76 protein-coding genes and 6 pseudogenes (1 of these 82 cut by a window edge) are annotated in these 115343 nt (G+C 65.9%); 36 read left to right on the top strand and 46 right to left on the bottom strand.

The genetic code is table 11. From position 1 onward, the window contains the following. Nucleotides 1-8: 8 nt before the first annotated feature. Entirely contained in the window at nucleotides 9-608 is a 600-nt protein-coding gene (locus HYG77_RS20885) for a TetR/AcrR family transcriptional regulator (RefSeq protein ID WP_109333262.1), read from the bottom strand. A 186-nt stretch (nucleotides 609-794) separates the two neighbouring features. Beyond that, on the bottom strand, nucleotides 795-1976 hold the full coding sequence (locus tag HYG77_RS20880; RefSeq protein ID WP_208960454.1) for a glycoside hydrolase family 3 N-terminal domain-containing protein: 1182 nt from the start codon (nucleotides 1974-1976) through the stop codon (nucleotides 795-797). A gap of 116 nt (nucleotides 1977-2092) precedes the next feature. On the opposite strand from HYG77_RS20880, the gene HYG77_RS20875 reads away from it, so the two are divergent. The 4 genes from HYG77_RS20875 to HYG77_RS20860 all read left to right on the top strand — a co-directional run bounded on the left by HYG77_RS20875 (nucleotide 2093) and on the right by HYG77_RS20860 (nucleotide 8377). Continuing rightward, complete coding sequence (locus HYG77_RS20875; RefSeq protein WP_208960453.1) at nucleotides 2093-2563, top strand: universal stress protein; 471 nt, start codon at nucleotides 2093-2095, stop codon at nucleotides 2561-2563. Between the two features lie 41 nt (nucleotides 2564-2604). Then, nucleotides 2605-3696 (top strand): isochorismate synthase, encoded by a 1092-nt coding sequence (locus HYG77_RS20870; protein ID WP_208960452.1) that lies wholly within the window; start codon nucleotides 2605-2607, stop codon nucleotides 3694-3696. Between the two features lie 141 nt (nucleotides 3697-3837). Then, a complete protein-coding gene (locus HYG77_RS20865) occupies nucleotides 3838-4011 on the top strand; it encodes a DUF2613 domain-containing protein (RefSeq protein WP_109333270.1) in 174 nt (57 codons plus the stop codon). Between the two features lie 46 nt (nucleotides 4012-4057). Beyond that, nucleotides 4058-8377: an alpha-(1->3)-arabinofuranosyltransferase gene (locus HYG77_RS20860; protein WP_208963462.1), complete on the top strand. Its 4320-nt coding sequence runs from the start codon at nucleotides 4058-4060 to the stop codon at nucleotides 8375-8377. A gap of 23 nt (nucleotides 8378-8400) precedes the next feature. Here HYG77_RS20860 and HYG77_RS20855 read toward each other — a convergent pair. Continuing rightward, nucleotides 8401-9465, bottom strand: a pseudogene (locus HYG77_RS20855) (acyltransferase); the annotation flags it as partial. Nucleotides 9466-9685: 220 nt separating this feature from the next. On the opposite strand from HYG77_RS20855, the gene HYG77_RS20850 reads away from it, so the two are divergent. Further along, on the top strand, nucleotides 9686-10834 hold the full coding sequence (locus tag HYG77_RS20850; RefSeq protein WP_109333274.1) for a DUF3068 domain-containing protein: 1149 nt from the start codon (nucleotides 9686-9688) through the stop codon (nucleotides 10832-10834). Nucleotides 10835-10954: 120 nt separating this feature from the next. Here HYG77_RS20850 and HYG77_RS20845 read toward each other — a convergent pair whose 3' ends face one another. Beyond that, nucleotides 10955-12157: a polysaccharide biosynthesis protein gene (locus HYG77_RS20845; RefSeq protein ID WP_208960451.1), complete on the bottom strand. Its 1203-nt coding sequence runs from the start codon at nucleotides 12155-12157 to the stop codon at nucleotides 10955-10957. Between the two features lie 54 nt (nucleotides 12158-12211). On the opposite strand from HYG77_RS20845, the gene HYG77_RS20840 reads away from it, so the two are divergent. Further along, nucleotides 12212-13966: a hypothetical protein gene (locus HYG77_RS20840; protein WP_208960450.1), complete on the top strand. Its 1755-nt coding sequence runs from the start codon at nucleotides 12212-12214 to the stop codon at nucleotides 13964-13966. On the opposite strand, the gene HYG77_RS20835 is transcribed toward HYG77_RS20840, so the two are convergent. Continuing rightward, nucleotides 13874-15127 carry a glycosyltransferase family 4 protein gene (locus HYG77_RS20835; RefSeq protein ID WP_208963461.1) on the bottom strand — a complete coding sequence of 418 codons (1254 nt, stop codon included), beginning with the start codon at nucleotides 15125-15127 and terminating at the stop codon, nucleotides 13874-13876. The genes HYG77_RS20840 and HYG77_RS20835 overlap by 93 nt on opposite strands. Nucleotides 15128-15299: 172 nt before the next feature. On the opposite strand from HYG77_RS20835, the gene HYG77_RS20830 reads away from it, so the two are divergent. The 5 genes from HYG77_RS20830 (at nucleotide 15300) to HYG77_RS20810 (ending at nucleotide 20831) form a co-directional block, all read left to right on the top strand. Next, nucleotides 15300-16055 (top strand): class I SAM-dependent methyltransferase, encoded by a 756-nt coding sequence (locus tag HYG77_RS20830; protein ID WP_109333278.1) that lies wholly within the window; start codon nucleotides 15300-15302, stop codon nucleotides 16053-16055. Nucleotides 16056-16057: 2 nt separating this feature from the next. After that, complete coding sequence (locus tag HYG77_RS20825) at nucleotides 16058-16942, top strand: ROK family protein (RefSeq protein ID WP_208960449.1); 885 nt, start codon at nucleotides 16058-16060, stop codon at nucleotides 16940-16942. A 103-nt stretch (nucleotides 16943-17045) separates the two neighbouring features. Then, nucleotides 17046-18209, top strand: coding sequence for a phosphotransferase family protein (locus HYG77_RS20820; protein ID WP_208960448.1), 1164 nt, complete (start codon nucleotides 17046-17048; stop codon nucleotides 18207-18209). Beyond that, the gene (locus HYG77_RS20815) at nucleotides 18206-19351 is read left to right on the top strand and encodes a hypothetical protein (protein ID WP_208960447.1); all 1146 of its coding nucleotides are present in this window, start codon (nucleotides 18206-18208) and stop codon (nucleotides 19349-19351) included. Before HYG77_RS20820 ends, HYG77_RS20815 begins: the two co-directional genes overlap by 4 nt. A gap of 31 nt (nucleotides 19352-19382) precedes the next feature. Beyond that, nucleotides 19383-20831, top strand: a complete 1449-nt coding sequence (locus HYG77_RS20810; protein WP_109333286.1) for an aldehyde dehydrogenase — start codon at nucleotides 19383-19385, stop codon at nucleotides 20829-20831. A gap of 82 nt (nucleotides 20832-20913) precedes the next feature. Here the strand turns inward: HYG77_RS20810 and HYG77_RS20805 are convergent, their stop codons facing one another. Then, nucleotides 20914-21414: a hypothetical protein gene (locus HYG77_RS20805; protein WP_230989960.1), complete on the bottom strand. Its 501-nt coding sequence runs from the start codon at nucleotides 21412-21414 to the stop codon at nucleotides 20914-20916. A gap of 144 nt (nucleotides 21415-21558) precedes the next feature. Between HYG77_RS20805 and HYG77_RS20800 the strand changes: the two genes are divergently transcribed. Continuing rightward, the gene (locus tag HYG77_RS20800) at nucleotides 21559-22038 is read left to right on the top strand and encodes a VOC family protein (protein WP_208960446.1); all 480 of its coding nucleotides are present in this window, start codon (nucleotides 21559-21561) and stop codon (nucleotides 22036-22038) included. Nucleotides 22039-22118: 80 nt separating this feature from the next. Here HYG77_RS20800 and HYG77_RS20795 read toward each other — a convergent pair whose 3' ends face one another. The 4 genes from HYG77_RS20795 to HYG77_RS20780 form a co-directional block, all read right to left on the bottom strand. Then, entirely contained in the window at nucleotides 22119-23948 is a 1830-nt protein-coding gene (locus HYG77_RS20795) for a phosphoenolpyruvate carboxykinase (GTP) (protein WP_208960445.1), read from the bottom strand. 279 nt (nucleotides 23949-24227) lie between these two features. After that, nucleotides 24228-24539 (bottom strand): DUF6802 family protein, encoded by a 312-nt coding sequence (locus HYG77_RS20790; protein ID WP_208960444.1) that lies wholly within the window; start codon nucleotides 24537-24539, stop codon nucleotides 24228-24230. A 93-nt stretch (nucleotides 24540-24632) separates the two neighbouring features. Next, nucleotides 24633-26099: a hypothetical protein gene (locus HYG77_RS20785; protein ID WP_208960443.1), complete on the bottom strand. Its 1467-nt coding sequence runs from the start codon at nucleotides 26097-26099 to the stop codon at nucleotides 24633-24635. Next, nucleotides 26096-27142 (bottom strand): hypothetical protein, encoded by a 1047-nt coding sequence (locus tag HYG77_RS20780; RefSeq protein ID WP_208960442.1) that lies wholly within the window; start codon nucleotides 27140-27142, stop codon nucleotides 26096-26098. Before HYG77_RS20780 ends, HYG77_RS20785 begins: the two co-directional genes overlap by 4 nt. Before the next feature lie 121 nt (nucleotides 27143-27263). Here HYG77_RS20780 and trmB point away from each other — a divergent pair, with 121 nt between their 5' ends. Genes trmB through HYG77_RS20765 form a run of 3 tightly spaced genes read left to right on the top strand, consistent with a single transcriptional unit; the run spans nucleotide 27264 to nucleotide 31826 of the window. Next, nucleotides 27264-28040, top strand: coding sequence for a tRNA (guanosine(46)-N7)-methyltransferase TrmB (gene trmB / locus HYG77_RS20775; RefSeq protein ID WP_208960441.1), 777 nt, complete (start codon nucleotides 27264-27266; stop codon nucleotides 28038-28040). Beyond that, on the top strand, nucleotides 28037-28771 hold the full coding sequence (locus HYG77_RS20770) for an NYN domain-containing protein (protein ID WP_208960440.1): 735 nt from the start codon (nucleotides 28037-28039) through the stop codon (nucleotides 28769-28771). Before trmB ends, HYG77_RS20770 begins: the two co-directional genes overlap by 4 nt. Nucleotides 28772-28781: 10 nt before the next feature. Continuing rightward, nucleotides 28782-31826, top strand: coding sequence for an MMPL family transporter (locus HYG77_RS20765; RefSeq protein WP_208960439.1), 3045 nt, complete (start codon nucleotides 28782-28784; stop codon nucleotides 31824-31826). Here HYG77_RS20765 and HYG77_RS20760 read toward each other — a convergent pair. The 5 genes and pseudogenes from HYG77_RS20760 to HYG77_RS20740 all read right to left on the bottom strand — a co-directional run bounded on the left by HYG77_RS20760 (nucleotide 31801) and on the right by HYG77_RS20740 (nucleotide 37534). Continuing rightward, complete coding sequence (locus tag HYG77_RS20760; RefSeq protein WP_208960438.1) at nucleotides 31801-33711, bottom strand: DUF2339 domain-containing protein; 1911 nt, start codon at nucleotides 33709-33711, stop codon at nucleotides 31801-31803. The genes HYG77_RS20765 and HYG77_RS20760 overlap by 26 nt on opposite strands. A gap of 78 nt (nucleotides 33712-33789) precedes the next feature. Beyond that, nucleotides 33790-34458, bottom strand: coding sequence for a DUF1707 domain-containing protein (locus HYG77_RS20755; protein ID WP_109333306.1), 669 nt, complete (start codon nucleotides 34456-34458; stop codon nucleotides 33790-33792). Between the two features lie 72 nt (nucleotides 34459-34530). Next, nucleotides 34531-35198: pseudogene (locus HYG77_RS20750) on the bottom strand (response regulator transcription factor). Continuing rightward, complete coding sequence (locus HYG77_RS20745; RefSeq protein ID WP_208960437.1) at nucleotides 35191-36399, bottom strand: DUF5931 domain-containing protein; 1209 nt, start codon at nucleotides 36397-36399, stop codon at nucleotides 35191-35193. The pseudogene HYG77_RS20750 and the gene HYG77_RS20745 overlap by 8 nt, the downstream one beginning before the upstream one ends. After that, nucleotides 36383-37534: an AI-2E family transporter gene (locus HYG77_RS20740; protein ID WP_244461373.1), complete on the bottom strand. Its 1152-nt coding sequence runs from the start codon at nucleotides 37532-37534 to the stop codon at nucleotides 36383-36385. Before HYG77_RS20740 ends, HYG77_RS20745 begins: the two co-directional genes overlap by 17 nt. Nucleotides 37535-37777: 243 nt before the next feature. Here HYG77_RS20740 and HYG77_RS20735 point away from each other — a divergent pair, with 243 nt between their 5' ends. Beyond that, the gene (locus HYG77_RS20735) at nucleotides 37778-39235 is read left to right on the top strand and encodes an adenylate/guanylate cyclase domain-containing protein (RefSeq protein ID WP_109333310.1); all 1458 of its coding nucleotides are present in this window, start codon (nucleotides 37778-37780) and stop codon (nucleotides 39233-39235) included. 28 nt (nucleotides 39236-39263) lie between these two features. Further along, entirely contained in the window at nucleotides 39264-40385 is a 1122-nt protein-coding gene (locus HYG77_RS20730; protein WP_109333312.1) for a YbhN family protein, read from the top strand. Here the strand turns inward: HYG77_RS20730 and HYG77_RS20725 are convergent. Continuing rightward, complete coding sequence (locus HYG77_RS20725; protein ID WP_109335356.1) at nucleotides 40382-40624, bottom strand: MerR family transcriptional regulator; 243 nt, start codon at nucleotides 40622-40624, stop codon at nucleotides 40382-40384. The two genes, HYG77_RS20730 and HYG77_RS20725, sit on opposite strands and share 4 nt — an antisense overlap. Nucleotides 40625-41169: 545 nt before the next feature. Between HYG77_RS20725 and HYG77_RS20720 the strand changes: the two genes are divergently transcribed. Then, entirely contained in the window at nucleotides 41170-41547 is a 378-nt protein-coding gene (locus tag HYG77_RS20720; protein ID WP_109335357.1) for a DUF3054 domain-containing protein, read from the top strand. Between the two features lie 60 nt (nucleotides 41548-41607). Further along, nucleotides 41608-43080 carry a peptide MFS transporter gene (locus HYG77_RS20715; protein ID WP_208960436.1) on the top strand — a complete coding sequence of 491 codons (1473 nt, stop codon included), beginning with the start codon at nucleotides 41608-41610 and terminating at the stop codon, nucleotides 43078-43080. 20 nt (nucleotides 43081-43100) lie between these two features. Here the strand turns inward: HYG77_RS20715 and HYG77_RS20710 are convergent, their stop codons facing one another. The 3 genes from HYG77_RS20710 to HYG77_RS20700 all read right to left on the bottom strand — a co-directional run bounded on the left by HYG77_RS20710 (nucleotide 43101) and on the right by HYG77_RS20700 (nucleotide 47485). Then, complete coding sequence (locus tag HYG77_RS20710) at nucleotides 43101-43838, bottom strand: sulfite exporter TauE/SafE family protein (RefSeq protein ID WP_109333316.1); 738 nt, start codon at nucleotides 43836-43838, stop codon at nucleotides 43101-43103. 67 nt (nucleotides 43839-43905) lie between these two features. Continuing rightward, nucleotides 43906-45585 carry an NTF2-like N-terminal transpeptidase domain-containing protein gene (locus tag HYG77_RS20705; protein ID WP_109333318.1) on the bottom strand — a complete coding sequence of 560 codons (1680 nt, stop codon included), beginning with the start codon at nucleotides 45583-45585 and terminating at the stop codon, nucleotides 43906-43908. A 97-nt stretch (nucleotides 45586-45682) separates the two neighbouring features. Then, on the bottom strand, nucleotides 45683-47485 hold the full coding sequence (locus HYG77_RS20700) for a penicillin-binding transpeptidase domain-containing protein (RefSeq protein ID WP_208960435.1): 1803 nt from the start codon (nucleotides 47483-47485) through the stop codon (nucleotides 45683-45685). Nucleotides 47486-47578: 93 nt separating this feature from the next. Here HYG77_RS20700 and HYG77_RS20695 point away from each other — a divergent pair, with 93 nt between their 5' ends. From HYG77_RS20695 to HYG77_RS20685, 3 genes are all read left to right on the top strand, one after another. Beyond that, complete coding sequence (locus HYG77_RS20695; RefSeq protein ID WP_208960434.1) at nucleotides 47579-48145, top strand: hypothetical protein; 567 nt, start codon at nucleotides 47579-47581, stop codon at nucleotides 48143-48145. A 140-nt stretch (nucleotides 48146-48285) separates the two neighbouring features. Continuing rightward, nucleotides 48286-49866: an ABC-F family ATP-binding cassette domain-containing protein gene (locus HYG77_RS20690; RefSeq protein WP_208960433.1), complete on the top strand. Its 1581-nt coding sequence runs from the start codon at nucleotides 48286-48288 to the stop codon at nucleotides 49864-49866. A gap of 13 nt (nucleotides 49867-49879) precedes the next feature. Continuing rightward, a complete protein-coding gene (locus tag HYG77_RS20685; protein WP_109333326.1) occupies nucleotides 49880-50686 on the top strand; it encodes an alpha/beta fold hydrolase in 807 nt (268 codons plus the stop codon). 4 nt (nucleotides 50687-50690) lie between these two features. Here HYG77_RS20685 and HYG77_RS20680 read toward each other — a convergent pair whose 3' ends face one another. From HYG77_RS20680 to HYG77_RS20670, 3 genes are all read right to left on the bottom strand, one after another. Then, nucleotides 50691-51068, bottom strand: coding sequence for a VOC family protein (locus tag HYG77_RS20680; RefSeq protein WP_109333328.1), 378 nt, complete (start codon nucleotides 51066-51068; stop codon nucleotides 50691-50693). A gap of 73 nt (nucleotides 51069-51141) precedes the next feature. Continuing rightward, nucleotides 51142-52377: an acyl-CoA dehydrogenase family protein gene (locus tag HYG77_RS20675; RefSeq protein ID WP_208960432.1), complete on the bottom strand. Its 1236-nt coding sequence runs from the start codon at nucleotides 52375-52377 to the stop codon at nucleotides 51142-51144. Between the two features lie 87 nt (nucleotides 52378-52464). Continuing rightward, a complete protein-coding gene (locus HYG77_RS20670; RefSeq protein WP_208960431.1) occupies nucleotides 52465-53766 on the bottom strand; it encodes an alpha/beta hydrolase-fold protein in 1302 nt (433 codons plus the stop codon). Nucleotides 53767-53832: 66 nt separating this feature from the next. Between HYG77_RS20670 and HYG77_RS20665 the strand changes: the two genes are divergently transcribed. Continuing rightward, the gene (locus HYG77_RS20665; protein ID WP_208960430.1) at nucleotides 53833-54492 is read left to right on the top strand and encodes a phosphoribosylanthranilate isomerase; all 660 of its coding nucleotides are present in this window, start codon (nucleotides 53833-53835) and stop codon (nucleotides 54490-54492) included. On the opposite strand, the gene HYG77_RS20660 is transcribed toward HYG77_RS20665, so the two are convergent. Both HYG77_RS20660 and HYG77_RS20655 read right to left on the bottom strand, forming a co-directional pair. Then, nucleotides 54421-55317, bottom strand: a complete 897-nt coding sequence (locus tag HYG77_RS20660; protein ID WP_208960429.1) for an alpha/beta hydrolase — start codon at nucleotides 55315-55317, stop codon at nucleotides 54421-54423. The genes HYG77_RS20665 and HYG77_RS20660 overlap by 72 nt on opposite strands. A gap of 16 nt (nucleotides 55318-55333) precedes the next feature. Then, entirely contained in the window at nucleotides 55334-55978 is a 645-nt protein-coding gene (locus HYG77_RS20655; protein ID WP_208960428.1) for an alpha/beta fold hydrolase, read from the bottom strand. A gap of 128 nt (nucleotides 55979-56106) precedes the next feature. Between HYG77_RS20655 and HYG77_RS20650 the strand changes: the two genes are divergently transcribed. From HYG77_RS20650 to HYG77_RS20640, 3 genes are all read left to right on the top strand, one after another. Then, nucleotides 56107-56604 carry a hypothetical protein gene (locus tag HYG77_RS20650; protein ID WP_109333338.1) on the top strand — a complete coding sequence of 166 codons (498 nt, stop codon included), beginning with the start codon at nucleotides 56107-56109 and terminating at the stop codon, nucleotides 56602-56604. Nucleotides 56605-56692: 88 nt separating this feature from the next. Further along, on the top strand, nucleotides 56693-56899 hold the full coding sequence (locus HYG77_RS20645) for a hypothetical protein (protein ID WP_208960427.1): 207 nt from the start codon (nucleotides 56693-56695) through the stop codon (nucleotides 56897-56899). A 34-nt stretch (nucleotides 56900-56933) separates the two neighbouring features. Continuing rightward, entirely contained in the window at nucleotides 56934-57089 is a 156-nt protein-coding gene (locus HYG77_RS20640) for a DUF6131 family protein (RefSeq protein ID WP_201453406.1), read from the top strand. Nucleotides 57090-57220: 131 nt separating this feature from the next. Here HYG77_RS20640 and HYG77_RS20635 read toward each other — a convergent pair whose 3' ends face one another. Further along, nucleotides 57221-58060 (bottom strand): zinc permease, encoded by an 840-nt coding sequence (locus HYG77_RS20635; protein WP_244372983.1) that lies wholly within the window; start codon nucleotides 58058-58060, stop codon nucleotides 57221-57223. An 85-nt stretch (nucleotides 58061-58145) separates the two neighbouring features. On the opposite strand from HYG77_RS20635, the gene HYG77_RS20630 reads away from it, so the two are divergent. Further along, nucleotides 58146-59063: an amidohydrolase family protein gene (locus tag HYG77_RS20630; protein ID WP_208960426.1), complete on the top strand. Its 918-nt coding sequence runs from the start codon at nucleotides 58146-58148 to the stop codon at nucleotides 59061-59063. A 72-nt stretch (nucleotides 59064-59135) separates the two neighbouring features. Here HYG77_RS20630 and HYG77_RS20625 read toward each other — a convergent pair whose 3' ends face one another. Further along, nucleotides 59136-59315 (bottom strand): hypothetical protein, encoded by a 180-nt coding sequence (locus HYG77_RS20625; protein WP_109335361.1) that lies wholly within the window; start codon nucleotides 59313-59315, stop codon nucleotides 59136-59138. Nucleotides 59316-59652: 337 nt separating this feature from the next. Between HYG77_RS20625 and HYG77_RS20620 the strand changes: the two genes are divergently transcribed. After that, complete coding sequence (locus tag HYG77_RS20620) at nucleotides 59653-60417, top strand: pirin family protein (protein WP_159924082.1); 765 nt, start codon at nucleotides 59653-59655, stop codon at nucleotides 60415-60417. Between the two features lie 19 nt (nucleotides 60418-60436). Next, complete coding sequence (locus HYG77_RS20615; protein ID WP_208960425.1) at nucleotides 60437-62386, top strand: M13 family metallopeptidase; 1950 nt, start codon at nucleotides 60437-60439, stop codon at nucleotides 62384-62386. Nucleotides 62387-62472: 86 nt separating this feature from the next. Here the strand turns inward: HYG77_RS20615 and HYG77_RS20610 are convergent, their stop codons facing one another. The 7 genes from HYG77_RS20610 to HYG77_RS20580 all read right to left on the bottom strand — a co-directional run bounded on the left by HYG77_RS20610 (nucleotide 62473) and on the right by HYG77_RS20580 (nucleotide 69540). After that, nucleotides 62473-63384 (bottom strand): Ig-like domain-containing protein, encoded by a 912-nt coding sequence (locus HYG77_RS20610; RefSeq protein WP_109333345.1) that lies wholly within the window; start codon nucleotides 63382-63384, stop codon nucleotides 62473-62475. A gap of 164 nt (nucleotides 63385-63548) precedes the next feature. Continuing rightward, nucleotides 63549-65234: an FAD-dependent oxidoreductase gene (locus HYG77_RS20605; protein ID WP_208960424.1), complete on the bottom strand. Its 1686-nt coding sequence runs from the start codon at nucleotides 65232-65234 to the stop codon at nucleotides 63549-63551. 127 nt (nucleotides 65235-65361) lie between these two features. Beyond that, complete coding sequence (locus tag HYG77_RS20600; RefSeq protein WP_109335362.1) at nucleotides 65362-65583, bottom strand: dodecin; 222 nt, start codon at nucleotides 65581-65583, stop codon at nucleotides 65362-65364. A 17-nt stretch (nucleotides 65584-65600) separates the two neighbouring features. Then, complete coding sequence (locus HYG77_RS20595; protein WP_208960423.1) at nucleotides 65601-66806, bottom strand: serine hydrolase domain-containing protein; 1206 nt, start codon at nucleotides 66804-66806, stop codon at nucleotides 65601-65603. A 90-nt stretch (nucleotides 66807-66896) separates the two neighbouring features. Next, nucleotides 66897-67412 (bottom strand): DUF6764 family protein, encoded by a 516-nt coding sequence (locus tag HYG77_RS20590; RefSeq protein WP_109333351.1) that lies wholly within the window; start codon nucleotides 67410-67412, stop codon nucleotides 66897-66899. A gap of 56 nt (nucleotides 67413-67468) precedes the next feature. Continuing rightward, nucleotides 67469-68497: a DNA polymerase domain-containing protein gene (locus HYG77_RS20585; protein WP_109333353.1), complete on the bottom strand. Its 1029-nt coding sequence runs from the start codon at nucleotides 68495-68497 to the stop codon at nucleotides 67469-67471. Further along, nucleotides 68497-69540 (bottom strand): ATP-dependent DNA ligase, encoded by a 1044-nt coding sequence (locus HYG77_RS20580; protein WP_208960422.1) that lies wholly within the window; start codon nucleotides 69538-69540, stop codon nucleotides 68497-68499. Before HYG77_RS20580 ends, HYG77_RS20585 begins: the two co-directional genes overlap by 1 nt. Nucleotides 69541-69710: 170 nt before the next feature. On the opposite strand from HYG77_RS20580, the gene HYG77_RS20575 reads away from it, so the two are divergent. Then, complete coding sequence (locus tag HYG77_RS20575) at nucleotides 69711-70301, top strand: hypothetical protein (RefSeq protein WP_109333357.1); 591 nt, start codon at nucleotides 69711-69713, stop codon at nucleotides 70299-70301. Nucleotides 70302-70376: 75 nt separating this feature from the next. Here HYG77_RS20575 and HYG77_RS20570 read toward each other — a convergent pair whose 3' ends face one another. The 3 genes and pseudogenes from HYG77_RS20570 to HYG77_RS20560 all read right to left on the bottom strand — a co-directional run bounded on the left by HYG77_RS20570 (nucleotide 70377) and on the right by HYG77_RS20560 (nucleotide 99753). Beyond that, on the bottom strand, nucleotides 70377-71507 hold the full coding sequence (locus HYG77_RS20570) for a magnesium and cobalt transport protein CorA (RefSeq protein ID WP_109333359.1): 1131 nt from the start codon (nucleotides 71505-71507) through the stop codon (nucleotides 70377-70379). 243 nt (nucleotides 71508-71750) lie between these two features. Further along, nucleotides 71751-98429, bottom strand: a pseudogene (locus HYG77_RS20565) (non-ribosomal peptide synthase/polyketide synthase). Between the two features lie 229 nt (nucleotides 98430-98658). Then, complete coding sequence (locus HYG77_RS20560; RefSeq protein ID WP_208960421.1) at nucleotides 98659-99753, bottom strand: hypothetical protein; 1095 nt, start codon at nucleotides 99751-99753, stop codon at nucleotides 98659-98661. A 321-nt stretch (nucleotides 99754-100074) separates the two neighbouring features. Here HYG77_RS20560 and HYG77_RS20555 point away from each other — a divergent pair, with 321 nt between their 5' ends. Further along, entirely contained in the window at nucleotides 100075-101820 is a 1746-nt protein-coding gene (locus tag HYG77_RS20555; RefSeq protein WP_244372981.1) for a helix-turn-helix domain-containing protein, read from the top strand. Between the two features lie 40 nt (nucleotides 101821-101860). On the opposite strand, the gene nudC is transcribed toward HYG77_RS20555, so the two are convergent. Both nudC and HYG77_RS20545 read right to left on the bottom strand, forming a co-directional pair. After that, nucleotides 101861-102763, bottom strand: coding sequence for an NAD(+) diphosphatase (gene nudC / locus HYG77_RS20550; RefSeq protein WP_208960420.1), 903 nt, complete (start codon nucleotides 102761-102763; stop codon nucleotides 101861-101863). A gap of 69 nt (nucleotides 102764-102832) precedes the next feature. Continuing rightward, nucleotides 102833-103576: an alpha/beta fold hydrolase gene (locus HYG77_RS20545; RefSeq protein WP_208960419.1), complete on the bottom strand. Its 744-nt coding sequence runs from the start codon at nucleotides 103574-103576 to the stop codon at nucleotides 102833-102835. Nucleotides 103577-103797: 221 nt separating this feature from the next. On the opposite strand from HYG77_RS20545, the gene HYG77_RS20540 reads away from it, so the two are divergent. The 3 genes and pseudogenes from HYG77_RS20540 to HYG77_RS39715 form a co-directional block, all read left to right on the top strand. Continuing rightward, entirely contained in the window at nucleotides 103798-104730 is a 933-nt protein-coding gene (locus HYG77_RS20540) for an alpha/beta hydrolase (protein WP_208960418.1), read from the top strand. A gap of 165 nt (nucleotides 104731-104895) precedes the next feature. Further along, nucleotides 104896-106119, top strand: a complete 1224-nt coding sequence (locus HYG77_RS20535) for a CoA transferase (RefSeq protein WP_208960417.1) — start codon at nucleotides 104896-104898, stop codon at nucleotides 106117-106119. 227 nt (nucleotides 106120-106346) lie between these two features. After that, nucleotides 106347-106507, top strand: a pseudogene (locus HYG77_RS39715) (acyl-CoA dehydrogenase); the annotation flags it as partial. Between the two features lie 155 nt (nucleotides 106508-106662). Here the strand turns inward: HYG77_RS39715 and HYG77_RS39710 are convergent. The 5 genes and pseudogenes from HYG77_RS39710 to HYG77_RS20510 form a co-directional block, all read right to left on the bottom strand. Continuing rightward, nucleotides 106663-106803 (bottom strand): annotated as a pseudogene (locus HYG77_RS39710) (enoyl-CoA hydratase-related protein); the annotation flags it as partial. 214 nt (nucleotides 106804-107017) lie between these two features. Further along, nucleotides 107018-107923: an alpha/beta hydrolase gene (locus tag HYG77_RS20525; RefSeq protein ID WP_208960415.1), complete on the bottom strand. Its 906-nt coding sequence runs from the start codon at nucleotides 107921-107923 to the stop codon at nucleotides 107018-107020. A 41-nt stretch (nucleotides 107924-107964) separates the two neighbouring features. Further along, nucleotides 107965-109581: an NAD(P)/FAD-dependent oxidoreductase gene (locus tag HYG77_RS20520; protein ID WP_208960414.1), complete on the bottom strand. Its 1617-nt coding sequence runs from the start codon at nucleotides 109579-109581 to the stop codon at nucleotides 107965-107967. 117 nt (nucleotides 109582-109698) lie between these two features. Next, entirely contained in the window at nucleotides 109699-111171 is a 1473-nt protein-coding gene (locus HYG77_RS20515; RefSeq protein ID WP_208960413.1) for an aldehyde dehydrogenase family protein, read from the bottom strand. Between the two features lie 834 nt (nucleotides 111172-112005). Further along, nucleotides 112006-112290: a YciI family protein gene (locus HYG77_RS20510; protein ID WP_109333375.1), complete on the bottom strand. Its 285-nt coding sequence runs from the start codon at nucleotides 112288-112290 to the stop codon at nucleotides 112006-112008. A 279-nt stretch (nucleotides 112291-112569) separates the two neighbouring features. On the opposite strand from HYG77_RS20510, the gene HYG77_RS20505 reads away from it, so the two are divergent. Beyond that, complete coding sequence (locus tag HYG77_RS20505) at nucleotides 112570-112917, top strand: hypothetical protein (protein ID WP_208963458.1); 348 nt, start codon at nucleotides 112570-112572, stop codon at nucleotides 112915-112917. Nucleotides 112918-113303: 386 nt separating this feature from the next. Here the strand turns inward: HYG77_RS20505 and HYG77_RS20500 are convergent, their stop codons facing one another. Both HYG77_RS20500 and HYG77_RS20495 read right to left on the bottom strand, forming a co-directional pair. Further along, nucleotides 113304-113870: a hypothetical protein gene (locus HYG77_RS20500; protein ID WP_208960412.1), complete on the bottom strand. Its 567-nt coding sequence runs from the start codon at nucleotides 113868-113870 to the stop codon at nucleotides 113304-113306. Nucleotides 113871-113940: 70 nt separating this feature from the next. Further along, nucleotides 113941-114360 (bottom strand): annotated as a pseudogene (locus HYG77_RS20495) (transposase); the annotation flags it as partial. Between the two features lie 317 nt (nucleotides 114361-114677). On the opposite strand from HYG77_RS20495, the gene HYG77_RS20490 reads away from it, so the two are divergent. Next, nucleotides 114678-115208 (top strand): hypothetical protein, encoded by a 531-nt coding sequence (locus HYG77_RS20490; protein ID WP_208960411.1) that lies wholly within the window; start codon nucleotides 114678-114680, stop codon nucleotides 115206-115208. Here the strand turns inward: HYG77_RS20490 and HYG77_RS20485 are convergent. After that, a protein-coding gene (locus HYG77_RS20485) for an enoyl-CoA hydratase-related protein (RefSeq protein WP_208960410.1) crosses the window boundary here: on the bottom strand, nucleotides 115123-115343 show its final stretch. Its footprint extends 598 nt past the window's final position; 221 of the gene's 819 nt are visible here — the last part of the coding sequence; the start codon falls outside the window, past its right edge; its stop codon occupies nucleotides 115123-115125. The two genes, HYG77_RS20490 and HYG77_RS20485, sit on opposite strands and share 86 nt — an antisense overlap.

The raw sequence follows: 115343 nt of genomic DNA, 5'->3' as shown, positions 1-115343 counted from the left end.
CCGTTCGTTCAGTCGGACTTCTTCTTGCCGGCGAGACCCCGCCACGCCAGCGACTCCAGCAGGTCGGCCGCCGCGTGCACCTCGACCTCGCCGCCGGCCACCCGGTCGGCGACTGCCTCACCGGCACCGACCAGGGCGATGGCGATGAGTTCGAAGTCCTGGCCCGGATCCGGGTCCTTGGTGCTGGACTGCAGCAGGTGCGCGGTCAATTCGATCAACCGGTCGCGGCTCGACTGCACCGATCCCACGAACGCTTGCTGACCCATCGCCTGCCGGTAGAGCACCATCCACGACTTGCGGTGCGCTCCGACGAAGCCGAGAAAGCCCTCGAGTGCCCGGCGCAGCTGCTCACGCGGGCTGAGTCCGGGATCTCCCGCCGGCGCGAGCGCCTCGACGAAACGCAGACCCTCACGTTGAATGCATGCGGCGAACAACTCGTCCTTGGACCCGTAATACAGGTAGAGCATCGGCTTGGAGATTGCCGCCTTGGCGGCGATCGCGTCCATCGAGGTCTCGTGAAAGCCCCTGTCGGAGAAGACGTCGACGGCCGCATCCAGCATCTGCTGCTCGCGCACTGCGCGAGGCAATCGCTTGGTGCCGCCGGCCATTCGTCCTCCAATAATCGTCGAACCCGCTATCTTACTCTACGGTAAGAAAAGGGGCCCCACCTGGCGAACGAACTTCTACGCAGCCACGGATCAGGGCACACTGTACTGGCCGCTCACCCGGGACACTCCGGGAGGGCCGGGTTCAAGCCGACCCTTGCACGCCGACCCGAAGCCTGTGGGCACCCACTAGCAGGGCAAGGCACCCTTCGCCCGCGCCACGGTCAGCACCGCGTCGTCGACCCGTTGCTGCGGCAACTTACCCGAGGCCACAACGCTTTCGAGGTGGTCGAGCACACGCGGGACGTCGTCCGTGGTGAGCCAGAGCGCGATGTCGACGCCGGACGCCAGTGACGTCTCGACTGCCTCGGTGATGTCGTAGCGGTCGGTGATCGCCTGCATACCGCTGAGGTCGTCGGTGAAAATCGGACCCGTGAACGGAGGGGCGCCGTAGCCGGTGCCGCCGCGCAGCAGGGCTACGGCGTCGGGACTGATGCTGGCCGGAATGCCGGGCGCGGTCAGTCCCGGCACCTCGAGGTGACCCAGCATGACACCGACGCCCGTGGTGACGAGGTCGCGATACGGAACCAGATCGTAGGTCTGCAGCTGCTCGAGCGGCGGAGTGGTGACTGCTCCGGTGTGCGAGTCGCCCGAGGCCGACCCGTGACCGGGGAAGTGCTTGATCACCGGCAGAATTCCGGCGTCGCGCATGCCGCGGGCGTACGCGTCGGCGTACCGGGTGACGACGGCCGGATCGTCGGAATAGGAGCGGTCACCGATCACACTGTCGTCGGGCTGGGAGCTCACATCGACGTCGGGCGCGAAGTTGACGGTCACTCCGAGATCCTTCAGCCCGCGCCCCCGCTCCAGAGCCATCCGATAGGTCTCTTCCTCGGTCATGGTGGCTGCGGTCTGCCGCGCGGAGGGGTCCGGTCCGAGCAGGTCCTCGACACGCGACACGCGCCCGCCCTCCTCGTCGATGGTCACCATCAGTGGCATCGCGGAAGCCGACGCCACCTGCGGAACCTCCCGGCCGGCGAGCATGGCCTCATCGGTCCAGCTGCCGATGAAGATGCCACCCACCTGCTCGTTCCGCACCACCTGAACAGCGTCGGCGGTCCCCGTCACGCCGACGTTCAGCAACTGAGCGAGCTTGCGCCGCAACGGCAAAGACTGCAGGAAATTCGTTTCACATGACACCGGCGCGGCAGTGGGCACATCGGTATGCGAGGCCGGCTCCGCCGCGGTCGGGGACGACGGTGTCGAGGACGGTGCCGTGGAGGAGGACGGCGCGGCAGTGTCACCGCCCGAGGAGCACCCGGCGACCAGGCCGGTACAGGCGACGAGCGCGAGGGCATACTTGATCCGCATGCCCCCGACGGTAGCCCAGTGACCCGATTCGCCGTCCCGACCACTCCGAATCTCCTGTCAAGACCGGCACTCTTGGTAATCTGGTGGGCGAAAGGTCCCTTTCCCAGGAGGTCGTCGTGCCTGCAGGTCTGATGTTGATCGCTTACGACGGATCCGACAACGCCAAGCGCGCCGTGCAGTGCGCGGGCCGCTTTCTCGCGTCCAATCGCGCTGTGCTGGTGACGGTATGGGAACCGATGGTCCGTCAGGCCGCACGCATGTCGGGACTGTCGGGGGTGATGCAGCCCGAGTGGGTTCCCGACGAGGAGACCGAGGACGTCGCCTTCTCGGACGCCAAGGTCACCAACGCCGAAGGTATCGAACTCGCCGAGGCCGCCGGACTGACCACGCAAGGCCGAACCGTCGAATGCACCACCACGATCTGGACAGCAATCGTCGAGACCGCCGACGAACTCGGAGTGGACATCATCGTCACGGGGACCCGGGGTACGACGGGACTGCGGTCCCTGCTGCAGAGCAGCGTCGCCGATCACGTGCTGCGGCACAGTCACCGTCCCGTGCTGATCGTGCCGCCCTGCGGCAAGTGATCGGATGAGGGCTGCGCCGGCCGACTACTGTCGGCAGCACCATGGACGGCTTCCTCCTCTCCCGCGCCGACCGGACGTTACGCACGGTCGGCGCCCGCAGTAGATACGATTCCGCGTCGGCGGCGATCACCGCGCTCGCCGACGGTGACACCGAACTCGTCGTGGGCGCACTGCCCTTCGATCCCGCCCGTCCGGCTGCGCTGACCGCTCCCGCCTGGTCGGAAGTCACGAGCGGCCCGTGGCGGCCCCCTCGCGTGGAGCGCCTCCCGGCCGTCCGCGTGGCTCGGCAGGTACCCGAGCCGGCTGAACACGTAGCCCGGGTCGGTGCTCTCGTCGACCGCCTGCGGAGCGGCGCGCTGGGAAAGGTGGTGGCCGCGCGCAGTGTCGTCCTGGCGTCGGAGACACCGGTCGATCCGGAGGCGTTGGCGGCGCGGCTGATTCAGTCGAACCCCCTGGCCAACGGGTTCGCCGTCGACCTCACGTCGGCCGGAGACGGCTTTCGCGGCCACAGCCTGGTCGGTGCGAGCCCCGAAATGTTGATCAGCCGTCGCGGCCGCTCGATCACTTGCCGTCCCCTCGCCGGGACCGCGCCGCGGCGCACCGATCCCGGCGCCGATGAACGCGAAGGTCGCGGGCTCCTGGACTCGACGAAGAACCTGGCCGAGCATGCGTTCGTCACCGCCTGGATCGAGGAGGTCCTCGCCCCGCTGTGCACAGAGCTGAGTGTTCCCGACGCACCCATCCTGACGAGCACTCATGAGGTGTGGCATCTCGCGACACCGATCCGGGGGCTGTTGCGGGATCCGGCGACCGACGCACTCACTCTTGCGACACTGCTGCATCCCACCCCGGCCGTGTGCGGCACCCCTTCCGACCTGGCGCTGGCCGCCATTCGCGAGGTGGAAGGGGAACGGCGGTTCTACGGCGGCGCCGTCGGATGGTGCGACGCGCAGGGAGACGGCGACTGGGTGGTAGCCATCCGCTGCGCCGAGATCACCGCCGACGGCCTCGAGGTGCTTGCGACCGCGGGCGGCGGCATCGTCGCCGGATCGGACCCTCGATCCGAGCTGGACGAGACGACCGCCAAGCTCCGCACCCTCCTGGGAGCGCTCGGCGTGGTCGCCGCAGACTGACGCCGCCACTCGCACTGGCCCGGACCTGCGGGAAAGGCACCAATGACCAGCCAGACGGGCCGCGAGTGATACCTTGGCCCGAGCAATTCGTACGCGGCGGTAAGTCGCGCGCGTCGATGGCACAACGGTGGGAGATGTGAGATGGCGAAGTTCCTGGTGCCCGGTGTGATCAGCGCTGCGGCCGGTGTCGTTCTCGGCGCTGTGGCGACTTTCGGCATCACGGCAGCCGCACAGGACAACACCCGCCCCGAGATCGACCGGAGCGGCAACGCAGACTCCTCACTGCTGAACCAGGTTGAGTACGGCAGCCGCTGAGAGCGCCGGCTTCGCGAGTTCCCGCACTACCTCCGAGCCGGTGGCCATGTCGTCCATGGCCCCCTCGGGGGAGCCTCTGTCCCGACGGTGGTTGTTCGGCGCCTCTGTCGTAGCGTTCTTTCTCTCGTTTCTGCAAACTCCCGGCCGGCTCGCGGCCGACACCAAATATGACCTCACCCAGAATCCGATCGGATTCCTGGAACGGGCTGCACATCAGTGGAGCAGCCAGGCGCCGATGGGCCAGGTCCAGAACCAGGCCTACGGGTACTTCTTTCCGCACGGTGCCTTCTTCGCGCTCGGCGACGTCCTCAGCATTCCTCCCTGGATAACCCAACGCGTGTGGTGGGCCCTGCTGCTCGTGGCCGGGTTCTGGGGCATCGTCCGTCTCGCGGAGGCCCTCGGCGTCGGGAGTCGCTCCTCGCGGGTCATCGCCGGAATCGCCTTCGCATTCTCCCCGCGCGTCCTCACCACCCTCGGCTCGATCTCCTCGGAAACTCTGCCGATGATGCTGGCCCCGTGGGTTCTGCTGCCGCTCGTCGTGGCGTTCGGCAATCCGAGTCCCGCAGTCCGCTGCCCGCTACTGTCGCGTTCACCTGCGCGGCTGGCGGCACAATCGGCGCTGGCGGTGGCGCTGATGGGTGCGGTGAATGCCGTCGCCACCGTCGCAGCGTGCCTGGTGGCGGGCCTCTGGTGGATATCGCACCGGCCCAACCGGCGCTGGTGGACGTTCACCGTGTGGTGGTTTCCGTTTCTCGCACTCGCCACCCTGTGGTGGATCGTCCCCCTCCTGCTCCTTGGGAAGGTGAGCCCGCCGTTCCTCGACTACATCGAATCGTCCGGGGTGACCACCCAGTGGACCTCGCTCGCCGAGATCCTCCGCGGCACCGACAGCTGGACGCCGTTCGTCTCCCCCGAGCGCATCGCCGGTGCCGTCCTCGTCACCCAGCCCGCCGCGGTTGCCGCCACCGGAGTCATCGCGGCGGCCGGGCTGGCGGGACTGTGCATGCGCGCGATGCCTGCGCGCGGACGCCTCGTGCTCATCCTGTTCGTCGGCGTCACCGGACTGGCCGCCGGCTACATCGGTGAACTCGGATCTCCCGTCGCGGAACAGGTGCGTCTGTTCCTCGACTCCACCGGCGCACCGCTACGCAACGTGCACAAGCTCGAGCCGCTGGTGCGGCTACCGCTTGTCCTCGGACTCGCTCATCTGCTCGCCCAGGTGCCCTTGCCGGGTTCGGTCCCGGCGGTACGGTGGCGCCGGGCGCTCGCTCATCCCGAACGCGAACCGATGGTCGCGGTCACCAGCCTGGTCCTCGTCGCCCTGACGCTCGCCACCTCCCTGGCCTGGACGGGGAAACTCGCACCGCGCGGGACCTATCCGGAAGTGCCCGACTACTGGCAGCAGGCCGCGACCTGGTTCGAGCACAACGCCGGCGGAACGAGCCCGGACGGGTCCGACGCCGAGCGAGCACTCGTCGTACCGGGTGCGCCTTTCGGCAGTCAGGTGTGGGGGCTGACCCGCGACGAACCGATCCAGGCGCTGGCAACCACACCGTGGGCGTCCCGCGACGCGGTCCCGCTCACCCCGCCCGGCACGATCCGCGCGATGGACTCGGTCCAGCGCCTCATCACCGACGGCCGCCCGTCGGACGGTCTGGCCCCGACGTTGCTCGGCCAGGGCATCCACTACCTGGTACTCCGCAACGATCTCGATCCCGACACGTCGCGGTCGACGCGACCGATCATGGCCCACCAAGCGGTCACCGGCTCACCCGGTCTGACCCGGGTGGCCGAATTCGGCGAGGACATCGGGCCCGGCGAGGTGGACGGCCTCGTGATCGACAGCGATCTCCGGCCCCGGTATCCGGCCATCGAGATCTTCGCGGTGTCGATGCCGGACGGCTCCCCCGCGACGAGCGGGCCGTACACCGCCGACCTCGACGACGTCCCGCTCGTGCAGGGTGGCCCGGAGTCGCTGCAACGCCTGCGGGAGAACGGGACCCTTCCCGGGGCGGGGCCGGTGCTCCTCGCGGCCGATGCCCAGCAGGCCGGGTTGCCGGTGCAAGACGTCACCGTCACCGACACTCCCCGGAACCGCGAGACGGATTACGGTCAGGTCGACAACCACAGCTCGGCGCTGCGGTCCCCGGAGGACGCGCGCCGCACCCACAACCTCGTACCCGACTATTCGGTGGCCGATACACCGCTGGTCGAGGGCAAGTGGGAAGGTGCCCGGCTCAGCGTGTCCAGTGCCGCGTCCGACGCCACACAGCTGGGCGGAACCTCACCTGCCAGCAGTGCCGCTGCGACCGTGGACGGTGACCCCGCGACGGGCTGGTTCAGCAACGGCATCGAGCGGGCGCTCGGCCAGTGGCTTCAAATCGACTTCGACACTCCTCCGACGAGCTCCCTGCTGCAGATCACAACGAGCCCGGCGGCCATCGGCGCTCCCGTCCGCTGGATGGAGGTGTCCACGCCCAACGGCAGCACCGCCGTCAAGGTGGATGCACCCGGGAAGCCGATCACGGTGTCCGTCCCGGGCGGCGACACTCCGTGGGTGCGCATCACCGCTACCCGCACCGAGAACGGTTCCGCCGGAACTCAATTCGGGATCAGCGAGGTGTCGGTGCAGGATTTTTCCCGCCGCGACGCACCACCCGTGACCGTCCCCATCCGATACCGCACGGTGCTGCCTCCCACCCCCGACGGCGCGTCGGTGTCCGGGTGGAACCTCACCCAGGAGTTGCCCGGCCGCAATGCCTGCGCCGAGGCCCCCGACCGTGTCCGCTGCAGCAACGCCTTCGCGCTGCCACCGGAAGAGGCCGGCACTTTCCAGCGCACCTTGTCGGTGCCCGCCCCCACCGCCGTCACACCGCAACTCACAGTGCGGGCACGCCACGGCGCCGCGCTCGAAGAGCTTCTGACCCGCCCGGACCGACCGACTGCGCACGGCACGAGCAACATCGGCGATCTCCGCGGATCCGCCTTCGCCGCCACCGACGGTGACCCGCGGACCAGCTGGTCGGCCATGCAGGACACCACCAGCGGCAAAGGGGCGAAACCCAGCCTCACCCTTCGCCTTCCGGAGCCCACACTCGTCACGGGCCTCGAGCTGACCCCCAGCGCAGGAGCCATACCCGCCGCTCCGACGACGGTCGCCGTCGACCTCGGCGACGGCCCTCAAGTCCGAGACGTCGGCGACGATCTCACCGTCGCCGTGGAACCCCGCGTGACGGATCGGATCATGCTCAGCCTGGTGTCCTGGCAGGACGTTCTCGATCAGAACGCCCTCGGCTTCGCGCAGCTGCAACCCGCGGGGCTCGCCGAGGTCGGGGTGCTGGGTGCGGACGGCGCCCTGCTGCCGGGGTCGGGCCCCAGCGACGACTCCGGTGACCACCCCGTCTCGGTGCCCTGCGAGGAGGGCCCGGTGATCTCGGTCGCCGGACGCCTCGTGCGCACGAGCATCTCCACCACCGCGGAACAGTTGCTGTCGGGTGACCCCGTGCCGGCCACGCTGTGCGATTCCCCTGCCGCTGTTCCGCTCGCCGCCGGCGCGCAGGACGTTTTCGTGCAACCCGGGTCGGCCTTCTTCGTCGACGATCTCCGCCTCGACGCGGGGACGGGCGCGCGTGCGGTGCCCACCGAACAGATGTCGACCACCGCCTGGACGGAGAATCATCGAGAACTTGCCGTTTCCCGGTCGGAGTCCGATCGCCTGGTCGTCGTCCCCGAGAGCACCAATGTCGGCTGGATCGCCACCGCACCGGACGGACGCGAACTTGCCCCCGTCGTCGTCGACGGGTGGCAGCAGGGATGGATCCTGCCGGCCGGAACAGAGGGCACCGTCACCCTCGACTTCCCCACCGACCGCTGGTACCGCCTGGGCATCTTCGGCGGGCTGCTGCTCCTCGTACCGCTGATCGCGGCGGCATGCCTGCCTCGGCGCGCACGGGAAGCTGTCCGAGACCTCGGCGCCGCACCGAGGACGTGGGGCAGCGCGACAGCCGGATGGCTGGGACTTCTCGTGGCGTCGACGGTGATCGCCGGACCGGTCGGCGGCGCGACAACCATCCTGCTGACCGCGCTCGCCGCCGGCCTGATTCGCCTACGCGGATCTGCCACCACGGCAAGGGTGCTCGTCGGCGTAGCAGGCGCCTCCACGATGCTCGGGGTGGCGATGCTCTCCACGGGACCGTGGCGTGCACCCGGTGGATACGTGGGGCACTCGTTCCTCGTTCAGTTCCCGGTGCTGGTGGCCTTGATCGCCGCCGGACTCGCCGTGCTGCCCGTCGGTGGCTCCGCGACCGCGCGACGGGTGTTCCACCGGATGACCGCGCGCCGTGCAGGCTCCTCCACCAGCGCGTAGCTGGCCGAGGCCACCGCAATACTGAGCACCGCGGTGAGGATCAGTACGTAGACGAAGTGCCCGGCGAACGGCACGAGACCGAACACCGGAAAGACGATCGAGAGCACCGCCAGGTGCCAGATGAAGATTCCGTACGACCAACGGCCGACGGCCAGAGCAACAGGACTTGCCAGGAATCGGTGCCGCGACGTGTCGGACAACACCAGCGGAGCCATCAGCGCGAAGCTCATCACGGCACCGAGAGCAATCTTGATGGCGTATTGCCACGGTTCGGGTCGTACCAGCCCCTCCGGCCCGGCGAGCTCGGTGGTGGTGAGACCGAAGGCGACCGCCGCGACGAGGAACATCGCGACCCGGTGCCGTGCCCAGCGGTGCATCCGCCCGGGTGGGCACACCGACAACTCGGCCAGCACCATCCCCGCGCCGAACCACGGCAGGTATCCGGGCAACCAATTGTCGTGATGGATGCCCTCCGGCGCCGGGATGGGTAGGAAGGCCCACGTCAGGCTCACCGCGATGAGTGCCGTGATCGCGGGGATCCGCAGTCGGGCGGCCGAGCCCCGCAGTCGGACCAACGCGAAGGCCAGAAGGGGAAGCACCAGATAGAACGCCACCTCCACCGACAGGCTCCACATCTGGGTGAGCCCGTCCGTGAGGGTCAGCGGCACGAACACCTGCACGAGACCGAGATTGGCCCACCAGGTGCGGAAACTCGCGTGCGCGGTGGGGAGGAAAGTCAGGACGACCGCCACCGCGACCCAGTAGGCGGGCAGGATGCGTGTCGCCCGTGACAACCAGTACCGCACCATTCCCTGCGCGGGTCCCAAGCCCCGCGCGGCCCCGGCGTGCCCGCGCCACAACAAGAACCCCGACAGCGCGAAGAACACAGCCACCGCCAGATCGAACCGTCCCCAGATCCGACCCAAAACCGCGGTGTGCGTCGCTCCTGTCTGGAAGGCGACATGCGTCACCAGCACACCGAGAGCGGCGAGCCCACGCATTCCCTCGAGGGCGGGAATGAACCCTCGAGGTGTGTCGCGGGTCTCGGCGGGCACCGGCGCCTCCGAGGTCGGAACTGAACTGGTCATCAACAACAGTGTGCCTGGTCCCGGCCTCGAGACGGAAAACTGCGCCCGTGTCACTTCGCTGGAGAAGCGCCGGTGCGTTTACTATCCGATGGGGCAGATGGGCCTTCGGGACTGTTAGTGTTTTGCCTCACGTGGTGTCGATGTGGGCTCCATGCGATCCGTGCAGCCATGCTGCCGGTGGGGGAATCTCAATCGACAGAATTGGGTTAGGAGAGACAGCATGGCGGAGCGCTCAGGGCCGAGCCGGATACTTGCTTGCATTCTGGTGGGCCTCGGTGCCTTCCTCTTGGCCGTCGCCATACTCATTCCCACCTACACGGTGGGCAAGTTGGAGAAGACGCCGTTGGACCTCGAAGTGACGACGATTGCCGAAGGCTCCGGCAGCGTACTCAATTCGCAGGCTCTCCTCGCAGGCAAGGCCGAAGTAAACACGAACGTTCCACTGGTGTCACAGCGCTACGTCACCACCGAAGACCCCGCGAACGCGGACGTCGTCACTCTCCAGGCGGGGCAGACGCTGCGGCGCACCGACAAGCAGGGCGACACCGGCCTGCTGTCCGCGATCGTCGACCGCAACACCGTCGACCGCCAGACGTCGATGCCGACGAACGACCCGGTCGGCACCATCCAGACGCAGCCCAACCAGCCTGCCGAGGAAGTTCCGCGCGACGGACTGCAGTACAAGTTCCCGTTCAACGCGGAGCAGAAGAGCTACCCCTACTTCGACCTCAGCGCTCGCGCCACGCAGGACATCAACTTCGTCGAGGAGACGGAGATCAACGGCCTGAAGGTGTACCACTACAACCAGACCATCGAGCCGGTCGATCTGTCGAAGGTGGTCAACTCGCCCACCAACAAGCTGACCCTGCCCGCCGAAGCCTGGGGCGTCCCCGGCGGCACGCTGCCCGTCACCATGACGCGCTGGTACACCAACGTCCGCGACCTGTGGGTCGAGCCCGAAACCGGTGTCGTCGTCAAGGGCCAGGAGCAGCTGCACCAGTATTACGCCCGCAACAAGGCCCGGCCCGAAATCGACGTCCTGAAGGTCGAACTGCCCTTCAACGAGGAGACCATCGAGTACCAGGTCCAGCAGGCCCGTGACGGAATGGACAAGATCAGCACCTTCGGGCGCACCGTCCCGATCATCGCGGGCATCCTCGGACTCATCGCACTGATCGCGGGCATCATCCTCGGACTCCGCGGCGGCAAGGGCCCGCAGCCGGCCCGGACCACCGGCGGAGGCGTACCCCCCGCGGAAGGTGGACGCCACTATGAGGGTTCGGACGCGCCGACGGAACAGCACGACTGGACCACGGACAAGACCGAAGAAATTCCGGTCGCCGATCCGCGCAGGTACGACCAGCGGTAGAGCAGTCCACCCGGACACCACGTAGACACGACGAAGGGGACCTCGGAATAACCGGGGTCCCCTTCGTCGTGTCTGCGGCCGGTGGGCTGGGTGCCGCACGAAGCGATCCGAGCGAGCGACCTAGACCGCTACCGCGTGCCGGGCGCTCCGGACCGCGAGAACGCTTGCGACCATCGCGGTGCTCGCCGCAACGGTGACGGCCACACCGATGAACTGACCAACGGTGGAGGCGAGGGTGAGCATGCCGGCCATCTCGACGGCGAAGCCGATCCAGGCGATGACTGCCAGGTACGTCCGCTCCCCGGCGATGGCGGACAGCAAGGCGCCTTGGAGCACCGCCAGGCAGGCCCCCTGGAGGGCGAACAGCCACAGCAGTGACTGCACCGGCTGGTACGCCTCGCCGACGAGGAGTGGGACCAGCGGGGCGCTCACTGCGACGACCGCGACCAAAACGGCGCCGAGGCCGACCAGGACGGCGATCGCCGATCGGACTGCCTGCACGGAGTGTGCTGGGCTGGCCATCCGGGGATACAGCACCACACCGACCGCCTGTGGAAGCCAGAACGCGGCTTTGGTCGCGACTGCGCCGAGGGCGTAGAGACCGGCGTCGTCGTTGCTGAGGACTATTCGGGCGAGGACGAGGTCCATCGACGACAACGCGATCAGCGCCAACTGCACCTGCGACGCCTTCAGGACGGCTGCGACTCCGATGGGCGTGCTCGTCGCCCCGGCCGGGTCCGGGTCGGCGAACACGCGCGCGGCCAGCGCGACGACCCCCGTTCCGACTGCACTGGCGGCGAGCGCGAATCCCGGACCGCCGCCCACGGCGAGGACCACGATGGCGGGGGCCACCTTCGCTATCCCGGCGCCGGCGAGGACGATGCTGAGGGGACCGAAACGCGCGGCGCCCTGCAGGAGTCCCTGTTCGGTGGCGAGCAGGACCAGCACCGGCGCGGTGATCAACGCGGAGACGGTGGCGAGCATGCCCGTCTCCAAAGCCCATGCAACGGCGGGTGCGAGGAGAAGCGCCGCGATTCCGACGATGACGGCGCATCGATAGCCGAGTTGACGCACCGCGTGCGCACCCCTGCCCCTGACTACTTCGCGCGCGACGACGGTCTGCAGCGCGAGCGCAGGCACGGCCAGAACCAGCTGGGCGGCCAGCAGGCTCGCGAATTCGCCGTAACCGGCAGGCCCGAGCCAGCGGCTGGCCGGAAGATGCAGCAGGTAGGACGCCACGTTCGCGACCATCGACCCGGCCGTCACCATGGTCACTCCGGCGACTGCCGAGGTGGTGAGGCTCTGGCGGGTCATGCGCCCCATGATGCACTACGCGGCGGACGAGCCGAGCTGATGTACCACGTATCGTGGCCGCTCATGACCGCCCGGAGCCGAACACTGTCCGTTCCGGCGGGCTACAGCCTGGCCTTGGCCGCACTGATTCTCGGCCCTCTTTTCGGTCCCGGATATCTGCTGCTGCGTGACGCGGTGAGCACACCACGCTCGTATCCGACGGATTCGGCGTTGGGTCTGACGGATGCCGCGGCGCGCGCGGTACCGCAGGACGCTCTGATCGCGGCGTTGAGCACGATCGTCGACGGTGGGCTGGTGGTGAAGGCGGCCTTGTTCCTCTCCCTCTGGGCCGCCGGCTGGGGCGCGGCCCGGATGGTTCGCGCCGTGCTGCCCACGGCAAGGCTCGGCTCCCAGCTGGTGGGTTCGACGGTGATGCTGTGGAACCCGTACGTAGCCGAGCGACTACTCCAAGGCCATTGGAGCCTGCTGGCCGGGTATGCGGCGCTGCCGTGGACGGTGTGTGCCGCGCTCGCCATTCGCCGGGGTCGCCGGTCGGGCTGGTTCGCGCTCGCCGCCTGCTTCGCGGCAGCAGGCCTCACCCCGACCGGTGTGATGCTCGCGGCAGTGACGGCGCTGGCGGTCCTGGTGGTTCCGGGTGGGCGACCGTCTGCGCTGTGGAGGTCGGCCGGTGTGTTGGTGCTGTTCGGTCTCGCGAGCGCGCCCTGGCTCGCGGCCACCGCGCTCTCCACGGGAGGTGCCGACAGCTCCGACCCCGCCGGGGTCGCGGCGTTCGCGGCGCGCGCCGAGCCGGGACTCGCGACAGTGGGCAGCCTGCTCGGACTCGGCGGGGTGTGGAACGACGCTGCCGTTCCGAACAGTCGCATGACGCTGTTCGCCCTGGTAGGAACCGTGATGTTGCTCGCCGTGGTCCTCTGTGGGGTACCGGCGTTGTGGCGGCGACGTCGCCATCCCGTGGTGAAGGCCCTGGCGGTCCTCGCCGTGGCGGCGGTAGTGATGCCGACGATCGGCGCCACGCCCTGGGGTCTCGACCTCGGCCGGTGGGCGGTGCAGAACGTGCCCGGCGCCGGCCTGTTCCGGGACGGTCAGAAGTGGGTGGCCGCGGCGGCACCGCTCTACGTTCTGGCCGCGGCCGCGGCGGTGCTGCGACGCCCCGCCCTCTGGTCGGTGTCGGCCGCCCTGATCGTGGTGCTTGCCCTGCCCGACCTCGTATGGGGTGTGGGCGGCGCGCTCCGGCCGGTTCGGTACCCCCAATCATGGGAGCAGGTGTCGTCCCGGCTCGAGGCCCAACCGGACAGCGGCGACGTCGCGGTCCTGCCCACCGGCATGTTCCGCCGGTTCCCGTACAGCGGGGAGGCGGCCGTCCTGGACCCGGCGCCCCGCCTGCTGCCCGTGGACGTCCTGCAGTCGGGCGAACTGGTGGTGGACGGGCGTGCCGTCGCAGGCGAGGGTTCCCGCGCGCAGAAGGTGGAACGGATCCTCCAGGGCGGGGGTTCGCCCTCGGATCTGGCGTCGCTCGGCGTGCGCTGGGTGCTCGTCGAGCGCGACACGCCCGGCCCACACGGGCAATCCGCGAAAACATTGGCGGCGCTGCAACCGTTGTTCTCGGACGAGCATCTCGCGTTGTATCGAGTGGACGGCGACGTGACGGCCCGGGAAGCGACCGCGCAGATGCGGGCGACGGTGATCGCAGCACACGCGCTGTGGGCAGCGCTGCTGATCGGGGGACTACTCGGCGCCGGCGTGTTCGAGGCCCTGAAGCGCACGGAGCGTGCGGTCCCGCGCCTCCGGACGCGGCAGCACCGGCGACACCAGTCCTGAGGTCCGCAGACCTGCGGCGGTACCGGCGAGCACCTCGTGTACACCGTTGCCGGTCTGCTCCCAGGAGAATTCTCCCGCACGCACACGTGCCTTCTCACCGAGAACCATGCGGGTCTCCGCGTCGAGGAGCAACGCACTGACGGCCGCCGTGAGGTCGCCGACGTCGGCGGTGGCGGCGTCGATGCCGCCGACGAGGACCCCGGTCACGCCGTCGACGATCGAATCCGTCAGGCCCTTGGAGCTGCGGTAACCGACGGTCGGAACACCGTGCTGCGCAGCCTCGATCACCGCGAGACCCCATCCCTCCTTACGGGAAGGCATTACGTGCACCCACGACTGTGACAGCAGTTCGTGTTTGCGCGCCTCGTCCACGTGGCCGTGGAAGGTGACTGCGTGACCGATGCCGAGTTCGTGGGCACGGTCTCGGAGGTTCTGTTCCCACCAGCCGCCGCCGATGACGTCCAGGTGCAAGTCGGCGATCGTAGGCCGCAGCGCCGCAACAGCTTCCAGGGCGTCCTCGATCTGCTTGTGCGGGACGAGACGCGAGAGGACACACACGCTCGGGTGGCCGGTCCGGGTTTGCGCGGAGCCGACCGCGACGCCGACGGGAATGTCGTCGGCACCGTTGCGCACGACGGCGATCCGTTCGCGCTCGACACCGAGTTCGACCAGTTCGTCGGCCGAGGGCAGCGACACGGTGAGGTACTGGTTGTCGCGGTGAGTACGCGGGGACAGTCGCGATTCCACCCACCAGCCGATCTTGCCGACCAGCCTTCCTGCGACCGGCCACTGCTCGCGGTGGCAGTGATGCACCAGCAGCGTCACCGGTGCACCCGCGACGGTGCGGGAGAAGAAGGGGATGCCGTTCTGGGTATCGATGACAGCGTCCGGCCGGATTCCCTTGAGGGGTCCGAACCCGAGCCGGCCTGCCGCAATGGCCGCCAGTGCGCGCGGGTAGACGCTGTACCGACCGCCCGCGCGACTGATCTCGATACCGTCGACCGTCTCTTTCCTGGGCGCGCCCCGGTAACCGGCGGTCCGCAGAGTCACCTTGATTCCCCGCGCGGCGAGCTGCGCCCCGACCTGCTCGAGATACCGCTCACTGCCTCCACCCTGCGGGTGCCCGGTGTCTCGCCAGCAGAGCAGCAGAACCTCGTGCACGTTCATGAACTCCTGTGGTCGGTGCGGCTCTTTCTCGGTCCGAGGCGGGGTTGCCGCTCGATAGTCCTCGAACACCCTATCGGTCGTACTGGGTCGAGCGTTGCAGCGTCGCGCACGATTGCCGTCCGCTGGGCCCCAGTCGCTAAGGTTCTTATCCGTGACGACGCCACCCGTGACCCGACGATTCGGTCGACGGGCGACCTTGAAGCGGTCGTTCGGGCTGCTGAGCGACTTCCGGCACGAGCAGACCGCGCCCGACCTGTTCTACGGGGCACTGGCCCGCGATTCGGTCGAGCTCATCGGCGACCTGTACTGCGGACTCACCGACCAGGACCTCACCGGAACCACGGTGCTCGACGTGGGCGGCGGGCCGGGCTACTTCGCCGATGTCTTCCTGGAGGCCGGTGCCCGGTACGTCCCGGTGGAGCCCGACCCGTCGGAGATGCACGCAGCCGGTCTGACCGTGGGTGGGGCCATCCGCGGTTCGGGGCTCGCGTTGCCGTTCCGCACGTCCTCGGTGGACATCTGTTTCTCGTCCAATGTGGCCGAGCACGTCAGCACACCGTGGGCGATGGCCGACGAGATGGTCCGGGTCACGAAACCCGGCGGCCTGATCGTCTTGTCGTACACGTTGTGGTGGGGACCGTTCGGCGGGCACGAGACCGGCCCGTGGCATGCGCTGGGTGGCGAATATGCCGCCCGCCGGTACGCCCGCAAGACCGGTCGTGAACCCAAGAACCGCTACGGCGTGTCGTTGTTCAAAGTCGGTGCCACCGAAGGTCTTCGGTGGGCCGAACGTACCACCGACGCCGAGCTTCTCGCAGCCTTTCCTCGTTACCATCCGCGGTGGGCGTGGTGGATGGTGCGGGTCCCGGGGCTGCGCGAATTTTTGGTGAGCAATCTCGTCCTCGTGCTGAAGAAGCGCTGACCGTGGCCCGCCTGGCGCTCGATATCGGCGGCACCAAGATCGCCGCGGGACTGGTCGGAGAAGGCGGCACCGTCCCGGAACCGTCGATCACCCCGACCCCCGCGTCCGGTGTCTGGGACGCGTGCGCCACGCTGTTGCGCGAAGTCGCGGCCGACGCCACGATCACCTCCGTCGGCATCGCCTGCGCGGGACCGGTCGACTCGACGAGCGGTCGTGTCTCCCCCATCAACATCGACGAGTGGTCGGCCGGGTTCGGCCTGGTCAGCGCCGTCCGCGACCTCTTCCCCGCCGCGCGGACGCGGCTCGCCATGGACGGCGCCGCAGCGGCCCTCGGCGAGCATCGCCACGGAGCCGGGCGCGGAACGTCGGATCTCGTCTCCCTGGTGGTCTCGACGGGCATCGGCGGCGGTGTGGTTCTCGGCGGACGTATCGCGACCGGGCGTACCGGAAACGCCGGACACATCGGTCACCTGGTGGTTCCGGGTGGCACCGAGGCCTGCACCTGCGGCGGCGTCGGCTGCCTCGAAACGGTGGCGAGCGGTCCCGCGGCCGTGCGGTGGGCGCGTTCGCAGGGCTGGCACGGTACGACGGGCATCGACATCGCGGCATCGGCCGTGTCGGGCGATCCTGTGGCCGTCGCAGCCCTCGACCGCGCGGGCACCGCACTGGGCGTGGCCATCGCCTCCGCCGCGGCGTTGCTCGATATCGACCTCGCGGTCGTCGGCGGCGGGTTCGCCCAGGCCGGTCCGGCGCTGTGGCAGCCGCTGCGCGCGGCCGCCGCCCGGCACGCCCGCTTGACGTTCGTCTCGGATCTGCGCGTCGTACCCGCGGAGTTGGGCGCCACCGGAACGCTCGTCGGGGCCGGAGTTCTCGCGCTCGACAGCTGACGCCCGTCGATCCGGGCGACAGTTCTCCCCTTCTATTCCGAAATTCTGTAACGTGTTCTAGTGTTCAGGGTCACACCACGTTCAGTCGAGGAGGAGGTGACTCGTGAGCACGAGCGCTGCCCGATCTGCCGACAACTCCACCCATCAGTCCGAGGTCGCCCGACCCAGCAGCTCCAAGCGCGACCCCGAGATCCTGCGCGAACGGCTCGAGCGTTGGCTGTCCGCCCAGCTGCCCGTCGGCACCGTCGCCGAGGTCACGCACGTCCACCTTCCCGACGCCAACGGAATGTCCAGCGAAACCATCCTGTTCGACGCCGTGTGGTCGGGCGAACGACATCCGCTGGTCGCCCGGGTAGCCCCGGCCGACAGCACCATGCCCGTCTTCCCCCGCTACGACCTCGACAACCAGTTCCAGGTCATGGCCCAGGTCCGCGAACACTCGTCGGTCCCTGTCCCGGTCGTCTACTGGTCCGAGACGAATCCGGAACCACTCGGTGCGCCGTTCTTCGTCATGGCCCGGGTCTCCGGCCAGGTCCCGCCGGACGTGATGCCGTACAACTTCGGGTCCTGGGTGACCGAGACGACCGACGCCCAGCGCGCACGACTCCAGCACACCTCGGTGGAGGTGCTCGCGAAACTGCACGACATCGACCGCCCGTGGGACCGGTTCGATTTCCTGCGGCTCCCCGATGCCGGCCCGACGGCCGCCGAGTCCCTCGCCGCGCACATCCGCCAGCAGCGTGAGTACTACGAGTGGACCACCCTGTCGGGGCCGCGGTCCCCGCTGATCGAGCGCAGCTTCGCCTGGCTCGACCAGAACCGCCCCGACGATTCGTCACCCGCCGTCTTCTGCTGGGGAGACGCCCGCATCGGCAACATCATGTACGAAGATTTCCGGCCGGTGGCGGTACTCGACTGGGAGATGGCCACACTCGGACCACGTGAACTCGACCTCGGATGGATGGCGTACCTGCATCGGTTCTTCGAAGACATTGCCGAAGTCGCAGGCCTGGGCGGTCTGCCCGGCTTCCTGCGTGTCGACGACATCGCCGCGACCTACGAGGAACTGACGGGCCACGCTCCCCGCAACCTCGAGTACTACACCGTGTACGCGGCGCTACGGCAGGCCACCATCATGCTGCGAATCCAGACCCGCGCCATCCACTTCGGGCAAGCCGTCGCACCGGACGACCCCGACGACATGATCATGCACCGAGCCTCGCTCGAAGCGATGCTCGACGGAACGTACGGGGAGAAGCTCCGATGAACGCAGACTTCGCGGGCAATCCGCTGTCACCGATGGACGACTACCCGGTGCATCAGGTGGCCGAGCCGATCCGCCGGGCGGGGACGTCCGATCGGAATTTCTACGACCGGTATTACTTCAATTGTTACCCGTCGACCGAGACGGATCTGTTCCTCATCGTCGGTCTCGGCCAGTACCCCAATCTCGGTGTGGCGGACGCGTTCGCGGTGCTACGCCGCGGTGACGACCACATCGTCGTGCGCGGTTCCAGGGCCCTCGGTGCCGACCGCTCCGACACCACTGTCGGCCCCTTCCGCGTCGAGGTTCTCGAGGGCCTGCAACGACTGCGGATCGTGCTCGAACCCGGCGAGTACGACCTCTCGTTCGACCTCACCTTCGACGCCGCCGTCCCCGCGACGCTCGAGCCACGACATTTCCGCCGCCAGCTCGAACGGGTCACCTTCGACACCAGCCGTTTCGTCCAGACCGGTACCTGGACAGGCGAGCTGACGATCGACGGCGCACCCCGAACGGTCACGCCGGACAGCTGGCGCGGCAACCGCGACCGGTCGTGGGGAGTACGCCCGGTCGGCGAATCCGAGCCGCCCGGCAGACGCGCCGTGGATGGTATCCAGAACTTCTTCTGGATCTACTCGGTCATGCAGTTCGACGACTACTCGATCTGCGTGGTGCTGCAAGAAGACGAACGCGGCAGACGCATCGTCGAAGAGGCGGTCCGCATCTGGCCCGACGACGGTCGTGAGCCCGAATGGCTCGGCAGGCCCGAGCACGAGCTGAAATTCGAGCCCGGCACCCGGGACGTGACCGCGGCTTCACTCACCTTCCACCGGCCCGGGCGTGAGACCGTCAGTGTCACCTGCGAATTCCTGGTTTCGAATTTCATCGGGATCGGCACCGGCTACGGGCTCGAAGCCGATTGGCGGCACGGGATGTGGCAGGGCGAACTGGTGGTTCAAGGGCTGCGCAAGCAGGCGTCCGAGATCGAGCCGGGACTGCGCATGTTCTGCCCCGTCGACAATCTGACCCGCTTCCGTCTGGACGACGGTGGCGAGACCGTGGTGGGCACGGGACTTTTCGAAGTCGCGGCGATCGGCCCACACGCACGTTATGGATTCGACAGTTTCACCGACACCGCTCGCTGACCGGGTGGGCAATCAACGAGGGAATGGAAGAATGACCGACTACGACAAGCTCTACATCGGCGGCAAGTGGGTGGCGCCGTCCACCGATCAGGTGCTCGAAGTGTTCTCTCCCGCAACCGAAGAACGTGTCGGCTCGGTTCCGGTTGCAGGGCCGCAGGACATCGACGCCGCCGTCGCCGCCGCAAGGCGCGCATTCGACGACGGCCCGTGGCCACGCATGTCGCCCACCGAACGGGCTCAGGTGATCGCGAAGGCCGCGAAGCTTCTCGAAGAACGCGCCGCCGACATCGCGGGCGTGCTCTCGTCGGAGATGGGTCAACCTCCCGCGTCGGTGCAGATGATGCAGGTGACCCCGTCCCTCGCCACGATCAACTATTTCGCCGGACTCGCCGATTCGTTTCCGTGGACGGAAGAACGTTCGGGTGCGTTCGGCCGCTCCCGCGTCACTCGGGAGCCGGTCGGTGTCGTGGCCGCCGTGATCGCCTGGAACGTGCCCCTCTTCCTGGCGATCAACAAGTTGGGCCCGGCCCTCCTCGCCGGGTGCACGATGGTACTCAAACCGGCCCCGGAGTCTCCGCTGACCACCAATATCGTCGGCGAGATCTTCACCGAGGCCGGTCTGCCCGAGGGCGTGCTGTCGCTCGTGCCCGGTGGCGCGGAGACGGGCGAGTACCTGGTCTCGCACCCCGACATCGACAAAATCACCTTCACCGGCTCCACCGCGGTGGGCCGCAAGATCGGCGCCATCGCGGCGCAGAATCTCAAGCGCTGTTCCCTCGAGCTGGGCGGAAAGTCTGCCGCGATCGTCCTCGAGGACGCCGATCTCGCGTCGACGATGCCAATGCTCGTGATGTCCGGGTTGATGAACACCGGTCAGGCCTGCGTCGGTCAGACCCGCATCCTGGCGCCGCGGTCGCGGTACGACGAAGTGGTCGACGGCATGGTCGCCACCGCCGCTTTCTTCCCTGTCGGGCTACCGTCCGACCCGGCGGCGCAGCTCGGTCCTCTGATCTCCGAGAAGCAGCGGGAACGAGTCGAGGGCTACATCGCCAAGGGCAAGGAGGAAGGTGCGCGCCTGGTGCTGGGCGGCGGACGTCCGGCAAACCTCGAGACCGGGTACTTCGTGGAGCCGACGATCTTCGCGGACGTCGATAACTCCATGACCATCGCCCGGGAAGAGATCTTCGGACCCGTGCTGTGCGTGATTCCCTACGATTCCGTGGACGAAGCCATCAAGATCGCGAACGACTCCGACTACGGGCTCGCCGGCTCGGTGTACACCACCGATGTCGAGAAAGGACTCGAGGTGGCAGCCCAGGTCCGCACCGGTACCTACGGAATCAATTGGTACGCCTTCGATCCCGGTTCCCCGTTCGGCGGGTACAAGAACTCGGGCATCGGGCGCGAGGACGGACCGGAAGGCGTCGAAGCCTTCTGTGAGACCAAGTCCGTGCTCTACCCGCCCGGCTACACAGACTAGGCGGCTCCGCCGCTCGTGCGCCTTTCTGGTAGCTGCTGCTACCGGAAAGGCGCACGAGCGCGAAGCGCTTCGACGTCTAGCTCTAGCTGCCGAACTGGATACCATCCAGCGGGCCGCCGACGAAGACGATCTGCGGCAGCGTGGTCTGCGGGTTCGCGACGGTACTGAGCGAGAGGCACTCGCCGATCACCGCGTAGGCGCCGTCCGCGAGTTCCGATGTGGTGAACGTCTTGACCGCGTCACCGGTGGCGTTCGCAACCACCCGTTCGGGCAGTGGAGTCATCCACGCCGCAAATCCCGGCTGGAGAACGACGGCGGGGTTGGAGAGGACTTCCGGGAGCCTCGTGGCGTCGAACGCGACTGCGCCACAAGACTGTGGATCGGTGAGCTCGAAGACATTCGGGTTGGTCACCGTGATGTCGAGGGTGTTCCCGTCCACCTCGGTCACCACGGTCGGAGGGGCTACCTCCGTTGCTGCCGAAGCAGTCGCCGGCATGGCCATGGATACGGCGGCCGCAGCGGCCGCGGCACATGCGGCACCTCCGGCGAGTCGCTTCATGCCCTTACTGGTTCCTGGCTGCATTCGTCAATCCTTTCGTCGGTGAGCTTCGAAATCATGACACTTACAGACCGAATGGTATGGGATTGGCGGCAGTCCTGCCGGGTTCCCTCCGAATCGGTCGGGTTTGTTCAATGCAGACACCTGCCCGCGCGGCACACTGGGACCATGACCAATGCAGACGCTGTGCGCCCTGTCCCGCACGGATACACGACCATTACGCCGTATCTGGTGGTGGCCGGCGGAGCCGCGGCCATCGACTACTACACCGAGGTGTTCGGCGCGACCGTTGTTCAGCGCATGGACGGCCCCGACGGTTCCGTCATGCACGCCGAGCTCGACTTCGGCAACGGCCGGCTGCAGCTCAGTGATCCGATGCCGACGATGGGCCTCCACGCACCCGACGGCACGAACACCGTCAACCATTCGTATGTGTTGTACTGCGAGGACGTCGATGCCACGTTCCGCCGCGCCGTCGAGCGCGGGGCAACCGTGTTCGAGGAGCCGTCCACCTTCGTCACCGGTGACCGCTTCGGCTCCATCCTCGACCCATTCGGGCACCGGTGGGCGATCATGACCCGCGTCGAGAACGTCTCGGACGAGGAGGCCCAGCGGCGGGTCGAAGAGTGGGCAGCCGCGCAGGGCTGACCGTAATCTGCCCCTTCGACGCCGAATGCCGCAGTGCTCAGTCAGACTGAACTACTGCGGCATTCGGTTACGTACGGGGACTAGCCCAGGCGCTGCTTCAGTGCCTCGAACTCGTCACGAATACCGGACGGCACCTTTTCGCCGAGGAACTCGAACCATTCCTCGATGAGGGGCAACTCCTGCTTCCACTCGTCGACGTTCACCTTCAGTGCCTCGTCCACGTCCGCCGTGTTCACGTCGAGACCGTCCAGCTCGAGGTCCGCTGCGGTGGGGACGTAACCGATCGGGGTCGACTCGGCGCCGGCCTTGTGCTCGATGCGGTCGACGATCCACTTCAGGACGCGCGAGTTCTCGCCGAAACCTGGCCACAGGAACCGGCCGTCGTCGCCACGGCGGAACCAGTTGACGTAGAAGATCTTCGGCAGCTTCTGGGCATCGGCATTCTTGCCGACGTTGATCCAGTGATTCAGGTAGTCACCGGCGTTGTAGCCGATGAACGGCAGCATCGCCATCGGGTCGCGGCGCACGGTGCCCACGGCACCTTCCGCGGCTGCGGTCTGCTCGGACGACAGGGTGGCACCGAGGAACGTGCCGTGCTGCCAGTCGAACGACTCACTGACCAGCGGGACCGTGGTCTTGCGACGTCCACCGAACAGAATCGCCGAGATCGGCACACCCTGCGGGTCGTCCCACTCGGGAGCGAGGATGGGGCACTGGGACATGGGGGTGGTGTACCGCGAGTTCGGGTGGGCGGCCTTCTCACCGGACTCGGGCGTCCAGTCGTTGCCCTTCCAGTCCGTCAGATGCTGCGGGTCGCCTTCGAGGCCTTCCCACCACACATCGCCGTCGTCGGTGAGGGCGACGTTGGTGAAGAGCGTGTTGCCCGACTCCATCGTCTTCATGGCATTCGGGTTGGAACCATGGTTCGTGCCCGGTGCGACACCGAAGAATCCGAACTCCGGGTTGACGGCGTACAGGCGGCCGTCTTTGCCGAACCGCATCCACGCGATGTCGTCACCGAGGGTCTCGGCGCGCCAGCCCGGAACGGTGGGCTGGATCATGGCGAGGTTGGTTTTGCCACATGCGCTCGGGAAGGCAGCGGCGATGTAGTACGCCTTGTCTTCCGGCGAAATGAGCTTGAGGATCAGCATGTGCTCGGCCAGCCAGCCCTCGTCGTGGGCCATGGCCGAGGCGATGCGCAGCGAGTAGCACTTCTTGCCGAGCAGGGCGTTGCCGCCGTAGCCGGAACCGTAGCTCCAGATTTCCCGGGTCTCGGGGAAGTGGGTGATGTACTTGGTGTCGCTGCACGGCCACGGCACATCGGCCTGACCCTCTTCGAGGGGCGCACCCACCGAGTGCAGTGCCTTGACGAACGGCTTGTCCTTGCCCAGCTTCTCGAGGGCAGCGGTACCCATGCGCGTCATGATGCGCATCGAGACGACCACATACTCGGAGTCGGTGATCTCGACGCCCAGTTTCGGATCCTCGGCACCGAGAGGTCCCATGCAGAACGGGACGACATACATGGTCCGACCCCGCATCGAACCGCGGTAGAGGTCGGTCATGAGGGCCTTCATCTCGGCCGGGTCCATCCAATTGTTGGTGGGACCGGCTCCGATCTCCTCGTTGGTGCAGATGTAGGTCCGCGATTCGACACGTGCCACATCCGACGGGTCGGAGTTGCCGAGGAACGAGTTCGGCTTCTTCTCCTCGTTGAGGCGGGTGAACGTACCGGCGTCGACCAGTTGCGAGGTCAGTCGATCCCATTCGTCATCCGAGCCGTCTGCAAAGACGACGCGATCGGGCTGCGTGAGTTCGGCAACCTCTCGAACCCAGGCGAGCAGCTCACTGTGCTCCGTGGGGGGCGTGCCGTCAGTTCCGTTCAGACCGGGAATGGTCGCTGAGGTCATCAAACTCTCCTGGGGTGAGCCGGAACCGGACCATCTGCCGTCCGTTGCGAAAGAGCCCCTCGCAACGAGTGCCAGACGGTCCGATTTTCCCCTCTCGGCGGGGTCCAGCCAGGCCGTCCATGCCACATGGAAGACGCGGGCGCCGGGTGTCCTATCCCTAGAGGTTAACGCCGCGGGTCCCATCTAGGGGAACCGGGTGCGGTCGGAAAGGTCACAGAAACGATTCAGTAGAGCCGTCCGGCGCCTTTCCCGCGCCTGACGGGCGTTTTCGGGGAGATACTAGCCGTTACCGAGGGTCCCGTCATCAGTCTGTTTCCACTGCGCGACGCCGTCCGTGCCGCGGTGGAATTCCCAGGATGCGTAAGCGCCGTTGTCGGAGATCGTCGTCAGGTGGTCGGCATCCCCGTCGCCGTCCAAATCCGAGATGACTACCAGCGCATTTCCGGATTCGAAGGTCTGCGTGTCCAGCAGGCCGTCACCGTCGATGTCATGCGTGGGCGCGGTCAGAGCCACGGCTCCGGAGTCCTCACCGAACGTGTCGGGATCGAACGAGGGCACATCGGGGACCAGAAAACTCTCAGCGGTGGCCACGGCGATCTCCCTTCACATCCCACAGTTTCACAGAGAGGCGGACGCAATTCAACATGGTTCCACACACATGTGGACACATTCGGCCGACCGCCTCTACGTAGTCTGACGTTCCGGACGATGTTTCGGTTCCTTCGAGATGTCGCGAGTTTCCCGCAGCCCGCGATCGATGGCCGCGATGTCCCGTTCGCATGAAGCAAGCTGACCGTTGCGCCTCGACGTCAGTTTCCGCAACTCTCCGTCGATCGACGCCACTCGAGTGTCGACCTCCTGGGCGCGCGACCTGCTCTCCTCGAGGATCATCTCGCTGATCTCCGCTTCGGCGGACAACAACCGGCCGAGAACCCGCTGCTCCCATTGCGCACGCACGGTCGTGAGCGACTCGGTGGCCCACTGACGCACATGGGAGCGCTCGGCGACGTGACCACGCGCACGGGCGAGCCACCAGGCCACCACGCCGCCGAGGGTCAGGGTGAGCGGGACGGACGCGATGTCGAGGGCGGGCACCACCGACAACGGTGCGACCATCAGGCGGCCCAGCCCGAGACCCGCCGATGCCCCGATCAGGATCGTCATGCGGTCTTCCAGCCCCCGGTGGCGAGGTTCGGGGCGCCCCGGGACGAGGTAATCGGGTTTCGGGCCGGTGTCCCGCGGAGCGGGCGCGGCGACACCGGCGCGCGCACGCAGGTGGTCGAGTCGCGTGGTCACCACGCCTTCGAGGTCGACGCCCAGCTGCGCCACGATGTCGGCGAGCCGGTCCGGGTAGTCGGCGAGATTCGCACGTCCCGCCCGATCGATGTCGGCGCGCACCGTGACCCCCGCCGCCCGGATCTGCGTGGACACCTCATGTATCAATTCGACCTTGCCGAGCTGCACCTCGCTGCGCAGTCGAGCAACCCGCTCGGCACGCCGGCCGTCGCGGTGCGCGAGCAGGTGGGTCCGTTCGGCACGAAGGTCGGCACCGGAATCGGCCTCCCGAATGGATCGGCCGGTGGCCACGATCATCCGGCGAGTCTGCTCGAGAACCCTTTCGGTGCTCGACCGCGCGCTCCTCGATTGGCCACCCGCCGCGGACAGGAGGGCCTCGAGCAGTGCCTCGACCCCGGATCCGCGGGCCGGGGCGCGCCCGGCTCCGGCCGCGACCGGGTGGATGGTCACGTCGGCGAACCGCTCCGCATGACCGGCGAGCAAGGCGCGGTCACGCTCGCGGACGGTGGCCCACTCTCTGTGGACATCGATTTTCGTCAGGGCGAACACCACCGGGCATGCGGGACGCAAGACCACATCGAGAACGGCCAGTTCCTCGCGCCCGAGTGGCGCGGCGGCGTCGAGCACCATCAGCACCACGCCGGCGTCGAGCGGGTCGTCGACGAGATCGAAGGCGGACTCGTCGAGGAAGCGGAGCGCGTCGACGAGGGTGGTCTTGCCCGCCCGACGTGGTCCGGCGACGAAGAGCTCGTGTCTGGAGTCGGTCCGGGCCACGAGCCGGACGGTTGCTGCGGGATTCCACCGGGAAACGACATCGACGGTCTCCGCGGGCAGATCCGTCAACTCCTGCGTCATCCGGGCCCGCGGACGGCGAGGGTCCGGCTGTCGTCCGGACTGCCGCCCATCCGCTGCCAAATCCGTAGGTAATGCCGCCGGACGTCGACGATGGCCCCTCGTTGCCGGGCAGTGGGGTTTCCACTGAGTTGCGTGCGCCACCAGTGCGCGCACCGGACGGCATCCTCGGCGGTGTCGGGCTCGGCCGGGGCCTCCCGATTCCAGTCGACGAGGTGGAGTCGCCCGGCCGCGGCCGCGAGCGCCACAGCCGCGTCTCCCGCGAGGTACTCCTCGAGTGCATCGCGAACCCCGGCGTTGCGGGCAGCCAACGACCGGAGAGAACGGAGCGCACACTCGCCTCGGCCCGCCCGGACGTGCGCCACTCGAGCGGCGACCGCTGCCACTACCTCGTCCACACCGCTGGCCGTGCGCAACAGGGCGGTGACTGCCGGCGCGTCGAGTTGCGCATTCGCCTCGAGCGCCGCGCTCGCTACCGCGACACCGTGGGCATCCCAGACTGAAGAATGGTCGCGCGGACGCTGCCGAAGGACGGCCAGGTCGGCCTCCGTCACAGCTCGTGCGGTCGCCAGGGAGCCGATCAGCGGCAGCACGGGCAGGCCGGCGTCCGACGAGCACTCCGCCGCCCGCGCGAGCGCCGCCACCCACACGTCGGCCGGCTCGCGTGATTCGCCGAGTGCGTCCACCTTGTTGAGTACGAGCAGTGCGCGCTCGGCGTCCACCCCGGCGACTGCCACACGATCGGCGGCACGCACCGATTCGACGAGAACACACACCACGACGTCACCGTCCAGAACGGGGTCGGGCGCGCCGGGCACATCGAGCGGGCCGGGCTCTTCGATCTCGGCACCCGGAATTGCACCTTCTTCTACTGCGGTCGCGACAGTGGTTCTCCCCACACCCGCACGACCGGTGATGTGCACACGAATCGGCGCGTGGAGTAGTGCCGCGACTTCCCGAACGCTCTCCCCCGCCGCACGGTCCGATACCGCCACCCGATCTGCGAGTTCGTCCAATTCCCCGCCCCCGGCATCTACAGTGCCCATGACGCGATCACCCCCTTCGTACCGTCAGGATTCTGTCAGACTTCCGCGAAACCGGCGTGGGCAACCATGCAGGCTGCGCCGCTGATCGACCAGAAAGTCTCAATGTCAACTTCAGACCCGTATGCCAGAAACGCCCCCCATGCGTGACAATGGTCCGGTGAACCACGCCGATCAGGAAGCACCCGCCGTCCCCGAGGAGGGACAGACTCCGCGTAAGACGGGATCTCGACTGCACCCCCGGGTGACGAGTTTCCGCTCCCGCCGGGGGGCGCTGACCTCTGCCCAGCAGGAGTCGTGGGATCGGCAGTGGCCGAAAATTGGTGCCGAGGTCTCGGACACCCACCTGGACGCGGCCGCCTGGTTCGGGCGCGACGCACCTCTGATCCTCGAGATCGGCTCGGGCACCGGAACCGCCACAGCGGCGATGGCGAAAGCCGAACCGCACGTGAATCTGATGGCCGTCGAGGTGTACCGCCCCGGGCTCGCACAGCTACTGCAGCAGATCGAGCGCGACGGCATCCCCAACATCCGTGTTCTGCGTGGTGACGCCATGGACGTTCTCGAGAACATGATCGAACCCGAATCGCTGACCGGTGTCCGTGTCTTCTTCCCGGACCCGTGGCCGAAGGCCCGTCACCACAAGCGCCGCCTGTTGCAAGCCCCCACCTTTGCGCTGATCGCGAGCCGATTGAAGCCCGGTGGTGTGTTGCACGTTGCAACCGATCACGCCGAGTATGCCGAGGCGATCGCCGAGGCGGGAAACGCGGAACCGCTGTTGACCTCCCTCGATTGGGAGTCCCCGATGACACACGAGCGTCCGGTGACGAAGTTCGAGGACAAGGCCCATCAGGTCGGGAGTGCGATCACCGAGTTGATTTGGGGGAAGATCAGGTCATGAGCGTCAGCGAGCAGTACATCTCCGGCGGGTTGCCTGCGGGCTCTGCCGGCACCGCGGTGTCGTCAGGATCTCCCGTGGTGGGTGCACGTGACGGACGCCACCAGAAGCGAGTCCTTCTCGTCTGGGACGCGCCGAACCTCGACATGGGCCTGGGCGCCATCCTCGGCGGTCGCCCGACGGCGGCCTACCGGCCACGATTCGACGCCCTCGGCCGCTGGCTCCTCTCCCGGACCGCCGAACTGTCGGCATCCGGCACCGACACGCTCGAACCCGAAGCGACCGTCTTCACCAATATCGCGGCTGGCAGCGCCGATGTTGTGAGACCGTGGGTCGAGGCCTTGCGTAATGTGGGCTTCGCGGTGTTCGCCAAGCCGAAGATCGATGAGGACAGCGACGTCGACTCCGACATGCTGGACCACATCGCGCTCCGGCACGGTGAGGGGTTGGCCGGTGTCATGGTCGCCTCCGCCGACGGTCAGGCATTTCGTGAACCGTTGGAGAACATCGCCGCGACCGGCATACCGGTCCAGATACTCGGGTTCCGCGAGCACGCCAGCTGGGCGGTTGCGTCCGATCTTCTGGACTTCGTCGATCTCGAGGACATCCCCGGCGTGTTCCGGGAACCACTTCCTCGGGTCAGCCTCGACACATTGCCCGACGAGGGTGCCTGGTTGCAGCCGTTCCGACCGCTTTCCGCCCTGCTCGTCGGGCGGAAGAGTGCTGCCGAGTAGGAGTTGATCAGTGTTCGCGAGCTGGGGAAGCGTCGTCTACCGGGCCCGATTCACCGTCATCGGCATCATGGTGGCTTTGTTGCTCGGTTCCGCCGCATACGGTCTGGGTCTGGAGAAGCATCTCAGCCAGTCCGGCTGGGATGATCCGGGCTCGGAATCGGTCGCCGCGTCCAAGCTTGCCGACAGCACCTTCGGCCGCGACACCAACAGTGATGTGGTGGCGCTCTATACGGCTCCCGAGGGCAAGACCATCGAGGATCCGGAGTTCCAGGCGAAGGTCGTCGCCAACCTCGAATCGCTGGCTGCGGAACACCCCGACAAGATCCTCAAGATCAACGGCGGGTACTTCAAGGTCGGGTCCGCCCCGACCCTGATCGCTGCCTCGAGCCCGGACAAGCAGCACGCGATCGAGAGCATCGCCATCGTCGGTGACAACGACACCGAGGTCACCGCCAACTTTCGCGACATCAAAGACAAGTTCTACATCGACGGCGTCGACGTGCAGCTCGCCGGCTTGCAACCGGTGTCGGGCGCGTTGAACGACACGATGGCCAAGGACATCAAGCGGATGGAGATCCTCGCGATCCCGGCCGTCGGCCTCCTGCTCTTCTTCGTGTTCGGTGGTGTCGTGGCGGCGGCACTGCCGCTGATCATCGGCGGTCTCACCGTGGTCGGCGCCAACGGCGTCGTCCGTCTCATCACCAACTTCACCGAGGTCAACTCGTTCGTCGCCCCCGTGGTCTCCCTCGTGGGTCTCGGCCTCGCCATCGACTACGGGTTGTTCGTCGTCAGCCGTTTCCGAGAAGAGATGGCGGAGGGGTACGACACCCGCTCCGCCGTCCGGAGAACAGTGATGACCTCGGGACGCACCGTGGTGTTCTCGGCCACCATGATCGTCGCCAGCCTCGGTGGTCTGCTGCTGTTCCCGCAGGGCTTCCTGAAGTCCGTTGCCTACGGCGCCATTGCGACGGTGGGACTCGCGGCGCTCACATCCATCACGATCCTGCCCGCGATACTGGGCATCCTGGGCAAGCGCATCGACGCCCTCAGTTTCGAGCGCTTCCGTCAAACCAAGAACACGGAGGAAATCGAGGCCAGCGTCTGGGGCCGCCTCACCCGCTGGGTGATGCGCAATCCGTTGAAGGTCACCATTCCGATCGTGGTCGGGCTGCTCCTGTTGATCGTCCCGTTGACGGGCATCAAGTTCGGTGGCATCAATGAGACGTACCTGCCGCCGGACAGCTCGACTCGTGCCGCGCAGGAACAATTCGACGAGATCTTCCCCAGCATGCGCACCGAACCCGTCAAGCTGGTGGTGTCGAACGCCGACAACAAGGCGCTGGGCCAGATCATCAAGGAAGCCAGCGGCGCGCCGGGTCTGATCGAGAAGTTCTCCCCGGAGGGCGCTGTCAAGGACGGCGTCGTCGTCCTCAAGGCGGGCCTGGTGGACCGTAACGAGTCGAAGCCCACGATCGACTATCTGCGCGCGATGGACGCTCCCGACGGCACGCAGGTGCTGGTCGGTGGAACGCCGGCCATCGAGCAGGACAGTATCGCCGCACTGCTCGAACACCTGCCCACCATGGTGATCTCTGTCCTTTTCCTGACCACGTTGCTGATGTTCCTGACGTTCGGATCCCTGGTGCTGCCGATCAAGGCCGCGCTGATGAGCGCCTTGGGTCTCGGTTCCACGCTCGGCATCTTGACCTGGATCTTCATCGACGGTCACGGGTCGGCCTGGTTGAACTTCACCCCGGGCCCGATCATGTCGCCGGTGCTGGTACTCATCATCGCCATCGTTTACGGCCTCTCCACCGACTATGAGGTGTTCCTGCTCTCACGCATGGTGGAGGCGCGTGCGCAGGGCGCGAGTACGACGGAATCCATCCGCGTCGGCACCGCACACACCGGGCGGATCATCACCGCCGCCGCCCTCATCCTCATCGTCGTCACGGGCGCGTTCGGGTTCTCGGAACTGGTGATGATGAAGTACATCTCCTACGGCATGATCGCCGCCCTGATCATCGACGCCACGCTCATCCGTATGTTCCTCGTCCCGGCCACGATGAAGCTCCTCGGCGACGACTGCTGGTGGGCGCCCGCGTGGATGAAGCGCATCCAGGAGAAGACGGGTCTCGCCGAGCCGATCCTCGACAGCGAACTGATGCCTGCGGACGTCCCCGAACTGACCCCCGTCGGGGCAGCACCACCGCGCAGGAAGCCTTCGGCGCCGCCCGCTCCCCGTAAGCCCGAACCGCTCACCGAGCCGATTCCGCTCGTCACCGCTCAGGCGCTCGCCGCGAAGATGTCCGAGGACGAGGCGAAAGCACGGCGCGCGGAGACCGAGGCCCGGAGGTCGGCCACGGGCAGGCCTGCCCAGCCGCCGAAGCGGGTCGACGACGCACCACCAGCCGAGCCCCCCACCACGGTTCTGCCCTCGCCGGCCGCTCCGCGTCCTGCCACCGCTCCGTCGCGCACCAATCGGCAGACCCGTCCCGCGCAACCGCCTCGCCCGGCCCAGCAGCCACCACGGCAAGCGGCGCCGGCTCCCGGCCCTGCCACGCAGTCTCGGCCGATCGAGAGTTGGCTCGCAGATTTGCGGTCCACCTCCGCGGCCGGACCCCGCCCGGTCTCGTCACCCGCGGAACCGCGGCCGAGCACGCCCACGCAACAGGCCCCGTCGCTTCCCACCCGATCGCCGCGTTCGGTGCCGGCACCGTACGAGCAGGAGACCCCCCAGTCGTCTCCTGCCCGGCCGGTTCCCTCGATGCCGACCCGGCGTCGTGCCCTGCCCGACGCCCCGGACCCCGCGAGTAGCACTCGACGCGCGGGCACCAACGGCAACTCAGGTGCCACCGGCGGCACGGCACACGTCAGTCCGGCCACCAACGGCAGTCCAGGGACCAACGGCAGTCCGGGGACCAACGGCTCCCGTCGACGCGGTGTCGAACACCCGCCGGCCGACGTGGAAGACACGTCGAGCGGCAGGCACCGCGCGGACGACGGCAACGCCGTGAGCGTCAGCGAACTCATCGCTCGGCAGAATCGGCGCTGACCGACGAGCCGCGCCCGGTGTCGCGCTCCGCGAACTCCCTGGCGTAACGCGTACCCGCGAGCAGTAGCAGCAAGCCGACCACTAGGAAGGCGAGTACGCGGAACAGGCCGTCGAGCATGGCCAGGTCGAACACGAACAGTTTGGCCAGTGCGGCCGCAGTCAGCGCCAGTCCGGCACCCAGTGCGGTGTGGGCATACTCGCGGTGAGCCAGACCGAACACGAGTGCAGCAGTTGCGGCCATCATCCACACGATCGTGGCGACGCAGTGACCGGCGATGAAACCGACGGATGTGCCCGTAATCGCCGTCCCCACCGACACCGCGACCGTGGTGACCGCATAGAGGATCACGAGTCCGGCAAGAACCCAGACGGGTTGTGCGGTAGCGCTGCGGATCAGCCGCAACGAGTGCGCGTACCAGACGAGCAACACCACCGTGCCGATCAGAACCAACCCGGACAGCACCGTCGTGATCCCGAGCAGGTCGACCGCGCTGTACTCGTCGACGAGGACGAACGGCGGGGCGCTGTCGAGGAAGATCAGACCACCGATCACCGCGAACGCTGCACCGACCGCGTAGGCGATGCGTGAGGACACCTGGCCACCGATGGTGAGGAACAACGTTGCCATCCCGAGTACGACGAGCGGTGCACTCTCTCCACCGGCACCGACCAGGCACGCGAGCAGCAGCGCAAGGGCCCCGGTGCCTGCGAGCGCACTGCGCGCATGCAGAGGCAGCGGCCGCACCACCATCCAGGTCCCGAACATCGCGGCCGCGAGCGCGAGTGTGATCAAGGTGGACTGCACTCGGCCGAAGAGGTCTGACACCAGAAGCATCGGGACTGCGGTGGTCACGATCATCGCAGTCGCGGTGATGTCACGCCCATTTCTCCGGAGCAGCATGATCGACGAGACCAGACCGAACGACGCGACCAGCACAGCACTGGCCAACGCCCAAGTTCTCATCTGCCCGTCGTCGGCCGCGAGGTCGACGATCACGATCAGCAGCGCAAGCACCACGGGAAGGGTGCGCGTGATCGCCAGATAAGGCCACGCACGAACGAGTTGGGCCGGGAAGCCGGCCACCTGGACGACGAAGAGGAACCCGATCAGGGTGAGCGAGATGCCGTCGGTCAGGACCGGGGCGAGCACCGCGGCACCCGTCACGACCAGTACGGCGAGCGGTTGCGACGACCATCTGACGGCCAGAGCGACGCCGACTCCGGCGACCCCGAGTGCCACGACCATCGCCAGGGCTGGAAGCAGCCAGTGATACACGACGGCGACGGCGACCACGTCGAGATACGCACCGGCGATACCCGTTGCGGTGAGGGCGATTCCGCCGACCCTGCCACCCGGTCGGTCGAACACACGCGCACCGAGGAGAACGAGTACCACTGACAAAATCGCTCCGGAGGCGACCCGCAGTCCCGGACCGAAGAACCCGGCCTGGGCAGCCAGCACCAGCAGCATGACAACCCCGATGAGCGTCACACCCACACCCGCGACCGCGAGGATGCGGCTGATGACCCCGTCGCGTTGCCACCACGGTTCCCGGGCCATTCTGGGCGGCGGGATGGGTGCAGGCCGGAACTGCGGCGGCGCCTGGGATACCGGAGGTGGAGGCGCAGAAGGATGAGGGGCCGGCGGCCGGTACATCGGCTGGGGAGGTTGCTGGGGCTGGGGAGGTTGCGCCGATCTGGGCTGCGGTACGGGTCCGGGCCGAGGTGCCGGCTCGGAGGAAGGCTGCGAAACGGTCGACAATTGCGCCTGCAGGATGGCGAGATTTTCGCCGACGTGCCGCATCTGCTGGCCGAGAGCGGAGAAATCGCCGGACAGCTGGGCGATCAGGCGCGGATCGACGGAGGGATTGCCGGGTGTGGACATGCATTCATCGTCCGGCGACCAGTCCGTCCGCACATGAGTAGACCTACTCGAGCGGGGTGGGGGTTTCGACGAACCCGCTCACTGGAACATATTGCGGAGCGAGGTGCCGAACGGATGCCGGGCAGTGACGGTGCCGAACCGGACTTTGCCGCGCACCACCAGGTGCAGGGGGCCGATGGGCGGGCCGCTGCGCACCTTGTTGGTGGCGCTGCCGCCCACCGTCTCGATCCCGTTGAGGTCGACGGTCGCCTCGGCGGGGACGATCAGGGTGAGGGAACTCGCGTAGTCGTCGACATCGAGGTACACCACCTGTGTCGCCATGACTGCGCGGGTGAAGTCGAGATTCACGCTCGACACCCGGGTGTCCACTCTCAGGGACGCCGGCACACTCCACGAGCCCGTGCGGGTGATGGAGGACATCCGACCGCGGATGATCTCACCGGGCGGCGGCACGGACACGTGGTGGCCCACCGACGGTGCAGGTGCAGGTGCCGGCGAGGGTGGGACCGGCCTAGCGGCGTACGGCCGGTCGGGATACGGGGGCGGGACGAACTCCGAGATCAGCTGAATCCCCGGCAGGTCGACGAGGACGGCGTTGAGTTCGCCGCGCGTTTTCGCGGCCAGCGCCGTATCCATTCGTTCTGTGAACTCCCCCAGCGACAGCATCCCCTGGCCTACCGCTCGCTGCAGCAGTTCACCGACGTGTTCGCGCTCCGCATCGGATACGCGTAGATCCCGTGCCTCCATGCCGACCAGGTTAGTGCGCCTCCGCCGCCCGTGAGTACTTGTTAACAACGCGTTGTTAACAAGTACTCACGGCTACTCGAGGCCCTGCTCAATGGCGTACCGGGTGAGTTCGACGCGGTTGGCCAATTGCAGCTTGCGCAAGGTGGCCTGACGTGGTTCTCGACGGTGCGGTGACTGAGCGACAGCTTGGTTGCGATCTGCTTGGCGCTCAATCCTTTCGCGACGAAACGCAGCACCTCGGTTTCCCGCTCGGTGAGTTTCGGAACGGCGGGTCCCCGCTCATCGGCGGGCGCACTCGACATCCGGCGATACTCGCCGAGAACCAGGCCGGCGAGGCCCGGTGTGAAGACGGCCTGCCCGGCGGCGGTGGCGCGCACAGCCTCCCGCAGTTCCTCCACCGATGCGCTCTTCACGAGGTACCCGGATGCGCCGGCCTTCACTGCGTCGAGGACGTCGTCGCGCTCCGACGACGCCGACAGCACGAGGACCCGGCTGTCGGGAGACACCTCGAGCACCGCAGCGGTGGCGGTCGCCCCGTTTCCGTCGGGCAGCTGCATGTCCATGAGTACGACGTCCGGGCGCGCTGCGGCGGCGCGGCGGCCTGCGGCGGCGACGCCGTCCGCCGTCGCGACGACGGTGAACCCGGCACCCTCGAGGTCCCGGGCGACGGCGTCGCGCCACATCGGGTGATCGTCGACGACCATCACGGTGATGTGACCGCCGGCCTGCTCCTCATCCATGCTGGTCCTCTCCTTTCGGCACGCGGATCTCCCATTCGGTGCCCTGCCCGGGTTCGGTGTCGAGTTCGGCAGTCCCGCCGAGTACTCGGACCCGCCCCAGGATCGACTTCGATATTCCCATGCGCCCTTCGGCTTCCGCCTCGGCCAGTCTGCCGGGGGCGATCCCGGCACCGTCGTCGCGCACGCTGACGATCACCTCGTCCCCGAGGTCTTCGAGCAGCACGTAAGCCCTGGCTCCGGCCCCGGCATGCTGCGCCACATTGGACAGCGCCGTGTCGACGATCGCGGCCAGTTCCGTGGCCCGTCCCCGCTCGATCGTCACCGGGTCGGCCGGCGTCGACACCGACACCGTGGTGCTGGCCCGGGTGCTCAGGAGCAGCCGCAAGTCGATCGCCGCGCCGCCCGGGTCTGCGGTCACGCCGGCGCCCTGTTCGGAGATCAGCATGCGCAGCGCCACCTCCTGCTCGCCCGCCAGGTCCGCGAGCTCGGCTGCGGGACTACCGATTTCGTTTCCGCGCCGACGAACGAGGGCAAGTACCTGGAGAACCCCGTCGTGGACTTCGCGGGCGAGGCGTTCGCGTTCCTCCGTCGCGGCTGCCAGCCGTACCGCCCGTTCCAGCTGGGCCTGCGCCCGTCTCGCCGTCGTGGTGGCAAGCCCGAGCGCAAGTCCGACGGACACCAGCACAGGCGCCGTGGCGTCACGCCACAAATCGAGGTTGACCTGGTCGCGTACCACCGCGCTCACAGTGGCCATCAGGACGCCCGATGCCATCCCCAGCCACGGCCCGCCGAAGACAGCGGCGGAGATCACCGCGTTGGTGACCCACAACGTCGTCGGCAGAGTCTGGTGGTGCTGATACCAGTCGGGGTCGGACACGAGTCTCGTCGACGCCATCAAGGCGATGACGACGAGTTGGTCCGCGATGACGATCTGATAGCGCGGTGTCTTCCCGTGCGAGAGCAGCACCGCCGAGACTCCCGACCACACCGCCATCAGCGCAACGAAGAACCAGCTCAGCCGCTGATGGGAGTAGTACTGAACGGACACGAACTGGTAGCTGACCGCATACACCAGGGTGACCAGCCGGAACGCCTGCGCCGCACGCCAGAGCGGTGCATCCGGCTGGGTGTCTCGCTCGGCGGCGGCTCGCACGGTCGGCCGGTAGTGCAGCCGAGTGCGGCGCTCATGGTCGTCGGTCATGGGAACCGTCGGATCGAGAGTGTTCCGGTTCATCCGGTTCGTCGGGTTCCGCCGGGTAGAGGGGAACAGCGGGATCGTCGACCTCGATCGCGTCGAAGGTGGCCTCGGGGTCCCCGGACAGCAGCGAACGGACCGCCGTGTTGAGCACCGCGACGATCGGAACGGCGAGTAGCCCGCCGACGATCCCGGCGAGCACGATTCCGGTCGTGATCGCGAGAACCACCGCGAGGGGATGCAGGCGGACGGCGCGACCGAGCAACAGCGGTTGCAGCACGTGCGCCTCGAGCTGCATCACGCCGATGATGATGCCCAGCACGATCAGTGCGGTGAGAAAGCCTTTGGTGACCAGTGCGACGAGGACAGCCAGAAATCCGGTGAGGAACGCACCGACGATCGGGATGAACGCACCGATGAAGACCAGCGACGCGAGGGGAAGTGCGAGAGGCACGCCCAGGATGGCGAGTCCGGCCCCGATGCCGATGGCGTCGGCGGCTGCGACCGCAACGGTGGCGCGGACGTAACCGATGAGCGAGCCGAACCCCTGGCTTCCGGCCAGCCGAACGCGGGGGCGGGAAGCAGCAGGCACGAGCCGGGTGACGAACTCCCAAATCTGGCTACCGCCGTAGAGGAAGAAGATGAGAGTGAAGAGGGTCAGCAGTGCCCCGGTGAAGATCTCCCCGATGACGGTGGCCGTGGTCAGCGCACCACTGGTGAGCTGCTCGCGGTTGTCCTGGATCGACTTGACCACGGAGTCGCCGGCCTGGTGGATCTGATCCTCGCTGAAGTGGAACGGCCCACTGGTGAACCAGTTCTGGATCTGGGCGATGCTCGCCTCGAACTGGTCGGTCAGGGCTGGAAGACCCGCGACGAACTGTTCGACCACGAACGTCATGATCCCGGCGACGACGCCGATGGACGCGACCAGGACCACCACTACCGCCGCCGATCGGGGCACACCCTTCTCCTGCAGCCAGTCCACGAGTGGCACCAGAAGAGCCGAGGCAAGCAGTGCGAGCCCCACGGGAATGAGCACGGTGTCGAGCCTGGCGACGATGTAGCCGAGAGTCAGCAAACCGGCGAAGATGACGAGCAGGCGCCACGTCCACTCCGCCGCCACCCGCACCACCGGATGCACGGACGCCGAGGCACGATGCCTACGTTCCGCTGTGGTCACCGGTATCGAGCCCTCGTTCGAGTTCACCTGCGGAGCGTATCGAGCTTCACCAGGTGCCGGGGAGTTCGCGCCCGAAACAGGCGTGTCCGGACCCATTAGGGGATGTGTCCTGCGCTCCCGAACTTGCCCACCGCTAAATTGAACGGCGTGCGGAAATCATATAGAGCGATCGCGGCGACGGTCCGCAGCAGGTGGCCGCTCTATATGGTCTCGATGCTCCTCGCCAATTTCATCGGTGCCATCCTGGTTTTCGCGTTCGTGCGATATGGCGTGCCGATTCCCGAATCGCAGGCCATTATCGCCGACCGGGTGCGCAACGTTGCGATCTTCGGCGGGTATCTGGCCTTCGCCGCGGTGGTGAGTCTCACTGCGGCAGCGATGATGCTGCGGTCCGTCATCCGCTGGCAATTACGCGGCGGCCCGCCCACCCGCAGTGAACAGATGTCGGCGCTGCACGCACCGCTGCGGCAGGCGATCGTGCATCTGGTCCTGTGGATACTCGGCGGGATCATCTTCGTGCTGCTCACCATCACCGAGATGCCCGAACTGGCGGTCGCAGTGATCGTCACCGTCTGCATGGCCGCGACCACCACGTTCGGCTTCACCTACATGCTCGGGGAACGCATTCTGCGCCCGGTGGCGGCGCGCGCCCTCAGCGAGGGGGAATTCGACCGGACCATGGCCCCCGGAGTCGGCACCCGCCTGGCGATGACGTGGGGCCTCGGCACGTTGATGCCCGTCATCGGCATCATCCTGCTCTGCGTCACACAGTTGACCACCGACCTCGTGTTCTCCCCCAACGCATTGGCCTGGGCGATCATGCTGCTGTCGATCATCGCGATCGCACAAGCCTTCGCGTTGTCGATGCTGACCGCCAGCCAGATCTCCGACCCCATCAAACAGTTGCGGCGGGCCATCGAACGGGTTCAGCGCGGCGCCACCGACGTGCGGGTGGAGGTGTTCGACGGAAGCGAGATCGGACGGTTGCAGGTCGGGTTCAACCGCATGATGCGCGAATCGGACGAACGGCGGCTGCTGCGCGAACTGTTCGGTCAGCACGTCGGTGAGGACGTCGCGCGGCGGGCCCTGCAGTTCGGTACCGAACTCGGCGGGGAGACGAGGTTCGTCGCGGTGCTGTTCGTCGACATGGTCGGCTCCACCGGCGCCGCCGCGGAGCGTCCCCCGGGCGAGGTCGTGAACCTGCTCAACGAGTTCTTCCGCGTAGTCGTCGATGTGATCGACCGACACCATGGATTCGTCAACAAGTTCATGGGTGACGCGGCTCTCGCAATCTTCGGCGCCCCGCTCGACCGCCCCGACGCCCCGACCGCCGCACTGGCGGCCGCGCGCGAGCTGAGGTTCGCGCTCCACGAGATCACCGGTCTCGACATCGGGATCGGCGTGTCCGCGGGCCTGGCCGTCGCCGGAAATATCGGTGCCGCAGAAAGGTTTGAGTACACCGTGATCGGTGACCCCGTCAACGAGGCGTCGCGCCTCACCGAGCTCGCCAAGCTTCATCCCAGCCGCGTCCTGGCGTCCACCAGCGCGCTGTACTTCGCCGACGAGGAGGAGCAGGCGCACTGGGAGCTGGGCGAACAGGTGCAGTTACGTGGGCGTCGTCGCAACACCCATCTGGCTTGGCCGGAGGACTATCCGGAGTAATCCGCTACCCGTTGGTTACGCTTGGGATGTGGCCCTGCCTCGTTCCGACCCGCCCACTGCCGAGCCACCTCGGCAGCGAAGTCGATTCTGGTGGATCAAATGGCTGCTCGGGGCCGGGCTGCTCACCCTCCTGACCATCGAGGGCATATACCTGTGGCCGACCCTCAGCGATTCGTGGAAAGCACTCACCGAGATCCATTGGGGATGGGTTGCAGCCTGCATCGCGGCGCAGGCGGTGTCGCTGAGCGGGTACGGCGCCGTCCAGCAGCGGTTACTGCGAGCCGGAGGCGTCGTCGTCTCTCAGTTGAAGTCCGTGTCCGTCATCTACGCGAGCACTGCGATGGCCGTCAGCCTGCCGGCAGGCCAGGTCTTCTCCACCGCGTTCACCTACAAGCAGACCCGCAAGTGGGGCGCGACGCCTGTCGTCGCATCGTGGCAGCTCGCGATCTCCGGGGTGATCGCCGCAGGCAGCCTCGCGTTCCTCGGCGTGGCCGGCGCGTTCGCCGTCGGAACCAGAGTCAGCCCCATCACCCTGGTGCTGTCGCTGATCGCCGCATTCGCCCTGTTCTACGGCTTGCGATACATATCCCGTAACCCCGACTGCATCGAGTCGACGGGACATCGGGTTCTCACTCGGTACAACAGGTTCCGTAAGAACCCTCCGGAAACCGGTGTCGAGCGATGGAAGGAGATCCTCAGCCAGCTCGATTCGGTGGAGTTGGGCCGGCGCGATTCCCTCGCCGCCTTCGGGTGGTCGGCGGTGCACCGCCTCGCCGATGTGGCCTGTCTCGGGTTCGCCTGCTGGGCCGTCGGCGCCGAACCCTCGTTCGCCGGCTTGCTCATCGCGTTCGCTGCCGCCAAGGCGGTTGCCAGTATTCCGCTGGCGCCGGGGGGACTCGGGTTCGTCGATGGCACCTTGATTGCCACCCTGACGGCGGCGGGAACGACGGCGTCGCAGGCGCTTGCAGCCGTCTTCGTCTACCGCGTGGTCAGTTACATTCTCGTGGCCCTGATCGGGTGGATCGTCTTCCTCATTCTCTTCCGCCACAATCAGCATGAGGACCTGGAGATGGACCTCGAGTTCGAGCGCCGGGAGCAGCCGGGGGCGAGACACACCCCGCACAGCACCGGCGAAGCCGACACTGCCTAGCTGCTGGTATTTTCGCGCCGAGCCTCGGCGAGCTGGTCTTCGAGCGAGATGATGCGGCAGGCCGCTTCGACTGCCGTGCCGGTGTCGACGAGCTCCCGGACGCGGGCGGCAAGCCGGAGCTGACGCCGCGAATAGCGGCGATGTCCGCCCTCCGAGCGGTACGCCACCAGCAACCCCATGTCGTCGAGACTCCGAAGAAACGCTGCGGTGACACCGAGAAGATCGGCGGCGCGCCCCATGGTGTATGCGGGGTAGTCGTCGTTGTCGAGTTCATTGGTGGTGCCGGTGGAGTTATCCACAGTTCTTGCGTCAAGCCCTTCGTTGCGTCGTAAGGGACCCCGGCGCGAGCTCGCGCCGGGGTCCGAAGGGGTTATAGCTGCACCGGCCGCGGCCGGCACAAGGACAAGACATTCATTGCATACGGATCCTGATGATGGATACGCAACACCCGCCTCTCACCTCGACTTCTTGTGAACAGCGTGAGTAGCTGACCTTCTCCTTCTCACGCCGGGTGTTCGGGGGGCGGAGCCACCTCTTCGTGCTTCCGGCTCCGCCCCGTGCCTTCATCTTTCCTCGGCAGCCCGTCGGCTACCCCGCTAGTTGATTCCCTTTGTTGACGATCAATACTTTAGAACCGTTGCTACCAAAAGTCTACAGTCTCGGCTGGAGATTTTGAGGAGATGGTCAACACGGTCCACGTCGCCCCGGATGCTGCGCCTCCGCTACGAGAACAAGAGTCGGCCGTGCGCGTGGGTCGCATGTGCCGCCGCATTACGCTGACCGGGTGAAGAAGTTCCTTCCCGCACTGGTCGTCGATGTCGTGCTCGTGGTCGTCTTCTGCGCAATCGGCCGCCGGAGCCACGACGAAGCCACCGCGCTGACGGGACTCGCCATCACGGCGTGGCCCTTCCTCAGCGGCCTCGCCGTCGGCTGGGTCGCGACCGTAGCGCTGTACCGCGACAAGTTCGACGCCGCGTTGATCGTGCCGACGGGGCTGCTGGTGTGGTTCTCGACACTGGTGGTCGGCATGCTGCTCCGCGTTGTCAGTGGTCAGGGCACGGCCTTCAGTTTCATCCTGGTGGCGGGCACTGTTCTGGCGGTGTTCCTTCTCGGCTGGCGTGCGGTCGCGAGAGCCGTCACGAAGGTACGCACCCCCAGCTGATCGGCAGCGAATCCGCCGCGTCGCCGCCCGAACCGACGTGCGAAGTGGGACAGTCGTTGCATGAGTGACACCGTCGATCCGCGGCAGGACGAAAAGCGAGCCGACACCGGTTTCTTCGGCCAGCCGTTCGCCCTCGCGAACCTGTTCGGCGTGGAAATGTGGGAGAGGTTCTCGTTCTACGGGATGCAGGGCATCCTGATCTATTACCTCTACTATTCGGCAGCCGACGGCGGGCTCGGAATCTCCGAGGCCTCGGCCACCAGCATCGTCGGCGCCTACGGCGGCACGGTGTATCTCTCGACGATCCTCGGGGCGTGGATCGCCGACCGGCTCCTCGGTTCCGAGCGCACCCTGTTCTACAGCGCGGTACTCGTCATGCTCGGGCACATCGCACTGGCCGTCTTCCCGGGCCTGTGGGGTGTGGGGGTCGGACTCGTGTGTGTGGCCTTCGGCAGTGGCGGTCTGAAGGCGAACGCGACCTCGCTGGTCGGCGACCTCTACGACGAGCACGACGAGCGCCGCGACGCCGGATTTTCCATCTTCTACATGGGTATCAACCTCGGCGCTCTCGTCGGTCCCCTGCTGACCGGCTGGGCGCAGGACACCATGGGCTTCCACGCCGGTTTCGCCCTCGCCGCCGTCGGTATGGCGTTCGGTCTGGTTCAGTACACGCTGGGCCGCAAGCATCTGCGCGGCATCGGTGCGACCGCCCCCAACCCGCTGCCGTCGGACCAGCGCACCAAGTGGATCGCCATCGCCGCCGCAGCAGTGATCGTGATCGCCGCGGCGTGCCTGACCGGTCTGGTCACCACGAGCAACATGTCGGATGTCGTCGTGGCGCTCACAGTCGTCGCGGCCATCGGCTACTTCGCCATCATCCTGTCGAGTCGCCGCATCACCGCGATCGAGCGGAGCCGGGTCTACGCATTCATTCCGATGTTCATCGCGAGTGCCGTCTTCTGGTCGCTGTTCCAGCAGCAGTTCACCACCGTCGCGGTCTACTCCGACAAGCGACTCGACCGCAACCTGTTCGGATGGGACTTCCCGCCCTCATGGGTGCAATCGATCAACCCGGTCTTCATCATCATTTTCGCGGGCGTGTTCGCCGCCGCATGGACGAAGCTCGGGCCACGCCAGCCGTCCTCCCCCATCAAGTTCGCGATGGGCACGATGATCATGGGGCTGGCGTTCCTGGCGTTCATTCCGATGTCCGGTGGTGGCGCCAACAGCGCTCCACTCCTCGGCCTGTGCGGCATTCTCCTGCTGTTCACCTTCGCGGAACTGCTCCTGTCGCCGGTAGGGTTGTCGCTGTCGACCAAGCTCGCCCCGGAGGCTTTCCACACGCAGATGGTTGCCCTGTTCTTCCTGTCCGTGGCGCTGGGTACTGCGATGGCGGGCACGTTGGCCGGTTTCTACAACGAGAACAACGAGGTCCCCTACTTCACCGCTATCGGCCTCGGGTCCATCGCGGTGGGCGTGCTGCTGGCGGTCGGCTCACCGTGGATCAAGCGTCTGATGAAGGGAGTGCACTGACCCGGTTCGTGGTCGTCCGCTCACCGCATCCACAGCCACCCGGCGAGGCCGAACCCTGCCACCGCGATCACGACACGGAGTATCGACGGCGGAATCCGCTTGACCACCGGCGGACCGCACCAACCGCCGGCAAGGGCACCGATCGCCATCGCCGCCGCGGCGCCCCAGTGAACGGGTCCGAACACCGCGAAGCCGAGAGCCGCCACGAGATTCGCGATACCCAAAAGGAAGCTCTTCAGGATGGTGGCGCGCCAGATCGTCTCGGACGTGAGGATCAATGCGCTCGCCAGGAAGATCACGCCGGCTCCTGCGCCGAAATAGCCGCCGTAGATTGCGACGACGAACAGGGACAGCATGTAGGTACGGGGCAGGTCGCGCTCCCCTGCGAACGCGCGGATCCGCGGCTGCAGGAGCAGGGCAAGCGCGGCGAACGCCACCATGAACGGCACCACGGCCTCGAAGGAACCCTCGGGGGCGCCCAGGAGGATCGCGGCCCCGACTATTCCACCGGCAGCGGACGCCAGCACCCAGCGCCACAACTTCGGGCCCGTGTCCGCCACCTCGCGCGTCGAGTTGGAGAGCGCACCGACGCCGACGGCCACCATCGCAACGGTGTTGGTGACGTTCGCGGTGACAGGCGGCAGTCCCGCTGCGAGTAAGGCCGGGTACGACACGATGGAGGCCAGTCCGGTGACGAAGCCGACCAGTCCCGCGAAGAACCCCGCGACGATGAGTAGACCGATATCGAGCAGGGGCACAGGTGAAAAACTTACCCTTGCGTACTGACCCCTTCAGCGCTGCCGCACGACGCCGGTGGGCGCAGGGTCAGCTCGCCGGCTTGGCCATCTCCCGGAACAGCATGTCGGTCATCTTCACGGCGCGGTCGCCACCGTCCGCGTCGGCAACGAGCACCGCGAAGGCGAGGTCTCCGCGGGATCCGTAGAACCAGCGGTCATCGCCACTGGCCCCGTTCATGCCGATGAGGTCGGGGTAGCCGTTCAGCAAGGAAGCGCCGCCGCGCACCACGTTGTCCCGCATCATTGCGCGCAGCTGATCGGTGACGTTCGCGGGAAGCGGCTGAGCCGCCACCTCGCTGGTCCCCGGCTGACCCTGCACGATCATCGGTGCGGGCGCACTGCCCCGGGCGATCGACGCCGCCACCATTGCCATTCCGAACGGTGTCACGGCGGGCAGGTCCTCGTTCTTGCGGTTCATCACCTGGTTCATTCCCGACTGGTCGGCAGTGAACACTGCGGTCTGGTGGTCGAGCCCCGGAACGTTGTAGTTCATCCCGAGTCCGAATTGGTTCCCTGCCTTCGCGATGTCCTCCATCGACAGCGACGACGGGTCGACACCCTTCTGCAGTCCGGCGGCCTTCTTGATCAGGTCGAGGTTCGACCCGGCCGGGTAGAGACCTTGGAAGGTGATCGGCCCCTGCTCCATCGCTTGGTTGTTCTGCGCGGCGGCGAGAACGGCCCCGGTGGACGGCTGGATCGCGATGATCGAGGCCGGGGTGCCCACACTGACCACCGCTTCTTCCGCAGCCAACTGCAGCCGCGAATCCATGGTGGCGACGATGTCGGGTCCGGGTGGGCCCTGGAATCCCGCCTGCGGGATCAGCGTGCCGTTCGGATCGACGAGGTGGACGGCCCAGCCGGCGGTGGCGTCACGGTTGGCTTGCCACACCTTCCGCAGCGGGTCGAGCAGCGGAGTGGTGATGCGGCGATCCGCAGTGATCAGTTTCGGTGTCTTGATAACCACGACCCCGGGGATGTTCAAGTCCTCCTCGAGGTACAGGTAGTCCTGATCGCGCAGGAGGACTGCGGTGACTTGCTCTCCCGGTTTCTGGGCGAGGTCGGCCATCATCGTGTCTGCCGTCACCAGCGGAGCCACCGGTTCGAGGACTTCGGCCAGGCGGCGGGTGGTCACGACAGGATCCGGCATCGTGGCCGGATCCAAGGTGATCGCATTGATGGTCTGCTCGTTCATCAGCAGCGCACCGGCGGCGTCGAAAATCCTGGGCGGAGCGGCGTCCGTCCGGTCGTATCGGACGCTACGCCCGTTACCGAGGTCGGGCGCGAGGATCGACGGATCCCACGAGATGCGCCAGCCCACCGACAGGTGCCGCACGCCGCCCTGCACCTGATAGCTCCAGTCCTTGCCCTCACCGAAGTTCCACGCGGCACCGACGGTGAAGAACCCGGAGTCGGAACCGAGGTCCATGAACTGGGTGAGGTCGAACTGTGCGTCCTCGGGTTTCAAGCCGTCGAACATCTGCTGAATCGCCGACTCTGCGGCGTTGGGATACGAGGTGTGTGCGGCAGCGGCAGCGGCATCGCGCTCGTTCAGCGCTTCGACGAAGGAGGCGACGACCGACTTGGCGTCGGCCTCCTCTGTCGACATCACGCAGGACGCCAGAACGACCGCTGATATCACAGCCGTTATGAGGGCGATCACGTATTTGTTGCGGCGTCCAAGCGATCGTCCATTCCCCATGTCCACCATCTTGCTTTCAGTCACATGCGTAACAAGCACAACTTGCCTACGAAGGAGTTACGGTTGAGCCACAACTTATCTCGTCGAGCACGACCCGCGAACCGGTTTAGCGCAGAAAACGCCCCGCGGCCTGCACAGCAGGGGCCGAGCTGTCTCCTGTGGCGACAAATACGGCAAATGCGAGATCGTCCTTGATTCCGACGAACCAGCCGTGGGCCGGACCGTTACCAGACTCCGCCGTGCCGGTTTTTCCGAGCAGTCCCGGAATGTCCTGTAGCGCAGTAGCGGTACCGCCGGTCACAGTTTCACGCATCATCGTTCGCAGATCCGCGGTCACCTCGGCAGGTACCGGCGGGGCCGTCCGATCGGCAGTGCCCGGTTGCCCCGTCACGATCATGGGCGCCGGCGTGGAACCGCGAGCGATCGACGCCGCAACCAATGCCATTCCGAAGGGGGACGCGGTCACCTGACCCTGACCGATCGCAGATTCGACACGGGCCGCCGAGCTGTCGGCGATCGGTACGTTGCCGGTCACGGTTGTCAAACCCGGTGTCACATAATCCACCCCGAGTCCGAACTGCAGGGCCGCGTTCTGTAGGGCATCGGCCGGAAGCCCCACAGCCAACCGACCCATCGTGGTATTGCACGATCGGGCGAAGGCGGTGTGCAGCGGGACCTGACCAAGGTCGAATTGATCGTCGTTGGGTATCTGCCTGCCCTCGATGTTCTCGGTTCCGGGGCAGGGCAGCACGGTGTCGATGGTGGCGGATCCGGCCTGCAGGGCAGCCGACGTCGTGACCGTCTTGAAGGTGGACCCCGGCGGGTACAGGCCGGTGAGCGCGATCGGGCCGAGCGCGTCGGCGGGAGCGTTCTGCGCGACCGCCAGCACGGCACCGGTGGACGGGCGCAGGGCGACGATCGCGGCCTGCTGCGGCATGTCCGCCAGAGCCCGCTCGGCTGCCGTCTGCATCGGGAGGTCGAGGGTGGTCGTGATGTCGGGGGCGACGGGGCCGTCCTCCCCCGCGATGCTCTCCGCCGAGCCATCGGCTGAGACCAGCTGGACGGCCCACCCGGCGGAGGCGTCCTGCCCCTGCTGCCACAGGTCGGCGAGTCCGGACAGCGTCGGGGATGCGAGTGCCTTGTCGGTGCTCAGCAGTCGCGCCTGCGGGACGAGCGTCACCCCCGGAAGTGCAGTCAGTTGCGCCTCGATGGGTGCCAGATCCTCCGCGCGCAGACTGATCGCGGTGACGGGTTTGCCCTGGGCATCGGCCACATCCTTCTGCAGTGACTCCGGGGTGATCGTGGGCGCGAGGGGGGCGAGCAGCGCTGCCACTGCGGCGGTGTCCGCACCCTGGTCCAGGTTCACCAGAGTGACCACTTGCTCCGTGAGAATCGGCGCGCCAGACGACGACAGCACCTTCGGCGGCCGCCCGGTCGTCGGGGTGTAGCGAACGGTCGTGTCTTCCGTGAGCCCGGGCGCAAGCACGGCCGGATCCCAGGTGATCTTCCAGTCGTCACCCTGCTTCGCCGCGTTGCCACTCGTGCTGTACTTCCACTCCTGCCCCTCGGCGAAGGGCCAGGTGACCTCCATCGTGAAGGTTCCGGCGTCGTCGCCCGACTCCTGCACGTCGGTACGGGCGAAGGTTCCGTCCTTGTTGCCCAGCCCGTCGTAGAGGGCGGTGATGGCCGCCGATGCGGCGGCGGGGTCGGTGGTGAGGGCCGCGGCTGCCTGGACGTCGTCGGCATTGAGAGCATCGACGAACTCCTGGCTGACGGTATCCGGCTGATCCGGCCCGAAGAGGCCGCAGGCGGACAGCGTCATCGCGAGGACGGCTATGCCGGCGGTGGCCTTACGCCTGGGGCCGGTGGGACTGTGACGAACTGTTGAGGTGCGCACGTAGTCGATCATGCCTGAGATGCTGGCGGCCCTGAGGATAAGGGTGTAATCATGTAATCAGTGCTCGTCACACAGACAGAGCATCCAGGCTCCCAGGAGGACGCCATGAAGAACGCCCAGGCCCCCGGAGACCGCCGTTTCGGCCGTCCCGGCGGATGGCAGCAAGCAGATGTTCCCGATGCGAGCGACGCGGCCGACTGGTTCGCCGGCCGACTGCCCGACGACTGGTTCACCGGGTCGGCCACCGTCGAGGTCGACCGTGAAGAGATCGTCGTCGTGGGAGAGCTGCCTCCCGTCGAGTCCGGCGACTCCGCCTCGGAGGCCGCCGTCGACGGGCGCATCGCACGCTTCCGCGAGAGCACTCGCGCCGACCGAATGCGCATCGCACACGAGGCCGAACTCCGCTACGGACGGAAGGTGGCGTGGGGAGTCACCCTCGACGGCCGCCGCTCGTTGTTCACTCACCTCGCCGTCCCGGTGATGACCCGACTTCGCCAGCCCGAACGCAAGGTTCTCGACACACTGGTCGACGCCGGGGTGGCGCGATCTCGCTCGGACGCCCTGATGTGGACGGTTCGACTCGCAGGCAAGCACAGTGAGCAGTGGCTCACCGAACTGCGCGAGGCGATGGCGAAGGTGGACGAACTGCGCGCCGACGGCCCGCAGATTTAATTCGATTGCCGAGGCATCGGGTGGGCCCTACCCTGAACTCACCCGATGCGCGCAGGGCGCGTCAGACGAAAGGACACGGGCCGTTGCTCCTGACGAGGTAGTTCCGCGAGTCTTCATCCGCACACACCTCGGAGTACCCCATGGCCCAGTCATATCTGTCCCTGTCCGATCTCACTTTCTCGTGGCCTGACGGCGAACCGGTCTTCGACGGCGTCGACGCCGTGTTCGGCTCGGGCCGTACCGGCGTGGTCGGCCTCAACGGTGCCGGAAAATCCACCCTCCTTCGCCTGATCGCCGGCGTACTGCAGCCCGACCGGGGGTCGATCGTCGCACGCGGCGAGGTGGCCTACCTGCCGCAGGACATCACCCTCGATCCGGGTCTGCGGGTAGACCGCATCCTCGGTATCGCCGATCTTCGCCACTCGCTGCACCGGATCGAATCCGGGGTGGGCGCCCCCGAGGACTTCGACGCTGCCCAGGGTCGCTGGGACATCGAGGAACGCGCGATCTCGACGCTGCACAAACTCGGGCTCGAGCGGGTGCTCGGATCCGCGAGCGACCTCGATCGCACGGTCGGCACACTGTCCGGGGGTGAAACGGTCCTGCTCGGCCTCACCGCAAAGCTGCTGTCCGAACCGGAGATACTTCTGCTCGACGAGCCCACCAACAATCTGGACGGGAGTTCGCGCCGCAGGCTCTACTCCGTCGTCGAGCAGTTCTCGGGCGCCATGCTGGTGGTCAGCCACGACCGTGATCTGCTCGACCTCATGGACGCCACCGCGGAGCTGCGCGGCGGCGGCATCCGGATGTTCGGCGGCAACTTCAGCGTCTACCAGGAGATCGTGGACGCGGAGCAGGAAGCTGCATTGGCCGCGGTGCGGGACGCGCGTGGTGACGTACAGAAGCAGAAACGGGAGCTCGCCGAGGTGCGGATCAAGCTGGATCGGCGCAAACGCTACGGCCAGAAGATGTTCGAGACCAAGCGTGAACCGAAGATCGTGATGGGGATGCGGAAGCGTCAGGCCCAGGAATCGGCGGGAAAGCTGCGAAACAACCACATCGCGAAGGTCGACGAGGCCAGGGAGTCGTTGACGGAAGCGGAGAGTGCCGTCCGGGACGACCGCGAGGTACGCATCGAACTTCCCGACACGGAGGTGCATGCGGGCCAGGACGTGATTTCGATGCAGGACATCGAACTCGGCAGCGGACAACGGGTGTCGCTGCACGTCGTCGGTCCGGAACGTATCGCACTGGTCGGGCGCAACGGTATCGGCAAGACGACGCTGCTCGACGCAATCGTGAAAGCGGGACCGCGCGTACCGTTCAAGTCCCTGCCACAGCGGCTCGACGTCTTCGACGAGGCGCTCACGGTGGCGCAGAATGTCGCCGCGGCGGCGCCGCATGCCTCGCAGGAGCAGATTCGCGCACAGTTGGCTCGATTTCTGTTCCGCGGGAACGACTCCGACGTGCTCGCCTCGGCATTGTCGGGCGGCGAACGGTTGCGAGCAGCTCTCGCAACGATATTGCTGGCCGAACCTGCACCCCGCCTGCTACTGCTGGACGAGCCGACGAACAACCTCGACCTCCCGAGTCTGTCGCATCTCACGCAGGCGCTCCGCAGTTTTCGCGGAGCACTGATCGTGGTGAGTCACGACCGTCGTTTTCTCGAGGACATCGGGGTGACGCGGCGGCTCGAACTCACCGAGGACGGGCTACTGTAGGACCGACGGGAAGATCGTGCACACTGGGCGGGTGAAGCACGCTACCAATCCCGTCGACGGTGTCCGGGTCGCGTACGAGACCGTCGGCGACGGGGAACCCTTCGTCCTCATCCACGGCACTGCGCTGTCACATGCCATCTGGCGCGGGTTCGGTTACGTTCGCGCACTTCGGGATCGGTACCGGTTGATCCTCGTCGACCTCCGTGGACACGGCCGCAGCGACAAACCACACGATCCGGCGTCGTATGCCATGGACTTGATGAGCGCCGACATCGTGGCGGTCCTCGACGAGGTCGGGCTGCCCAGCGCGCACGTTCTGGGCTACTCGCTCGGTGGACGTGTCGCGCTGACACTGGCGGTTCAGAACCCCGAACGCCTCGAGAGTCTGATCATCGGAGGCGGCAGCAGCCTCCCGCAGGCCGGCGCCTTCGATCGCTTGTTCTTCCCTGGCTGTATCGACGTGCTCGAGCAGGACGGGATGGATGCGTTCCTCGAACGATGGAATGCCCGACGCTCCTGGCCGATCGACGCAGGCACCCGTGCGGCATTCAAAGCTAACGACGCGAAGGCATTGGCCGCCTACATGCGGCGTTCGGGTGACGAACCGGGTGTAGACGACGAGGTGCTACGTCGGATCGCCGTCCCGACGCTCCTGTTCGTCGGATCCAAGGATGCCGAACGTTTGGGGGACACGCGGCGGGCGGCGTCCCTCATTCCAGGGGCGTCGTCGGTGATTCTTCCTGGCTTCGACCACTCGAGCGCGGTGGCCGCGAGCACCGAAGTGCTCGCGGCCGTCGAGCCGTTCCTGGCTTCGGTGTGAACGGCTACACCCACTCCACCAACTGGATGATCACTCCGTTCGGGTCGCTCATCTGGAAGTAGCGCTCACCCCAGGGTTCCGTTTCGATGGGCGTGACGATCGGGACACCCTCGGCCTGCAGCCGCTCGTACTCGGTGTCGATGCCGTCGACGACCAGCGCGATGAGCAGACCCTCCCCGGCCGCACCCGCGATGTGCGCGGGCTTGAACGTTTCGAGTCCTGTCCGCAGGAAGACCAGGCTGAAGCCGACGTCCTCACGCTTCAGCGACACGAATCCGTCGGCTGCCATGTCCTCGACGAAACCGAGATGGGTCTTGGCGAAATCGGCCGATGCAGTCGGGTCGGCGACGTTCAGTGACAGTGCGCTTGCCGTGACCTTCACAGTGGTGTCCTTTCCTTGACGACACCCCTCTAACGTACGCCGTACGATATTTGTTCCCGGGGCATCGACGACCTCAGACGCCGAGCAGACCCTTCGCGATGTGCGTCACCTGAATCTCGTTGCTTCCCGCGTAAATCATCAGCGACTTCGCGTCGCGCGCCAGTTGCTCGACCCGGTATTCGGCCATGTAGCCGTTACCACCGAACAACTGCACCGCCTCCATCGCCACCTCGGTGGCCGCGCGCGAGGAGTACAACTTCATCGCCGACGCTTCTGCCAGCGTCACCGGGTCCCCCGCCTCCGCCCGTTCGATGGCATTGAAGACCATGTTCTGCACATTCATCCGGGCAATTTCCATCTCGGCCAACTTGAGCTGCACCAGCTGGAACTGTGCGATCTCCTTGCCCCATAACTTGCGGGACTTGGCGTAGTCGACACACAGACGGTGACATTCGTTGATGATCCCGAGCGACAACGAGGCGATGCCGATACGTTCGGCGGCGAAGCTCTCCTTCGCACTGGACTTCCCGTCCGATGCACCGCCCTCTTCCGTCTCGCCGAGCAGTCGATCGCAGCCGACGCGGACGTTGTCGAAGAACAACTCACCGGTGGGCGAGGAGTTCATCCCCATCTTCTTGAACGGCGCACCCTGGGTGAGCCCCTCCATGCCCGCGTCGAGGACGAACGTGAGCACCTTGCGGTCGCGGCGGTCGATCGACGCGTCGCCGTCGTCGAGCTTCGCGTACACGATCATGACGTCGGCATAGGGCCCGTTGGTGATGAAGGTCTTCTGCCCGTTGAGGATGTAGTCGTCTCCGTCGCGCCGGACATAGGACTTCATGCCACCGAAGGCGTCCGAGCCGGAATCGGGTTCGGTGATGGCCCAGGCGCCCACTTTCTCGAAGGTGACCAGGCCGGGTAGCCAACGCTCCTTCTGCGCCAGAGTGCCTCGACTGCGGATGGTGCCCGCCGCCAGGCCGAGGCTCACGCCGAGGGAGGCGACGAGCCCGAGACTCACCCCCGCCAGCTCGGCATTCATGATGACGCCCATGCTGCCCGCACCGAGACCGGCCGATTTCTCGCCTTTCTCCGCGGATTCGGGGTCTTCGCCGCGTTCGCGGGCCAGCGACTTCTCGAGGGCGTCCCGCGCCATCTCGTCGATACCGAAGGTGGCGAAGAGCTTGCGGATGATGTCGAACGGAGGCAACTCCCCGGTCTCGAGCTTGTCGACGTGGGGTCGAATCTCCTTGTCGATGAAGCCGCGGATCGCGTCGCGGAACATCAGATCGGTGTCGGACCACTGATACATGCCGGGGACTCCAGTCGCTGAAAAGACAATGACACTTCCCCGCAAATATAGAACAGGTTCTCGTTATTGGGAACGAGACCGCGCCCGCTACCTGATGAGCCCCAACCGTTGCGCGAGCCAGGGCGTTTCCTTCTCCAGTCCGGCAGACCACACGGCGAAGCTGTGACCCCCGGGGACCTCGAGGTACTGCACATCCATGCCCGCATCCTTCGCGGCCTGGAAAACCTTCTGCGCGCCGGGCCGGTAGTCCGCGTCGTCGGTGCCGACGACGAAGACCCCGGCCGAGTCCGCGTATTTCTTCGTCGCCATCAGATCGAGCGGATTGACTTTCTCGAATGCAGACTCGCTTCCGCCGAACGCTGCGTCGAGCGTCCTCTGACGATCACCGAGTGTGGGCTCTTCCTGTCCGGAGATGTCGAGGAACGTGGGGTACACCTCGGGATAGTTGGTTGCCATCTGCAGCGAACAGGTGCCGCCGTAGGAGAGGCCGCCTATCGCCCAGGCTCGGGGGTCCCGGTTGACCTGAAGGTTCGAGGTCACCCAGGCCGGAACGTCTTTGGCCAGATAGGTGGCCACGTTGCCCATGGGCGAGTCGACGCACAACGGGTTCGCGATCTGTGAGCCGGTAGCGTCCGCGACCACCACGACGGGAGCAAGACCTTCGTGCTCGGCCGCGAAGGCATCCATCGTAGAGGTCAGCTTGCCGCCCGCGAGCCAGTCCTCCGGGGCGCCGGGCTGGCCGGCGAGAAGTACCAGCACGGGCAGCAGAGGCCGAGGATTCGTGAAATATGCAGGGGGCAAATAGATTTCGGCGTCGCGGGCGGTGAAATTCGATTGCGTGGCGGGGATGTGCGCGGTGAGGACGCGGCCCTCATCGCCCATCCCCGGCGGAGGAGTCCACGACGCGTCGAGAGGCGTCCCGGTGACAACCCTCTCGGTGACACCACCCAGATCGTGAAGATCCACGCGATCGAACGGTTCGTCTCCGAAAGCGGTGCCCACAGTGGGATACGCGTCGAACACCAGATTGATCTGCGTCCCCGACGCGAGCACGACCGCGATTACCGCCAGTACCGACACCGCCGCCGATGCCGCCGTACGTCCGGCCCGAATCCTCGGAATCAGCAAAAGAATTGCGGCCAGACCCACCCCGATCCACACATAGATGGAAATTTCGATCGGGTCAGGAAAGGGTCGGAGGATCTTCTCGACGGCGATATAGACGGCGAGGGTGACCACGGCGGCCACGGCGAGACAGAGCGGCAGGGCTTTCCTGCGAAACCACGGGACACGGGCGGCCAGCAACCACACGCCACCGAGTGCGCCCAGGCCGGTGAGAATCCAGGGCAGAGGCCCTGAAATCACGCTGAGGTCGCTGAGCAATTCCACGTCACGAAGCCTAGAGCGCGAACCCGCACTGCGTCGGCTACTCGAAGCGACCGTTAAAATCGTGTGGTGACGTTCATCAAGGTCTGCGGTCTGCGTGACCAAGCCTCGGTCGATCTGGCCGTGCGACTCGGTGTCGACGCCGTGGGCTTCGTCTTTGCCGAGAGCGTGCGCCGAATTGCGGTGGAGGATGCGGCGGCGCTGATCCGCTCCGTCACCGGTCCCACCGTGGCGGTGGGGGTGTTCAAGGGAAGTTCTGTACCGGAGGTGATCGAGATCGCGGCCGCAGCCGGGCTCGGCACCGTCCAGGTGCACGATGTGAGGTCCGCCGAGGACGTCACCCGATTGCGAGAGGCAGGGCTCACGGTGATCCGCGCGGTGGTTGCCGGGGATTCGTCCGGCGACTTCGGGGCCGACCGCCTCCTCGTCGACGGGGCGACAGCCGGCGCGGGAGTGCCGTGGGACTGGGCGGGGCAGGCCAGACCCGATGGTGAGTGGATCCTCGCCGGCGGCCTGAATCCCGGCAACGTCCGGACGGCAATCGACGCCACCGGCGCGTGGGGTGTCGACGTGTCGAGCGGTGTGGAATCTTCCCGCGGCGTCAAGGACGCGGCGCTGATCGAGCAGTTCGTTTCCGCGGTCCGATCAGGGCGTGACTCAGTCGGGCATCCCTGTCACGGAATCTTCGGCGTCCCAGGAGGCAAGGACGGTGCGGATACCCACCACTAACGCCAACGGCTGGTCGATCATCACGTGATGCCCCGCGTCGGGAATGTCCGTCACCAGCGCGGTCGGGCCGAATCGCGCCCTTATAGTCTTCATCATCTCTTCGTCGACGATCCCGTTCTCGGCACGAAAGTACGCGATGCGGCAGCGGGGTTCTGCCGCGACCAGCCGATCACTGCCGCTGCGGGCGAAGAATGCGGGGTCGAACTTCCACGACCAGCCGCCCTCCACCTCCCGCATCGAGGTCTCCGCGACGTGGTCGCGGACGGCCGGAACCGCCGACTCCTGCGGCGGCACGAACCGGAAATGCGCGAGCGCATCGGCCTTGCTCGGATACACCTTCTTGGGCCCGAACGCCCGCTGCTGCCGCGCCGCTTCCTCCTCGGGTGTCTGGGCGCGAATCGGTGAATCGATCAGTTGGACCCCGGCCAGATCCTCGCCGAACAACTGGGCGGCCACATACGACACCATTCCCCCCATGCTGTGTCCGACGAAGACCGGTGGACCGGAGATACCAGCGGGTTTCGCGACGGCCAGGGCCTCTTCGGCCCACTGCTCGAGCCCGTAGCGCTCGCGAGAGTCACTGTCTCCGTGTCCGGAGAGATCGAGAGCGACCACCCGTCGTCCGGTGGCCAGCATGGGTGCGACGTGATCCCACCACCTGCTGTGTGCCGCTCCACCGTGCACCAACACGATTCCGGGGGTTCCCGTCGGCCCCCACGCGCGGTACCGGATCTGTGCGGCGGCCACATCCACCTGGCCAACCTCCACCGGGCAGGCCAGGGCCGAGGCGAACCAGTGGGGCGCGCCACTCTGTACGTTGCTCATCAATCGAACATACCGATCACTTTTCCCGACGCTGAAGTAGGTCGAACATCGCGGCGACAGTACCGTCGACCACGGGAAACTTGTCCGGGGCCAGGTCGTGGCGCGCACCGTCGAACTCGACGAGGATCGTCGTCCCCGGAATCAGTTCGAGTGCCGATTCCATTTCTTCGGTGGTTGCGAACGGATCCTTCGAACCGTGCACGATCACTGCGGGCGTCCGCAGGTCCGGGAAATGGTCTGTGCGAGGCTTCTCAGGTTTCGCCGGTGGATGCAGCGGATAGGACAGCAACAGGAGGGCATCGATCCCGGCGGGATTCTCCGCGGCCAGCATGGACGCTTGACGACCGCCGTACGAATGCCCGCCGGCCCACACAGGCCCGGGCCCGAAGTCACGCATGACGGCGACGGCCTCCGCCACGCCCTCGCGATCCGCCGCCGCTCTCGACGGATGCGGCGGGCCCGACGCACGGCGCTGTCGAAAGGGCAGGTCGAACAGCAGGACCAGCACGCCTCGTTCCACGAAACCCTCGGCCATCGCTCGTAACAGCTTTGTGTCGCAGTTACTTCCCGCCCCGTGCGTCAGCACCAACCCGGCCACCGGATCACCCTCCGGGCGATGCAACTGCCCCCGCACCCCCTGCTTCTGCAGCAGTTCAGTCATTCGATCACGGTAGCCGGTTCCGTTCCCTGGCCACCGCGCTCGCCCACAGTTGGTTTCGATTGGCTTTCGATCTGTTTGCCGAGGGGGTCGAGTGGGTATCTTTACCCTACGACTGCTGGGAGTAGCACATGGATACCACCACGACCGTCATCTGGATCGTCGTCGCGATCGTCGTCGTCCTTGCCCTGATCGCGTTGGCCGTTGCCGCAACGCGCAAGCGCAAGCAAGCACGGCTCCACGAGGCCCAGGACATCCGCACAAAAGCCCAGGAACAGGCTTCCATCGTCGGGCAGCGTGAAGCGATCGCCGATCAGACTGCCGCCGAGGCACGGCGGGCCCAGGCAGATGCCGAGGCCAAAGCCGCGGAGGCGTCGCGACTTCAGCACGAGGCGGCGACGCACCAGCGCACTGCCAGCACGTCCAGGGAAGAGCTGGACAAGGAGTGGAAGCGGGCCGACAAGCTCGATCCCACCACCAAGTCCACGAATGCGGACGCGAACACGAATACGGACACGACCGGCACCCGGTCGAACGACACCCGGACCAGTGACGTCCGATCGAATGAGACCCGATCGAACGACACGCCCGGTGCCCATTCAAAGCCGACCGATACAACGCCGACGTAACAACGTCGGCGCGGCCTGCCTCGCCCTACAGAAGCAAAGTGTGACACTGTGCCCCGGCTCGAGCCGGCACTCACATGGGAGGTCGGAAATGCGCATCGGACGACTCGTTACGGTCATCGTCGTGGTGTGGTTGATCATCGGGGCTGTCGCCGTCTGGCAGCGCGGCTACTTCCAAGAGGCCAACGCCGACTGTGCGAGCGCGGGCACCATCGCCGTCACCGTCATCGCGGGCCCACTCAACTACGCAGGCGTGAACCCGAAGGTGAACTGTGAAGTGCCACAGCCGAGTCAGTAGTCTCGGTCCGTCGAAAAGGAAATGAGGCAATACCGTGATCATCCTCGGAATCATTCTGCTGATCATCGGTCTCGTCGCGAAGATTTCGATCCTCACGACAATCGGGATCATCCTCCTGGTCATCGGTCTCGTCCTGATGGTGCTCGGTACGACAGGGCGCGCCGTCGGCGGGCGAAAGTACTGGTATTGACGGCTCGACCGTCCTCCGGTAACTGACCCTCTCCGACCGCCGTCGATCCCGACGGCGGTCGGAGACGCACGGAGCCGGCATCCGGTCCGGCTGTCCGGATTTCAGCTGTCCGGATTTCAGCTGTCCGGACTTCAGACGGTGGCGAGGACGTACGAGAGGACGAATCCGGCCGCAGTGCTCAACGCGACTGTCGGGCCGCCTTTTTCGTATGCCTCGGGCATGAGGGTGTCGGCGAGCGAGGCCAGTACGGCACCGGCGGCGAATGCAAGTGGCAGAGAAATGGTCTCGGGTGAACTCGTGGCCAGCGGACCCGCGCCGATGACGACGGCCGCGGTGAGCAGAGCGGCGCACACCACCCAGGTGCCGACAACGAAGGCCTGTGTCCTTCCCTGTGCACGCATCGATGCACTGCCGACCAAGGCCTCGGGAAAGTTGGAGACGAAGATCGCGACGAGAAGGGTTACGCCCCCGGTACCCTCACCGAGAGATACGCCGAGCGCAATGTTCTCCGGCACGCCGTCGAGCGTCACCGCGGCGAGGAGCGCGAATCCGGCCATCCCGCTCACAGAAGCCGTCGAGGGGGCAGTCTCCGACGCGGCTGCGTCGACGTCGAGTTTCTCGCTCCCCTGACGTTGTCGATGCGTGCCCTCGGCGAGACGGTCGAGCCGCTCGCTGAGAACGGTGAACACGACGGCCCCCACAGCCAGACCGAGCACGGCCCGCCAGATACCGCCCTTCTCGTACGACTCCTCGAAGAGTTCGAAGGTCAACGCCGTAATCAGGGCGCCCGAGGCAAACGCCAGCATGCCGGCGAGCATGCGTTTGGGAATGGTGAATCGGCCGCCGACCAGCGCTCCGATAACCAGCGCGCTCGACGCGATCACCCCGAAGATCAGCGACTCGACGATGATGATGCCTCCTCGTGCGGAGAAGGCCCGATGACCTTCATGGATACACCGAGTACCCCGCACAGACGAGTTCGTGCAGCACCGACGAGGTCATGTGGTTCAGCGGAGAAAATGCGACGGCACCGGCCGGATGGTAGAAGATCGCACCATGGCTTCTCGTTCGTGGATCGACACCCATGTCCATCTCGTCGACTTTCTGCAAGCTCCCGCCGACACCGCCGAGCTGCGCGACGCGCTCGTCCGCAACGGCGCCCGGCGTGCCGTAGTCTTCGGTCTTCCGGTGAAGAAGAAATGGTCGGTCGCCGAGCCCGTTCGGCCCGACTACTACCTCGACGACAATGCACCGTGCCACTACCATTCGCTGACCGATGCGACCGTCCTCGACCTCCTCCCCGGCCTCGAGGCGGAGGGGCAACTCGAGGTGGCGCCGTTGATCTGCGGCTTCGATCCCACCGACAAGCTGGCGATCGACCACCTGGAATTCGTCTGGAGCCGCTCGGACCGGTGGGCCGGGATCGGTGAGGTGATGTTCCGCCACGACGATCTCACCAACCTGACACTCGGCGACGTTCCCGCACCCGATCACGAGGCCATGGGCGCGGTTCTCGATTTCTGCGCCCAGCAGAAGGTCCCGATCTCCCTGCACCACGACTCGGCGTCACCGGGCCTTCCGGACCGGCACGAATACGTCGGCAAACTCGAGAACGCGCTCGACCGGCATCCGACCACCTCGGTGGTCTGGTGCCATGCCGGTGTCTTCCGCCGCACCCGTCCCTCCAACCAGCTGGATCTGGTACGCCAACTGATCGAACGTCACGCCCGCCTGACCATCGAACTGTCCTGGGTGCTGCTCGACCACATCACCGACGGCACCGATACCGACCCGGACTGGATCGCACTTCTCGCCCGCCACCCCGATCGCTTCGTGGTCGGCACCGACACAATCGCAAGCGCGGATACCGTCGACACCCGCGCCCGCCAGATCCACGCCCTGCTCGACGCTCTCCCCGACCCCGCCGCGAGGTGCGTCGCCGAGGACAACGCGCAGGCACTGTGGTTCCCCTGACAGCGCGCTACCGCGCCTGTGAGTACTTAATAACCGCGGAAGGTTAATAAGTACTCACGGGTGCCGGAGGCGCTACTCGGGGGCCTGATCCTCGGGCTCTACCGGCTCGACCTTTTCACGATCGGACGCATTGCCTTCGACTCCTTTGGCCTCACGCTCGGCGGTCAGACGTTCTTCCATGTCGTCGACGAGGTCGGCAATCCGCTGATGCTCGGGGAGGTGCTGACCATGTCGATCTTGGTTCGCCTTCATCACGCTCCTTCCGGGTCGGTGCGGGAGTTCGGTATCGGTCCGACTCGGGTCCACACATTTCGAACTGTACGCCGATCGACGTCCGGCGTCGGGAAATGCGACACGGTACTGGACGCCCGTCCTGGTCGCGAAACACCCGCAGTGAAACGCGTTGCAGACCAGTGGCATACGCTCGACGGTACTGCGAATGTGCCACTGCGCTCGACTATTTCGGCATTGCGGTGGCTTATCCGCTTCGATACGGCGCGGACTTCGATACGCAATCGACACCGTCTTGTGCATACGGACGGCGAGCACCTCGTACTCTAGACCGGGTACGACCCGAAGGAGGATCGAGATGCCGGCAGTCACCACCCCCCATGTCTACGTGCACCGCGCCGGAGATCGGCTGAAAACCAGGATTTCCTGGTTGGATTCGAAGCATTCGTTCTCCTTCGGTCAGCACTACGACCCCGACAACACCCATCACGGACTCCTCCTCGTGAACAACGACGACACCGTGCTTCCGGGACAGGGATTCGAGACACATCCCCACAAGGACATGGAGATTGTCACCTGGGTGTTGCGTGGCTCACTCGTGCACCAGGATTCGATCGGCCATTCGGGCATCATCTATCCCGGTCTCGCTCAACGCATGAGTGCGGGCACAGGGATCATGCACTCGGAGAAGAACGACAGCTGGCGGCTCGCCGGCGAAGAGCACCACGAACCCGTTCATTTCGTGCAGATGTGGGTGGTGCCCGACGAGGCAGGACTGACACCGAGTTATGAACAGCTCGAGATCGAGGACGAGATCTTGAAGGGTGGACTGGTGCCGGTGGCGTCCGGAATGCCCGAATACCGCGACCATTCGGCGATCCGCATCAACAACAAGCACGCCGCACTGCACGTCGCCCGCGTGTTTCCCGGCGCACCGATCAGGTTGCCCGAGGCACCGTTCCTGCACGTCTTCATTACTCAGGGCACCGCCGACATGGAAGGTGTCGGCACCCTGTACGAGGGCGATGCCGTCCGTACCAGCGCATCCGGTGGTCAGGAGATCTCCTCACATTCCGGCGCAGAGGTGCTGGTCTGGGAAATGCACGCCCGCATCGGCGGGTAAACGGTGTAAGTATGGAGCCATGACCACGGCTCAACGCTCAGGCATCGACCTCACCCACCTCGGCAGCTGCATCCGTGCCCAGGACGACCTCTTCCTCCACGTCAACGGCGGCTGGATCGACAGTTACGAGATACCCGCGGATCGGGCCATCGACGGCGCGTTCCGCACGCTGTACGACAAGGCCGAAGTCGACGTCCAGAACATCATCGAGGAGGCTGCCGGTTCGGGCGCTCCGGCTGGGACCGACGCTCAGCGAATCGGTGACCTGTACGGCAGCTTCATGGACTCCGACGTCGTGGAAGCCGCAGGCCTGACGCCGATCGCCGACGAACTCGCAGCCGTCACCGAGGCCGGCGATCTCTCGGCGCTGGCCGGAGTGATCGGCCGCCTGCAGCGGACGGGCGTGGGCGGCGCGGTCGGCCACTACGTCGACACGGACGCCAAGAACTCCGAACGCTATCTGGTGCACTTCAGCCAATCCGGCCTCGGACTGCCCGACGAGTCCTACTACCGCCAGGACGAGCACGCACAGATCCGGGCCGCGTACGTGGCGCACATCGGCAAAATGTTCGAGCTCGCCGGTGTCGGGTACGACGCCCAGCGCGTGTTCGACCTCGAGACCAAGATCGCGGCCGGACACTGGGACGTCGTGAAACGGCGCGATGCGGAATTGAGCTACAACCTGGTAACCCTCGACCAGCTGCCGGAAGGCCTGGACTGGGCCGCGTGGATCGACGGGCTGGGCGGCACCCGCGATCAGTTCGCCGAGATCGTGGTCCGCCAGCCCGACTTCCTCACCACACTCACCGGGCTGTGGACGTCCGAGGATCTGGAGACGTGGAAGGCGTGGGCCACGTGGAACGTCATCCGCTCACGGGCGCCGTACCTGACTCAGGCACTCGTCGACGAGAATTTCGCGTTCTACGGTAAGACGCTGACCGGAACCGAGGAGAACCGTGAGCGCTGGAAGCGCGGTGTGTCCCTGGTTCAGGACCTCCTCGGTGAGGCCGTCGGAAAGTTGTACGTCGAGCGCCACTTCCCCGCCGACGCCAAGGCCCGTATGCAGGAACTCGTCGCCAACCTGCAGGAGGCGTACCGCCGCAACATCGCCGACCTCGAGTGGATGAGCCCCGCGACACGTGAGGCCGCGCTGCGCAAGCTCGAGAAGTTCACGCCGAAGATCGGCTACCCGGACAAGTGGCGCGACTACTCGTCGGTCACCATCTCCCGCAACGACCTGGTGGGCAACTATCGGCGCGGGTACGCGGCCGAGTACGACCGTGACCTGGGCAAAGTGGGTGGCCCCGTCGACCGCGACGAGTGGTTCATGACCCCGCAGACGGTGAACGCCTACTACAACCCTGGAATGAACGAAATCGTGTTTCCGGCCGCTATCCTGCAGCCGCCGTTCTTCGATGCCGCCGCCGACGATGCCGCTAATTACGGCGGAATCGGTGCGGTCATCGGCCACGAGATCGGCCACGGATTCGACGACCAGGGCGCCAAGTACGACGGCGACGGGAACATGGTCGACTGGTGGACCGACGACGATCGCAGTGAGTTCGGTAAGCGCACCAAGGCTCTGATCGAGCAGTACAACCAGTTCGAGCCGAAGGCACTGCCCGGCCATGCGGTCAATGGAGAGTTCACGATCGGCGAGAACATCGGCGACCTCGGTGGCCTCTCCATCGCGATCGCCGCCTACAAGATCGCGACTGAGGGAACGGAGGCTCCGGTGCTCGACGGGCTCACCGGTCTACAGCGCGTGTTCTTCGGCTGGGCGCAGGTGTGGCGGACCAAGGCACGCGATGCCGAAGCTCTCCGGCGTCTCGCGGTTGATCCGCACTCGCCGCCGGAGTTCCGGTGCAACGGAGTGGTGCGCAACCTCGACACCTTCCACGACGCGTTCGACGTCCAGCCCGGCGACGCCCTCTATCTCGATCCGGAGCAGCGCGTCAAAATCTGGTAGCGGCCGGTCCCCCACCGACGCCCCCCTGAAAAACGTAGCCCGCACAGCGAACTGTGCGGGCTACGGCGTGGTGTTCGGGATCAGATTCAGCGGTTCCAGTCACCCAGACCGTCGGAGCCGCTGAGCACGCCACCGGCAGTGTTCTGCACGACCACCGCGTCGCCCTTCTTCGAATTTTCGTAGAACCACTTGGCGTCCTCGGTGCTCACGTTGAGGCACCCGTGGCTGACATTGGTGTTGCCCTGCGCGTCCAACGACCACGGCGCAGCGTGGACGAAGATGCCGCTGTACGACATGCGCGTGGCGTACTCGACGTAGGTGCGGTACCCCTCTTCGGAGTCGACCGGCACCCCGTACGTGGACGAATCCATGTACATGTCGCGGAACTTCTCGCCGATGATGTAGGTGCCGTTAGGGGTCTCGTGGCCCGGCTTACCCATCGAGGTCGGCATGGTCTTGACCACCTCACCGTTGCGGGTGATCGTGATCTGCTTGGTGTTGTCGTCGGCGGTCGCCACCAGGGCGTCGCCGATGGTGAACGTGGAATGCGCGTCTCCGGCATCCACGGTGACCTGCGTGTTGGCCGGCCAGAAGTCGGTGGGCTTCCAGCGCACCTGGCTGTCGTTGATCCAGTAGAACCCACCCTCGACGGGCTGGCTGGTGGTGACCTTGATGGCACGCTCGGCGGCGGCGCGGTCACCGATCGCCTCGTTGAACCGAATGATCACCGGCTGCGCGACACCCACGACCTCACCCTCACCGGGGTTGAGGGACGGTGCCGAGAAGTTGGCCGGCGCGGGCGCCGGTTCGGGGAGCGGAAGCTGCGGGGCGCTGGGCAGACCGGGAAGGGTGGGAATCTCCGGTCCACCGGGGAACAGCGGGACGGCCTGAGCGGGTCCTACCAGCGCCGTTCCGGAAACCACCACTCCGGCCACTGCGACGGCGACGCGCGATGACCAGCGCTGATTCCGCGAAGTACAGATTCCTGTCTTGCCCATATGACCACTCTCGTTCGACGACGTGTGTTTACGCGCGTCCCCGACGGACCTAACAATCGCGCACTGCCATTAACACACATCATCCGGCGCCGAGCAATTTACCCGCAATCGTTGCCGCTCTGCGCCCTGTGAGTACTTGTTATCACTGGACTGTTAAGAAGTGCTCACGGCGAGGTGTCGGCGCGGGCTGCGGCCAGCATGCTGTCAATGGTCACAAGCTTGGTGCGGGCCCGACCCGCGGCCCGGCCCCCGGCGCGCTCGGTTTTGTCGATACGCTGCCAACCTTGGTAGTCGATCGCATTGGGCGCCCGTTCGGCAATCAACCGATCGAGGGCCTCCCGGTCTTCGGGCGCGTCGAGCCGGCCCGCCGAGAAATCATCGATCACCATGTGTACGGTCTCGGCCGAGCAGTACTTGTTCGTGCCGATCACGCCTGTCGGGCCCCGCTTGATCCAGCCCGCCACGTACACACCGGGGATCGGTGTGCCCGTCTCGGGGTCGATCACCCGCCCGTTCTCGTTGGGGATGACCCCGCGCCGGTCGTCGAACGGGAGCCCCGCCACCGGACGGCCCCGATAGCCGATCGATCGCAGGATCAGCCCGGTGTCGAGCGTCTCGATGACATCCGACGGTTTGGCACCGAGAACCCCGGAGGCGTCCGCGACCATCTCGTTACGGGCGATCCGCACGGATTCGACGTGCCCGTCACCGAGGATGTCGACCGGTGAGGTGAGGAAGCGAAGCACGATGCGCTTGTGTGCGGGGTTGGCGGCCCGCTGCGCGAACTCCTCCACCTGCTTCACCTTCAACTGCAGCGACGGCTCCGCAGCGTCCGCGTCGACGAGTGCACGGCTGGCCGGATCGAGCACGGCTTCTTCGGGGTCGACGACGACGTCCACGTTGGGCATTCGGCCCAGGGCAAGGAGTTCGGGGTTGGTGTATGCCGCCTGGGCAGGACCCCTGCGCCCGAGTACCACAACCTCCCGGATGTTGCTCGACCGCAGCGCTTCGAGCGCATGGTCGGCAAGATCCGTGGTCGCCAGGACATCGGGATCGGTGACCAGGATCCGGGCCACGTCGAGCGCCACGTTGCCGTTGCCGACGATGACGGCGCGCTCGCCGGAGAGGTCGAACGTGCGGTCGGCGTAGTCGGGATGGCCGTTGTACCAGGCGACGAACTCGGTGGCCGCATGGCTGCCCGGCAGATCCTCGCCGGGTATGTCGAGCCTGCGGTCACCCGCAGCGCCTACCGCGTAGATCACGGCGTGGTGGTGCCGCAGCAGTTCCTCGTGGGTGACGTCCTCGCCGACTTCCACGTTGAAGTGGCAATGCACGTTCCGTTTGCCCACTGCCGAACGGAACTGATCGGTGACACCCTTCGTGCCCGGATGATCGGGGGCGACACCGGCGCGCACCAACCCGTACGGGGTGGGCAGGCGCTCGAACATGTCGACCTCCATGCGCGGTTTGGCGGTCAGTTCCATCGCGGCGTAACAGGCCGCGGGACCAGACCCGACGATCGCGACGTGCAGCGTGCCGAGCGCCGCGTCGATCGATGGCAGCTTCACCGGATCCGGCCAGTCGGGACCGATGGGGTGTTTGGTGTAGTACTGCGCATTGATGTCGAGGTAGGGGGCGTCGACTTCTTCGAGGTCGTTCTCGGCATAGATGGCCTCGACCGGGCATTCCTCGACGCAGGCACCGCAGTCGATGCAGGTGTCGGGGTCGATGTACAGCATTTCCGTGGTCGCGAACGGTTTCTCGTCCGGTGTGGGATGGATGCAGTTGACCGGACAGACATCGACGCACGAGGCGTCGTTGCAGCAAGGCTGCGTAATCACATAAGTCACGGCTCTCCCCTACCTGAGTACACGCAGTCCGACATCGACTGGAAGCCCAGACTATAACGTGTTCCACTTTTGCGCGAGGATGTGACGAAGGGGACGTCCGCCAGGACAGCGTCCGTCCCCGCTCCCGTCAGACCGCTCCGCCCGGCTCCAGTCGGAATCCAACTTTGAGTGTCACCTGGAAGTGCGCCACCGCACCATCCTCGATGTGACCCCGTGTCGAAACCACCTCGAACCATTCGAGGTTGCGTACGGTCTCCTGCGCGCGCCCGACGGCGTTTTTGATGGCGCCGTCGATGCTGTCTCCCGACGAACCTACGACCTCGACGACCCGGTACACGTGATCACTCATCATGATTCCTTTCGTGGTTACTTGTCGTTACGTACGAGCGCCTGCGCTTCGACCCCGAGCCGCGCCAGACGCAGATCACCGAGAGCGGTGAACGAACTGCCGAGCCGGTTGGTGACGAAGCCGAGGGACAACCCGCTGTCGAGGTCCGCATAGGCCCCGGACCCGCCGACGCCGTAGTGCCCGATTGCGTTCCGTGGTTGCTCTCGTGAGGCCAGGATCGGGCGGTGATAGCCGAGCGACCACTGGGGACGGATACCGAGAACGTAATCGCGGTCGCGGGTCTGCACGGTCGACATCTGCTCGATGGTGGATCGGCGCAGAAAACGGCGTCCGTCGAGCACACCGCCGTTCGCGATCGCGCCGTACATGCGGGCGAGGGCGCGGGCACTGAACACACCGTTCCATCCGGGCATCACTGCGCCGTGCACGGCCGGGTTACGCACCAGCACGTCGAATCCGGTGGGCATGGCCGCCTCCGCGAGCCCGCGCGTGGGGCCGACGCGCGCGAGGACGGTGGACGTGAGCTCCCAATTCAATCCGGCAGGGTTGATGTGCGGAAACAGCTTTGCGATCCGTGGCCGGTGCTGCTCCGGGACCAGGTACCAGAAGTCGTCGATTCCGAGGGGACCGGCAATCTCCTCCTCCACCACCCGGACGAACGGTTTCGCCGTCACCCGTGCGACGAGTTCGGCCACCAACCACCCGTAGGTGACGGCGTGATATCCGGGACCGCGGAGTCTGCGTGGGTCGGCCGGTGTCGACGCGAGAGCCTGCACGACCGCGTCGTAGTCGAGTAAATCGAGTGGGCTGCGCATCAGACCTCGCACTCGATGCAAACCGGCGCGATGCGTCAGCAGGTCGCGGACCGTGATGGCGTCCTTGCCTGCCGCACCGAACTCGGGCCAGTAGTCGGCCACCCTCGCGTCGTAATCGAGCAGACCGCGCTCGGCGAGCCGGTGCACGACGGTGCTGGCCACCCCTTTGCCCGTCGAGAACGACAATGCGACGGTGTCGCGGTCCCAGCGGCGATCACGATCGGCCCAACCCGCCCAGATATCCAGCACCTTCTCGCCGCGGAAATACGCGGTGAGCGCGCCGCCACCTTGCTGAGGTTGCCGGTACATCGCAAAGAAGCGGTCCGCGAGGGGAAGGAACCGAGAGTCGACATGCAACTCGGTCCGGGGCGCGGCCGCGGGCCTGTGACTTCGAACGCTGGTCGTCATCGACCACCTCCGATCTACTGCCGCTTCATGCGGCAGATGCGTCAGCCCATTGTGACTGCCGTCACCATACGACGCCGACCGGGGGTGTGATCAGGAAACCCGCCAGACCGTTACCCCATCGGTGAAACATGCTTGACCTGCAAGGAAATTGATGGCAAGCGCAGGCCCGCCGGAGCACACGACACCGCGGGCCGGGTCGGCGACGAGGGCCTGACCTCCGGGGCCGCTCAACACCAGCGCGGGGCCTGATCCGGCGACCGTCCCGATGGCGACGCTTTTCGGTCCGATCGCGATCGCGGCAACGCCGCCGCCGCGAGCTTCGGCGGCGCCGACACCCCCGCCAACGCCGGCGCCGAGTGCCGCGCCCGCCTCGGCGGCGTCGGCGAAACCGACACCATCGTTGCCGAGCGCTGCAGAGTTGCTGCTCGGGTCGGATTTCGCGCCACACGCGGTGCGGTCGATGACCGAGGTGGTGTCGCGGCCCGGAGGCGACACGCAGGACAACGATCCCGCCGATGCAGTGGCCGGCGTCGTCATCAGAGTTCCGAGTGCCGTCGCAACGACACCGAGAACGAGCCCGGCAGCACCGGCTGTCGAACGCTCCATGAAGACCTCCCCATGTTCGGACGCAAGTCGCCCGCCTGAGCGTACGTCAGCGTCGGCTACTTTCGGTCTCGGTCCCGACTCGGTTGCACTCGCTTCGGTTCGCCCGGCATCTTGGGATAGTTGGGCGGGTACGGGAGATCGCCCAGGCCATTCGCGGCGTCCCGGTCTGCCATGTCGAGCAGGACGTCGAGCGACTGCTCCACGTCACGGATGGTCGCCATGGGGTCTCCACGCTTGTCGAGCAGGGCGGGCACGGTGGCGATGGTGAAGTCGTCAGGGTCGACGTCGACGAGTTCCGCCCAGGTCACCGGCGTCGACACCGTCGCGATAGGAGTCTTGCGGGCGGAGTACGCGGAGGCGATGGTCTTGTCGCGCGCATTCTGGTTGAAGTCGAGGAAGATCCGTTCGCCGCGTTCCTCCTTCCACCACGACGTGGTGGCCCGGTCACCGCTGCGCCGCTCGATCTCCCGCGCGAGGGCGATGCCGGCCCGGCGGACCTCTACGAAGTCCCACCGCTGCGCGATGCTCAGATAGATATGCAGGCCACGACCACCCGACGTCTTCGGGAAGCCGACCAGGCCGAGCTCGTCCAGCAGGGGCTGCACGACGTCGAGAGCCACCGCACGGGCATCGTCGAAGCCGGTGCCGGGCTGCGGGTCCAGGTCGATTCGCAGCTCGTCGGGATGGTCGACGTCGGGGCAGCGGACCGCCCACGGATGGAAGGTGATGTTGCCGAGGTTCGCAGCCCACACAATGTCGGGTGCGCTGCGGACGCGGAGTACATCCGCCTTTCGTCCCGACGGGAAAGTGACCTCGCAGGAACCGACGTGTTCCGGACGCTTGGCCGGCACCCGCTTCTGGTAGATCTCCTCGCCTTCGACTCCGTCGGGGAACCGCTGCAGATGCGTCGGCCGGTCCCGCAGCGCATCCAGCAGCGCACCCTGCAGGGCGACGGAGCGGTAGTACTCCACGAGGTGCCGTTTGGTGCCGCCGTCCGCACCGAGTTTCGGGTAGTAGATCTTGTCGGGATTCGACAGGCGAACGGCGACGCCGTCCACGTCGAGTTCGACGGCCGGGCTCGCCATCACGAACCCCCGGCCAGCACGTCGGCAAGGTCGTATCGCACCGGAACCTCCAGTTGTTCGAATGTGCACTCGTCGGGTGTCCGGTCCGGTCGCCAGCGCAGGAACCGCGCGGCGTGCCGGAAGCGTGCGCCTTCCATCTGGTCATACGCCACCTCCACCACCCGTTCAGGGCGTAGTGGCACCCACGTGCGGTCGTTGCCCGACCGCCAGCGGGTGGGCTCACCCTCGGCGACGACGTCGTCACCGACACGCAGCTCTTCCAACTCGGCGAGCAGTTCGATCCGCCTCGCCGAGGTGAAGGCCGACGCACCGCCCACCATCGACAGCTGGTCACCGTCGTAGAGCCCGAGAAGCATCGACCCGATTCCGGGCTGGCTCTTGTGGGGCCGGTATCCGATGACGACGCAGTCGGCGGTGCGGGCGTGCTTCACCTTCACCATTTCCCGCTTGTTCGGCAGGTACGGCCCGGCGAGCTTTTTCGCCACCACTCCGTCGAGGCCGGCGCCCTCGAACGTCTGGAACCACTCGGTTGCCAGCTCGCTCGACTCCGTGGCCGCGGTGACATGGCAACTGGGACCGCCACCGACGGCGCCGACCAGCTCCTGTCTGCGGATCGAGAAGTCCTCACGACTCAGATCCCGGTCGCCCAGGGCCAGCAGGTCGAAGGCGACGAACTGAGCCGGGGTCTGCTCGGACAACAGTGTCACTCGGCTCTCCGCCGGATGAATGCGCTCCGACAAGGATTCCCAGTCGAGCCGGGTGTGGCCGTCGACAGTGCGGGGCACCACGAGCTCACCGTCCACCACACAGCGCTCCGGGAGCTCCGCGACGGCGGCCCGGACCATCTCGGGGAAGTACCTGGCCAGGTCTTTTCCGCCGCGCGAGCCGAGCACCACCTCGTCGCCGTCCCGGAAAACGAGGGCCCGGAAGCCGTCCCACTTCGGCTCGTACGACCACACGAGACCCGACTCCGGTTGCGTCGGAACGGACGACGCGGACTTCGCGAGCATCGGTTGCAGAGGAGGCATCACGGGGAGATCCACCCGTCCATAGTGTCATTACGATTGGTAAATCGGTGACCGATGTAATCAAATAATGCGCGACACGGCATGCGCGTGGAGCCGGGATGGCAAGCGGTCATCCGGGAAAGTCGGTGGCACCGCCATCCCGGAAATTCGGGTGGCACTGCCATCCAGAACGAGGTGGGGTTGAGATGGCAGGTCTGGTTCGGCGGGTGTGCACCGCGGTCGTCGCACTGTCGGCGACGGCGGTTCTCGTCACGGGGTGCGGTTCGGAGGTCACTCCCACGGCAGTGCCGGAGTCGGGGGCTTCGGCCACTACCACTGAGTCGACGACCGTGATCGACGGACAGGAAGGTGTGGACGCCGGCGGAGACGTCGACTTCGAGGTAGCGATCGGCGAGTGCGTCAAGCTCGGCGGCACGATTACCGACGCCGAGATCGACAAGGCGGCGTGCGGCAGCCCCGAATCGAACTACAAGGTGATCGCCAAGGCGGAGCAGAACAGCCAGTGCATCAGCGACGCCGATTCGTACTACTACGAGACCCTCGGCGGAGTCGAGCAGGGCGCGATCTGCCTCGACGTCGACTGGGTCATCGGCGGATGCATGGACGTCGGCGGCGAGGATCCCAAGCGCATCGAGTGCACCGACCCCACCGCCGTCGACGGGGTGAAGGTGACCGAAATCGTGCAGGGCGCCACGTCCGTGGATTCGTGCACCACGTCCTCCAACGGCTACGAATACCCCGAGCGCAAGTTCGTCGTCTGTGTCGATGAGCTCTGACAGCCCGAGGCTGCGGGTCGACGAGCTTTAACTAGTTGTCAGGTCGGCTGCGGGTTCACCCGCAGCCGACCTCGCTCACAACCAGCCACGCCGCTTGAAGATGGTGTACAAGCCCGCGCACGTGAGCATCATCAGCGACAGGGCGAACGGGTACCCGCCCACCCAGTGCAGTTCGGGCATGTGGTCGAAGTTCATGCCGTACACCGTCCCGATGAGGGTGGGGGCGAACAGGATTGCCGCCCAGGCCGATACCTTCTTGATTTCCTCGTTCTGCGCGTAGCTCGCCTGGGTGAGGTTCCGCATCTCCTCGTTCTGTTCCTGCGACACCAGAGTCGCGTTGACGGTGAGGATGTTGCCGAGCAACTGACGGAACCCGTCCGCCCGCTCCACGACGACCGTCGCGTGATCGGTGACGTCACGGAGATACCGCTGCAGTTCCTCGTCGGTGTTGTACTTCTCGAATCCCGCCGACAGCCCGCGCAGCATTCCGAGCAGCGGCCTTGTGGCCCTCTGGAATTCGATGACCTCGCGCGTGAGTTCGTAGATTCGCCGCGACACACCGGGTTCGCCGCTGAACACTTCGGTTTCGATCTCGTCGATGTCGTTTTGCAGTCCCGACACCACCGGGGCGTAGCCGTCGACCACCGCATCGAGGATCGCGTACAGGACCGCCTCGGGTCCCAGCTTCAGCAGGTCCGGGTTCCCTTCCATCCTCCGGCGCACCGCCGACAGGTCGGGTGACTCACTGTGCCGCACGGTGAGCACGAACGTCGGCCCACAGAAGATGTGCAGCTCGCCGAATTCGACGCGCTCGGTTTCGTCGCAGTACCGCGCGGCCCGCAGCACCACGAACAACGTTTCGCCGTAACGTTCGAGTTTGGGACGCTGGTGCGCGACGATCGCGTCCTCGACGGCCAGCTCGTGAAGATCGAATTGCGCTGCTGCAGCGTACAACTGGGCGTCGTTGGGCCGGTACATGCCGATCCAGGCCATCGACGACGCGTCCGGCAAGCTGCCCAGCGCCTCCGACAGCGTGGCCGGTGTGGCGATCTTCTTTCCGTCGCGGTAGACGGCGCTGTTGACTACTGTTTCTTCGGCGGGCGTCGGTTCGGGTGCGCGACGGGGGGTGACGTGACCGGTCTCGGCGTCGGACAGACCGGCGGAACGGCTCGGGAGCAGCGAACGAATGGGACGCAATTGTGGCATGGCACTGGTCTTTCGAGGAAGGATATGCAGCGCGGCAAGTGGACACACGACTGTGAAACCGTTCCCCGGCGAGGTGAAACGGTTTCAGTAGATACTGGGAGGTTGGCTTCTCATCGGACGCCTCACCTCCACTTCCTCGACAGGCTCACAGACGTGAGCGGCGACTGCACTCTGCAGACCGCAGGTCAGACTACTCCTGTCGGGCCGATTCAGGGAAGCAGGCCCATGTCCGCCCTGGCCGGGTCACCTATCACGGACCTCGAGCGAGCGTGCCAGGACGGGCCCGATGACGGCGAGGGATTGCGGTTCGATCATGTCGTTGTGCCCGCAATCGACGGGTTGCTCGTCGATCCGGCCGGTCACGAGCGACCGCCACTCCTCGGCGGACCGCGCGCGGGCGCCGCCGTCTCCGTTGCGGATGGCAGGGAAGAAGAGCACGTTGCCGTCGTACACCCGCGGAACGAACCGGTACCCGAGACGCTTGGAGTTCTCGTACCCCGCAGCGATCCGTTCGAGATGCTCTGCGGTGACGCCGGCTTCGGCCCCGAATGTTTCACCGAGCAACTGGGCCGCACGCTCGTAGGTGAGCTGGTTGTCCGACAGGTCGGTCTCCACGCCGAGGCCCCGGAGCAGCTCCCGCAGGTCGAGCTGACCGACTGCGGGTTGCTGTCCGTCCTCGGGGTAGCTGTCCATGAGGGCCAGGGTGGCCACCTCGTCCCCCGAGGCCCGGAGTTCGACGGCCATGGCATGTGCGATGACCCCGCCGAGCGACCAGCCCAACAGGTCGTAGGGACCTTCGGGCTGGATCGTCCTGATCTCGTCGACGTAGCGGCGGGCGAGTTGTTCGATCGACTCGGGTAACGGCTCACCGCTGATTGCGGGAAGCTGCAGTCCGTACACCGGCCGGTCCGGCGGTAGGTACCGGACGAGGCCGGCGTAGCCCCACGAAAGCCCGATTCCCGGGTGCACGCAGAACAACGGGGTACCTCTTCCCTGCGCCCGCAACGGAATCACGACGGCGAGTGCCTCTTCCACCCCGGTGGCCCGGGCCGGCAGTTCGAGACGGTGGGCGATCCCCGCAGGCGTGGGGTCGAGGAACATCCATTGCAGCGGAACCGTCCGCTCCAGTCTGGCCTCGAGGGCGCTGACGATCCGGGTGGCGAGGAGGGAGTTACCGCCGAGGTCGAAGAAGCTGTCCGCGGCGCCGACCCGCTCCACGCCGAGTACCTCGGCGAACGCTTCCACGATCACGCGTTCGGTGTCCGTGGCCGGTGCCCGGAACGTCGCTCCACTGGAACCGAATTCTGGTGCGGGCAGCGCTTTTCGGTCGAGTTTGCCGACAGGGGTCATCGGGATTTCGTCGAGGACGATCACCGCGGCCGGAGTCATGTGTGCGGGCAGGCGCTCGGACGCGTAGGTGCGCAATTCCGTGGGCCGCACCTCCTGTCCGTCCTGTACCCGCACATACGAGGCGAGTACGGCGTCGCCCGAGGGAGCTGTGTGACCGATGGTGGCAGCGAACGCGACCGCTGGATGGCGGGCGAGCACGGCGTCGATCTCGCCGAGTTCGATGCGGAAGCCGCGGACCTTGACCTGGAAGTCGCTGCGCCCGATGTACTCCAGGGTGTGCGGTGTGACATCCCCCGTCGCCGGACTCGCCGACTTACGCCAGCGCACCACGTCGCCGGTCCGGTACATCCGGCACCCCGGCTCGCAGAAGGGGCAGGCGACGAACCGTTCGGAGGTGAGCGCCACCCGGTTGTGGTACCCGCGTGCCATACCCGGCCCGACGATGTACAACTCGCCGTGCACGCCGACGGGCACCGGTTGCAGTCGTTCGTCGAGGACCAGGAACGCAAGTCCTACCGCCGGCCCGCCGATGTTCACCCCTTCACCGGCATGCATCGGGGCGCTGACACTCGCCTGAATGGTGGTTTCCGTGGGTCCGTACCCGCTGTGCAGGCTGCGACCCGGCGCCCACTGCGCGACGACCTCCGGCGGGCATGCCTCGCCGACCAGGTCGAGGACACGAAGCGAGTGGAGTTCGTCGTTGTCGAGCGCCGCCAGCGCGGTGGGTGTAATGGTGGCATGGGTGACACGCTCGCGCCGGAACAGATGAGCCAGTTCGCTGCCACCGACGATGGTGGGCGGCACGATCACCACCCGCGCCCCGGCGCTGAACGCCATCATCAGCTCGAACACCGACGCATCGAAACTCGGGGACGCCAGATGCGACACCCTTGCCTCGGGCGTGACCTCGAAGCAGTCGCGCGTTTCCGCGGTGAAGTTGGCCATACCCTGGTGAGTGACCACGACGCCCTTCGGCTTCCCCGTCGAACCAGAGGTATAGATGAGATACGCCGGATGGGCGAGCAACAGCCGGCTCGTCCGGTCCTCATCTGTCAGCGGCGCGGACGACTCCGCCGCCACCTGCTCGGTGACGTTTTCGTCGTCCAGCACCAGCCACGCAACAGTGTCCGGCAAAGTGGCTCGGTGAGCCCGCACGGTGAGGCCCAACGAGGCTCGGCAGTCGGTGAGCATGAAGTCGATGCGTTCGCGCGGGTAGGCCGGATCGACGGGCACGAAGGCCGCGCCTGCCTTGGTGACCGACCAGATCGAGACCACGGCCTCGATCGAGCGGGGCATTCCGAGCGCGACGAAGGTCTCCGGTCCCACCCCACTGCTCCGGAGGACGCGGGCCAACCGGTTGGACAACTCGTCGAGTTCGCGGTAACGCACGTGCCTGCCCTCGCAGGACAGCGCCACCGAATCCGGGTCGAGTGCGGCGGCAGCGGTGAGCAGGTCGGGCCACAGTTCCGGGCGCATGTCGGGTGCACCGCGGGCAGGGACCAGCGCCCGCGTCTCCACCTCGTCGAGGAGCGGGAGGTCGCCGACCGGCCGGTCGGGGTTCTCGGCCACAGCGTCGAGAATCCGCAGGAACCGGTCGGCAAAACCTCGGACGGTGCCGGCATCGAAGAGATCGGTGGCGAAATCGACGGCGCCATCCATGCCTGCGGGTGCACCGTTCGCGTCGAACTTCTCGGCCAGGAGGAATTCGAGATCCACCTTGACGACGGCGAGTTCGGGGTCGAGTGCACGGACCTCCAGATCCGGCAGTGTCAACACTGGTTGCTCGTTGTTCTGGAACTCTAGGGAGACCTGGATGATCGGTGAGTGCGCCGTCGATCGAGTCGGACCCACTGCCTCCACCACGCGCTCGAAGGGAACGTCGGCGTGGGTGAAGGCACCGAGGTCGACGTCACGGCACTGGGCGGCCAGGCTGGTGAAGGACGTTGCGGCATCGACCTGCGTGCGCAGGGCGAGCGTGCCCACGAACATGCCGACCAGATCGTCGAGCGCGGGTTCTCCGCGCCCGGCGATCGGCGTTCCGATCACCACGTCGTCGGTGCGGCCGAGCCGCGACAGCAGCACGGCGAGTGCGGCATGGACGGTCATGAACTCCGTGGAGCGAAGGCGCCGCGACAGTTCTTTGATCCGTCGATGAAGGCCCCGCTCGACAGTGAAGCCGACGCGGGCACCGCGGAAGGATTGCTGGGGCGGCCGGTCGTGATCGGTGGGCAGTTCCAGGAGGTCCGGTGTTCCTGCCAGCACGGTTTTCCAGTAGGCGAGCTGCGTCCCGATCAGCGACTCGGGGTCGTCGGCCGAGCCCAGCAATTCCCGTTGCCACAGGGTGTAGTCGGCGTACTGCACCGGCAGCGGTGCCCACGCGGGCGCGTCGCCGCGGGCACGAGCTTCGTATGCCGTCATCACGTCGTGCACCAGCGGGACCATCGAGAACCCGTCCGCCGAGATGTGATGCACCACAACGGCAAGCACGTGCTCGGTGGCGGCGAGCGAGAACAGGCGCACCCGTAGTGGCACCCGCGCGGTGACATCGAATCCCGCCGACACCAGCCGGGACAGCTTCTCGCGCAGATGATGCTCGTCCACCACGGCGACCGGGATCAGTGTCAGCGCTGCGCTCTCGGCGGGCAGAATTCGTTGGACGGGCCCGTCCTCGCCGATCGGGAACGTCGTTCGCAGGGACTCGTGGCGGGCAAAGACGTCGGTGATCGCCGGGCTCAGTGCCCGCACGTCGAGCGCACCGCTCAGTCGGACCACGATCGGGATGTTGTAGGCGGCCGAGGTGGTGTCGAGTTGGTTGACGAACCACATGCGCTGCTGAGCGAACGACAGCGGGATGTTCTCGGGTCGCGTGCGGGGTGCGAGCACCGGGCGTTCGGACTGCCGCGCACCGGCGTGCTCGATCCGTGCGGCCAGCGCGGCCACGGTGGGCGCCTCGAACAGGTCACGGACCCCACAGTCGATGCCGAGCAACGCCCGCAACCGGGCCATCGCGCGGGTCGCGCTCAGGGAATTGCCGCCGAGGTCGAAGAACCCGGCATCGGCACCCACCCGCCCTAGTCCGAGTACGTCCGCGAAGACGTCGGCTACCGCTTCCTCGATCGGGTCGGCCGGCGGCCTGTAGGGACCTGTCGTGGAAAGGAAGTCGGGCTCTGGCAGTGCCGTGCGGTCCAGCTTGCCGACTGCCGTCAACGGGATTCGATCCAGCGGCACGATCGAGAACGGCACCATGTGCGACGGTAGACGGCGCTCCAGACTCCTGGTGAGCACGGCACTGTGGAGGACGCGACCCGCCGCCGGCACGACGTAGGACACCAGCAGCGTGTCACCGGCGGGACCGCGGTGCGCGATCGTGGCCGCGAACCCGACGTCCGGTTCCGACATGAGGGTGGCGTCGATCTCGCCGAGTTCGATGCGGAACCCCCGAACCTTGACCTGAAAGTCGCTGCGGCCCATGTACTCGATGCTGTGGTTGGCCGTCCACCGCACGATATCCCCAGTGCGGTACATCCTTTCGCCGGGTCGGCTGGGATCGGCAACGAACCGTTCGGCGGTGAGCGCCGGTCGGCGGTGATAGCCGCGGGCCAGACCTGCGCCGGCGAGATACAGTTCGCCGGGAACTCCTACCGGGACCGGTTGCAGTCGGGTGTCGAGTACCAGTTCCGTCACGCCGCGGATGGGGCCGCCGATGGTGATCGGACCGCTCGGTACCAGCGGTTCGCTGATGTTGGACATGATCGTCGTCTCGGTCGGCCCGTACCCGTTGTACAGCCGACGGCCCGGTGCCCAGCGGGCGATCAGGTCAGGTGGGCACGCTTCACCGCCGAACACCACGTCCGCCAGGTGATCCAACCCGGCTGGGTCGAGTGACGCCAGCGCCGCGGTGGTGATGAACGCGTGGGTGACCTCCCGTTCCGCGAGGAACCGTGCCAGATCTTCGCCGCCGAGCACCGTGGGCGGCGCGATCACCATCGTCGCGCCGGCCCCGAAGGCCTGCAGATACTCGAATACCGAACCGTCGAAGCTGGGCGTCGAGAAGTGCAGTGTGCGCGATTGCGCTGTTGCGCTCAACCTTTCGAGTTGATCGAGGGCGAAGTTGTCGAGACCACGATGGGTGACGAGGACACCCTTGGGCACGCCCGTGGACCCTGAGGTGTAGACCAGATACGCGGCGGTGTCCACCATGATTGGACCGGTCCGCTCGACTGCGGTGACCGGCGCCCCCGAACAATCGGCGCATTCGGTTGTGAAGTCGGGGTGGTCCAGTATCAGCCAGTGCGCGGTGCCGGGGAGGCGGCCACGATGCTGCGTGGTGGTCAAGCCGAGTGCGGCTCCGGAATCGGTGAGCATGTGCGTGATGCGCTCGTCGGGGTAGCTGGGGTCGATCGGCACGAACGCCGCTCCCGTCTTCGCCACCGCCCATACCGACAGCATGGAGTCTAGGGACCGCGGTATTCCGATGGCCACGAAGCTCTCCGGTCCGACACCGCGGACGATGAGTGCGCGGGCCACACGATTCGACCGCTCGTCCAGCTCGCGGTAGCTCATGTGTTCGTCCTCGAAGGACAGTGCGATCGCGTCCGGATCGAGCGCGGCGGCATCGGCGAAAATTTCGGGCAGAGTGCGGGCCGACCCGCCGGGACGACCTTGGACCGGAACCAGTTCGGCGCTTTCGTCGTCGGTGAGCAGCGATAGCGCAGCCAAGGGCTGTTCCGGCCGGGTGCAGGCGTCGAGTACCCGCTGCACACGCCCGGCGATGCCTTCGACTGCGTCCGCCGCGAAGACGTCGGGCAGGTACTCGAACTTCAAGTGCAGACGAGTGTCGACAGACGCCACCAGGCTCAGCGGGTAATGCGCGGCATCGTGCGCATCCACCCCCGCCACGCGCATCCCCGCGATATCGGTGTCGGTCGACAGCCCGGCGCGATCGACCGGGTACGACTCGAACACGGTCAAGGTGTCGAAGCCGACCTCGGGCCCCGCAGCGCGCTGAATCTCGGCCAGACCCAGGTAGTGGTGATCCAGCAACGCCGCCTGCTCGGCCTGGACACGTTCGAGGAGCGCACCGATCGATTCTTCGGGACGCAGCTCGATCCGGACGGGCAGTGTGTTGATGAACAGGCCGATCATCGTCTCGATGCCCGCCAGCTCGGGAGGCCGCCCCGAGACGGTGGCACCGAACAGTACGTCGTCGCGGCCGGTCGACGTACCGAGCACAATTCCCCAGCACACCTGGACGAGAGTGTTGATCGTCACCCCGCGAGAACGCGCCAGCTCGCGCAGGCGGGTGGTCTCGTCCTCGTCCAGATCGAACACCCACTCCTGCGGAATGGTGGACAGCTGTCGGCCACGTTCGACCGATCCAATCCCCCTCGCTGTAGCTGAATTGCCCGCCGCTCCGCTCGACCGGGCTGCCAACAGTGTCGGACCCTCCACCCCCGCCAGAGCCCGGGCCCACACCGCCCGGGAGGGTTCGAGATCCCGGTGCTTCATCCACGCCAGATAGTCGCGGTAGCCGCGCACACGTGGGAGGGGTGACGGGTCACCGTCGGTGGCGTAGAGCGTCAGCAACTCCGTGATCAGCAGCGGCATCGACCAGCCGTCGAGAAGGATGTGATGGTTGGCCGACACCAGCCGGTATCGGTTCTGTGCCAACGCGATCAGCGTGAAGCGGATCAGCGGGGCAGAGGTCAGGTCGAACGGGCGGATCCTGTCTTCTGCCTCGAGTCGTCTGATCTCGGACGCCGCCGCGGTGTCGTCGAGCGCGGTCAGATCGACCTCACGCCAGGGCACCTCGACGTGTCGCCGGACGACTTGCATGGTGTTGCCCTCGGCGTCGTGCAGGAAAGCGGTGCGCAGGTTGGCGTGTCGGTCGACCAGAGCGGCGACGGCGCGACGCAGGCGAGATGCATCCACCTCACCGCGAAGGTCGAGACCGATCTGCACCAGGTAGGCATCGACGGAGGCGTCGGCAAGCTCGGCCTGAAAGAGCATGCCGAATTGCAGAGGCGACAGCGGCCACACGTCGGTCAGGTCGGGGCAGCGACGTTCGAGGGTCTCGATCGCATCCTGCCCCAGTTCGACGAGATCGAAATCCGATGGCGTGAAGCCGCCGCCGCCCGACTCGACGTGCGCACCGAGGGCGGCGAGTGCCTGTACCCACAGTTGCGCGAGTTCGTCGACCTCGTCGCGGGTGAGGACGCCCGGCGGGTAACTCCACGTGGATTTCAGCTGCGGGCCTTCGCCCGCGTCGATGGTCATCGCATTGACGTCGACGACCGCCGCGACGGGTAGGTCTGCAGCCGCCTTCTCGCGTAGGGCAGGTTCGTCGACGGGCACCCATCCCTCGGCGTTCTCCGGAGCAGTTCCGCCCATTCTGCCGAGATAGTTGAAACTGACCTGCGGCGGCGACAGTCGTGAAAGTGTCTCGGCAGCTTCGTTGTTCAGGTAGCGGAGCAGTCCGAAGCCGATGCCGTGGTCGGGTACGGCGAGGAGCATTTCCTTGACAGCCTTCACCGCAGCTCCTGCGGAGGGGCCTCCCGCGAACGCGTCGTCGAGATCGACGCCGCCGAGATCGAAACGTACGGGGAAGATGGTGGTGAACCATCCGACCGTACGGGAGAGATTTGCCCCGGGCACCACCTGCTCTTCACGGCCATGGCCTTCGAGATTCACCAAGGCGTCCTCGACATCGATCCTCCGGTGTCGCCGCCACCGGATCAGCGCCATGGTCAGCGCCGTCAACAGCCCGTCTCCCACGCTGCCGTGGAATGCCTGTGGCACGGTTGTCAGCAGTGTCTCGCTCAACGGGGCCGGAAGGTGCACTTCCACGTCCTCGGCGGTGAGGGCGGTGTCCGATTCGGCCACGGGGCGTGCGCCCAGGATAGGGTCGGGCGCGTCCAGTATCCGTTGCCACAGTTCGAGTTCGGCTGTTCGACGAGGCTCGTGCGCGGCGTCGGCGAGTGCGTACGCCCATCGGCGCATCGACGTTCCCGGTGGCTCCAGCACCGGTGTCGCGCCGGACTGCAGTTGCGCGCACGCCGTGGCGAGGTCCGGGATCATGATCCGCCAGGACACTCCGTCCATCGCCAGATGATGGACGGCGATCAGCAACCGGTCATCCCCCCGGCGACCCGCGTCGAGCCATACCACCTGCATCATCACGCCCGTTTCGGGGTCGAGCCGATCGAGGGCCGCGTCGAGTTCTCTCGCGGCGAGATCGGAGACGTCGACACGGTCCACCGGCACCCGGCGTACCAGCGTGGCCGCCCGCACCGCCCCTTCGGCCTGCACCTCCATCGACCAGCCTTCTTCGGTGTGCGAGGTGCGGTACAGACGCGACCGCAGGAGGTCGTGCCGATCCAGCAGGGCCTGGACGGCCTGCGTCAGGGTGTCCTCATCCAAGGTCGCGGGCACGGTGAACAGTGCGGTCTGCGAGTAACGCCGGAAATCTCCGCCTCGGCCGAGGAGCCAACGCACGATAGGGGTCAACGGAATCTCCCCGACGCCGCCACCGGGCAGCTCCTCGAGGACAACCGTCTCGTCACCCTGTCCGGCGATCTCGGACAGAGCCGCAACCGTTTTGCGTTCGAACACGTCTCGCGGCGAGATCACCACCCCGGCTGCCTTGGCGCGGGTGACCAGCTGGATGGACATGATCGAGTCGCCACCGATGGCGAAGAACGAGTCGTCGACGCCCACCATGTCGAGGCCCAGGACCTCGGCGAACAGGCCGGCGAGAATGCGCTCGGTCTCGGTGATGGGGGTACGACTCGTGGTGACTTGTTGACCGAAGTCCGGTTCGGGCAGAGCTTTCCGGTCGAGCTTGCCGTTCGCCGTCAACGGCATCTCGTCGAGAACCACCACTGCTGCCGGCACCATGTGCGAAGCCAGCCTCTCTGCGGCTGCGTCGATGATCACCGCCGGGTCGATCGATACGCCGGTCTCCGGCACGGCGTACCCCACCAATCGACTCCCGTGCACCGTCACCGCAGACTGCGCCACTCCTTCACACGCGAGGAGTGCCGACTCCACCTCGCCGAGTTCGATCCGGTAACCCTTCATCTGCACCTGGAGGTCGTTGCGGCCGAGGTACTCCAGCTGCCCGTCGCGGTTCCACCTGCCGAGGTCACCGGACCGGTACATCCGGGACTCCGGCAGGAAGGGGTCGGGAACGAACCGGGCGGACGTGAGGGCGGGACGTCCGAGGTATCCGCGCGACACCTGTTCCCCTGCGACGTAAAGTTCCCCGGTCACGCCCGGCGGCACCGGATGCAGCCGGTCGTCGAGGACGTAGACGCGCAGCCCGGGTAGGCCCCGGCCGATCACGGATGCGGGCTGCTCCGTCACGGTGTCCCGGTCGATCGGCAGGTGGCTGACATGCACCGTCGTTTCCGTGATGCCGTACATATTGACCAGAACCGGCGCGGTGTCGTCCCGGCGTGCGTACCAGCGTTGCAGTTGCGCGAATTCGAGGGCTTCCCCACCGAAGATCACGTACCGGAGGGACAGTGCGGGACCACCGGCCAGACGATCCGCCTCTGCCAACTGGTAAAAGGCAGTGGGAGTTTGGTTCAGGACTGTGACGTATTCGCCGCGTAGGAGTTCGAGGAACTTCTCGGGTGAGCGCGCGGTGAAGTAGTCCACCAGTACCAGCCGGCCACCGTGCGCGAACGCTCCCCACATTTCCCACACCGAGAAGTCGAACGCGGCGGAATGGAACATGGTCCACACGTCTTCGGGCCCGAAACCGAACAGCGACTGGGTTTGTGCCAGCAAGGCAACCACGTTGCGATGCGAGACCTGCACTCCCTTCGGCCGTCCGGTGGAGCCCGACGTGTAGATCACGTACGCCACCGAGTCCGGGTGCAGCGGGCTGCACCGGTCGACATCCGTGATCGGCAGTGGCGAGAAGCGTTGCACCGCGGTCAGGGTGTCGGGGTCGTCCACGACAATGACGGGGGCGCAGGCAGTATCGACAACCGGTGCGTCCGCGGTGGTGGTGAGTACACATCTCGGCTGGGCATCGCTCAGCAGGAAGGTCAGCCGCTCCGGAGGAGAGGTCACATCGACCGGGAGGTACCCGGCGCCCGACTTCACCACCGCCAGAAGCGCAACCACCAAGTCGACCGACCGCGTCATGACCACGGCCACGAGTGTTTCCGCGCCCGCGCCCTGGTCGGCCAGCAGTCTCGCGAGCCGGTTCGCCCGGTCGTCGAGTTCCCGGTAGGTCACGGACGAGCCGTCACAGCGCACGGCGACGGCATCGCCGGCGGCGGCCACCGCACGGTCGAGAACGTCCGCCAACGTCGACGGCGCGACGTGCTGTGCCGGTCGATGCGCGGAGGTGAGTACGAACTCGCGCTCGGCCGGGTGGAGGAGATCGATGTCGTCCACGAGCACCGTCGGGTCTGCCGACACGGTCTCGACCACACGGAGGAAGCGCTGCGCGAGACGCTCGACCGATGTCCGATCGAACACGTCGGTCGCGTACCGGAATCCGGCGGTGATCCCGGTCGGCATCCCGTTCTCGTCGAGCCGCTCTGCCAGGCTCAGCTGCAAGTCGAATTGCGCCACTTCGAGATCGACGTCGAGAGATTCGACTGCCAACCCCGGCAGTTCCAGACGTACGCGCGTGTCGTTCCGGAACTCCAGGAGCACTTGGAACAGGGGTGTGTGCGCAGTGGACCGCTCGGGCACCAATTCGTCTACGAGCCGCTCGAAGGGGATGTCCGCGTGCTCGAATGCGCCGAGGTCTGCCGTGCGCACCTCGGTGAGTACGTCGGCGAACGACGCCCCTGACGGCACCGACGTGCGGAGCACCAGCGTGTTGACGAACATCCCCACTACATCGTCGAGCGCCCGGTGGCCGCGGCCCGCGATCGGCGTTCCCACCACCACGTCGTGTGAGCCCGACAGCCGTTGGAGCAGCACTGCCCAGGCCGCGTGCATCACCATGAACAGGGTCGAACGAGTATGGCGTGCAAGGTCGAGCATGGCGGAATGCACGGTAGGCGCGATGTCGCTGGTGATGACGGCACCCCGCGAGGATCTTTGCGCGGGTCGCGGTCGGTCCAGGGGCAACGGCACAACCTCCGGGCTGCCCGACAGCGTCCGGATCCAGTAGCCGAGTTGCTCCGACAGCACCGACTCGGGCTGGTCTTCGGTGCCCAGGACCTCGCGCTGCCACAGGCTGTAGTCGGCGTACTGCACGGGCAGCAGTGCCCAGCCGGGCGCGCGCTGTTGTTTGCGGGCGGTGTAGGCAAGCATCACATCGCGCGCCAGGGGCGTCATCGAGAAGCCGTCGGCTGCAATGTGATGTACGACGAGGGCGAGGACGTACCTCTCAGGAGCGAGGCTCACCAGCGTCACCCGGATGGGAAGTTCCTCGGTGACATCGAATCCCCTGCTGAAGAAGGTGGCGAGGAGATCTCGAAGGTCCCGTTCGGCAGCGGGGGTCGAATCTAGTTCGGGGACCGCGGTTCTCGGCTCGACGATGACCTGATGGGGTCCCTCGGCAGAACCGGGATACACGGTACGCAGTGTCTCGTGCCGTTCGATGACGTCACCGAGTGCCGCCCGGAGAGCCTGCAGGTCTATCACGCCATCCAGTCGTAGCGCGACCGGAATGTTGTAGGCCGGTGAGGAGGTGTCGAACTGGTTGATGAACCACATACGCTGTTGCGCGAGAGAAAGGGGAAGCCGATCGGGCCGCGGCCTCGCGGTCAGTTCCGGGGTGGCGGATTTCGTCAGCAGGGTCGGCCCGATCCGATCGGCCAGGTCGGATACCACGGGGTTGTCGAACAGCACGCCCACAGCGAGTGTCGTCTCCAGCGCGCTGTTGATGCGGGCCACCGCCCTGGTGGCACTGAGCGAATCGCCACCGAGAGCGAAGAAGCTGTCGTCCGCGCCGACGCGGTCGACACCGAGGACGTCAGCGAAAGCTGTGGCGACAGACTGCTCCACGGGTGTCGTGGGAGCGCGATACCCCGCTGTGGTGAAGTGGGGTTCGGGGAGGGCCTTCCGGTCGAGCTTGCCATTCACCGTCACCGGCAACTCCTCGAGCACCACCACCACCGACGGCACCATATACCCCGGCAACACCCCCGCCACCCACTCCACCACCGCCCGACCCTCCACCACCACCCCACACTCAGGAACCACATACCCCACCACAAACTCCCCACCCGACCCACCCCGCAACACCACCACCGCCTGCGCCACACCCCCATACCCCAACAACACCGCCTCGATCTCCCCCAACTCCACCCGCTGCCCCCGCAACTTCACCTGAAAATCCACCCGACCCACATACTCGAGCTCCCCACCCGACAACCACCGAACCCGATCCCCCGTCCGATACAACCGCGAACCACACCCGAACGGATTCGCCACAAACCGATCCGCCGTCAAATCCACCCGACCCCGATACCCCCGCGCCAACTGCACACCCCCACATACAACTCCCCACCACCCCCACCGGCACCGGCCGCAACCACCCATCCAACACAAACACCTGCGTATTCCACACCGGAACCCCGATCGGCACCCCCACCACATCCGCATCGGTCACCTCATGAAACGTCACATCCACCGACGCCTCCGTCGGCCCATACAAGTTATGCACCCGCACACCCGGCACCAACCCCCGCATCCTCGACGCCACCGACGCCGACAACGCCTCCCCCGACGCGAACACCCGCCGCACACTCACACACCGCGCCACCGCCGGCTCCGCAACAAACACCGCCAACATCGACGGCACGAAATGCACCGTCGTCACCCCATTCCCGACGATCACATCCACAAGATAAGCCGGATCACGATGCCCACCCGGCTCCGCCACCACCAACCGCGCCCCCACCAACAACGGCCAGAACAACTCCCACACCGACACATCGAACGTCACCGGCGTCTTCAACAACACCACATCATCCGAACCCAGCCCATACTCCCCTGCATCCACAACAACCGATTCACAATCCCCGCATGCGAAACCACCACCCCTTCGGCCGACCCGTCGAACCCGACGTGAACATCACATACGCCGGATTCTCCCCACGCAACACCCCCAACCGCTCCCCATCCGAAATCGGCTCCCCCGAAAACCCCGACACATCAACAACATCCAACTCCACCACCACAACCGAACCCGGCAACCCCACCCGATCCACCGACGTACTCAACACCAACACCGGAGCCGCCACACCCAACACATACTCCACCCGCTCCACCGGCTGATCCACATCCACCGGCACATACCCACCCCCCGCCTCGAGCACCGCATAAATCCCCACCACCAACTCCACCGACCGCCCCACCGCAATCCCCACCAACGACTCCGGACCCACCCCCAACCCCATCAACAACCGCGCCAACCGACGCACCCGCACACCGAACTCCCCATACGACAACACCACCGAACCAGACACCACCGCCACAGCATCCGGCACACACCCCACCCGCTCCTCGAACAACCCCACCAACGACACCCCCGAAACCACACACCCCGTCGCATTCCACCCCCCCAACACCAACTCCCGCTCACCCGGCGCGAAGAGATCGACGTCGCCTACCAGAGTGTCGACGTCCCGGGAGATAGTGCCGAGAATTGCGCTCAGTCGCCCCGCCATTCGGGTGACCGTCTCGTGGTCGATGGCATCGGCCTGGTAGCGAAGGCTCAGCCGCAGTTGTGGCTCGAGACTTGTCATCAGGGTGAGGGGATAGTGTGTGGCGTCGCGGGCATCGACGCCCGTCACTCGCATGCCTGCGATGTCGGTGTCCTCGCCCAAGCCGGACGTGTCGATCGGATACGATTCGAACACCGACAGCGTGTCGAACAGGGTTCCCAGACCGACTCGCTGCTGAATTTCACCGAGCCCGACGTGGTGGTGATCGAGCAGGGCAGTCTGCTCCCCCTGCATGCGGTCGAGCAGTTCCGCGATGGTTTCCGCCGGGTTCACCCGTACTCGCACCGGCAGGGTGTTGATGAACAATCCCACCATGTTCTCGACACCGGGTAGGTGCGGGGGTCGGCCCGAGACCGTGGCGCCGAAGATCACGTCGTCGCGGGAGAGCAACCGCGACAACAACACTCCCCACGCCGCCTGGATCACCGTGTTCATCGTGCCGCCGAGGCGCCGTGCCACCGCCGCCAGCGGGGCGATCACATCGGCGGGCAGGTCGACGTCGACCTCGCCGGGCACTCCGTACTGCGTCGCCGACGCGAGCGGCACCACCAGTGTCGGCTCCTCGACGCCGTCGAGGGCCTGCTCCCAGGCCCGAGCCGATGTCTCCCGGTCGTGGTTCGCTACCCATTCCAGATAGGTGCGGTACGACGGTGCCTCCGGCAGGATATCCGGGCGGTCATCGGCGTAACGCACGAGCAATTCTCGCACCAGCAGCGGCATCGACCAGCCGTCCAGGACGATGTGATGGTTGGTGATGGTGAGCACGTAGCTCCCAGGACCTGTGTGCAGCAGCATGAATCGTACGAGTGGCGGTGCTTCGAGATCGAACCTGGCGCTGCGGTCTTCGTCGAGGAGGCGTGTCAACTCCGCGGCGGCCTCCGGCCCGTGTCCGGTCAGATCCACCTCCCGCCAGGGCACCTCCACCGCATCGAGCACCAGCTGCGCCGGAACCCCGTCGTCGTCGTAGACGAACGCGGACCGCAAGTTCGAGTGGTGCGCCAGCAGTCCGGCCGCGGCAGCCCGCAGACGCTCGGCGTCGACTGTCCCCTCCAGGTCGATCCGCATTTGTGCCGTGTAGACGTCCACCCTGTCGGTGACCAGGGACGCGTGGAAGAGCAATCCCGACTGCAGCGGCGATAACGACCACACGTCCCGCAGCGCCGGAAACCGCTCTTCCCAGCGTTCGATCTGCTGCTGGCTGACCGGCACCAGCGGCACATCGGACGGTGTCAGCCCGCCCGCTCCCGGCCGGGCCGAGTGCGCCGCAAGTCCGCCGAGCGCGTTGCGCCACAGATTCGCGAAGGCCGTGACGTCGGCGTTGTCGAGTGTGCCGCGGGGATAGGCGATCGTCGCCCTCAGGCGGGGGCCGTCGGGGCGGTCGTCGACCACGGCGTTGATGTCGAGAACGGATGCAACGGGCATGTCGGTGTTCTGGGTTCCGCCGAGCGTGCTCTCCACCGGGAGCCAGTCCTCCGTTCCGCCTGTGGTGACGACCCTGCCCAGATAGTTGAAACTGACTTGGGGAGAGTGGAACCGGCGAAGCGTCCTTGCCGTGTCTTCATCCAGGTACCGCAGCATTCCGAATCCGATCCCATGATCCGGAATGGCGAGCAACTGTTCTTTGACCGCCTTGACTGCCTGCCCTGCCGCGCGGCCTCCGGTCAGGGCGTTGTCGACATCGATCCCGGTGAGGTCCACTCTCACCGGGTACACAGTGGTGAACCAGCCCACGGTGCGGGACACATCCGCGCCCGCGACGACGTGCTCCTCGCGTCCGTGCCCTTCGAGTGTGATCACGGTGTCCGCTGCGGCACTACCCTGTTCACCTCGCCAGGCGGTCAGTGCCAACGCCAGCGCGGTCAGCAACCCGTCGCCGACGCTGCCGTGGAAGGCCGCCGGAAGCGTGGTGAGCAGGTCGGCGGTCACGCTCGACGGCACGTCGACGGTGACCGTGTTCACGGTCGCGGCAACGTCGACTTCGGGGTTCAGCGGGCGCGAACCGATCAACGGATCGGGACCGTCGAGAATTCTCTCCCACATCGGCAGTTCCGGCATTCGTTGCGGCACCGCGTCGCGCAGGCCGTGCGACCACCGCCGCATCGACGTTCCTACCTCCGGCAGAGTAGGAGTCGCGCCCGCCTGAAGTTGAGTGCACGCCGACGCGAGGTCGGCGACGAGAATGCGCCACGACACACCGTCGACCGCGAGGTGATGGACCACCACGAGTAGTCGCCCGACGCCGTTCGGAACGTCGAACCACACCACCCGCAGCATGGCTGCGCCGGCAGGATCCAGGTGGTCGGCCGCAGCATCGAGTTCTGCGGCCGCGAGCGCTGTGAAGCCGTCCCCGTCGACCGTCTCGACCGGAATGTGGCGAACCAACCCCTGCGCCCGCACCGCTCCCGACGGGAGCACTTCCATAACCTGGTCGTCGGCGAGCAATCGTGCCCGGAGCATGTCGTGCCGATCCAGCACCGCGTCCACGGCACCCTCGAGAATGTCCCGGGTGAGACCGGCGGGGGCGGCCAGCAGCAGCGCTTGGGAGAACCTGTCGAGTCGGCCGCCGCTGCGCTCGATCAACCAGCGCGCCACCGGCGTCAAGGGCAGGGTGCCGACGCCCCCGCCCGGCATCTCATCGAGCGCGATCGGGCGGCCGTCCTCCAATCGCGCCACCTCCGCGAGCCCGGCCACCGTTCTGCGATCGAACACGTCTCGGGGAGAGAGGATTACCCCGGCGGCCTTGGCGCGGGCCACCAACTGTATCGACATGATGCTGTCGCCGCCGAGCGCGAAGAAATCGGCCGTGGCACCTACCGAGTCGATCCCGAGAACATCCGCGAACAGTCCCGCGAGAAGCTCCTCCGTCTCCGTCCGCGGCGGCCGGCTCTGCGGCATCGAGGCTCCGAAATCGGGGGCGGGAAGTGCTGTGCGATCGAGCTTTCCGTGAACAGTCAGCGGAAGCGAGTCGAGCACGACCAGCGCGGCCGGCACCATATACAACGCCAACCGGCCACCGACGAAGTCGAGCACCGCCCTCGGGTCGATCGACACGCCGGATTCCGGCACGAGGTAACCGATCAGCCGATCACCACTGCCGCCCCCGTTCCGCACGCTCGCGACGGCCTGGGCCACATCGTCGTGGGCGAGCAGGGCCGACTCGACCTCACCGAGTTCGATGCGAAAGCCCCGTATCTTCACCTGGGTGTCGTTGCGGCCGAGGTATTCCAGTTGGCCGTCCCGCGTCCAACGCACCCGATCCCCGGTGCGATACATCCGGCTGCCCGCCGGGCCGAAGGGATCGGCGACGAAGCGTTCGGCCGTCAGAGTGATCCGCCGGTGATAACCGCGCGCGAGGGCGGCGCCTGCGAGATACAACTCCCCGGGCACATTTACCGGGACCGGCTGCAGACGCGAGTCGAGCACCACCTCGGAGAAGCCACGAGTAGGCGCGCCGATGGTGACCGGCGCCCCCGGTGACAGGACGTCGCTGATACTGGACACGACTGTCGCTTCGGTCGGACCGTACGCGTTGAACATTCGCCTGCCCGGTGCCCACCGCGCACATAGTTCCGGGGGACACGCTTCGCCGCCTGTGACCACGCACTCGAGGTCGGTGAGTTCAGCGGCATCAACCGACGCCAGCGCGGCCGGGGTGACGAAGCAATGCGTCACCCGCTCAGCTTCTAGGAGTTGTGTCAGTTCGGCGCCGCCGTACACGGTCGGTGGTGCGATCACCATGGTGGCGGCCGCCCCGACGGCCAACAGCAATTCCAGTACGGAGGCATCGAAGCTCGGTGACGCGAAATGCAGCACTCTGGACGCGGCCGTCGTGGCGAAGGTCTTCCGCTCCTGCAGGGCGAAATCTGCCAGGCCGCGATGCGTGGTCACCACGCCTTTGGGTCGGCCCGTCGACCCCGAGGTGTAGATCAGGTAGGCCGGATTGTCGAGCCGGACCGGCGAAGTCCGCTCGTCCTCGGTGACTGCCGACGCCGGGTACGTCGACAGCCCGTCCGCTTCGTCCACCACCACCCATGGCACCCCGCCGGGCAGTGCGCTGCGGTGCGACGAGGTCGTCACACCCAACACGGCCCCGGAGTCGGTGAGCATGTATTCGATGCGCGCTGCCGGGTGCTGGGGGTCCACCGGAAGGAACGCGGCACCCGACTTGGCCACCGCCCACACGGCCAGAACGGACTCGACGGAGCGGGGCACGCACACGGCCACCACGGTTTCCGGCCCGGCCCCACGCTCGATCAAACCTCGAGCCAGCTGATTCGAACGCTCATCGAGTTCGCGGTAACGCACGTGACGACTCTCGAAGACCAATGCGACGGCGTCCGGATCGTGGGCGACGGCCGCCGCGAGCAGTTCCGGCAGCGTCCGCGCTGCACCCGCCGCACCGCCCGTCACCGGGATCAGGTCGGCGCGTTCGCGAACGCCGAGGATGTCGATGTCACCGACCGGGGTGTCCGGGCCGGCCGTGACGGTCGCGAGGATGCGCTGGAGTCGTTCCGCGAACCCGGCCACCGTAGCCTCGTCGAAGAGGTCGGTCGCATAACCGAGTCCCGCGGTGATCCCACCGGGGTTGCCATCCGCGTCCAGGTTCTCGGCCAGCGTCAACTGGAGGTCGAAGTTTGCGGTCTCGATCGCCACATCGATGCTCCGCACCCGCAGATTCGGAAGTTCCAGCGTGGGCCGCTCGATGTTCTGGAATTCGAACATCACCTGGAACAGCGGTGAGTAGGCCGTCGAGCGGGACGGACTCACTGCCTCCACCACGCGTTCGAACGGAATATCGGCGTGCAGGAAGGCACCGAGGTCGGTTTCCCGAACATTGTCCAAGAACTCGGTGAAGGTGATGCCGCCGTCGACTCGGGTGCGGAGGACGAGCGTGTTCACGAACATCCCCACCATGTCGTCGAGTTCACGCTCGCCACGCCCGGCGATCGGCGTCCCGACGGCGATGTCGTCGGACCCGCTCAGTCGTGCCAACAAGATCGCCAGCGCGGCATGCACCGTCATGAACACCGTCGTGGTGTGTTGCCGCGCCAACGCGACCACGCCGGCGTGAATCTGCGGAGCGATCTCGAACTCGACGCGTCCGCCGCGAAGTGATCGGACAGCAGGGCGGGGACGGTCGGTGGGTAAGTCCAGTACTTCGGGCAGGTCTGACAGCGCGGTGGTCCAATAGCCGAGCTGTCTCGACATCGGTGAGGTTTCCTCTGCCTCCGAGCCCAGCCACTCGTACTGCCACAGCGTGTAATCGGCGTACTGCACGGGTAGCGGGGCCCAATCCGGCGCGGTCCCATCCGCTCTCGACACGTATGCATCCATGACATCGCGGGCCAGCGGAGACATCGAGAAGCCGTCGGCCGCAATGTGGTGCACGACCACCGCGAGCACGTGCGCATTCTCGTCGAGCCGGAAAAGGCTCGCGCGCAATGGAACTTGCTGCGTCACGTCGAATCCCTCGGACAGCACCCGCAGGGCACGTGCACGGAGTTCGGCCTCTCCCGTCACACCGACCGGAGTGAGGTCGGGCAGCGCGCTCGTCGTCGGCACGATCACCTGACGCGGTCCGTGGTCGGTGAGGGGGAAGAGGGTGCGCACGGCCTCGTGCCGCTCGATCACGTCGGCGACCGCCGCCTGGAGCGCAGGTATGTCGAGTTCACCGTCCAGCCTCAACGCAAACGCCACGTTGTATGCGGACGAGGAGGTGTCGAATTGGTTGATGAACCACATCCGCTGTTGGGCGGGTGACACGGGAACTTCCGCACCGCATTCCCTCGCCTTCAGCGGCGGGCGAGATTCACGCCCTTCGTGCGACTGCGCCAGCATCGCCAGACCGGCCGCGGTGGGGGCGTCGAACACGTCGCGAACGCTGATCCGATTTCCGACAGCGGCATTGACGCGCGCCACCAAGCGAGTGGCCGTCAGGGAGTTTCCGCCAATGGCAAAAAAAGTTGTCGTTCACTCCTACCCGCGGAATTCCGAGCAGGTCAGCGACAATCGCAGTCACTATCTCCTCGAAAGCGCCACGGGGAGATACGTATCCGAGCATCTCGGCGCCGAAGTCGGGTTCGGGGAGGGCCTTCCGGTCGAGCTTGCCATTCACCGTCACCGGCAACTCCTCGAGCACCACCACCACCGACGGCACCATATACCCCGGCAACACCCCCGCCACCCACTCCACCACCGCCCGACCCTCCACCACCACCCCACACTCAGGAACCACATACCCCACCACAAACTCCCCACCCGACCCACCCCGCAACACCACCACCGCCTGCGCCACACCCCCATACCCCAACAACACCGCCTCGATCTCCCCCAACTCCACCCGCTGCCCCCGCAACTTCACCTGAAAATCCACCCGACCCACATACTCGAGCTCCCCACCCGACAACCACCGAACCCGATCCCCCGTCCGATACAACCGCGAACCACACCCGAACGGATTCGCCACAAACCGATCCGCCGTCAAATCCACCCGACCCCGATACCCCCGCGCCAACTGCACACCCCCCACATACAACTCCCCCACCACCCCCACCGGCACCGGCCGCAACCACCCATCCAACACAAACACCTGCGTATTCCACACCGGAACCCCGATCGGCACCCCCACCACATCCGCATCGGTCACCTCATGAAACGTCACATCCACCGACGCCTCCGTCGGCCCATACAAGTTATGCACCCGCACACCCGGCACCAACCCCCGCATCCTCGACGCCACCGACGCCGACAACGCCTCCCCCGACGCGAACACCCGCCGCACACTCACACACCGCGCCACCGCCGGCTCCGCAACAAACACCGCCAACATCGACGGCACGAAATGCACCGTCGTCACCCCATTCCCGACGATCACATCCACAAGATAAGCCGGATCACGATGCCCACCCGGCTCCGCCACCACCAACCGCGCCCCCACCAACAACGGCCAGAACAACTCCCACACCGACACATCGAACGTCACCGGCGTCTTCAACAACACCACATCATCCGAACCCAGCCCATACTCCCCCTGCATCCACAACAACCGATTCACAATCCCCGCATGCGAAACCACCACCCCCTTCGGCCGACCCGTCGAACCCGACGTGAACATCACATACGCCGGATTCTCCCCACGCAACACCCCCAACCGCTCCCCATCCGAAATCGGCTCCCCCGAAAACCCCGACACATCAACAACATCCAACTCCACCACCACAACCGAACCCGGCAACCCCACCCGATCCACCGACGTACTCAACACCAACACCGGAGCCGCCACACCCAACACATACTCCACCCGCTCCACCGGCTGATCCACATCCACCGGCACATACCCACCCCCCGCCTCGAGCACCGCATAAATCCCCACCACCAACTCCACCGACCGCCCCACCGCAATCCCCACCAACGACTCCGGACCCACCCCCAACCCCATCAACAACCGCGCCAACCGACGCACCCGCACACCGAACTCCCCATACGACAACACCACCGAACCAGACACCACCGCCACCGCATCCGGCACACACCCCACCCGCTCCTCGAACAACCCCACCAACGACACCCCCGAAACCACACACCCCGTCGCATTCCACCCCCCCAACACCAACTCCCGCTCACCCGGCGCGAGAATGTCGATAGTGCCCAGTGCCGCAATCGGATCCGCCGCCACAGCCCGTAGAACTCGGAGGAAACGCTCCCCGAAACCCACCACCGTCGGCCGGTCGAAGACATCCGTCGCGAACGTGAAAGCTGCGGAGATACCTGCGGGACTGCCGGATTCGTCATAGCGCTCCGCGAGCGTCAACTGCAGATCGAACTGCGACACACCGGTGTCGACCTCGATGACCTCTGCGGTCAGGCCCGGCAGCTCCAGGTGAGCCGTCGCTGTGTTCCGGAATTCCAACATAACCTGGAACAGGGGTGAATAGCTGGTCGACCGGCCGGGATCGAGCGCCTCCACGACACTCTCGAAGGGCACTTCCGTGTGCCCGAACGCTCCGAGGTCGGCGTTCCGTGCACGGGAAATCATGTCGTCGAACGTAATTCCGGAATCCACGGTGGTTCGCAAAACCAACGTGTTGACGAACATCCCCACCAGGTCATCGAGCGCTGCTTCGCCGCGTCCGGCGATCGGCGTCCCGATCGCGATGTCGTCGGATCCGCTCAGCCGCGCCGCCAGCACCGCCAGAGCCGCGTGCATCACCATGAACATGGTCGCGTCATGTTGACGCGCGAGCACCAAAAGCTCGCGATGCAGTTCCGCAGGCACCGAGAACGGGGCAGTGTCGCCTCGCAGCGTCCGGTTCGCGGGTCGCGGACGATCAAAGGGAAGGGTTATCGCGTCGGGGAGGCCGGCGAGTGTCTTCTTCCAATAGTCCAATTGCGCCGACATCACGCTCTCGGGGTCCTGATCACTGCCGAGGACCGCCCGTTGCCACAGGCTGTAGTCGGCGTACTGAACCGGGAGTGGGAGCCAGTCCGGCCTCTGCTGGCGAACTCGCGCGGAGTACGCCACCATCAGGTCGTGTGCCAGCGGTGCCAGCGAAGCGCCATCGGCGGCGATGTGGTGGACCACGAGAAGGAGGACGTGCTCGTCGGGGCCGGTTCGCAGCAGTGCACCACGCACGGGTACTTCACCGCGGACGTCGAAGCCCTGGTGAATCAGCGCGGCAATGTGTTCGCGAACCTCGTGCTCGTTGTCGACGACTCTCGGCGTGAGGTCGGGAACCACCTGCGGCGCAGTCCCGATCGATTGTTCCGGTCCTGCTGCCGAGTCCGGATACCTGGTGCGCAGGGATTCGTGTCGTTCGATGACATCCTCGGCGGCGGCCCGGAGTGCCTCCACGTCGAGGGTGCCCGACAATCGGACCGCCATGGGAATGTTGTATGCAGGCGAAGAGGGGTCGAACTGATTGATGAACCACACGCGCTGCTGCGCAAGCGAGAGGGGTATACGGTCCGGACGCTCGCGTGCGACCAAACTCGGGCGGTCGATTCTCCGCACGTCCGCAGGCTCGATCCGCCCTGCCAACTTTTTCACCGTCGGCGCCTCGAAAAGGTCCCGGACACCGAGGTCGACGCTCAGTGCGGCATTGACGCGAGCGATTACTTTGGTTGCCACGAGGGAGTTTCCGCCGAGATCGAAGAAGTCTTCGTCGACGCCGATGTGCTCCACTCCCAGCACGTCCACGAATACCTGCGCGACAGTCTGCTCCACCGGATTCGCCGGTGCACGACGTTCGGTGGCCGCGCCGCCGAATTCCGGCGCCGGCAGCGCCGCACGGTCGAGCTTTCCCACCCGCGTCAACGGCATCTCGTCCAGCACCATGAACGCGGATGGAACGAGGTGTGGCGGCAGCTGCTTTCGGGCATAGTCCATCACATCGGCAGTCGAGAGCCGCCGGCCGGGAACCGGCAGTACATACGACACGAGGACGGTGTCACCGGACGGCGCGGTCCGCGGTATCGTCACCGCAGTTCTCACCCATGGATGAGTGTGGAGTACCGTGTCGATCTCGCCGGGTTCCACACGGAACCCACGGATCTTCACCTGGAAGTCGCTGCGACCCACGTACTCGATCGTGTGATCGGCCCGCCACCGTACGACATCTCCGGTTCGGTACATCCGACGGCCAGGGTCGCCGAAAGGATTGGCGACGAAGCGTTCCGCGGTCAGCGCCGGCTTGCCGTGATAGCCGCGCGCCAGCGCGTCACCCGAGAGGTAGAGTTCCCCGGCCACTCCGATCGGTACCGGTTTCATCCGCGCATCGAGGACCACCTCGTGGAATCCGCGGAGCGGACCGCCCAGGGTAATCGCTCCCGCAGGCGACATCGGTTCACTGATGTTCGCCATGATGGTGGTCTCGGTCGGTCCGTATGCGTTGCACAACCTGCGGCCCGGGGCCCACCGCTTCACCAGTTCCGGCGGGCACATCTCGCCGCCGAACACCACGTCCTGGAAGTCGGTGAGTCCGTCCGGGTCGATCGATCCGAGCGCAGCGGTAGTGATGAACCCGTGAGTGACTCGCTCGAGTTTCAGGATCCGGGCCAACTCGGTGCCGCCGTATATCTTCGGCGGAACAATCACCATGGTGGCACCGGCACCGAAGGCCTGGAGATACTCGAACAGGGACGCGTCGAAGCTCGGTGTGGAGAAATGCAGGGTCCGTGAGGTCTGCGTCGCTCCGAATCGGAGGCGCTGCTCCACCGCGAAGCTGTCCAGGCCACCGTGGGTGACCGACACTCCTTTGGGGAGTCCCGTCGAACCGGACGTATAGATCAGATAGGCCACGTTCTCCATGCGCAGCGGTCGCACCCGTTCGTCGTCGGTGACGGCGGATACCGGTAAAGCCGCACCGGAGGTGCGGAACTCGGCGTCGTCGAGTAACAGCCACGGAATCGAATCGGGCAGTCGGGATCGCTCGGCAGACACCGTCACACCCACGGCGACCCCGGAATCGGTGAGCATGTGCACGATGCGCTCGGCCGGATAGTTCGGGTCTACCGGCACGAATGCCGCGCCCGATTTCGCTACCGCCAGCATCGACAGAACCGACTCGATCGAGCGCGGCAAGCCCAGCGCGACAGCGTTCTCCGGACCGATCCCACGTGTGATCAAGACCCGCGCCACTTGGTTGGAGCGTTCGTCCAATTCTCGATATGTCACTTCGACGCCGCGGAAGGTGAGTGCGATGCCGTCAGGATTATTTCTTGCTGCCATGTCGAAGATTTCGGGCAGCGTGCGTTCGGATCGACCCGGCACTCCCGATACGGGGACGAGAGTGGCGCGTTCGGGGTCGGTGAGAATATCGATGTCGCCGACACCTGTTTCCGGGTTTGCGGCGACCGTCTCCAGGATGCGCCGAAATCGCATTCCGAACCCGACGACCGTCTCCGGGTCGAACAGATCGGTGGCGAATCCGAGACTCACCGTGATTCCGGACGGAGTGCCGTCGGCGTCGAAGAATTCTTCCGTCGCCACCCGAAGGTCGAATCGGCCGGTCTCGGGCCGGACACCCTCCGGATCGTCGCGATGCTCGAGAAGGACCTGGACAATCGGCGAATACGCCGCGGAGTCGCCGATCTCGAGCGCCCGCACCACCTGCTCGAACGGAACGTCCCCATGGTGGAAGGCTTCCTCTTCCACCTGGTGCGCGTGGTCGAGCAGTGCGGTGAAGGCCAGGTCCGGTCGAACGCGCGTCCGCAGCACCACGATGTTCCTGCCGCCGTCCGCGGCGGCAGTCGTAGCGACGGCCACATCCGAGGTACCGGCAAGCCAGCTCAGGAGAACTGCCAGGGCTGCGTGCAGCACTGGAAAGGTTGTCGTACCGTGCTCCGATGCCAGCGCGACCACCCGGCGATGTGTTTCGGCACCGATCGGGAGTCCCACCCGGTCTTCCCGCAGGGATTGGACGGCGGGCCGGGTTCGATCGGAGGGCAGATTCAGCACCTCGGTAAGATCCGACAGCCGTGCTGTCCAGTACTCGAGGTGACCCGCTTCGAGGCGTAGTCGCTCGCCTATGCGGGCGGTCGCGCAGTGCACGGTCGACAGGGACACGTCCGTGTCGGCCGCGATGAACTCCTCGAGCAACTCGACGAATTGCCGGTGATGCGTGCGCAGCGCCGCGTCCTCGTACCGATCCGGATTCGCCCGGAAATCGACGGAGACGTCTGCCGGCGTGCCGCTCGAATACACGTTGACCAGCAGATCTTCCACCGGGCCAGATGTGACGATGTGGTATTCGCCCACCAAGTCGCCCAGCTGGACGTCGTGCGGGAAGAGCATGACGTTGACCATGGGCCCGTACAGCCGGGTGGCATTGCTCGCGCTCATGTCGCGGCGAATATCGTCGATGCTGCACCTTTGATGGCGCAGCGCTCCCATCAGTTCACGCTGAACCCGCGACACGAGGGCCCCGACCGTGTCCCCTTCCTCGACCGAGATCGACAGGGGCGCGACATTGACCATCATGCCGCCGGAATTGCGCAGCAACGACGTGGTCCGGCCGGACAGGGGAACGTGCACGAGCACATCTGTTTTACCGGTCAGGCGCGACAGGTAGCAGGCGAATGCGGCGATGATAGTGGCTGCGGCGGCCGCCGTTGCCCGCCTGCCGGACCCGTGGAGGCCGGTAGTCGCCGCCTCGGACAGCACGGCGCTTTCGACCTTGCTCCTGGCCACTGCCGGCGCGGGCCGCTCGGCCAGGGTCGATCCCTCTACGGCCTCGATGCGTTGTGCCCAGTACGTCCGATCCGCCGTGTACCGATCCGAGGATCGGTAGCGGGCATCGATGTCGTACAGCTCGCGCAGGGTCGCTGCCCGGCTCTGGTCCGGCTCCCGCGCGCTTACCGAGGCCGAATACCGGTGCGCGATGCGGCTGAGCATCGTCATGGCGGCGTATCCGTCGAGGGCGACGTGGTGGATGCGGCTGTACCAGAGGTAATGCGACTCGCCCACACACAAGATCGACGTCTCGACCAGTCGATCGGCCTCGAGATCGAGGGGGGTTCGGTAGTCCTTGTCCATCCAGTCGTGGGCAGCCGCGACCGGGTCGTTCTCGCCGCGGAAGTCGAGGAAGGCGATCGACGTGTCGGTCGTGTGGTCCACGTACTGCATCGGCCGGCCGTCGACCTCGACCACCTTCAGAAAGGGTGACTGAAATTCGCGACCGGCGGCGACGGTTTCCCTCCGCAACAGGTCGACGTCGAGGTCGCCGTGCAGCTCCACGTACTGCGCGATCGAAATCGGCACCGCGGGCTCGAGTTGCTGCGCGAACCACGTGGCACGCTGCGCCGCGGACAGCGGGAAGAGTGCCGCGTCCGGATTGTGCGTCAGGGGGTTGGGCGTGTCGAGACGTTTCACGGCGGCTCCTCCGCGTACGGTATCCCCGACCGAAGAAATCGTGGCCGCGTCCGAACCTGGACACGCGCTTGTGTGAGGCGGACGCTTCTCCCCGCCCCCCGGCTCATCCGTTCGGCTTCACCACAAAACACAACACTTCATGCTTGCATAGCCGCGCGCCTCTTTTGGGCGGATTCGGCCGGTCGCGATGCCCGGTGTTTCAGGTCTGCTGAGCTGTGCAAACCTGCGATCATCCCGTTTCGTTCGACCGACTCCGCGTCCCCTCGATGCGCTGCCGCTGCCGGGCCCCGTACGCCGCCTCCGTGACGGCAGCGTCGTCCTCGAGGCCCGACCCGAGCGCCCCACCGATGGTGGCGATGGACGCCAGCAGCCAGGCGAGCGTGAGGTAATCGGAGAAGTTGACCCCGTGCCCCAGAATGCGGGACAGCAGTTCCGGGGGAAGAGTGAGACACGCCGTGAACAGCAGCAGGCAGAACAGGGCCACGTGGAGGACGATCACGCCGATGACCAGGGTGACGACGGTTGCGGTGTTGTACAGCACCGAACGGTCGCGTTCCTCCGGCGACCGAGGCCGCTCCCAGAGTTCATGATCAAGGATCAACCAGAGAATCATCGCCACGATCGACAGGACCGTTGCCGCACTCATACGCCACGGACCCATCGTGTCGGCGAACATCCAGATGGTGCTGGTAGCCAGCGCGACAGCACCAGTGGCGAAGGCGCCGACGAGGACCTTCGACAGTCCGGTGACCAAGCGCCACGGCCGGTTGGCCCGCACCATCCCCGACAGCAGTCGAAGTCGCCGCAGACCCGAGGGCGCGAAGTACCGGATGCCGTCCTCAATCTGCACACACGGGAACCGTCGCGCCGCGCCCGGCGCCGTCAGTTCCGGTTCACCGAGGATGCGGGCGATCGCGAGTTCGGTGACAGTGCGGACGCGGCCCTCGATGTCGACTCCGCCCACCCCGACGACCGAGATCAGCGCAAAAAGGTGGTCGGCGCTGACGTCGGCGACCACCGGCAGGGTGTCCTCGCGGCGCGGCAGATCGGTGAGGTACACGACGATGTCTTCCCCCTCGGAGGACGGATCGACCGCGTCGATGACATCTGCGAAGTTCGCTTGCTCGTCTGAGAGGTACGGCTTGCTGCGCACGCACGCCGTCCACCGGCGCTCGAGCCGGTCACGGCTCCGCAGGCGCTCGGGCAGGTACTCCGCGACGCGTTCCGCGAGAGCCTGAGGCTTGCCCGGATCTGCGATCAACAGCACCGAGGCCTGCTCACCTATGGCACCGGGCCCTCCCTGCAGATGCTCGTTCGACTTCACCTCGCTCGCGTACCCGCTCGGTCCGACCCCAAACTCGTAGCGCGGTCTTTTCCACACCCTGCCTTCGGCCGGGCATCCGCCTGATCGCTTCGACGTGGTAGGCGACCCCGAACCGAAACTCGCCCGACGGTCCAGAGCGAGCGGACTGTAGCAAAACAGGACACTGCCACCGATGTGAGCCAAGTTACATTGCCAGGCGGAATCAGCTCAGGAATTCAATAGTTATGTAAGGTGGCTATGAGTATCTACAAGGCGCGCCGCGGGCCATGGAACGAACGTGACCGATTCCGGCCATCAGCGCCATCGCGAGAGAACCAAGAGATGAGCAATCTCCGACCCGAGATCGAAGCGTCGTGGCGACGGTGTGAAGTTATCGGCGTCTCGTCCGGCGATGACGACCTTCCCTACACGCCGGACGTGGATCGCGACAGCCGGTTGAGAAGAGCCGCCGATCCCGTGATCGACAACCTCGTCCTCCACCTGCTGGACGCCCCCGCGACCATCCTGCTGGCCGATTCCGCCGCGCAGATCGTCGACCGCAGGGCTGGCAACGCTGGGTTGCGAGCGCGTCTGGACCGCGCCTACGTGGCACCCGGATTCCGGTATACCGAGGAAGACACCGGCACCAACGGGATCGGCACCGCGTTGGAGGAGCGACGACCGTTCCAGGTCAGCGGTGGCGAGCACTACCGTGAGGCGCTGCAGAGCCTGGCGTGCGTCGGTGTTCCGATCATCCATCCGATCACCCGCACCGTGGAGGGGATACTCGACATCACCTCCAACCTGTCGGATTCCAACGCGCTGATGGGCGCCCTGGCGAAATCAGCCGTTCGCGAAATTCAGTCGCGCCTCTATGCCGAGTCCTCCGATCGCGAGCAACGGCTTCTCCAGTCCTTCCTGCAGGCCTCTCGTCGTGGCTCCTCCGCAGTGGTGTCCTTGAACCAGGATGTCATCATGACCACTCCGATGGCCGCGCAGATCATCGACACGTCCGACCAGGCGCTCCTCTGGGATTGGGCATGCCGAATGCTCGCCGGCCGCGACGAATTCATCGGGGAAGTCAGGCTCGCCGATAACGTCACAGTATCCGCGACTGCCCGTAGAGTCGGAGACTCCCGATCGCCGGCGGGCATCGTCATCGAGATGCGGCAGCATCTCCGCGATACGAAGAAGTCGTCCGCCCGTCAATTGGCGTCAGCCTCCGCCGCCGCCGAAAAACGCGCGGAGACTGTCAGGATTCCCGGCCGCAGTTTGTCGACGAAACGACTGCAGACCGAACTCGAGCGGCTCGCCTCGATCGACGCACCTGTCCTCGTCACCGGAGAACCCGGCGTCGGCAAGTTCTTCGCCGCTAGCGCCCTCCACCGGATGCAGGATGCCGACGGCCGTTTCACCGTGTTCGACGCTGCTACCGCCTCCGTCGACCCCGACGCGTGGATTGCCGGACTGGTCAATTGGAACAAGGTCGACGGCGCCCTTATCATCCGGCACCTCGATCTCCTGCCGGAAAAACTGGTCCCCAACGTCTGCGCGGTCCTCAGTGAGGCAGCCGACCATCGCGCTCAGATCATTGCCACCGCCGGCGAAGCGATCCGTCAAGGTCCCGCCGGACGACTGTGCGATCACTTCATGCGCCGCATCGAGATCGATCCACTGCGACTTCGGTCCGAAGATATCGCCGACATCAGTGTCGCCCTACTACGTAAGCACTCCCCCGACCGCAACGGCCTGCGACTGCAACCCGCTGCTCTGCAACTGCTGATCGCGCGGGACTGGCCGGGGAATGTCCGAGAACTCGAATCGGTTCTGGCGTCCTCGCTCCTGCGGTCGATGGGCTCCGACATCGGGGTGCAGCATCTGCCCGACGGATACCGCGACGGTGATCTACGCCGCCGAAATGCCTCGACGTCGCTCGAATTGGCGGAGCGTGACGCGTTGCTCAAAGCACTCGTCGAGACCGACGGCAACAAACTACTGGCTGCGCAACGCCTGGGGGTAGCTCGCTCCACCCTTTACCGCAAAATGCGCGCACTGGGTATCGACGGGAGCCGGTTCCTTCCGCAGTAGCGCCAGTCGATGACGGAACCATGCCGATCGAGACAGAACGTCAGTCACCGGCTCGCGCCCAGGCCTCGAGCATGCGCCTCGCAATCGAGGCTGCACCGGGCAACAACATGTGCACCTCCGTCGAACTCGTCCAATCCCCGGCAGCCAGAGCCTCCCGTACCTCCGCGCGGGTACACCAGACAGCTTCGCCGATCTCGCCATCACTGAAGACGAGCTCGTCTCGGGGGTCGGCCGTCGCATGGAATCCGAGCATGAGGGATCGCGGGAAGGGCCAGGGCTGACTTCCGACGTAGACCACATCGGAGACCGTGAGACCGACCTCCTCCGCAACTTCCCGTGCCACACAGCTTTCCAGAGACTCGCCCGCCTCGACGAAGCCCGCGAGCGTCGAGAAATTCCGTGCCGGCCAGTTCGCCTGACGCGCCAGCAGGACTCGGTCTGCCCCGTCGTGCACGAGACAAATGATCGCGGGATCGGTACGCGGGTACTCCTCCCGACCGCACGCCGTGCACACGCGCATCCAACCACCCGAGGTGATCGTTGCCGGCGCCCCATCCTTGACGCAGAAGGGGGCGTCGTCCTGCCACGTCAGCAAGGCCATCGCTGTGACATACCGGTCGGTGTCGGCAGCGTCGAGGATTGCTCCGTGTGAGCGCAGGTCACCGAGCTCGACCACGGTTCCTGTCGTGGAATTGTCAGCGAGGGACTCGTCCCGCACCGCCCACTCGTGAACCGAGCCGCAGACGCCGAGCAGGACGGCGTGAACGGGAGGCTCGGCGTAGAAGTCGGTGGCCGGTTCCAGCATCAGTTGTCCGTCTACAAGCCGGACCTGACCACGCCCGTTCACACGAAGTATTCGCGCATCCGGCCACGCCTCCACCCACGCGGTCGCGTCGTCACGCACCGGGACGGGACGGCTCACCGTCACAACGTGATTCAACATGGTGAACTCTCCCTGAATTCGCAATTCGAACGTGGCACTCCCGGTACCCGGCTTACGTTCCCGGTCAGATCAGTACAGAGATTGCTCCCACAACGCCACCGTCTCCCGAGCGTTCTCCACCATGGGGTAGTGCCCGGCTTTGCCCCGCACGGTCCTCAGGTTCCCGTGCGGCAAGGCCACCAATGTGTCCCCTAGGTACTCGGCCGTGACAAAGGGGTCGCTTTCACCCACGATCAGGGTGATTGGCCCTTCGTAGGTGCCTATCCGGTCGAGGAAGTCGGGGCTGGTCCAGTTCTTCAGGTAGGACTCCCACGTCGCCTGGTCCATCGTCGAGCGATTGCGGTCGACGAGGTTCTTCAAATCTGTCTCGTCGATGTGTGGTGCCAGTGCGCCCCGGATGGCTGCACCCGGGTCTGCCCAGGCCGCGGCGAAAGATTCGTAGGTCGCCTGGTCGAGAGGGGTACCCGCGGGGGAGACGGGCGTCAGTGCGACGACCGAGGTCACGCGTTCAGGTGCGAGGGTCGCCACCCGAAGAGCTGTGGTGCCGCCCATCGAATGTCCGAGTACGGAAAAGGTCGACCACCCGAGCTGATCGGCAGCGCCGAGGGCGACCGCGGCCATCCCGTCGATTCCGTCGGCCGGTGCCTCGGGACGGTTCACCCCGTATCCCGGAAAGTCGACGTACGCGTAGGTAAAGCGGGACTGATCCGTCAGGGCGCGTGCGGTGAGCCACACGCTGCTGTCCAGCGCCCAGCCGTGCAACACCAAGACCCGATGGTCACCGTTTCCTTCGATCGCTGCAATCGCATTCACTGCCGTACCTCCCTGTCGGCGACGCTGAAACTCCAGCCGTCGGTTGATCCCTCCGAACGAACCTAGAACCGCAGTAAGGCGTCGGCGTGTCCGATTGTGAAACACACCCACGCGGCGGATGCATGTGCCATTTTCGGACACTTTCCGCGCCGGACGCACCCATAGTGTGGCGCCACCTGCCTGCTGAACAGACTTGCCCATGACACTAAGGAGAACACACCATGCCACTCGATCCTGCGGTCAAGAATTTGATAGACACCCTGAACGAGCAGGGACTGAAGTCGTTCGAGCAGATGAGCATTGCTGAAGTCCGTGAGGTCGTCGAGTCCTTCAGCGGCCTCCAGGCACCGAAGGCAGACGTCGCGCGTGTCGTCGATACGGTCTACCCGGGACCCGGTGGCGATCAGGCAATTCGCCTTTACATTCCGGCGTCCGAAACTCCGCTTCCGGTCGTGGTGTACATCCACGGTGGTGGCTGGGTCGCCGGCAGCCTCGACGTCACCGAGCAGCCATGCCGCGCGCTGGCCTCCGATGCGCACGTCATCGTGGCCGCACCGAGTTACCGGAAGGCACCCGAGCACAAGTTCCCTGCCGCACCCGAAGATTCGTTCGCCGCACTGAACTGGGTGATCGAGCACGCGGCCGACTTCGGTGGCGACAGCACGCGCGTAGCCGTCATGGGTGACAGTGCCGGAGGCAACCTGGCCGCGGTCACAGCCCTTCGGGCGCGTGACACCGGTGGCCCGGCATTGCGCGCTCAGGTATTGATCTACCCGGTCATCGACGGCACGGCACGATTCCCGTCGCGCGAGGAGAACGCCGAGGGGTACCTGATCACAACGGCAGCGATCGACTGGTTCTGGGAGCAGTACCTGGCCACCCCGGAAGACGCTGAGAATCCGTACGCCTCCCCGGCCAAGGCCGCGGATCTGTCGGGGCTTCCCTCGACCCTGCTGTTGCTCAACGAATACGAGGTCACTCGGGACGAGGGCGTGGACTACGGCCGGCAGCTGGCCGACCAAGGCGTCCCCGTGCAGGTCGAACTGTATGAAGGCCTTGTCCATGCCGTGTACTGGATGACCGGTGCCATTCCGCGCAGCGCTGAACTGCACAGCGCCGTCGTCGAATTCCTCGGCAAGCAGTTCGCCGACTGAATCACTGCCCGAGCGAGTACGCAATTGCCCCTAGAGGCTCTATTCCCTCCGAGTGGTCACCACCCAGGGGAATTATGTATATCTGTAATAGAGTCCCTTATTGCGTAAACCCACCACGACTGTCATAGTCATAAAAATGCTTCCTGTGCAGCGAAAGAGGTTCCAATGGAACTCACACCCGGCGCTCTCCATGGTCTGCGCGTCATCGATCTGACGACCGTGATCATGGGCCCCTTCGCCACCGCAACCCTCGCCGACATGGGCGCAGACGTCATCAAGGTCGAGAGCCTCGACGGTGACATGAGCCGAGATATAGGTTCCCGCCGCCATGACGGGATGAGCGCTCTGACACTCAACCTCCAGCGCAACAAGCGCAGCATCGCGATCGACCTTGCCTCCGAGGAGGGCCGCGAGATCCTCGACGATCTAGTGCGCAATGCGGATGTGCTGGTGACGAATCTACGGCCACGCTCCCGGCAGAAGTTGGGCATCACCTATGAGCGGCTCTCGGAGAACAATCCGGGACTGATCCTCTGCACCGCACAGGCATACGGATCCGAAACCGTCTTTCGGGACTACCCCGCCTACGACGACATCGTGCAAGCAGCGTCGGGCGCCGCGAAACTCACGGAACTCATCGACGGTGGACCACGTTATGCCCCATACGTCATCGCCGACAAGGTCGTCGGTCTCTACATCGTCATCGCCGTCCTCGCCGCCGCGATGGAGAAGAACCATACCGGCCTCGGCCAGGAGGTCGACGTGCCGATGGTCGACGCGATGATCGGTTTCAACCTCGTCGAACACTTCGGTGGACACACCTTCGCCCCGGCCGAAGGGAACTTCGGATGGGCGCGCGTGCTGACACCGGAACGAGTCCCACACCAAACTGCCGACGGCTGGATTTGCATCATGCCGTACTCAGCGAAGAACTGGAACGACTTCTTCACCGTCGCCGGCCGCGGCGACCTGGTGAACAACCCCCGCTACGCCTCGGTGAACGACCGCCACACTCACATGGGCGAACTTCTCTCAGCGATCCGAGAGGCCGTCCCGAGCCGAACCACCCAGGAATGGCTGACCATGTGTGAGGCACACGGAATTCCCGCGTCCGACCTACTCGATCTCGCCCATGCGCACGAAAACCCCTACGTTCTGGACCAGGAACTGATCACTAAGCGCGAACATCCCACCGAAGGCGAGTATTACGCCACCCGCACTCCGTTCGCGATGTCACGCACACCGATCTCGTTCAGCCGGCACGCTCCCCTGCTCGGCGAGGATACCTTCACCATCCTCGAAGAACTCGGTTACTCCGCCGATCGCGTCCATGCGCTGGCCGACACATCGGTAGTGAGGGCGACGTCGCCTCAGGGGACCTCCTCCTGAACGGGGATCGTCGACGGGCACACGCGTGATGCGCTGCGTTACCGACATCGATCCCGACTCGAGTGGTCGGACTCACTGATCCGACAGCTTTTTCTACGAGGCGCCCCCACCTGAGCGCCGCAAGTGTGTACCGTCCTCCATCACCTCTTCGCTCTCTTCGTTACCCACACCACTGAAGAAGTGCAATTCGCATGCCCATTCGGCCAGGTTTCAAGCCGAGTGACATCCTCGAACTCCTGATTGCCGTCGCACGGTCGTGCGCCGGCCACGTGGCAAGGTCGTCGTCCGCAATGGACACCAGGTACACGGTGCGATCGACACCACCCGCGAGGACAGGCTGCAGGAATTCACCAATTCCGCCCTGGCGTGGTGCTCGGAATTCGGATCCGCCCAAGACTTGTAAAAAGAACTCCGTGGAAGCGTCAATTCACTTCCACGGAGTTCTTCGTTTCTCGGGCACGTCACTCGTCAGTGGAGGCGGCAGTTCGCTTCTCCCTGAGGGTGTTGCCTGCCTCCGTGTGATCCCCGGCCAGGAGCGCGGGCTTCGTCGAGCAGCCGCGTGCCACCGTCACCCGGGATGATTCCCAGCTTCACGAAGGTCTCTGCAAGGAGCGCCCTTTTACCGGCAACGCGGAGGTCGCACGTGGGGGCGAGGCCGCATCCGGCACCGATGGCAGGGCCGTTTGTCTCGACGAACCCGTCGCCTCGGAAGAGGACTGGACGATCCATGAGTGTATTTCCCTTATCTTTACTGCGATCGATCCTTCGACTGGTGCCCGACCGGTGCGAACTCGGCGGCGGCCTAAACCGGTGTAGACCGGTCTAGGCCGCCGCCGCGAACACCTTCACCCCTTGCCGCCGAGAACCTTCGCCTTCATACGCGCTGCGGATTTGAGGTTCAGGCGAGGCCCAACTTGGGACGCAGCCACTGGGCGATCCGGCTCAGCGCTTGATCCGCCTCGGGTGCCCGACCCGCATTGAAGTGGAATACATGCTGTTGCTCATCGACCACGTCCAACACCACCTCGCCACTCACCTTCTCGATCAGTTCGGCCAACCGACGTGAGTCGTCCAGAAGCGTCTCATAGCCACCGACCGATACGTACACCGGAGGGAAGTCGGTGTAATCGCTGAGCAGTGGGTTCGCCCGCGGGTCCGTTGCATCTGCGGGTTCGGAGAGGAACATTCCCCGCATCGTTTTCAGAACCGCCCTCTTGGCCAAAACGTCGACCGCGTCGTTCGATTCGACCGTCATCCCTTTGATCTCCATATCGAGCCATGGTGAAAGCGCGACGACGGCAGCAGGAGTGGGAAGGTCCAGACGCGCGAGCTCGAACGTTGTCGAGATCGCGAGATTGGCGCCCGCCGAGTCGCCGACGGTCGCCGTGTACTCCGCCTTGTAACCCTGCGTGCGGAGCCACTTGTGGACGGCCATGCAATCTTCGAGTTGGGCTGGGTGCTTGTGCTCCGGCGCGAGCCGGAAGTCCACGATCAGGGCGCAAACACCCGCCAATTTAGCCAGGTGTGCTGCAAGCTTGCGGTGTGAGAAGCGTGAACCCGTCGCGAAGCCGCCACCGTGGGTAAAGACGATTACGCGGTCTTCGGCGGCCCCCAGAGGCTTGGCCCACATTGCCGGCACACCGTTGGCTGTCACTTCCTCATAGGTGACGTCGGTAGGCTCGATGGTCGGAAGATGCCACTCTTCGAACATATCTCGCTGACTGGCGAGGTCCATTCCTTCGGACCTGGTAAGCCACGACGCGTACAGGTCGTTGAGGAACAGGGATTCTTTGCTCACGGACATGTGTTGCTCACTTTCATCACTACTCGAGGGAGATTGACTGGTCAGGAAAGCGCGAAGCCCTTGTATCCCGCACACACGGTCTCGTCCCACTTGGCCAGGTAGAGGGGAAGACCACCGGGGTAGTTCAGCAACTGCCGCGGCTTACCCGGGACGTTGGCACCCATGTACCAGGAGTCAGCTCTGTCGTAGAGCGCCTCGGCCGTCAGCTCGGCGACGTGATCGGACCAGGCAGCATCCGCATCCGCCTCGGATTCGATACGGCTCAATCCGTTGTCCCGCATGTAGTCGATGGTGTTGATGACGAGGTCACCTTGGATCTCGGCGCAGCTGGGCCCGTTGCAGAAGCCCGACGGGCTGAGTGGTCCGTAGAGGAACAGCAGGTTGGGGAATCCTGCCGTCGCGACCCCAAGGTTTGCCCGCACGCCGTTCGACCACTTGTCCCGGAGCAACGTACCGTCGGTGCCGCGAATGTCGATCGCGGTCAGGCCACCGGTGACGGCGTCGAAGCCGGTTGCGTAAACGATGATGTCGAACTCGTGCTCTTCCGAAGCGGTCTTCAGCCCGGTGGGCGTGATCGTCTCGATCGGGTCCTCGTGCAGATCGACGAGACGCACGTTGTCCTGGTTGAAGATGTCGTAGTAGGTCTGCTCGAGCGAGGGGCGCTTCACGCCGAAGGGGTACGCCTTCTTCATCGGCGCCAGCTTTTCGGCGATCACCGGGTCCTTGATCCGGGCACGCGTCCGGTCACGCCAGAACTCGTAGGCCGTGTCGTTTGCAGCATCGTCGACGAAGACGTCCTGGTATGTTCCGAGCCAGAACTCGAAACCGTGCTCCCACAGTCGCTCATAGGTGGCGGTTCGCTCTTCGTCGCTCACCTCGAGGGCCGACTTGGGAATGAAGTCGAAGTCGAAGCCGGAGAATGACGCCGGACGACGACTGAATCTGTCCGCCAGATCGGACTTGATCGTCGCGTTGTCCTGGTCGGTGAGCTGGCGCTGTCGCATCGGGAGCGCCTGAACGGGAGTGCGCTGGAAGACGGTCAGCTGTGCGGCTTCCTTCGACGCCTCCTGAGCGACCTGCACGCCGCTGGCGCCGGTACCGATGATGGCGACTCGCTTTCCTGCGAAATCGATTCCGCCTTCGGGCCACAGTCCGGTGTGGTGGTTGATCCCTGCGAAGCTGTCCATTCCCGGGAGCTTCGGGAAGATCGGCTTTGCCGCAAATCCGGTGCACAAAACGAAGTACTTGCAGACGAAAAGGTTTCCGTTCTCCGCGGTCACGGTCCAGGTGTTCGCCGTCTCGTCGAACTCGGCGGAAGCGACCCGCGTGTTGTAGTAGATGTCCTTGCTCAGATCGAGCTTCCCGTCGACGTACTTGAAGTAGCGGCGCAGTTCGTCACCTCCGGGGTAGAGCTCGGAGAACCCGAAGTCATCCCATAGGTCGGGGCGCGTGAACTGGTAGATGGGACCTTCGCTGTCTACTCGGGCACCCGGGTAGCGGTTCCAGTGCCAGATTCCGCCCAGGTCCTCACCCGCCTCGACTACTTTCACCGAGTACCCTCGACTCCGCAGATTCTCGAGCTGGTACAACCCGGCGAATCCTGCTCCTACGACGAGAACGTCAAGTACTTCGGTCACGGCTGGTGCGGTAGTGCTCATTGTTGTCTCCTCTTGTTACCGAGTGTTGCTTGGGGTTTGATGCTGGGGTTTGTTGGTTGCGCTCTGTGTCGCAGTCTGTGTTGAGATGACTTATGGGAATCCCGTCCGGCGTGGCTTCTAGGTCCAGCGGACATACGCGGTCTTGGTGGTTGTGAAGAAGGTACGTGCAGCCTTCCCCTGTTCTCGGCTCATGCTGCTCGAGCTCTTGAGCCCACCGAACGGCACATGTGGCTCGACACTGCTGGTCTCGCGATTGATGTGCACCAACCCCGATTGTGTGCGCCGGATGAAGGTCATCGCGGTCGCGATGTCTCTGGTGAAGACTCCCGAGGACAGGCCGTAGTCCGTGTCGTTCGCGGCCTTCAGCGCATCGTCGAAACCATCGACTTCCTGCACGGTCACGACTGGTCCGAAGATCTCCTCCCGGACGAGCCTGCTTTTCTCCGACACTCCGGTCAGGATGGTGGGTGCGATATAGCAAGTGTCGGAATCGAACTCCCGCCTCGTGAGAAATTGGACGTTCTCGTCGCGGGCGAGTTGCAGGTAGCCGGCCACCGTGTCACGTTGCTCCACCGAGGCTAGTGGGCCGATATCGGTGGCTGCGTCGTACGGATTACCGACAACGAGCGCGTCAGCATGCTTCACCAGCAGTTCTCGTAGTCTGGGAGCGACGGCGCGGTCGACGTAAACCCGGCTCGTCGCGGTGCAGCGCTGTCCCGTGTGGAGCATCGCGCTCTTCACGATCTGTAGCGCTGCATCCTCGACATCGGCGTCAGCGAGAACAATGGACGGGTTCTTGCCGCCCAGCTCGAGCTGGACCTTGATGTTGCGATCGGCGACGGCCTGACGGAGTCGCGACCCGACTGCACCCGAACCGGTGAAGGTCAAGGCTGCGAGTCGCGGGTTCCCGGTGAGCGCCGCCGAGAGCTTCCTACCACTGCCTGTCACCAGATTGACGACCCCCGCGGGCAACCCGGCTTCTGCGAGAATCCTCGTCAGGAACACTGCAGATCCGCAGGCCGGTTCGGCGGGCTTCCACACAACCGCGTTCCCGAAACCTATTGCCGCCGCGATCTTCCACGCCGGAAGCGCGAAAGGGAAGTTCCATGGTGTGACTACACAGACGACGCCGAGCGGCTCCTCTACCGTCATCAGCATCGTGTGTGAGTCGGCACTGGGGTATGTCTCTCCACTGGGTTGCAGTATCTCACCGGCGTAGTAGCGGAGGATGGCGACACTGCGCAGGACTTCGGCGCGTGCGTCACGGATCGCCTTCCCCATGTCTGCGGTGATCGTGAGGGCAGCTTCGTGAACGCGGCTTTCCAGAAGGTCAGCGGCAGAACGAAGATAGTTCGACCGCTCAATTGCTGTCGTCTCGGACCACGCTGGTTGAGCACCGCCTGCGGCCGCGTACGCAGCCTCGACATTACTGGGAGTCGCCGAAGCGTAGATTCCCGTCACACGGCGGAGATCGGAGGGATCTAGACGCTCGAAAGTGTCGGTGGCGGTGCTCCATCGACCTGCGATATACAACGTTGTCCCGTCAGCGATCGACGACGGCAACGTTGGTCTGTCCAAGTTCACGGACATTTTTGTTCCCCGATCTGTGTAGGCGCAGAGGTGGTTGGAATCGCCCCTCGGCGCGGAGGTGCTGTGTCTCATCACCCGCACGCGCAAAGCGGCAGGTGTGCCGGTACAAGAATCTTCTCGGCAATCTTGTAGTGCGTACTGCCACCGCGGGCGGGTCGATATCGGACTTTCCGGTCTCAGTGCAGTCGAGCGGCGGTAGTCGAAGTGATTGGGAAACCACTCTTGTGTGGCGATAGCCAGTGGGCTGCGAAAAGCCCTCGGGCACCTCACAAAACGATTGAGCAATGACCACTCGAGTGACTTGGAACACGCTGTAGGGCAAGCATGACACCCGATCACCGAAAACGCAATAAGAGAACTATTTACGTATATAAGCAATCTTTGGAACGCATGCAGCGGGAAAATGCGCGACAGAACCCGGCTGATCGAGAAGGTCGAGCATCCCAGGAGAATGCTGCACAGGTCGAAAGTGGAGCGCGGCAATGCCGCGCATGCGGTTCGACCATTCACCGAAATCAGCGTAAAACTCAGCGATTCGAAATCGTAGGTAGAGTCACATCTTTCGCGCCGCACTGGCGTGCGAAGTACGAGTCTGTGACGGTGAGAATGCATTTCACAGGGAAATGGGGACTTCACTGCCATATCGCCACCGGCAAGGTTGCCGGGCGACGCAAATCGCTAGGAAGGCACCTGGCGGAGGTGGGGTTCAGAATAAGCGAACGGCAAGCCAGTTCGTCTGAACCAACACCGCCGACCAAGTACTTACCGCGGCAAACCGCCAAGTAACTTCAACAGCGAGCCACTAGGGACTGAGGTGTATGCCGCATTCGCCCGTTAGACGCCGACGAGAGGGCCTATGACTGGATTCCATTGGTAGATACGCTCCTCTACGACGACGCCCTGCGTGACGTAAGGATCCTCCGCAAGCAGAGAACGCAGGGCGTCCTCGCTGTCCGCTTTGAATACCAGTAAGGCTCCGGCGCCGTCGACCCAGGCGCCGGCCTCCTGCAGCACGCCTCGGGCAGCCGCATCCTTGACGAAAATCAGATGCTCGGCATGCGCAGCCTCTTTGACCGACGCATCGGTGGTATACGACCAGATCACAGCGAACAAGGCCATGGTTACTCCTCAAACGGGGGAATGAAACGGCTCCGAATATGCGCATGAACTGCACACTCGAAAAGGGTAGAAGTACGGATGAGGTGACTCGTGTCCTATTTCGCGACACTGATTGCTCCATGAGTGGAGGTATGGAACGAATCGGATCTGACCAGCGTGTCGCAACCGTCCGACGAGGTCCTCGATGACGTTCGCGCCCGCGTCTCGCCGGAACCGCACCTCTCCCGCCAAGAGGGAGAGCCTGTGCTCCAACGGCTCGAGTACCGTTACGTTCAGGCCATGGTAGGCGAGAAGGTATACGTGGTCGATCGCGTGGTCACAAAACCCGGACGTGCCCGGGAGTTCGTCGACGCGTACGTCACCGAGTACGTACCAGGGGGACGGACACGCCGAATGACCCTGGATCGAATTCTCGTCAGCCCCCCGATCTGGTGGGCGGACGAGCCCAACACCATCACGATCACGTGGGTGGTCGACGGGGTCGACGCCTGGTGGGACATGACCCGGCGGGGCCGCCCCGACCCAGAGCTCGGCCGGTGGTGGTCGCGGATGGACCCGATGATCCTCGACCGAACCCGTTCCATGGCGGCAGCGGCCGAGGACGTCGACGGTGTGTGCGATGTATAACGTCACGAGGGTCGTTCACTTCACCGAGGCAGCCGATGCCATTGCGCGGGACGAGTACGCGAACAATGCGCGTCGAGCCATCCTTGTCGTCGGCGTGAAACGGTTACTCATCGCCCCGACTTTGCCGGGGGTCATCAATGGCGGCGACCTGATCGTGCACGACGTGGGCCTGATCCGACCACGGCTTTGCTGGCCCGAGGCGCAGCGAACCGCACAGGCGGGCTCACAGATGGATTCGATAGTGTCACCTGTTTGCCGTCGTTAGGTCGGGACATCGTGCGAAAAGCAGACGCCGAAATCGCCGCGCACCGCGGCATACCTGCGGTCCACGTCCGGCGCGGACGGCACCCGTCGTGATGACCACGCCCGTGGCAAAGCACAGGACTTCAGAGAGGGGCGGGGACCGCCTGCGAGGTGTCGGGCGCGTCTACCGCCTCGACGTCGAACGGCATCTCAGCGGCGTGGTGCCCATCGATCGAGAAGTTGAGCAAATGTTCACCAGTCGACAAGAACACCGGAGCCATCGCCAAGCCGAAGACGGTCGGAAGCACACCGTTCGGGTGGTGCCAACGGTCGCTGGGAGTCAACGGCTCCTCGAGGATGGTCGTGTTCTTCGCCCGGTTCACCCGCTTGGTGCCGGCACTCAGCGGTGTGATCGCCGCACTGAGGCGGTGCCGTAAGCCAAGGTCCTCTTTGCGCCAGTGGATGTGCCCAGTGATCCAGAAGGTGAGATTCTGCGGGAAGCCCCGTGTATCAATGATTGCCCCCAAGCCTCCATTGACGACCGTGAACAGGCCGTCACCATCGTCGATCACCACATCTAACGCCGCGAATACATGCTCAAGACGCGGGTCGATGACCGGCCCAACGCGGCGGTCAGAGTGGTGGCCGGTACGAAACCACTCTCCAGCAGCATCGATCGTTCGATCCGGTTCGTCGTCGTTGGCGAACAAGTTCGCCCCGAAGGCGGTTCAGGTCCCAGGGCGTGGTGTACGACGGTCGTCGCGTGACTTCTCGTAAGGGTTATGCAGTCAGAGCCGCAGGCGCCACCTCCTCGGCAGGTTCGGGTGTTGTTTGGTTGCCGCGGGAGCGGGCGAGCACGTCGAGGCCGAGGTAGCGGCGGGCTTCGATCCACTCGTCGTGCTGTTCGGCGAGTACCGCACCGACGAGCCGGATGAGGGCGGTGCGATCGGGGAAGATTCCGACGACGTCGGTTCTGCGCCGGTTCTCTTTGTTGAGCCGTTGCTGTGGATTGTTGGACCAGATCTGACGCCAGATCTGCTTCGGAACGCCGTGAACGCGAACAGATCTATCCTGGGCTGTATCGAGCTGGTCGGCGACCCTCGGCAGCTTCTCCGACAAGGCGTCGATCACCCGATCATATTGAGCATGAACCGAATCGGCGTTCGGTTGGTCGTAAACCGAATGCAGGAGCGCACGCACCCTCCCCCGCATGCGGGTGGTACCCCCAGGCCACGAATTCTTCGGCGTCTGCGACATTCCCCCGAGCACTTCGTGCAGGGTGGTGCCCCCAGATTGGTCGGATAATGCGTTCGGCAGCGTTGCCACCACAACCTCAGTCGGCCCCAAAAACGGCCTTTGGCAGTCATTGCCAGTGATCACTTGCCGCCCGCGGTTCAAGCGGGTGGTGTCCGCGCAGGAGCTGGCAGAGGCGTTCACGCCGACTCCTGACGAGCGCGCGTGGGCGCGATTTTCTGGTTCATGTGGGACGACCTCATCCGCGGCGCGATCGGGGCAAGATGCAGAGCGATCCTCACCTGCTTGCCCTGACGATGCTTCTGGAGGCGTATCAACGGCTCGGGTACTCCCCGAAGCTCGGTGATGTCCCGGCCATGGTCGTCGACACCGTGCGCGGCGTGCTGGACCTGCCGGACGGGCTGGCCGCGCAGTTCTGCGAGCAGGCCGGTATCCCGGCCGAGGCCCCGGCGCTGGTCGGGTTCTACCGCCTGCTGGCCGGCACCGCGGCCGCGGTCGCGGTCGCGGTCGCGGTCGCGGTCGCGGTCGCGGTCGCGGTCGCGGTCGACGCGGGCTACCCGGCCAACACCGATCTGGTCCTCGAGGACGGCAAGCCAACGCTCGAGCGCCGCAGGGGAGCCGACCGCCGCCCGTCCGCGCTGGCCCTGGAGTGCGCCGACGTGCGCTGGCTCTCGGTAGTCGCGCCGGAAACGGCAGTGGTCGATTCGCTCATAACTGCCAGGTCCCTTCGAATGTGGGTTCGGTCTTGTCGAGAAACGCCCGCGATGCCAAGGGCTCGTCGGTCGCGAAGTTGATCAGCTGGGCACGGGACTCACCTTCCAGGGCCTCACGGAATGTCGAGCTGCTCGCTTGGTTGATCATCACCTTGGACTGTGCAAGCGCGATGGGAGGACCGCTCGCCAGCCGAGTAGCCAGGTCCAGGACGAAGT

The sequence above is a fragment of the Rhodococcus sp. ZPP genome, from assembly GCF_017656075.1.
GTDB classification, from domain to species: Bacteria; Actinomycetota; Actinomycetes; order Mycobacteriales; family Mycobacteriaceae; genus Rhodococcus_F; species Rhodococcus_F oxybenzonivorans.
This window is presented reverse-complemented; position numbering and strand designations above follow the sequence as displayed.

Bases quoted from the DNA above. Each gene is read 5' to 3' on its own strand.
- HYG77_RS20885 (WP_109333262.1), bottom strand. From the start codon at position 608: ATGGCCGGCGGCACCAAGCGATTGCCTCGCGCAGTGCGCGAGCAGCAG.
- HYG77_RS20880 (WP_208960454.1), bottom strand. From the start codon at position 1,976: ATGCGGATCAAGTATGCCCTCGCGCTCGTCGCCTGTACCGGCCTGGTC.
- HYG77_RS20870 (WP_208960452.1), top strand. From the start codon at position 2,605: ATGGACGGCTTCCTCCTCTCCCGCGCCGACCGGACGTTACGCACGGTC.
- HYG77_RS20865 (WP_109333270.1), top strand. From the start codon at position 3,838: ATGGCGAAGTTCCTGGTGCCCGGTGTGATCAGCGCTGCGGCCGGTGTC.
- HYG77_RS20860 (WP_208963462.1), top strand. From the start codon at position 4,058: ATGTCGTCCATGGCCCCCTCGGGGGAGCCTCTGTCCCGACGGTGGTTG.
- HYG77_RS20850 (WP_109333274.1), top strand. From the start codon at position 9,686: ATGGCGGAGCGCTCAGGGCCGAGCCGGATACTTGCTTGCATTCTGGTG.
- HYG77_RS20845 (WP_208960451.1), bottom strand. From the start codon at position 12,157: ATGGGGCGCATGACCCGCCAGAGCCTCACCACCTCGGCAGTCGCCGGA.
- HYG77_RS20840 (WP_208960450.1), top strand. From the start codon at position 12,212: ATGACCGCCCGGAGCCGAACACTGTCCGTTCCGGCGGGCTACAGCCTG.
- HYG77_RS20815 (WP_208960447.1), top strand. From the start codon at position 18,206: ATGAACGCAGACTTCGCGGGCAATCCGCTGTCACCGATGGACGACTAC.
- HYG77_RS20810 (WP_109333286.1), top strand. From the start codon at position 19,383: ATGACCGACTACGACAAGCTCTACATCGGCGGCAAGTGGGTGGCGCCG.
- HYG77_RS20805 (WP_230989960.1), bottom strand. From the start codon at position 21,414: ATGCAGCCAGGAACCAGTAAGGGCATGAAGCGACTCGCCGGAGGTGCC.
- HYG77_RS20800 (WP_208960446.1), top strand. From the start codon at position 21,559: ATGACCAATGCAGACGCTGTGCGCCCTGTCCCGCACGGATACACGACC.
- HYG77_RS20795 (WP_208960445.1), bottom strand. From the start codon at position 23,948: ATGACCTCAGCGACCATTCCCGGTCTGAACGGAACTGACGGCACGCCC.
- HYG77_RS20785 (WP_208960443.1), bottom strand. From the start codon at position 26,099: ATGACGCAGGAGTTGACGGATCTGCCCGCGGAGACCGTCGATGTCGTT.
- HYG77_RS20780 (WP_208960442.1), bottom strand. From the start codon at position 27,142: ATGGGCACTGTAGATGCCGGGGGCGGGGAATTGGACGAACTCGCAGAT.
- trmB (WP_208960441.1), top strand. From the start codon at position 27,264: ATGCCAGAAACGCCCCCCATGCGTGACAATGGTCCGGTGAACCACGCC.
- HYG77_RS20770 (WP_208960440.1), top strand. From the start codon at position 28,037: ATGAGCGTCAGCGAGCAGTACATCTCCGGCGGGTTGCCTGCGGGCTCT.
- HYG77_RS20760 (WP_208960438.1), bottom strand. From the start codon at position 33,711: ATGTCCACACCCGGCAATCCCTCCGTCGATCCGCGCCTGATCGCCCAG.
- HYG77_RS20755 (WP_109333306.1), bottom strand. From the start codon at position 34,458: ATGGAGGCACGGGATCTACGCGTATCCGATGCGGAGCGCGAACACGTC.
- HYG77_RS20745 (WP_208960437.1), bottom strand. From the start codon at position 36,399: ATGACCGACGACCATGAGCGCCGCACTCGGCTGCACTACCGGCCGACC.
- HYG77_RS20735 (WP_109333310.1), top strand. From the start codon at position 37,778: ATGGTCTCGATGCTCCTCGCCAATTTCATCGGTGCCATCCTGGTTTTC.
- HYG77_RS20725 (WP_109335356.1), bottom strand. From the start codon at position 40,624: ATGGGGCGCGCCGCCGATCTTCTCGGTGTCACCGCAGCGTTTCTTCGG.
- HYG77_RS20715 (WP_208960436.1), top strand. From the start codon at position 41,608: ATGAGTGACACCGTCGATCCGCGGCAGGACGAAAAGCGAGCCGACACC.
- HYG77_RS20705 (WP_109333318.1), bottom strand. From the start codon at position 45,585: ATGGTGGACATGGGGAATGGACGATCGCTTGGACGCCGCAACAAATAC.
- HYG77_RS20700 (WP_208960435.1), bottom strand. From the start codon at position 47,485: ATGATCGACTACGTGCGCACCTCAACAGTTCGTCACAGTCCCACCGGC.
- HYG77_RS20695 (WP_208960434.1), top strand. From the start codon at position 47,579: ATGAAGAACGCCCAGGCCCCCGGAGACCGCCGTTTCGGCCGTCCCGGC.
- HYG77_RS20690 (WP_208960433.1), top strand. From the start codon at position 48,286: ATGGCCCAGTCATATCTGTCCCTGTCCGATCTCACTTTCTCGTGGCCT.
- HYG77_RS20675 (WP_208960432.1), bottom strand. From the start codon at position 52,377: ATGTATCAGTGGTCCGACACCGATCTGATGTTCCGCGACGCGATCCGC.
- HYG77_RS20660 (WP_208960429.1), bottom strand. From the start codon at position 55,317: ATGAGCAACGTACAGAGTGGCGCGCCCCACTGGTTCGCCTCGGCCCTG.
- HYG77_RS20655 (WP_208960428.1), bottom strand. From the start codon at position 55,978: ATGACTGAACTGCTGCAGAAGCAGGGGGTGCGGGGGCAGTTGCATCGC.
- HYG77_RS20650 (WP_109333338.1), top strand. From the start codon at position 56,107: ATGGATACCACCACGACCGTCATCTGGATCGTCGTCGCGATCGTCGTC.
- HYG77_RS20645 (WP_208960427.1), top strand. From the start codon at position 56,693: ATGCGCATCGGACGACTCGTTACGGTCATCGTCGTGGTGTGGTTGATC.
- HYG77_RS20630 (WP_208960426.1), top strand. From the start codon at position 58,146: ATGGCTTCTCGTTCGTGGATCGACACCCATGTCCATCTCGTCGACTTT.
- HYG77_RS20625 (WP_109335361.1), bottom strand. From the start codon at position 59,315: ATGAAGGCGAACCAAGATCGACATGGTCAGCACCTCCCCGAGCATCAG.
- HYG77_RS20620 (WP_159924082.1), top strand. From the start codon at position 59,653: ATGCCGGCAGTCACCACCCCCCATGTCTACGTGCACCGCGCCGGAGAT.
- HYG77_RS20615 (WP_208960425.1), top strand. From the start codon at position 60,437: ATGACCACGGCTCAACGCTCAGGCATCGACCTCACCCACCTCGGCAGC.
- HYG77_RS20610 (WP_109333345.1), bottom strand. From the start codon at position 63,384: ATGGGCAAGACAGGAATCTGTACTTCGCGGAATCAGCGCTGGTCATCG.
- HYG77_RS20600 (WP_109335362.1), bottom strand. From the start codon at position 65,583: ATGAGTGATCACGTGTACCGGGTCGTCGAGGTCGTAGGTTCGTCGGGA.
- HYG77_RS20595 (WP_208960423.1), bottom strand. From the start codon at position 66,806: ATGACGACCAGCGTTCGAAGTCACAGGCCCGCGGCCGCGCCCCGGACC.
- HYG77_RS20590 (WP_109333351.1), bottom strand. From the start codon at position 67,412: ATGGAGCGTTCGACAGCCGGTGCTGCCGGGCTCGTTCTCGGTGTCGTT.
- HYG77_RS20585 (WP_109333353.1), bottom strand. From the start codon at position 68,497: ATGGCGAGCCCGGCCGTCGAACTCGACGTGGACGGCGTCGCCGTTCGC.
- HYG77_RS20575 (WP_109333357.1), top strand. From the start codon at position 69,711: ATGGCAGGTCTGGTTCGGCGGGTGTGCACCGCGGTCGTCGCACTGTCG.
- HYG77_RS20570 (WP_109333359.1), bottom strand. From the start codon at position 71,507: ATGCCACAATTGCGTCCCATTCGTTCGCTGCTCCCGAGCCGTTCCGCC.
- HYG77_RS20555 (WP_244372981.1), top strand. From the start codon at position 100,075: ATGAGCAATCTCCGACCCGAGATCGAAGCGTCGTGGCGACGGTGTGAA.
- nudC (WP_208960420.1), bottom strand. From the start codon at position 102,763: ATGTTGAATCACGTTGTGACGGTGAGCCGTCCCGTCCCGGTGCGTGAC.
- HYG77_RS20540 (WP_208960418.1), top strand. From the start codon at position 103,798: ATGCCACTCGATCCTGCGGTCAAGAATTTGATAGACACCCTGAACGAG.
- HYG77_RS20535 (WP_208960417.1), top strand. From the start codon at position 104,896: ATGGAACTCACACCCGGCGCTCTCCATGGTCTGCGCGTCATCGATCTG.
- HYG77_RS20525 (WP_208960415.1), bottom strand. From the start codon at position 107,923: ATGTCCGTGAGCAAAGAATCCCTGTTCCTCAACGACCTGTACGCGTCG.
- HYG77_RS20520 (WP_208960414.1), bottom strand. From the start codon at position 109,581: ATGAGCACTACCGCACCAGCCGTGACCGAAGTACTTGACGTTCTCGTC.
- HYG77_RS20515 (WP_208960413.1), bottom strand. From the start codon at position 111,171: ATGTCCGTGAACTTGGACAGACCAACGTTGCCGTCGTCGATCGCTGAC.
- HYG77_RS20510 (WP_109333375.1), bottom strand. From the start codon at position 112,290: ATGGCCTTGTTCGCTGTGATCTGGTCGTATACCACCGATGCGTCGGTC.
- HYG77_RS20505 (WP_208963458.1), top strand. From the start codon at position 112,570: ATGGTAGGCGAGAAGGTATACGTGGTCGATCGCGTGGTCACAAAACCC.
- HYG77_RS20490 (WP_208960411.1), top strand. From the start codon at position 114,678: ATGCAGAGCGATCCTCACCTGCTTGCCCTGACGATGCTTCTGGAGGCG.